Raw genomic sequence first — 111,611 nt, forward strand, 5'->3', positions numbered from 1 at the left:
CCCGCCGGACGCCAGCTCAATCGCCGCGTCGAGATCTTCATCCCAGCCTTTTGAGCGGACGAGATGATGAAGAACACGCTCCCGATCACCCTCGCCGCCCTCGCCGTGCTTCTGACCGGATGCTCCGTCGCCTACGAGACGCCCGAAGCCCCCGCAGCAGATCCCGCTCCGTCGTCGACACCGGCGCCGACGGCATCGGCTCCGAAGGAGCAGGAGCAGGAGCCGAACACCTCGAGGACTCCGTCCCCCGCATCCGACGACCTGCGGGCGCGCTACGCCGATGTGGCGCAGCAGACCTCCTGCGCCTCGGGCGAGGTCGTCGTCGCGCAGGCGGGCGCGACCGTGTCGATCGAGGGGGAGTGCGCCCTGGTGACCGTCACCGCGAGCGGCGCCGTCGTGCTGGCCGATCGCATCGGCACGCTCGAGATCACCGGAGCCGCCAACCAGGTGCAGGCCGCATCCGTCGACGTCGCCCGGCTGGGCGGCAGCGGCAACGACCTGCGGTGGGAGAGTGGCGCCGCAGACGTGACCGATACCGGCGTCGCCAACTCGGCACGCGCCACGACCGGAGGATGACCAGCATGTCCCAGCCCCCGCAGCAGTACGTCTACGTCACCCGTCCCACCGATGGGCTCGCCATCACGTCGTTCGTCCTCGCACTGCTCGGGTTCAACCTGCTCGCGGTGATCTTCGGGCACGTCGCGCTGGCCCGCATCCGCCGCAGCAACGCGGGCGGTGCCGGCTTCGCGATCGCGGGGCTGGTGATCGGCTACCTCACGATCGCCGCGATCGCCGTCCTCATCCTCGTGGCGTTCGGCATCGGCATCTGGGCGGTGAACGCTTCATGAGCGACGAGGCGCGCACCCGCGTGCTGCTCGTGGACGACGAGGAGGCCATCACTTCCACCCTCGCTCCCTACCTCGAACGCAGCGGATTCGACGTGCGGGTGGAAGCCGACGGACAGAGCGCCCTCGACGCGCACGCCGCCTTCGCGCCGCACATCGTCGTCTCCGACGTGCTCATGCCCCGCATGGACGGGCGCGAACTCGTGCGGAGCCTTCGCCGGGCGGATGCGTGGACGCCGGTCATCATGCTGACGAAGGTGGATGCGTCGTTCGAGCGCACGGCGGCGTTGGAAGAGGGTGCCGACGACTATCTCGGAAAGCCCTTCGACCCGCCGGAGCTCGTGGCCCGCATCCGTGCCGTCCTGCGTCGCACGGCAGGTGGTGGCAAGCCCCTGACGGCGTCGTCGCAACTGGTCAGCGCGGGGCTCCGATTGGACCGTGTGGCCCGTCGGGTGCAGCGAGACGGGCAGACGCTCGAGCTGACGCCGAAGGCGCTCACGCTGCTGGAGTACCTGATGTCGCATCCGGACGAGGTGCACACGAGGGAGCACCTGCTCGAGACCCTGTGGGGATTCGAGTTCGCCGTCACCACGCGCGCCGTCGACCACCGCATCGCGGAACTGCGTCGCGCGCTGGGCGATGATGCCCAGCAGCCGCGCTGGATCGAGACGCTGCCGGGCGCGGGCTACCTCTTCTGCGCACCGGTGAGTGCTTCATGAAACCCTCGCCGCTGGTGCTCGTCGCCGCTCCGTTGGCCGTCGCCGTGCTCATCGCCGTCGTGCTCGCGCTCGCGGGCGGCAACGGATCGATCGTGCTGCGGATGCCGCTGGCCACGGTGATCGTCGCGGCGGGCGTGCTCGTGTCGATCGTGTTGGCGCTCCTGCTGATCGTCCGGCCGGTGCGCGTGCGTCGCCGCTCGGCGGCCCTCGCCGCCGCACGCGCCGAGGGCGCGGTGGCCGAACGCGATGCGCACCGGCGGTTCCTGCGCCGGCTCGACCACGAACTCAAGAACCCGGTCACCGCCATCCGTTCGGCGCTCGCCGCGGGTGAGCAGACGCCGCCGGAGAACCTGGTGATCGCCTCGGCGCAGGCCGCGCGACTCGGCGGTGTGGTCACGCAGCTGCGGGCCCTGTCCTCGCTGGAGACCCGGCCGATCGAGGCATCCCGCGTCGACCTGACGGTCATCGTGGAGGAAGAGGCGGCGGCGCTGCGGGACGAACTCGCCGCCCGCGGCGCACGTCGCAGTGTCGAGACCGTGCTGCCCACCGTTCCCTGGCCTCTGCCGCCCGTGACCGGAGACCCCGACCTGCTCGCGGTCGCCGTGCGCAACCTGCTGTTGAACGCCGCGAAGTACTCCGCCGAGGGCGCTCGCATCGAGGTGCGCGGCACGGAGGAGTCGGACGCCGTCGTCATTGAGGTCGCCGACACCGGGTGGGGGATCCGTGCCGAGGATCTCCCGTTCGTGTGGGAGGAGCTCTGGCGGGCCCAGGATGCGCGGGGTGTCGAGGGAACGGGCCTCGGCCTCTCGCTCGTGCGCGTGGTCGTGCATCGTCACGGTGGCGAGGTGTCGCTGCGGTCGCAACTCGGGCGCGGAACGAGCGTGCGCCTCACGCTGCCGCAGGCGCCGCGTTGAGGCGGCTCAGGCGATCCGCACGTCGTTCTCAGGTCTCGACTCGTAGGATGGGCGACGATCTACGGGGGTTCGGCGCGAGATCTCGCGGCGCCCCCACGTCGTGTGTTACGAGAGGACCCGTGTGAGCCCGACCCGAAGCGGGCGTCGCCAGACGGTGGCGCGCCACGGCCGACTGCGCTCGCCGCATCCCGTCGCACAGTTCTTCAAGCTCGTCGCCGTGTCGCTCGCCGTGGTGCTCGTCGCCGGCATCGGTGTGGTCGGCTACAACGTCTGGAGCCTGACGACCAACCTCACGCAGGACGCGGTCGCGCTCGAGGGACAGAGCGCCGTGCCGCCGGACATCGGGGCGATCGAGGGTGGCGTGAACCTGTTCCTCGCCGGGACCGATGCGTGCGAGCCGGAGTACGCGGAACTCTTCGGCGACCGGTGCTCCGGCGCCGATGCCGACGGCGACCTCAACGACGTCAACCTGCTGCTGCACATCTCCGACAACCCGCGTCGGGTGACGGTGATCTCCTTCCCGCGCGACCTCATGATCCCGATCCCCTCCTGCACGCGGGCGGACGGCTCGACGACGTCGGCCATGAGCAAGCAGCAGCTGAACTCGACCTTCTCCTACGGAGGTCTCAGCTGCGCGGTGAAGACGATCTCCGAGCTGACCGGGCAGAACATTCCGTTCGCCGCATCCGTCACCTTCGGCGGCGTCATCCAGATCACCGACGCCATCGGTGGCGTCGACGTCTGCATCGCGAACGGCATCCGCGACCCGTACACGGGCATCGACTGGCCCGCCGGCACGCGCAACGTGCAGGGCTGGGACGCTTTGCAGTTCCTCCGGACGCGGCACGGCGTCGGGAACGGTGGCGACCTCGGTCGCATCTCCAACCAGCAGCAGTACATGTCGCGTCTCGCGCGCAAGCTCGTCGGCGAGGGGGTGCTCAGCGATCCCGCCACGCTCTACAAGCTCGCTACCGTCGGCGTCGAGAACGTGACGCCGAGCCAGAGCCTCACGAATCCGATGACGCTCGTGCAGATCGCGCTCGCCGTCAAGGAAGTGCCGTTCAACGAGATCGTCTTCGTTCAGTACCCGACGCTCACCGACCCGGCCGACCCGAATCGCGTGGTGCCGAACAAGACCGCTGCCGACACCTTGTTCGCCGCCCTCGAGGCCAACCAGCAGCTCGTGTTGACTGGCTCGACGAGCCAGGGTGAGGGCACGATCGTCGCCGATCCGACCGAGGCTCCCAGCGACCCGACCACCCCCGCGCCGACCCAGTCCGCCGACGTGGCGCAGCCCACGACCCCGACCGACAGCGTCGAGCTGCCGTCCACCATCGCGGGGCAGACCGCCGCTGAGGAGACGTGCTCGAACGGAAACCTGCGCTGATGCCACGGCGGCGTCCTCGCGGCCTCCCGGTCGCCCGGCACGGACGGCTGCGGTCTCCGCATCCTCTCGTGCAGGCGTTGTCGATCGCGGCCGTTGCCGTGGTCGTCGGCATTGCCTCGGCCGCGGGCGTCGTCGGCTTCCACCTCTGGGATGCCGCAGCCACCATCCAGGACAACGCCGTCGACATCGGTAATGACGGCGACCCCGCTCTGCCTCCCGGCCTCGGCGAGATCGAAGGTGGGGTGAACCTCCTGCTCGTGGGCACCGACTCGTGCGAGGGGCAGGATCTCGCCCTGTTCCCGCGGTGCGGCATCGACGATGACGGTGGCGAGCGCAACGACGTGACGATGCTTGTCCACATCAGCGATGCGCCGCGCCGAGTGACGGTCGTGTCCATCCCGCGCGATACCTTCGTGCCGATCGCCGAGTGCCAGGATTCCGACGGCAACACGGTGGGCGGCGGCACGGAGAAGATCAACGCGTCCTACATGTACGGCGGCCTGCCGTGCACCGTGCGCACCGTCGAGGAGCTCACCGGCGAAGACATCCAGTTCGCGGCCGCCATCCGCTGGACCGGCGTCATCAACCTTTCCGACGCCGTCGGCGGCGTCGATGTCTGCGTGAAGGGCGATATCTCCGACCGACACACCGGCCTCGTGCTCACCGCCGGAACGCACACGCTGCAGGGGGTTCAGGCGTTGCAGTTCCTGCGTATCCGTCACGGCATCGGCGACGGGTCGGACCTCGGCCGGATCTCGAACCAGCAGCAGTTCATGTCGTCGCTCGTGCGCAAGCTGCAGGGCGACGCCGTATTCGGGGATGCGGGCAAGCTGCTGAACTTCGCGAACGTCGCCATGACGCAGGTGCGCGAGAAGCAGCTCGTGCTCGACAAGCAGCTCGCCAACCCGACGCGCATGGCGCAGATCGCGATGGCCCTGAAGGGCGTCCCGTTCGAGGACATCGTCTTCGTCCAGTACCCGGCGGCCTACTCGGGCGACGGTCTCGTTCCGATCTCGGGTGCGGCGGACGAGCTCTTCGCCGCACTCCGCGAGAATCGCCCGCTGCAGCTCACGGGTGAGGCCAGTGGCGGCTTCGGCGTCGAGGTCACGGGCGAGGTGCCCGACACCGCTACTCCGGATCCCGCTGCGACTCCTCCCGCCCCCGCGGCGACGGAGGGCGGCGAGGCACTCCCGTCAGACACGGCGGTCGAGCTGCCGTCGTCGATCTCGGGGCAGAATGCCAGCCAGGTGACCTGCACGGTTCCGCAGAAGTAGATCTCAGAGGTCGAAGCGGTGCGGGATGACACCCTCGCCGTCGCGGTATGGCGTGAAGCCCATCGCGGAGTAGTAGGCCAGCGCCGGGGCGTTGTCTGCGCCGATGCTCGCGTCGAGATGCCACACACCCGCTGACTCCGCCGCCGCCAGTGACACCGCGAACAGGCTCCGTCCGATGCCACGGCGTCCGGCTTCGGGGTGGATGTGGGTGCCGATGATGCCCCAGCCCTCGGGGACGTCGTAGGGGTTGCCCGGCCACGCCTGCTTGAGTGACTGGAACCCGAGGATGCGGTCGTCTTGGACGGCGACCGTGCAGGCGATCCGGTGTTCGGGGCGGAGGTAGCGCTCCTGAACGAAGGCGATGTCGACCGGGCTGGCGCGAAGGCCGGCGCGGTGGATGGCGTTCTGCACCTCGGCCATGCCCGCAGCATCCGTCTGCTCTGCGGGGCGGAACTCGATCATGTGCTGATTGTCCTGTTCACTCTGATGAGGTCGCTGGCGGCGTTCCCCGCCGGAGAACGAGGGCGGCTGCCGTGGCGGTGGCGGCGGCGGCAGGAAGCCAGAGCGCGACGGGGCCGACGAGGCGCGCCGCCGCCGCGCCGGCGATCGCACCGATCGCGATCGCGACCCACAGCGCGAGGTGCCGCATCCACGCGCGCCGATCGCCGCCGCGGAAGGCCGCGACGATGTTCTCCGCGAGCTTCATGAGCTGCCCCGTCATGTACGTGATGCCGAAGGGAGCGGCGCCGTCGCGGGAGTGGACGGCGTTCGTGGCGCCCATCGCGGCCGCGAGCACCGGTCCCGCCGCCAGCACGTGCCCGATCCCTGCCAGAACCGCGGCCACGAGGAGCGTGAGCGCCACGAGGGTCATGACGCCGCGCGACCGTGCGCGGATCGACACGGCCGTGCCCGTCACGCCCCCGGCGACGAAGGCCGCGACGAGCAGTCCCGCGTATCCCGCGGCGCCCCACGCGCCGCCCGTCAGCTCGGCGGAGGCCTGCGTCGTGTTGCCGCTCATGAACGACACGAAGAAGCCGCCGAGCATCACGAACGCGAAGCCGTCGACGAAACCGGCCAGCAGCGCGAGCGCCGCCGAACTGACGAGGTGTTTCGGGTCCACCGGATGCCCTTCCGGATGCGGTGTGCACCGCATCCGCTATCGAGTATCCGGGACCTGTTCGGTGGGGGCGAACCGACCCGTTATGATGGACGGGTGTGTTCGGCGCAAGCCGCCACTGGAGACGTCGCATAGTCAGGCCTAGTGCACCACCCTGCTAAGGTGGAGTCCCCGTAAGGGGACCGAGGGTTCAAATCCCTCCGTCTCCGCCATGAGCCCCGGTCAGCCGGGGCTTTCGTGTTCTGTCAGGTCACGCCCCGCATAATGGGCACGTGTCCTACACCGTCGAACGTCGCCGCAACCCGAGCGCCTGGGCTGGATTCTGGTTCGGTCTCGCCGGGCTCGTGCTCATGCCCATCCCGCTGTTCATCGGGCTCATCCTCGGCGGCGGGCTCTCCGTCGTCGCGGCCGTGTTCACGGTGATCGGCCTGCTGAAAGGTCTCGCGCGCAGCGGGCAGGGGATCGCGCCCGTCGTGTTCGCGATCATTTTCATCCTCCTCACCTGGGGCGGCATCTCGGTTGGCGGCGGCACGATCTGGTGACTCACCCGCTTCTGAGTCAACGCACCGCGGGTGACTCCGGCTCGACGTACCCGCGTGCGAGCGACTGAGGGATCTGGTGCACCGCTGCGGGGTGCGGCAATCGCAACCGAGTCGCACGCCAACAGGCGCCCACCGGGCCGGTGCGTGCCGGCGCGTGAGGTGCCGCCGCGGTTCGCACAACCTGCGATCCCGCATGCCTCCGGGCCGATATCCTCGCTGAGGGCATCCGCCCCTGCAGCCGTTCGGCTGCGGCCCTCGCATCCGGGAGAGTGCGTATGTCGGTCGGCCTGCTCGCCGTCGTCGATGACATCCTGACCGCCGCCATCAAGGCGAGCGCGAAGACCGCGGGTGTCGTGATCGATGACGCCGCCGTCACCCCGCAGTACGTGCAGGGCATCACGCCGGCGCGAGAGCTGCCGGTGGTGTGGAAGATCGCGCTCGGCAGCCTCATCAACAAGTTCGTGATCATCATCCCGATCGCGCTGCTGCTGACCGCATTCGCCCCGTGGGTGCTGCCGTTCCTGTTGATCCTGGGCGGCGGGTTCCTCTGCTTCGAGGGTGCGGAGAAGGTCCTCGAGTGGTTCGGTGCGCACCACGAGGATGCGGATGACGACGCCCCCCGCGACGAGAAGAAGCTCGTGTTCGGCGCCGTGCGCACCGACCTCATCCTCAGCACCGAGATCATGCTGATCGCGCTCTCGAGCCTCGACCCCGACTTCGGCATCTGGATGACCCTCGGCGCGCTTCTGGTCATCGGCCTCGCCATGACCGCTCTGGTCTACGGCGCGGTCGCGCTGCTGGTGAAGGTCGACGACATCGGCCTGCGACTCATGAAGAGCGACGCGCGCCGCATCCGCCGATTCGGCGTCCGCGTCGTCGCATCGATGCCCGCCGTGTTCAGGGTCATCAGCGTCGTAGGTACCGTCGCCATGCTCTGGGTCGGTGGTCATCTGGTCGTGGGCAACCTGGCCGAAACGCTCTGGGACGGACCCGAGCACCTCGTCCACGCCGTCACGCACCTCGTGGAGGCAGCAGGCCCCGTGGTGGTGTGGATCATCGAGACGGCCCTCTCCGCCGTGTTCGGCCTCGCGCTCGGGCTTGTGATCGTGGCCGTGGTCACCGGCATCTCGCGTCTGACGAAACGCGGTGCCCCCACGGATGCGGCCGACTGAGGTCTGAGGACGCCACTGCGGGATCCGGCGGGATTGCGTCGCAGGTCGTATCGGCGCGCCTCGCCGACTGTCATGATCGCGGCGTGAAGTCTTTCAAGCCGCTCGTCCTGGTCGCGGCAGCCCTGGTGCTCACCGGCTGTTCGCAGACCGCGACGGACGCGGCCGAGCCCGCGGGGAGTTCGGCCGCGGCGGGCGCCGATTCGGGTTCGGCGCCCGCGCCCGAGGCGGGGTCGGGCACGGGCGACGCATGCGCGCTCGTGCCCTCCGCCGACATCGCCGCAGCGCTCGGTGTCGATGCGGTCGAGGGGATCGCCGCGGAAGGTCAGCAGGGTCTGCAGCAGTGCACCTGGACCTACGCCGATACGCACAGCGCCATCGCCCAGTACACCGGCGACGCCGACGCGTTCCTCCCCGCGGAGCTCTATCCGCAGGGCGGGAACGCGCAGCCGATTCCGGGCGTCACCCGCGGCTGGGCCGATGCCTCGATCGGCACGATCCTGGTCGTGAAGGGCAACGAAGGGCTGCTGCTCGTCGACATCGACCCGGGAGGGTCTGGCGCCGACCCGGCGTTGTGGACGAGCCTCGGGGAGACCATCGCGGGTCGTTTCTGAGGCTGTTCGCTGCGGGTTTCGGCGGATTCCGCATCCGCTCCGTATCGCGGCGGGTCTCCTGCGTGGCACGATTTGCCCGGAACCGGCAGAGGGGCGGATCGCGTGGGCGACGACGTCGACGGCAGTGCCGAGGCGTGGCGATTCGGCACGGGCATGCTGCTGCGCGTCTTCGCCGGTGACGCGGGCGTCGAACTCGCCGCTGCGTCCGGGCGGTCGGATGCGGCGACGAACCGCGCCGACCGTGCACTCTCCCGCGTCGCCGCCACGATCGCCGCGGTGATCGCCTGCCGGTTTCCGGATGCGGCCGCGCACGCCCGTCGCGCACTGGACGAGAGCGATGGGTGCGCGCCGCCCGTCGTGCGCCTCGCGTCGGCGGCGATGTTGACCGCGGACGCCATGGCGGGCACCGATCACGGTCACCGCCTCGGCGTGGATGCGGCCGCCGTCGCCGCTGCCGTCGTCGAGGAGGGCGAGGGCGCGCTGCTGACGCGATACCTGCTGGCCGAAGCCGCGCTGAGCTCCGGCGGCTTCGACGCCGCCGACGCGCTGATCCGCGGTGCGGAGCTCGCCCCTGGACAGGTGACGACGGACGACACCGAGCGCGCCGATCCGGCCGCGGTGGCGCTGCAGCTGCTCGCCGCGCGCAGCGCCGCATTCCACGGGCGCCGCGACGAGGTGAGAGCGATCGCCGAAGGGCTGTTCCGCAGCGCCGCGATCGTGCCGCCGCGGGCACTGGTGGTGCTGCAGGCCATCGGCAGCTACGGGGCCGCGGTCGCCGGCGACCGGGAGCGGTTCTTCGCCCTCGCGGATGCGGTGATCGCGCGCACCCGCCGGGACGAGAACTACCTCTCCGTCGGATCGTCGCTCTACGTCGCCTGGGGCTTCCGTGCCGTCGGACAGCTGCAGCGTGCCGCGGCGTTGCTCGTGTCGGCAGCGGGTGCCGACCTGTCGCGCTGCAAGGTGTGGGACCGTGCCTTCGCCACGGAGGTGCTCGTCGAAGCGGCGCTGTCGCGCGGCGACACCTACCGTGCGGGAGTTCTCCTGCGTCGCAGCGGCGCACTGGCTCGTCATCGCGTGGCGACGTCGTCGCTCACTCGCGCCCGTGGAGCACTCGCCCTGTCGCAGGGGCAGGCGGCGGATGCCGAGGCGCTGGCCGCCGCATCCGTACGCATCGACGAGGCGGCCGGAGCGGCGACCGAGGTGCTGCGCGGCGAGCTCGTGCGTGCGGACGCGCTCGCCGCCGCCGAACCCGCGGCGGCGTTGGAGCTGTTGCTGCGCCTCGCGCGGCAGGCGGATGCGGTGGGCTACGAACGCCACCGCCTGCTCGCCGCTCGTCGGTGGCGGGAGCTGGCTGCGCGGGTCGGCGGCGCGCGGGGCGACCTGGCGGTCATGACCGAGAAGCAGCGCGAGGTGGCGGTGCTTCTCGCGGAGGGCAACACGAACGCGGCGATCGCGCAGGTGCTCTACCTCTCGCCGCGGACCGTCCAGAGCCACGTCGAGGACATCCTCCGGATCACGGGAGCGCCGACGCGCGGCCGCGCGGCTGCTCTTCTCGGCCCCCGGCGCGGGCTCGATCTGGCGCGGTTGAGCCCACGTCAGCGCCAGATCGCCGCCCTGGCCGCGGCGGGAAGCCGCAACGCCGAGATCGCCGCATCCGTCGGTCTCAGCGTCAAGACCGTCGAGCACCATCTCGCCGAGGCTCTGCACCGACTCGGTCTCCCGTCGCGAGCGGGGCTCGCCACCGTCGCCTTCGAGTCAGCGGCCTCACCCGCGGGTGCCCCGGCGTCGGATCCCGGCACCGATCGCCAGCGCGGCTCCTCCGAGGAGGGCGCCGAGGGCGACGAGCACCGCGCCTGATTCATCCGCAGCACCGCTCGCGGCCAGTCGCGTCGGCGAGCCGGGATCCGTGGGGACCTGCGTCGCTGCGGAGGACGGCTGAGGCGCCGCGTCGACCGTCAGGGTGATCGTTGTCGTGACGACCGTGCCGTCCGACGCCGACGCTGTGATCGTGTACGTCTGCGTCGGTTCCAGAGCGAGCGGCGTCCCCGAGATCGCGCCGGTCATGGCGTCGAGCGAGAGACCGGCAGGAAGGGCCGGTGACACGGCGAACGTGGGCGCGATGTCGAAGGCGGATGCGGTCACGGTCATCGTGAACGGCAAGCCGACGGTCCCCGTGTCGCCGGTCGCCGCGGTGAGCGCGGCACGCGAGAGCAGGCCGACCGCGCCGGAGGCGCGGTTGCCGACCCAGACGCGGTTGCCGCTGGGGGAGACGAGCACGGCGGCCGCATCCGTCGTATCGATCGCCGTCGTCTCGGCTACGTCGCCGGTCGCGACATCGAGCGTCGACAGGTTGTTGGCGCCCACCACGAGCAGGTTCGTCCCGTCGGGCGAGAAGGCGGCGGCCGCCGCATCGTGCGGCACGGTCGCCGTGCGCACGATCGTGCCGTAGGCAGCGGATGCTGCGTCGATGTCGATGAGGAACACCCGCTGCGCGCTCGGGGCGGTCACCGCGGCCAGCGTGCCGGCGGGGTTCACGGCGATCTGGCCGGCGGTCGTCGTGCCGGGCAGAAGGATCGTGGCGGACTGACCTGCCAGCGCGAAGGGATCGTTGAAGAGGTACACGACGCCGGTGCCGGCCGCGGTCCCCGCGACGAGGATGTCGTTGTCCGAACCGTTGCCGGGACCCGTGGCGATGTCCGAGAGTGCAGAAGGCCGAGGGGTGCCCGGCGCGTCCGGGGCGAAGTCGACCCCGCTCACGCTGCTCACGTCGATGTTGAACCGGAGGATCCGGGTCGGATCGGCCGCTGAGGGGGCGGCCACGACGGTCTCGCCCGCGGCCGCGATCGAGAGGGCGCCGAGCGCCGTCGTCGGCAGGGCGATCTGAGAGATCAGCGCACCCGATGCGTCCAACCGCACCACCCATCCTGCCGTCGTGGAGACGTCGACCTGGGCGCCGTCGGGGTTGATGGCCACATCCGTCGGGAGTCCGAAGCCCTCGACCGCGAAGTCGATCGAATGCGCCACGACCGTGCTCGTGGAGGTGTCGAAGATCGCGAGGCGAGCGGAACCGTCGACGACATAGCCCGTCGAACCGTCCGGCGAGAGTGCGAGGCGCTGCACGCTGCCGCCCGTGCCGGCGACGCCGGTGACCGTCTGCAGCGGTTCGGCGGCCTGTGCGGGCAGGGCGAGGAGCGCCACGGCGCCCGCGGCGATCAGAGCGAGAGGGAGAAGACGGCGGCGCATGGCGGTCCTTCGGTGTGGGGCTCCCGACGCGGGGGCAACCGAAGTCTGGCGAGCGCCCGCCGGGCGCACCATAGGGGAATCGGCCGAGATACGCCGATTCCCCTGATGCGAGCTCAGCGCGCGACCGACTCCTTCTCCGTCTCGGTGACCGCGCGGCGCGCCCGCCGGCGTGCGACGACGCGTCCGCGCACCGAGAACACCAGGACGGCGGCCAGCAGCACGTAGAGCGTGATGGTGATCGGGCTGTGCACCAGCACCGAGAAGTCGCCGTTCGCGCTCATCGCCGCATCCCGCAGGCTCGTCTCGGCCAGCGGGCCCAGCACCATCCCGATGATGAGCGGGGCGAGGGGGAAGTCCATCGCCCTCATCAAGAAGCCCAGGATGCCGATGCCGAGCAGCATCAGCAGATCGAAAGTCGACCCGGAGGTGGCGTAGATGCCCAGCGCGCAGAACACCGTGATGCCGGCGTACAGGTAGGGGCGGGGGATCAGCAGCAGCTTCGCCCACAGCATCGCAAAGGGCAGGTTGAGGATCAGCAGCACGACCATCGCGATGAAGAAGCTCGCCAGAAGTGCCCAGACGAGCTCGGAGGCGCGGTCGAACAGCAGCGGGCCGGGCTGCAGACCGTACTGGCGGAACGCCGCGAGCATGATCGCGGCGGTCGCGGAGATCGGCAGGCCCAGTGCGAGCAGGGCGCCCATCGCCATGCCCGTCGTGGCGTTTCCCGCCGCCTCCGGAGCCGCGAGACCGCGGATGGCTCCGCGTCCGAACTGCGGCTTCTTGCGCCGGGCGTCGAGCCGCTTCTCCAACCCGTAGGCGAGGAACGTCGGGATCTCGGATCCGCCCGCGGGCACGACGCCGAACGGCAGGCCGATCGCGGTGCCGCGCAGCCACGCCGGCGTCGCCTCCTTCAGCTCCTTCCGGCTCAGCCACGGCCGACCGGTGGGCCTGATGATCTTCTTCGCGGTGTCGTGACGCGCGAGGCACGCGACGAAGATGACCTCGCCGAGCGCGAGGATGGCGACGGTCACGGTGACCAGCGAGATGCCGTCGAACAGCTGCGGCGACTCCATCGTGAAGCGCGGCGCTCCCGACACCCCGTCGATACCGATAACGGCGATACCGAGACCGATGAACAGCGACGTCAGCCCCTTGATCACGTTGTCCGTGACGACGGACGATGTCGCCGCGAACGCGAAGACGGCCAGGGCGAAGAACTCCGCTGGCCCGAACCGGCTCGAGAAGTCCGCGAGTGCCGGGGCGAGGAAGACCACGACGATCGATGCGATGAAACCGCCGATGAAGGCGCCGATGGCGGCGGTGGCCAGGGCCTGGGCGGCTCGGCCGTTCAGCGCCATCTTGTGGCCCTCGAACGTGGAGGCGATGGCGGATGCCTGCCCCGGAGTGTTCATGAGGATGCCCATGGTCGAATCACCGAACAGGCCGCCGAAGTAGACGCCGGCGAACATGATGAACGCTGCGGTGGGATCGAGGGAGAACGTGATCGGCAGCAGCAGGGCGACGGCCATCGAGGAGCCGAGGCCGGGCAGAACGCCTACCGCCGTCCCGAGAAGGCAGCCGACGAGAACCCAGAGCAGGTTCTCGGGGGTGAAGGCATTGGCGAAGCCCTGTGCCAGAAGTTGCAGAGCATCCATGTCAGAACCCCCGAGGATGCCGGACGGGAGCGGCATCCCGAGCAGCATGTCGAATCCGATGTAGGCGAGCGAGCTCAGGGTCGCGCCGACCGCGAGCATCTGGATGGGCTTGGACGCGCCGAATCCACGGGCGATGCACCAGAAGAGCAGGGTCGCCGCGATGATCCAGCCGAGCAGATCGAGCAGCACCGCGAACGCGAAGAACGAGACCAGCACCCACGCCAGCGAGCGGACGTCCACGCGTACCGGCCGCGGGGGCGGCGGGTCGTCGTCGGCCTCGGCCGCCAGCAGCTCGGCCGTGAGCGGGTCGGGCATGGCCCTGATCTCCCGCACCGCGGTGATGGCGAGCGAGACGGCGAAGACGTAGAGGCCGGCGGTGACGATGCCGGGGAAGAACTGCGGTCCCGGGAAGGCGGCACCCTCGGGCACGCGCATCGTCAGGATGCCGATCAGCAGGTACGTCGCGAACGCCGCCACGATGACGGGCATCGTGAGGCCCTTCAGCAGCGCCGCGATGCCGGGGCCGGAGACGAGTCGCAGACGTTCGCCGAGGACGGCGGAGGTGGCGGTGGGGTTGGCGGGGAAGGTCACAGGCCCATCTCCTCGTAGAGCGTGCGGATGCGGGACTCCTCGTCGTCGAGGAAGCCGGTGAGCTCGTCCCCGGTGATGACGCGTTCGGTCCAGCGATAGCGCTCGACGGCGTCCTGCCACTGCGGGGTCTCGACGGAGTCGAGGATGAGCTGCGTGAGCTGATCCACCTCGTCGTCGGTGAGCCCTGCAGGGGCGGCGAGCATGCGCCAGTTGGTGAGCGAGATGTCGTAGCCCTGCTCGGACGCGGTGGGGATGTCGATCCCCTCGATCGGCTCTTTCGCGACGAGTGCGAGCGCGCGCAGTCGCCCCGCCTCGATCTGGTCGATGTTGTCGGGGTATCCGCCCGCCGCGGCTTTGGCCGTGCCGTTGAGCAGCGCCTGGATCGCTTCGCCGCCGCCGTCGGACGAGATGTAGGTCGTCTCGACAGGGTCGATCCCCGCGGCGAGGGCGAGGTCGGTCACGACGAGCTGGTCGAACGAGCCGCCGCCCGTCCACGGCAGCGCCTTGGGGTTCTCCTGCCACGCCGCGACGAGGTCATCGAGGCTCTCGTAGGGGGAGTCCGCCGGGACGACGATGACGTCGTACTCCTCGACGACGACGGCCAGCGGCGTGACGTCGGCGAGGGTCGCGGCGGAGTTGAACTGGATCGTCGCGGCCAGCAGTCCCGTGCCGCCGACGATCAGATTGTTCGCCTGGCCGTTGAGCACCGATACGTTGCCGAGGGCGATCGTGCCGCCGGCACCCGGCATGTTCACGACTTGGACGTTGTTCACCAGGCCGTTCGCCTTCTGCGCCTGCTGCAGCTCGCGCGCGATCCCGTCCCATCCGCCGCCGGCGGCGGCGGGGGCGACGATGGTCATCGAGGCGCTGATCTCCTGTCCGGCGGCGGCCGAGCTGATCGAGCCGAACGCGGCGATGCCGACGGCGGCTGCGGTCACGACGCCGCCGATCACGCGGCCGATCACGGTTCTGGTGGTGGTCTTCGTCCGGGGGGCGGACTCGTCCGAGGGGGTGGTCATCATTGCTCCATTCGCGCGGACATCGTCGTCGCCGCGAGATCGACCTAGGATGGCAGCGCGCGAGACGGCGGAGCCGGTCGCGCCGATTTGTTCCCATAAACGCGCACGCGGCGACGGGGCCGCACGGCGAGGAAGCGAGCACGATGGCGTTCGGGCACCGGCAGCGCGCCGTCCGGCTCGCCATGCTCGTGCTGCCCTCGATCGTCACCCTCGCGGCCCTCGGCGTCACGACGACGGTCGCCCTCGCGCTGCAGGAGAGCCGCATCCGGGATGCGACGGCGGAGCGCGTCCAGGAGGTGGCCACGAGCCTCGCCGCCCTGAGCGAAGTGCGACAGACCGTCGCATCCGTCTCCGACGCGGGAACACCGGACGACCTCGCGGATGCGGCCGATCTCGCTTCCGCGACGGCCTCGCTGCAGCCGATCGCCGAACTGGTCGCGCGTGCGGCGGGCGTCTACTACGTCGTCGTGACGGACGACGAGGGCGTGCGCATCACGCATCCGCTCGCCTCCGAGCGCGGTGTGCAGGTGTCGACCACGAACGCCTCGGTGCTCGCGGGTACGCCGTTCCTCGGCACCGAGACGGGGCCGTCGGGGCCGTCGCTGCGCGCGAAGGTGCCGGTCGTCGACGGCGACCGCGTGGTGGGCATGGTCGCGGTCGGGGTGCTCGAGTCCGACATCGCCGCCGAACGCGAAAAGGCCTTGGGGGCACTGCTGCCCTGGGCAATGGGGGCGCTCATCGCCGCGACGCTGGCCAGCTCCGCGCTCACGGCGGCGGTCGAGCGCCGGTTCCGCCGCCTCGACGAGCTGGCCCTCGAGCACGCCCAGATGGGGCGGACGACGGCGGCGCTGCGCGAGCAGTCCCATGAGTTCACGACACGCCTGCACGTCGTGCACGGGCTCGTCTCCCGGGGCGACGCGGACGAGGCGCTCGCCTACATCGAGGATCTCGTACCCGTCTCGGGTGCTCGGCATGATGAACGGGATGCGGGTATGCCACTGCGCGATGCCGCGGTCCACGCCGTCCGCTCGGACGTGCTCGCCCACGGTGCGCAGGTCGAGTTCGACATCGCCGTGGCGCGCGACATCGACGACGAGGTCGTCACCGTCCTCACCAACCTCTGCCGCAACGCCGCGGAAGCCGGGGCCGCCCGCATCCGCTGCATCCTCCGCGAGCGCGGCGACCTGCTCGTCGGGGCGGTGGAGGACGACGGGCCCGGCGTGGACCCGCGCCAGGCGACGCGGATCTTCGCCCTCGGGTTCTCCTCGAAGCCGGATGCCTCCGGCAGCGGACGAGGCATCGGTCTCGACCTGGTGCGCCGGCTGGTCACCGCGCGCGGGGGGACGATCGAAGTGGGCGCCTCGACGCTCGGCGGCGCCCGGTTCTCCTTCGAGATGGCGAGGCGCTCGTGACCGGGAACATCCGCGTGCTCGTCGTCGACGACGACAGGGGGGCCCGCGCGCTGCACAGCGGCTTCGTCGCAGCGACGAGCGGCTTCACGGTCGTGGGCACCGCCGCGAGCGGGCGAGAGGCCCTGGGCTTCGACGTCGACGCGCTCGATCTCATCCTGCTCGACATGCGACTTCCCGATATCAGCGGCATCGAGGTGCTGCACCGCCTCCGCACGATCGGCGGGTCGGAGGTGGACGTGATCGTCATCAGTTCTTCGCAGGACCAGACGACCGTGCGTCAGGCGCTCGCCGCGCACGTCGTGGGGTATCTGATCAAACCCTTCACCGAATCGGCGCTGCGGGCCCAGCTCGAGGAGTATCGGACGCGTCGTCAGCAGGCCCAGCAGGACGCGCGCGAGCGTCCGCTGAGTCAGGGCGAGATTGACCGGCTGCTGGCGACGGGCGGCATCCGCACGGGCGCCCACGCCGCGGCGACGCCCGCAGCCGCATCCGCGCTGCCGAAGGGACTTGCGCAACCCACGCTCGATCGGGTGGCGGCGGCGCTCGATCCCGTCATCGCGCGGTCCGGCGCCGAGGTCGCGACCACGTGCCATCTGTCGCGAGCCACGGCTCACCGCTACCTGACGCATCTCGTCGACCTGGGGCTCGTCGACCGTGCACACCGCTACGGCAAGCGCGGTCGTCCCGAAGTCCTCTATCGGCTCGCACCGGCGCACGCCCCGGACGCCACGACCCGCTGAGAATCCTCGCCCTCGACGGGCGAGTCGTGATTGTGTGGGCGAACGCGAACCCACGCCCGGAGGCAGCAATGAACGCTCGTCGAGGTCCCCACCGTCCGCCCGCCGGAAGTGAGGACCGGCTGAGCATCAATCCCGTGTTCGTGCGCCCGGGGGAGGCCACGGAGTTCGACCGCTATCGGCTCCCGGCAGGCCCGAGCCTGCCCGAGACGGCCTACCAGATCGTGCACGACGAGGCGATCCTCGACGGCAACTCCCGCCTGAATCTCGCCACCTTCGTCACGACGTGGATGGATGACCACGGGCAGCGGCTGTATCGCGAGGCCTTCGACAAGAACATGATCGACAAGGACGAGTACCCGGCGACCGCCGAGATCGAAGAGCGGTGCTGGCGGATGCTGGCGGATCTCTGGCACGCACCGGACGACGCCGACGCGATCGGCACGTCGACGATCGGCTCGTCGGAGGCCTGCATGCTCGGCGGGCTCGCGCTCAAGCGGCTGTGGCAGGAGCGTCGCAGGGCCGACGGGAAGCCGACCGACCGGCCCAACCTCGTCATGTCGGCTGCCGTCCAGGTGGTGTGGGAGAAGTTCTGCAACTACTGGGAGATCGAACCCCGGTACGTGCCGGTCTCCCCGGACCACCTGGTGCTGGACGGAGAAGGTCTGGAGCAGTACGTCGACGAGAACACGATCGGCGTCGTCGCGGTGCTCGGACAGACCTTCACGGGTCTGTACGACCCGGTCGCCGCCATCGCGGCGAAGCTCGACGAGATCGAGGCCGCCACCGGCGTCGACGTCCGCATCCACGTCGACGGCGCGTCCGGCGCCATGATCGCCCCGTTCTGCCAGCCCGAGCTGGACTGGGACTTCCGCATCGCTCGCGTCAACTCGATCAGCACCTCGGGGCACAAGTACGGGCTCGTCTATCCCGGCGTCGGCTGGGTCGTCTGGCGGGATCCGTCGGTGCTGCCGGAGAGTCTGGTGTTCCATGTCAGCTACCTCGGCGGCGACATGCCCACCCTCGCCCTGAACTTCTCCCGGCCGGGAGCTCAGGTGCTGCTGCAGTACTACCAGTTCCTCCGCCTCGGACGGGACGGCTATCGCGCCGTGCAGCAGAACTCGCTCGACGTGGCGCAGTTCCTGTCCGGTGAGATCGAGCGCATGGGCCCGTTCGACCTCGTGAGCCGAGGAGACACCATCCCGGTCTTCGCCTGGACGCTGAAGGCAGGCCACACGGATGTCTGGAACCTCTACGACCTGGCGGACCGCTTGCGGATGAAGGGGTGGCTCGTGCCGGCCTACCCGATGGCCGACGACATGAGCGACACGGTGCTGCAGCGCATCGTGGTGAAGGTGGGGCTCAGCCGCGATCTCGCGGCGTCGCTCATCGCCGACATCCGCGCCGAAGTGGACTTCCTCGACCGCCTCGATGCGCCGCTGCCCCGCGAGCGCACCACGGGCTCAGGCTTCCACCACTGAGACGGGCGCGCGCCCCCGCGCCTTCCGCCGAGTGAGCATCCGTTCGCCGAGTGAGCACCCAAACGGATGCTCACTCGGCGAACGGATGCGCGCTCGCGCAACAACCGGCGACGTTACGCTCGGCTGGTGAACGCCGACCTCGACCACATCGTCTTCCGTGCCGCACGCGGGGAGGACCTCCCCGGAATCCTGGCCTTCTGGGCGCAGGCGGCCGAGAACCAAGCCCGACCGGCCGACAACATCGCAGTGCTGGCGGCGCTTCTCGAGCGGGATGCGGACGCGCTCGACCTGGCGGCGTACGACGGCGGTGTGGTCGGCACGCTCATCTCGGGCTGGGACGGCTGGCGCGCGCACCTTTATCGCCTCGCCGTCCGTCCCGATCTGCGCGGCCGGGGGATTGCCGCCGAGTTGCTTCGTCGCGCGGAGGCTCGCCTCGCGGCCCTGGGTGCTGCACGACTCGACGCGATGGTGCTCGAACAGAACGGACTCGGACAGTCGTTCTGGGCGACAGCCGGATTCAGCGCACAGCCCGAGTGGCGGCGGTGGGTGCGCTCCGTCGAATGAGCACCCGTTCGGCGAGTGAGTTCCCGATCGGATGCTCACTCGGCAAACGGATGCGCGCTCGCGGAGGCCGGGCTCAGTTGTTCCCCGACGGGAGGAACACGATCTTCCCGTGCACGTCGCCGGCCTCGGCGCGTTCGTGCACGAGCGGCAGGTCCGCGAGCGGCAGCCGCTCGGCGATGTCCACGTAGAGCTCGCCGCGATCGATGAGTGACACGAGGTCCGCGAGCTCGTCGACGTCGGAGCGGACGAAGATCGTCACCGCCCGGACGCCGCGCGCCTCGTCGCCGGGCGTCGGCACCGTCGGCGTGGTCGAGACCACGACGCCGCCGTCGCGCACCAGCGGCACGAGGGACTGGAAGCCCTCTGCCGTGATGGGCGCGAGGTTCAGCAGCACGTCCACCGGCTCGGTCACGGCGTCCTGGAGCGTCGTGACGGTGTGGTCCACGATCTCATGGGCGCCGGCCGCCTCGACCTGACTGCGGCTGCGCCCGCTCGCGGTGGCGATCACGTACGCTCCCGCGCGTTGGGCGAGCTGGACGGCGTAGCCGCCGACCGGCCCGCCCGCGCCGTTGATGAGTACGCGCTGCCCGGCGCCGAGACCTGCCGCCTCGAAGAGGGCCTGGGATGCGGTGAGTCCCACCGACGGCAGGCCCGCCGCATCCGCCAGCGGAATGGTGAGCGGCGCCTTCGTGAGGACGGCGGCCGGTGCCACCACGTACTCGGCGGCCGCACCGTCCGACTCCATGGGGATCAGACCGATGACGCTGTCTCCGATCTCCAGGTCATCGACTCCCTCGCCCAGCGCGTCGACGGTGCCTGCGACGTCGTATCCGGGGATGTGCGGAAGCGTGATCGGAATGGGGAGGAAGCCTCCGCGCATCCCGCCGTCGGCCGGGTTGTAGGCGACGCCGGCGACGCGAATGCGCACCTGGCCGTTGGCGGGCGCGGGCATCGGCGCGTCCTCGTAGCGCAGCACCTCGGGGCCGCCCGTCTCGTGGAACCGTATTGCCTTCATGGTTGTCTCCTCAGGTAAGTGCTTCGGATTCGAAGCATGATCGCGACGATAGCAGTGGTTCGAGTTCGAAGCAACTGTTTCGAATCAGTAGCACTGCTACGCTCGCTGCATGGGTTCATCGCCGACGGGTCCGAGTGCCGTCCAGCTCGCCGCATACTTCGGTCTCATCGAGGTCAGCAGCCTCCTGCGCCATGCCGTCGAGCAGCAGCTCAAAGAGGCGGGCGATCTGAGCTATGTCCAGTTCCAGCTCCTCGCGACGCTCGGCGATGCCCCGGACGGCTCCCTGCGAATGACGGATCTCGCCGACGGCGTCGTCTACAGCCGCAGCGGCCTGACCTACCAGGCGCAGGTTCTCGAGAAGCGAGGGCTCCTCACCCGCTCGTCGTCGCCGGACGACGAGCGCAGTGTCGCGGTCGCCCTGACCGCGGAAGGCCGGGAGGTGCTCGGGCGGGTCTTCCCGGGGCATATCGCCACCCTCGAGGATCTGCTCTTCGCGCGTCTCTCGCCCGGTGACGTCGATGCCCTCGCCGACATCCTCGGCCGGGTGCGCGACCACATGAGGCACACGCCGCCGCGCTCGGCTGCCCGGCGTCGCCGCGCCCCAGCATCCGAGGGGACTCCGGCATGATCGAGGTCGATGCGGTGCGCGTCGTCTCCGGTGATGTCACGCTGCTCGACACGATCAGCTGGCGTATGGATGCCGGCACCGCGCTGGCCGTGCGGGGCGGCAACGGATCCGGGAAGACGACGCTGCTGCGCGTTCTGGCCGGCATGCAGACGCCCTCCGCCGGTTCGGCACGCATCGCCGGGGCGCCCATCTCGCAGCGCGACCGCACCTACCGTCGGCGCGTGGCGGCGATGATCGGGCTCCCGCCCTTCGCGCCCGATCTCACCGTGCTCGAGCACGCCCGACTCGTCGCCGTGACATGGTTCACGGCGGACGAGGCCGAGGTCCGGGCGCGCGCCGTGCTCGGCGAGCTCGGCCTGCACACGCTGCACGAGCGGTTTCCTCATGAGCTGTCGTCGGGGCAGACGCAGCTCTTCGGCCTGGCGCTCGTGCTCGTGCGTCCCGCCGAGGTGCTGATCCTCGATGAACCCGAGCAGCGCCTCGACCCCGAGCACGTGGATGCGGTCATCGCCGCGCTGCGGGCGCGGCGGGATGCGGGAACCACTCTCGTGGTCGCGACGCACCACCCGCGGCTCGCGGAGCTCGTCGCCGATACGACCGTGCGTCTGGAGCGCGTCGCGTGAGCGGCAGTGTGCGCACCGCCGTCGCCCTGTGGCGGCAGCGAGGTACCCGCAGCGGCGGGGAGCGGGCCTTCACCGTCTACCTGCTCGTGCTGGTCGCCCTGGTGGCGGTGGCGCCGGTCGTGCGTGCGGTCTGGCTGGGGGCGTCAGGGCCCGGCGGGCTCGCGCTGTTCGCGGACCCGCGCACGGCGCGAGTGATCGCGCTGATCGCCTCCGTGGTGTGGGCCGCTGCGCTGGCAGTGGGGCCCTCGCGCGGTCCGGCGCTCCGCCCGCCCTCCCTCACATACGCGCTCGGCACCAGCGCCCTTCCTCGCTCGCGCGCGTTTCTCGGGCCGGTGCTGGCCGCGGGCTTCCTCTCGATCGGCCTGTGGACCGTGGCGGCGGTGCTGGCGGGCGGGAGCCTCGCGGCGAACGGCATGGCTTCCGCGGACGCCGTCGTCGGGTTCGCCGCGGCCGGGGCTCTGGGGGGAGTGGTCACCGTCTGCGCCTGGCTGCTCGGGCAGGCGCTGCCGCGCCTCGCGCTCCCCGCGGCGGGTCTCGTGCTCGGTCTGGGAGTGGTGGCGGTCGCCGTTCCCGCCGCGAGCATCGTGACCCCCATGGGCTGGGTTGGCGCCGCGTATCCGCTCGGCGGGAGCACGAGCGCCCTCATCCCGCTGACGGCGCTCGTGCTGGCGCTCGCCGCGTCGGCGCCGTGGCTGCTGGAGCGGCTGCGTACAGACGAGCTGCTCGCGCAGGCGGCGCGTGCGGATGCGGCGCAGACGTCGGCAGCCGGGCTGGATCTCGGACAGGCCGCGGACGTCTACCGTGCCCGACCCGCGCCAGGCCGCCGCCTCCGAGCCATCGGGTCACGCGGCCCGCTGTGGTTGCTCATCCTGCGTCGGGACGCCGTCGGGTCCTTGCGTACGCCGTTGCGGCTGTCGCTCGGAGCGGCGGCGCTGGCGCTCGCCGGAGTCCTCGCGGCGATCGCGCTCACCCCCGGCGCGCCGACGCCGGTCCTCGGCGCTGTCGCCGGAGTCCTCTCGTTCGCCGGCCTCGGGCCGGTGACCGACGGCATCCGTCATGCCGCGAGTGCGGCTGCCGACGTGCCACTTTACGGAGTGACGGATGCGTCGCTCGTGGCGTGGCACGCGCTGTTCCCGCTCGTGGCTGCGATCGCGCTGCTGACGCTCGCGGCCGGGCTCACCGTCACGATCGTCGCTGTCGCGAGCGGTGCGTCGGCCGCTCTGGCGGCAGCGCTCGTCGCGCTGATGACGCTCGCCCTTCGGCTGGCGAGCGCGCTGAAGGGGCCGATGCCTCCGGCGCTGCTCGCGCCCATGTCCGCGCCGATGGGTGATCCGATGGCGGGTGTGCGACTCGTGTGGGCGCTGGACGCCGTCGTGCTGGCCACAGCGTCCGGAGCGGCGATCGTGCTCGTTCCCGCAGCTCCCGTCGCGACCTGCGTGCTGGCGGGCGTGATCGTGGTCATGATCGGGGTGCGCTGGCGCTCGCGGCGCTGAAACGATCGCGTGCCCGGCGAGCGAGCACTCTTTCATCGAATGAGCACGCGATCGGATGCGCGCTCGGCGAACGGATGCGCGCTCGGCGAGTGGCGGCGGCCGCGTAGGCTCGAGGGCTATGGCTGCCGGCGCGACGATGTACACGTTCGATGTGACGCTGTCGGATGTGGACCGCGGCGTCTACGAGCAGTTCACGCTGCGGGCGGCGCGGCATCCGTCCGAGACGGATGCCTTCATGCTGACCCGGGTGCTGGCATTCTGCCTCGAGTACGAGGAAGGCATCGCGTTCAGTGAGGGGATCTCGCAGGCCGAGGAGCCCGCGGTGCTCGTGCGGGACGCGACGGGCGCGATCACCGCGTGGATCGAGGTCGGAGCTCCGGATGCGGCGCGCCTGCACTTCGGCAGCAAGCTCGCCGATCGGGTGGTCGTCTACACCCACCGCGACCCGGCGAAGGTCGCCGCGCAGTGGGACGGCAAGAAGATCCACCGGAGTGACGCGATCCGCCTGATCAGCTTCACGCCCGGGTTCATCGACGAGGCGCGCCCCGCTCTCGAGCGCCGCAACACCGCGACGGTCTCCCTCGTGGAATCCCGGCTCTACCTGGAGCTGAACGGCACGGCCGTCGACGCCGAGGTGCTCGCGCAGCCCGCGCAGTAGCGTCGCTCAGCGCACCGCGAGCACGCGGGCCAGGCGATCGGCGAGCCCCGGCGCCGAGTCGAGCGGCAGCGCCGCCACGGGCCACCACGCCACCGCATCCGATTCGTCGCTGACGACGAGGGGAGCGGTCAGGTCTGAGACGCGCCCGACGACGCCGATGTCGAGGTGCGACGCGCACCGGCCGAACCCCCCTCCGAGGGCGTGATGATCCAGATCCGCCACCGCGATGCCCTCCAGCAGCGCGGGAGACAACCCGGTCTCCTCCTGCAGCTCGCGCAGCGCCGCGCCCTCCACGGAGGTGTCGCCCGCCTCGAGATGCCCGCCGGGCTGCACCCAGAACCGACCCTTGCCGTGGAAACACAGCAGCACGTGCGCGGCGTCCTCGTCGAACACGAAGGCGCTGGCCGTGACGTGCGTCGGCGGGCCGGAGCGCTCCAGGGTCGCTCGGCCGTGGTCGCGAAGGGCCCCGACGAAGTCTCGACGCGTGCTCTCCTCCGCCTCGTCGCGGGTGTGCCAGGCGTTGACGGCGGCGGTGACGGATGCGAGGAGCGGGCTCATCCCTCGACGGTAGGCGATGCGCTTAGCCCCCCGCGCCGCCGGGGTCAAGGTTCCGCCGCCGCGTGCGGAGCGGGAGTAGGAATATCGGCGGCAGGGGCAGCGGTGCCGCCTGCGGAAGGAGTGAGTCATGTCGCTGCAGCCCACTGAGATCAGATCCCTCGTTCCCGCCCGCATGGATCGCCTGCCGTGGTCGAGATTCCATTGGATGATCGTCGTGGGCCTGGGCTTCTCCTGGATTCTCGACGGACTCGAAGTGCAGATCGTCGCGGCGACCGGTTACGCCGCCACCCTCGGCATGGGCTCGTTCGAAGTGGGGCTGGCGGCCACCTTCTACCTGCTGGGGCAGGTCACCGGCGCCCTCGTGTTCGGACGCCTGACCGACAAGCTCGGGCGCAAGAACCTCTTCCTCATCTCCCTCGCGATCTACCTCGTCGGCAGCGCGGTCGCCGGCCTCGCCTTCGCCCCCTGGTTCTTCTACATCTGGCGCTTCGTCGCCGGCGCGGGCATCGGCGGCGAATACGCCGCGATCAACTCGGCCATCGACGAGATCATCCCGGCGAAGTACCGCGGACGCGTCGACATCGCCATCAACGGCACCTACTGGGGCGGCGCGGCGCTCGGTGCCGTGGCCAGCTCCTTCTTCTTGAACCAGGACATCTTCGCGGAGGACCTCGGCTGGCGGCTGAGCTTCTTCGTGGGACCCGTGCTGGGCATCCTCATCATCTGGCTGCGACGCCACATCCCGGAGAGCCCGCGGTGGCAGATGACGCACGGACGCGAGGAGGAGGCCGAGCGCGGCGTCGACGAGATCGAGGAGCGCATCCGCAAGGAAGGCAAACAGATCCCGCCGGTCGATGAGAGCAAGGCGATCGTCGTGAAGGAGTACGGGCGCGTGCCGTTTCTCGTGATCGCCAAGGTGCTGTTCCGCCAGTACCCGAGGCGCACCCTGGTCGGGGTGACGATGATGGTGACGCAGTCGTTCCTGTACAACGCGATCTTCTTCACCTACGCGCTCGTGCTCGAGAACTTCTACGACGTCCCACCCGCATCCGCGTCGCAGTACTTCATCGTCTTCGCCCTGGGCAACCTCGCCGGTGCGCTCGTGCTGGGGCACTTCTTCGATACCTGGGGTCGGCGACGGATGCTGTTCGGCACCTACGTGTTGGCAGGTCTCATCCTCTTGGCGAGTGCGTTCCTGTTCCACATCGGCGCCCTGGACGCGGTGACGCACACGATCTTCTGGTGCGCGTCGTTCTTCTTCGCCTCAGCCGGCGCCTCGGCGGCCTATCTGACGGTCAGCGAGATCTTCCCGCTGGAGCTGCGCAGCCAGGTGATCTCCTACGTGTTCTCGATCGGACAGCTCGTCGGAGCCGGCGCGCCCGCTCTCTACGGGGCCTTGATCGGAGACGGATCGGATCGCGGCCCGCTGTTCTGGGGATACGTGCTCGGCTCGGCCGTGATGATGATCGGCGGCGTGGTGTGCGGCATCTTCGGGGTCAGCGCCGCAGGCAAGTCCCTCGAGGACATCGCCGATCCGCTCTCGCTGGTCGACGCGAAGGACGGGCAACGATCGTGACCCGAGGAGGCTCAGCCGTCGTAGCGGCGCAGCGCACGCAGTCGCGGGAGGCTGTCGCGCCAGGACGCTCGCGCGGCGGGGATGTCGCCGACGAGCACGACGGCAGACGCGGAGCGCGTGTCTCCCAGTGCGTAGCCTTCGGGGAGGTCGTCCACGAGCTGCCCGGCTCGGGGTCCGCCGTCCAGCATGTACATCCCGGCAGGATAGCGCGCGGCGATATCCGGGTGCCGAGGGGTTGCGCAAAACCGCGTCGTCGGTCTCGGCCTCCGGGTTGTGGTCGTCCCGCCGGTCGGCGAGGATGGTCGCTAGACAGACTAGTAGTTAATCTGCGAGCGGAGTGACATGGCGGGCAGCACGGCACAGGAACGCACCATCGAACCGGCGGTCTCGGCCATCGAACGGTTGAGGCTCGCCGAAGCCAGTCTCAGCCGGCGTCGCCAGACCGCCTGCGGTCCGAGTGAGAACGCGCGCGCCGCGATGCGTCTCATCCTCGAGCGCGCGGATGCGGGGGAGGACCTCACCCCGGGCGACATCGCGGAGCACCTGGGCGTCTCGCCCGCGGCCGTCAGCGGCATCCTCGACAAGCTTCACGCCGGCGGGCTCGTGGCCTTCCGCACCAACCCCGATGATCGGCGCAGCAAGCTCGTCGTGCCCTTCGACCGCGACACCGACATCGATGAGCTCGACCCGGTGGGCGCCCGCATCCGTCAGGCGGTCGGGGAACTCGATCCGGAGACGTCGGCCGCGGTGGTGCAGCTGATGGAGAAGATCACACGGGCTGTCGATGCGGAGTGTCGCTGACCGCCGGCTCTGGCGACAGTGTCAGGCCGTGAGGCCCGTTGGCCTCGGCCATCATGGCGTCCAGCCACTCCCGGTTGAGGGCCGGGTTGCGGCTGCCGTAGAAGGCGAAGACCAGGGAGATGCCCGGGTGCACCCAGAGGCTGCGGGTGCCGATGCCGCTCGTGTCGGCCAGGTGCAGCAGGAACGGCTCGCCGCGGCGCAGCTTGTTCATGAAGACGAGGCGCAGATGTGCGAGGGCCCGGTCATCGATGTCGAAAGACTGGCTCCCGCCGTCGTAAAGCAATTGGCCCATTGCCCTAAGGTAACCCCGGGAGAGCGCTTAACTAATTCTCTTTAACTAGCTTAACTACTGTGGTCCCCACGGCGGAACCGACGGGGCAGCACGACCCAGAGGCCTACGACGAGCACAGCACCCACGATCAGCGCCACAGCTCCTGCCGTCCGGCCGAGCACGACATCCACGATGAGAGCCGTGACACCGACACTGAGCAGGGCGATGACGGCGAGATCGATCGCGACGATGCGCGCAGCGACCCTCACGAGGGCCGGCTTCATCCGGCGGGCGAAGACGGTCCGGTGCAGGGTGACGGGGGCCAGGGCGAGAAGGGTCGACAGGCCTGCGAGGACGACGAGCGAGATGTAGAGCACGACCTGGAGCGCGTCGAGGTCCGCGAAACGGGGCTGGAAGGCGACGGCGAGCAGGAACCCGGTCAGGATCTGCGTGCCGGTCTGCATCACGCGCAGCTCCTGCATGAGCTCGTCCCAGTTGCGATCCGCCCGTTCGTTCGCGCTTTCGTCGCGGCCGTCACCCGGTACGGCATCCCGTGCGTCCTCCGACATGTCGTCTCCTCTGTGCATCCCGTGACTAGCAGATCGCCTGCGTCCCTGCCAGGGGCACTCCGATGTCGGAGGGGCGGCGCAGAATCTCCGATGTGGAAGCTCACACGTTGATCCAACAGGCGCCCGATGCGGCTCCGCGGGCGCTGTGGGTGCAGGTCGAAGACGGTCTCCACGTCGCCAGCACGGCGTCCGCGTTCGTGGGCACGGTGACCGAGAAAGCGAACGGTTTCGAAGCCGTCGACGGGCTCGGCACGTGCCGCGGTGTCTTCGCGCGCCTCGACGACGCCAAGGCGGTGCTCGAGGCGGCGGCACTACGCCGACGCGATCATCTGACGACTCAGGCGATCGTCACGGCCGTGCCGTAGGCGCAGACCTCGACACCGCCCGTGTCGCCGTAGTCGTTCGTCTCGAACCGGAAGGCCACGACGGCGTTCCCGCCCTTCTGCTGCGCCTCCGCCGCGAGGCGTGACAGCGCCTCGGTGCGCGTCTGCTGCAACAGCTCGGTGATGCCCTTGAGCTCGCCGCCGGCGAGGGCCTTGAACGAGGCGCCGATGTTCGAGCCGATGTGACGCGAGCGCACGGTGAGGCCGAAGACCTCGCCGTGCACCTCGGTGATCGTGCGACCGGGGACGTCGTTCGTCGTGACGATGATCATGCGCCACACCCTAGGGCACGCGGTCCTGCCCCGACAGGGGCGTCGACGAGCCGTGCGCCGGGATGAGGAGGGCGTGAGGATCCGAACGCCGACCGTTCGGATTCCGTAAGGACGGCGGGACGCGCCCCGGCGGAGGCGTTCGATCGACGAGTGCCCCGAGCGGGGCGCCCGCGCCGACCGCGCGGCCTGTTCCCTGGAGAGTCCCGTGCTCGATCTCGTCTACGTCCTCGCGACGCTCGCGCTCTTCGCGCTGGTCGCCCTCGTGCTGAAGGGGGTCGACGCCCTGCAGGCGGGCGACCGCGCGTCCACCCGGCCGGCCGGCGCCACCCGGAGCGAGCGCGCATGATCGTCATCTCCCTCGTCGCCGCAGCCCTCGCCGTCGCGGCCGTCGTCTACCTCGTGATCGCTCTCGTGCGCCCGGAGAAGTTCTGATGGATGCGGAATCGATCACCTTCGGCATCCTCCAGATCGCGACCCTGCTGGTGGCGCTCGGGCTCGCCTACCGGCCGCTCGGCGATCTCATCGCCTTCGTCTTCACCTCGCCCCGGCACGCCCGAATCGAACGCGGCGTCTATCGCGTGATCGGCGTCGACGCCGAGGCGGAACAGAGCTGGCAGGCGTACGCCCGCGGCGTCCTGATCTTCTCAGCGGCCGGTGTGCTGCTGGTGTACCTCCTGCAGCGCACGCAGCAGTTCCTTCCCTACGCACTGGGCCTTCCCGCGGTGCCGGAGGGACTCGCCTTCAACACCGCCGTCTCCTTCGTCACCAACACGAACTGGCAGTCGTACTCGCCCGAGGCCACCCTCGGCTACACCGTGCAGTTCGCGGGACTGGCCGTGCAGAACTTCCTCTCCGCGGCCGTCGGACTCGCCGTCGCCGTCGCCCTCGTGCGTGGCTTCGCGCGGCGCGGATCCGCAACGATCGGCAACTTCTGGGTCGACCTCGTACGCGGTGTCGGCCGCATCCTGCTGCCGCTCGCGATCGTCGCGGCGATGGTGCTGATCATCGGCGGCGTCGTACAGAACGTCTCGGGCTTCACGCCCGTCGACACCATCAGCGGTGCGGCGCAGAGCCTGCCCGGCGGCCCCGTCGCCTCGCAGGAGGCCATCAAAGAGCTCGGCACGAACGGTGGCGGCTTCTTCAACGCCAACTCGGCGCATCCGTTCGAGAACCCGACGCCGTGGACCAACCTCTTCGAGATCTTCCTGATGCTCGTGATCCCCGTCTCCCTGCCTCGCGCTCTCGGTCGGATGGTGGGTGACGACCGCCAGGGCTACGCGATCCTCGCGGTGATGGGGACGCTGTTCGCCGTCTCGCTCTCGCTGCTCACCTGGTTCGAAGTGCAGGGCTTCGGCAGCGCGCCGCAGCTCGCCGGCGGCGCGATGGAAGGCAAGGAGACCAGGTTCGGCATCTGGGCCTCGGCGCTCTTCGCCACCTCCACGACGGCCACATCCACGGGCGCCGTCGACTCGATGCACGACTCCTTCACGGCCGGCGGCGGCGCCATGACCATGATCAACATGATGCTCGGCGAGGTGGCACCCGGCGGTGTCGGATCGGGCCTGTACGGGATGCTGATCCTCGCCGTGATCGCGGTGTTCATCGGCGGTCTGCTGGTGGGTCGGACCCCCGAGTACCTCGGCAAGAAGATCGGGCCGAGCGAGATCAAGCTCGCGAGCCTGTACATCCTCGTGACTCCCGTTCTCGTGCTCGCCGGCACCGCGCTGAGCTTCGCGGTGCCGGGTGTGCGCGACGACGTCGAGTCCACCTCGATCCTCAACCCCGGACTGCACGGCTTCAGCGAGGTGCTCTACGCGTTCACCTCGGCGGCCAACAACAACGGCTCCGCGTTCGCCGGTCTCACTGCGAACACCCCGTGGCTAAACACCGCGCTCGGCGTCGTGATGCTGCTCGGCCGCTTCATCCCGATCGTGCTGGTGCTGGCACTGGCGGGCTCGCTCGGCGCGCAGGAGCGCATTCCGGGTACCTCCGGCACGCTTCCGACCCACCGGCCGCAGTTCGTCGGTCTCCTCGTGGTCGTGAGCGTGCTCATCACCGCACTCACCTACTTTCCCGTTCTCACGCTGGGTCCCCTGGCGGAAGGGCTTCTGTGACCATGTCCCGACTTCCCGCATCCCCCGATCTCACCCGTCCGGCCGAGACTGAGGCTTCCCCCGGCGCGCGGGGGTCCCGTCGCGCCTTCGGGATCGCGCAGCTCGTCGAGGCGCTGCCCGGCGCACTCGCCAAGCTCAATCCGGTCGCGCTGTGGCGCAACCCGGTCATGTTCCTCGTGTGGGTCGGCGCCGCTCTCACGACCCTCATCGCGATCGCGGAGCCCTTCCTCGGCGGCCCCGAGAGCAGCGGCGGCTCGGCCGTGCCGTTCGGGTTCACCTGGGGCATCGCGCTGTGGCTGTGGCTGACCGTGATCTTCGCGAACCTCGCCGAGGCGGTTGCGGAGGGGCGCGGCAAGGCGCAGGCGCAGGCGCTGCGCTCGACCCGCACGAGCACGATGGCCCGCCGTCTCCTCGCCTACGATCCCGAGCGTGACCGCGCGGCCGAGAAGACGGCGACGACCGAGGTGGCCTCGAGCGAGTTGACACTCGGCGATGTCGTCGTCGTGGCCGCGGGCGAGCTCATCCCCGGCGACGGTGACATCGTGTGGGGGATCGCGACGGTCGACGAGTCGGCCATCACCGGCGAGTCGGCGCCGGTGGTCCGCGAATCCGGCGGCGACCGCAGCGCCGTCACCGGCGGCACCCGGGTGCTCAGCGACCGCATCGTCGTGCGCATCACGTCCCGTCCGGGCGAGACCTTCGTCGACCGCATGATCGCGCTCGTCGAGGGCGCCTCGCGCCAGAAGACGCCCAATGAGATCGCCCTCAACATCCTGCTCGCAAGCCTGTCGATCGTCTTCGTGATCGTCGTCCTGACGTTGAACCCGATCGCCTCCTACGCCGCAGCGCCCGTGTCGGTGCCGGTTCTCGTGGCGCTGCTGGTCTGCCTCATCCCGACCACGATCGGCGCGCTCCTGTCCGCGATCGGCATCGCCGGCATGGACCGTCTCGTGCAGCGCAACGTGCTCGCAATGTCGGGGCGTGCGGTCGAGGCGGCCGGCGACGTCACGACGCTGCTGCTCGACAAGACCGGCACCATCACCTACGGCAACCGCCGTGCCACCGCGTTCGTCGCGCTGCCCCAGATCGACGCGGAGGAGCTGGCGCGCACCGCCGCCCTCTCCTCGCTCGCCGACCCGACGCCCGAGGGCACCTCGGTCGTCGACCTCGCCCGCGGCCAGGGCATCGACGCCGCCGAGCCCGAGGGCGCGGTCGTCGTCCCCTTCACCGCGCAGACCCGGATGAGCGGGCTCGACCTCGCCGACGGCACCCGCATCCGCAAGGGAGCGGCCTCGGCCGTCACCGCGTGGGTGGAGTCGGAGGGGACAGCGATCGCCGAGGCGACCAGAGCGCAGCTGACCAGCGAGGTGGAGACGATCTCGACCGCGGGGGGCACTCCGCTCGTCGTCGCCGTGGCGGATGCCGCCGGCACCCGCATCCTGGGCGTCATCCACCTCAAGGACATCGTCAAGGAGGGGCTGCGCGAACGTTTCGACGAGCTGCGGTCCATGGGCATCCGCACCGTGATGATCACGGGCGACAACCCGCTGACCGCGCGGGCGATCGCCGCCGAGGCCGGTGTCGACGACTACCTCGCGGAGGCGACCCCCGAGGACAAGCTGGCCCTCATCCGCAAGGAGCAGGCCGGCGGCAACCTCGTCGCCATGACCGGTGACGGCACGAACGACGCGCCCGCTCTCGCGCAGGCGGATGTGGGTGTGGCGATGAACACCGGCACGTCGGCCGCGAAGGAGGCCGGCAACATGGTCGACCTCGACAGCGACCCCACCAAGCTGATCGACATCGTCCGCATCGGCAAGCAGCTGCTCATCACCCGCGGTGCCCTCACGACGTTCTCGCTCGCGAACGACGTCGCCAAGTACTTCGCGATCATCCCGGCGATGTTCATGGGGGTCTTCCCCGGCCTCGCGGCGCTGAACGTGATGCAGCTGAGCTCGCCCGCATCCGCCGTGACCAGCGCGATCATCTTCAACGCGATCGTGATCGTCTTCCTCATCCCGCTCGCCCTGCGCGGCGTGACCTACCGGCCCGCATCCGCATCGCAGGTGCTCAGCCGCAACCTCCTCATCTACGGACTCGGCGGCGTGATCGCCCCGTTCCTCGGCATCAAGCTCATCGACCTCGTCGTGAGCCTCATCCCGGGCTTCTGAGCCCTCTCTGGAGACCACACCATGTCCCTTCGTTCCGCCCTCCGCCAGTCCGGCGTCGCCGTGCGCGCCCTGTTCGCCGCGACCCTCGTCCTCGGTGTCGGCTACACCGCGCTCATCACGGGCATCGGCCAGCTCGCCCTGCCCGCGCAGGCGAACGGTTCGCTCGTGACGGATGCTGCGGGCACGGTCGTCGGCAGCGCCCTGATCGGCCAGTCGTTCACGGATGCCGACGGTGCCGCGCTGCCGCAGTACTTCCAGTCGCGGCCATCGGCCGCGGGCGCCGGCTACGACGGGGCCGCATCGTCCGGGTCCAACCTGGGTCCCGAGAACCCCGACCTGGTCGCCTCGATCGCCGAGCGTCGGCAGGCGGTCGCCGAGCTCGAGGGCGTCGACCCCGCATCCGTCCCGGTCGACGCGCTCACCGCATCCGGGTCCGGACTCGACCCGCACATCAGCCCCGCCTACGCGGCGCTGCAGGTGGCCCGCGTCGCTCGCGCACGTGGGCTCGAGGAGGGGGAGGTGCGGGCGCTGGTCGCCGCGCACACGACCGGCTCCGACCTCGGTTACCTGGGCGAGCCGCGGGTGAACGTGCTCGAGCTGAACCTCGCCCTCGACGCACTGAAGCCGTGACCCGGCCATGCGTGGTCCTGCTCGTCCGTCGGCCCTGCTCACCTGTCACAGATCGACGCTCGCGGTTCGATCTGTGACAGGCGAGCGGGTGGGGGTCATGCTCCCCTGTCTCAGATCCACGGCCGAGGCTCGATCTGTGACAGGGGAAGCGGCTGTCCACCGAGCGCGGGGAAGATCAGCGGGCGACGCAGGGAAGATTAGGGTGAGGGCATGAAGCGCGGGAGGCTGCGCGTGCTGCTGGGCGCGGCGCCGGGCGTCGGCAAGACGTTCCAGATGCTGCGCGAGGGCGCGAGACTCGCCCAAGAGGGCGGCGACGTCGTCATCGCCGTCGTCGAGACCCACGGCCGCGCCGCCACGGCGCAGCAGGCCGAGGCGCTCGCACAGATCCCCAGACGGCGGTGGGCGCATCGGGGTGTCGAGCTCGACGAGATGGATGTGGATGCGGTCATCGCGCGGCATCCCGACGTCGCCCTCATCGACGAGCTCGCCCACACGAACGCCCCGGGATCGCGGAACGAGAAGCGCTGGCAGGACGTCGAGGAGGTGATCGCGGCCGGCATCGACGTGATCACCACGGTCAACGTGCAGCACATCGCCTCGCTCGGCGACGTGGTGGAGCAGATCACCGGCGTCGCACAGCGCGAGACCGTGCCCGACACGGTCATCCGCGGCGCCGATCAGGTCGAGGTGGTCGACCTCGCGCCGCAGTCGCTGCGGGACAGGCTGTCGGCCGGGCTCGTCTATCCCGCCGAACGCGTGGATGCGGCGCTGTCCAACTACTTCCGCCTCGGCAACCTCACGGCGCTGCGCGAGCTCGCGCTGCTCTGGCTCGCAGACGAAGTCGACAGCGCCCTGAAGGACTACCGGAGCGCGCACGACATCCGCGGCACGTGGCACACGCGCGAGCGGGTGGTCGTCGCACTCACCGGGGGCCCGGAGGGGGAGACGCTGCTTCGCCGAGGCGCCAGGATCGCGGCTCGCTCGGCCGGCGGCGAACTCCTCGCGGTGCACGTCTCCAGCGCGGAGGGCCTGCGCCGCGCGACACCGGGCGCGCTCGCACAGCAGCGGGCGCTGGTCAAATCCCTCGGCGGCACCTACCACCAACTCGTCGGCGACGACGTCCCGCGTGCGCTCGTCGACTTCGCCCGTTCCGTGAACGCGAGCCAGCTCGTCATCGGCGTCAGCCGCCGCTCCCGGTGGGCCGCAGCGGCCACCGGCCCCGGCATCGGGGCGACCGTCATCCGACTCTCGGGCGACATCGACGTGCACATCGTGAGCCACGCGGCCGCCGCCGGCGGACGGATGCGGCTGCCCTCGGTGCAGCGAGGAGCGTTGAGCGTCAAGCGCCGCATCCTCGGCTTCGTGATCGCGCTGACCGTGGGGCCGCTGCTGTCGGCGGCGCTGTTCGCCTTCCGCAGTGACGAGTCGATCACCTCCGACGTGCTCGCCTTCCAACTGCTCGTGGTCGTGGTCGCCCTCGTGGGCGGGATCTGGCCCGCGCTGTTCGCAGCGGTCCTTTCGGGGCTGACGCTGGACTTCCTCTTCGTCGCGCCGACCTTCACCGTGTCGATCGCGCACCCGTTGCACGCGCTCGCACTGGGCCTCTACGTCGTGATCGCGATCCTCGTCAGCTACATCGTCGACCAGGCCGCCCGACGCACCCGCCGTGCGGAACGAGCCGCGGCGGAGTCGGAGCTGCTGGCCACGGTGGCCGGATCCGTGCTGCGCGGCGAGAGCGCGGTTCCCGCCCTCATCACCCGCACGCGCGAGGCGTTCGGACTCGCCGGGGTGCGCCTGCTCGCCGCCGACGGCGAGGTCATCGCCACTGACGGTGAGCCCGTGCGCGGCGGCGACTTCACGACGCTCACGGTCGGCGATGCGGTTCTCGAGCTGCACGGACCCGACCCGGATGCGTCGGCTCGGCGCCTGCTCGAAGTGATCGTCGCGCAGCTCGCCGCAGCTCTCGAGCACACCGACCTGTCGGCGGCGGCGCGGGAGGTCGACGCGCTCGCCGCCACCGATCAGGTGCGCACGGCCCTGCTCTCCGCGGTCAGCCATGACCTGCGCCGGCCGTTGGCCGCTGCGGTCGCGGCCATCGGCGGCCTTCGCGCCGCGGGAGCGCAGCTGAGCCCCTCGGATCGGCGCGAGCTGCTCGACACCGCCGAGGAGAGCCTCGCGACCCTGTCGGCCCTCGTGACCGACCTGCTCGACGTGAGCCGCGTGGAGGCGGGCGTGCTCGCGGTCGCGCTCGCGCCGGTGGATGCCGCCGGCTCCGTCCTCGCCGCCCTCGACGAGCTGGGGCTCGGCCCCGGCAGGGTGGAGCTCGCGCTCGATCCTGCTCTGCCGGAGATCACCGCCGACCCCGTGCTGCTGCAGCGGGTCATCGTGAACGTGCTCGCGAACGCCGCGCGCCACTCGCCGCCGGACGCCCGGGTGCGGGTGGCGACGAGCAGTCTCGGCGAGCGGGCCGAGATCCGCATCGTCGACCGGGGTGCTGGCGTGCCGGCCGAGCGTCGGGACGACATGTTCGCGCCCTTCCAGCGGCTGGGCGACACGGACAACACGGTCGGACTCGGACTCGGGCTCGCGCTGTCGCGCGGCTTCGCGGAGGGGATGGGCGGCACGCTCACCGCGGAGGACACCCCCGGCGGCGGGCTCACCATGGTCGTGTCGCTGCCGCTGTGGCCGGAGGACGCCGCATCCGCGGGGAGGATGGGCTCGTGAAGATCCTGGTCGCCGACGATGACCCGCAGCTCGTGCGGGCTCTGCGTATCACGCTCGCCGCGCACGGCTACGACGTGGTGGCAGCCGCGGACGGCGCGGCGGCGATCACGCTGGCCGCGCAATCGCATCCCGACATCGTGCTGCTCGATCTCGGCATGCCGCATCTCGACGGTGTGCAGGTGATCGAGGCGCTGCGCGGGTGGACGACGGCGCCCATCATCGTCGTCTCCGGACGCACCGGGTCCGCCGACAAGGTGGACGCGCTGGATGCGGGCGCCGACGACTACGTGACGAAGCCGTTCCAGATCGACGAGCTGCTGGCGCGGCTGCGCGCGCTCGGACGGCGGGCCGCCGCATCCGTCGACGATCCTCTCGTCCGCTTCGGGGACATCGAGCTGGATCTGGCGACGAAGACGGTCACACGCGCGGGTGCGCGCGTGCATCTGACGCCCACGGAGTGGCGGATGCTGGAGTTCCTCGCGCGGCATCCCGGTGCGCTCGTGACGCGCCAGAGCCTGCTGAAGGAGATCTGGGCGAGCGAGAACGTCAATGACTCGGGGTATCTGCGCCTCTACATGTCGCAGTTGCGCAAGAAGCTGGAGGCGGACCCCGCTCGCCCGGTGCATCTGCTCACCGAGACCGGAATGGGGTACCGCCTCCAGCTCTGAAGGAGGATCAGTCCTCGACGACGCGGACCGTGACCTCGATGTTGCCGCGGGTGGCGTTCGAGTAGGGGCAGACCTGGTGCGCGGCGTCGGCGAGGGCCTGCGCCTGGTCGGCGGGGAGGTCCGGGATGACGACCTCGAGCTCGACGGCCAGCTGGAAGCCGCCCTGGCCGTTGGGGCCGATGCCGACGCGCGCGCCGACGCTCGTGTCGTGGATGGCGACCTTCTGCATCCGTGCGACGGACTGCAGGGCGCTGTGGAAGCAGGCCGAGTAGCCGGCGGCGAACAGCAGCTCGGGGTTCAGGGCCTCGCCCGCTCCGCCCATCTCCTTGGGGACGCGCACGTCGGCGTCGAGGATGCCGTCGCTCGTGGTGACGTGGCCGTTGCGGCCGCCTCCGGTGGCGAGGGCTTCTGCGGTGTAGAGGACGTCCATGGGGGATACCTTTCGTTGATTCTTCGGGAGGGACTCAGTCGGCGTCGGCGTGCAACGTCTCCGTGAGTGAGTGGAGGGCGGTGAGTAGTGCGCGGGCCGCATCCGGCTCGAGGCCGTAGCAGTTCCACATCTGGGACGGCAGCTCGGACATCTCGGCGCGCAGGGCCGTGCCGCGCTCAGTGGGTGCGACCGTGACCACGCGCCCGTCACCGTCGTCGCGGGTGCGGCTGACGAGTCCCGCCTTCTCGAGGCGCTTGAGAAGTGGCGACAGTGTGCCCGAGTCCAAGCCGAGCCCGTCGCCGAGCTGGCTGACCGTGCGCGGCCCGCGGTCCCAGAGCTCGACGAGCACGAGGTACTGCGGGTAGGTGAGCTGCCAGGGTTCCAGCAGACGCCGGTACACCTGGGTCGTCGCCCTGCTCGCCGAGTACAGCGAGAAGCACAGCATCCGATCCAGCGCCGGTCCCGTCGTCTCCGTCATGGAGAAAGGATTGCACGCAATTCAGTTGTGCGCAACTCACTGCGTATTTCGACGTCGGACGCAGGGGCGTGTGACGGGGTGTGACGTCCGGTGACGTGCTGTTGCGACGGGCCGTGAACGCCGGATGCCGGCCGGGCAGGCTCGCGGTATGACGTCGCCACCCGTCATCGACACCCACGAGCTGCGCCGTGCACTCGCCGCTGCTCGGCGTCCCGTGCGGCTGCTCGACGTGCGGTGGCGGCTCGATCTGCCGGAGGGGCGCCCCGCCTACCTCGCGGGGCATCTGCCGGGTGCCGTCTATGTCGATCTCGAGCGCGAGCTTGCGCGTCCCGGACATCCGGAGGAGGGGCGGCATCCGCTCCCCACACTCGCCGACCTGGAGCGTTCGGCGCGCTCGTGGGGCGTGGATGCGGGCGACCTCGTCGTGGCCTACGACGACAACGACGCCGTGGCGGCGGCCCGGGCCTGGTGGCTGCTGCGCCGCCGAGGCGTCGACGTGCGCGTACTGGACGGGGGACTTCGCGCCTGGATCGCGTCCGGCGGCCTGCTGGAAGGCGGCGACGTGAGGCCGGAACCCGGGAACGTCGTGCTCGCCGACGGTGACCCGGGGATCGCTTCGATCGAGGACGCCGCCGGCGCCCCGCAGCAGGGAGCGCTGATCGATGCGCGCGCGCCGCAGCACTACCGGGGTCTCGCACCCACCGCCGATCCCGCGGCCGGCCACATCCCCGGTGCGATCAACGTGCCCGCCCTCGTCCACATGCAGGCCGACGGGCGGCTGCGACCGGCCGCCGAGGTGCAGCGGACGCTCACGGATGCGGGCGTGGACGCATCCGCCGGGATCGTCCTGACCTGCAGCTCGGGGATCGCTTCTGCCCACAGCGCGCTCGCGCTCGCCGCGGCGGGCATCGACGCGCGGGTGTTCCCCGGCGGCTGGAGCCGCTGGTCGCGCACCCCAGGGCGGCCGATCGCCGTCGGCCCCACCCCCTGGGGTGACGTCTTCGCCCGCTGAGCCCGCTCCGCCTCTCGCGCCGTCGAGCGTGTGCTCGCCCGGTTGTGTGCTCCCCCACCGGCGTGCTTTCGCGTGAACGGTTGAGACACGGAGGTCTGCATTCGGCGGGCGGATGGATGCGTGTCTCACTTGTGCACGCGGAGGGGTGCTTTCGCGTGAACGGTTGAGACACGCATGCCCCGGGTCGCACGCATGCCCCGGTTCGCGCGCAGGCTCCCGCGGGGGAGGGGCGCCCCGGCGGGAGCCGGGCGTCGCGGCTCAGCGACGTGCGGGGTGGGCGTCGGGCAGATACGGTCCGGCGCCGAAGAGACGCTCGCGCAGGGTGGTGGCCTCGTCCGCGTCGCGGAGCCGACCGCGCCGACGCAGCTCCGGCACGACGAGCTCCGCGACATCCCGGAGGGTGTCGAACGAGTGGTACTGGCGCAGATTGATCCCGTCGATGCCGTCCTCGTCGAGCCACCGTTCGACCTCGTCGGCCACGACTCCGGGAGTGCCGACCACGAAGTACCGGTCCTCGCGGCTGCGCCGGAACGCTTCAAGAGTCTCGGCGACCGTGCGCTCGGGCGGGAGACCCAGTCCGCCGACGTCCACTCCCGCCAGCGCCGCCGCCTCCCCGACGGTCAGCGAGCCGTCGAAGGCCGTCAGATCCAGGGGCACGCCGGCGTGCGCGAGGATGCCGTCGAGACTCGTGAATCGGCGGTAGGTCTCCCACTTCTGCGCCGCTTCCGCCTCGGTCCGCCCCACGACGATGCCCGCCTGCACGACAAAGCGGAGATCGTCGGGGGAGCGCCCCGCGGCCGCCGCGGCCTCCCGCATCCGGGCCCTGTTGCGACGGAAGTCGTCGGCGCTCTTGCCGCCGGTGAAGACCACCTCGGCGTGGCGGCCGGCGAGGGCGATCCCGGCAGGAGAGCCGGTGGCCTGGAACAGCACGGGGGTGCGCTGCGGTGTCGGCTCGACGAGGTGCGGCCCTGCGACGCGGAAGTGCTCTCCGATGTGGTCGATGTAGTGCACCTTCGCCGGATCGGTCACCAGAGCGCCTTCCGCGTCGAACACGACGGCGCCCTCATCCCACGATCGCTCCCACAGCGCGTAGACGACAGAGAGGAACTCGTCGGCGATGCGATACCGCTCGTCGTGCGGGATCTGCTCGTCCAGGCCGAAGTTGCGGGCGGCGTTGGGCAGGTACGACGTGACGATGTTCCACCCCACACGTCCCCGCGTCAGTGCGTCGAGCGTGGACATGCGACGGGCGAAGGTGAACGGCGGTTCGTAGCTCGTGGAGAAGGTCACGCCGAATCCCAGCCTGCGGGTCACGGCAGCCATGAGCGGCACGACGAGCAGCGGGTCGTGCGAGGGGATCTGCAAGCCCTCGCGCACGGCCGTCTCGGGGCCCTCGCGGAACACGTCGTAGGTGCCGACGACGTCGGCGAGGAAGACCGCGTCGAACCCGCCGCCCTCGGCGAGCTGCGCGAGCTCCTGCCAGTACGCGATCTCGCCGTGGCGATGCCGATTGTTGCCGGGGAGGCGCCAGAGTCCGTGCGTGATGTGACTGACCGTGTTCATCTCGAACAGGTTGAGGATGAGCTTCTTGGGCTCGGGCATGGATCTCTCTCGGGTCAGGTTCTCGGGCGGGGTGGGGCGGCTGCTCGGGCGCGGTCGGCGTCGTGTCGGGCCGGACGCGACAGGCGAGAACGCCGAGCCGGTTCAGGTCTCTCCGACCGTCCACCAGGACGCGAGCGGCGTGCCGGTCAGTTCGTGCTCGCCCAGCGCGCGCGCTTTGAACCGTAGGGGATTGTGCGAGGCGAGCGTGCGTGCGTTGCGCCAGTGGCGGTCCAAAGCACGGTCGGCCTCGAGCGCGCTCGCACCGCCGACCTCGAACAGGCGGTTCGCGGCCTCGAGAACGGCGGGGAGGATCACCAGCTGCGCCGCGGTGACGGCTCGATCCGCCGCAGCGACCGCGGGGCGGGCTCGTTCGTCGTCGCCGGACAGCACGGCCGCGGTCGAGGCGTCGAGAGCCGCGGATGCGGCGGCCAGCGCGGCGTCGGCCGCGAACGAGGATGCGGCGATGTCGCCGACGACCTCCTGCACGAGCGGATCGTCCTGCGCCCTGCGGGCGACTCCGTGGCTGAATCCGCGGGTGCGCGTGCGGACGTAGGTGCTCGCATCGTCGAGGACAGCGCGGCCGATCCCCGCGGCGGCCGCGAGCAGTACGAGCTGTACGAAGGCACCGGCGTGACTCACGCGCCCCTGCTCCCGGGCGATGATGTCGTCCTCCTCGATGCGCACGTCGCGGAAGATCGTCGTGCCGCTGCCCGTCAGGCGCTGGCCGAACCCGCGCCAGTCGTCGACGCGCTCGACGCCGCTCGCCGTGGTGTCGAGCATCACGCTGACCTGCTCTCCCTCGTACTCGGCGAGGACGCCGACCGTGTCGGCGAACAGTGTGCCGGTCGAGTAGAACTTCCGCCCGTCCAGGCGCAGGCCGCGCGCGTCGCGGGTGACCGCCGTGGCGACGTGGCCGACCGAGGCAGGTCCCCGCTCGAATGTCGCGTTCCCGTGGATCGCTCCCGCCGCGACCCGCGCCAGCAGGCGGTCGCGGCGGGCTCCGGGTGGCGAGAGCAGGGTCCGGTCGACGAAGGCGAAGTGCGACCGCAGCAGTTGCGCAAGGTTCGGATCGCGGCGTGCGAGCTCCGCCAGCAGCTCGAACAGCTGCGACGGGCCCGCTCCGCGCCCGCCGAGCGCGACGGGAAGGGTCACGCGGGTGAAGCCGGCGTCACGCAGCGCCTCGACCTCTGCGTGCGGCAACCGCCGCTCCCGTTCTCGCGCGACGGCTTCCTGCCCGACGGCGTCGAAGACCGCGTCGAACTCGCGCACCAGGGCGGCCGATCCGACGCTCATGCGACCGAACCCGTCGCCGGGATGCCGGTCGGTGCGCCGGGCGCCTGCCAGGCGGGAGGCGTTCCATCCAGCTCGAACCGGCCGACCGCGCGCACCCGCTGGAGAACGGGGTTGTGGGAGGCGATCGTGCGGACATTGCGCCAGTGCCGATCCAGGCCCAGCGTGCGCGAGGTCGCGCTCGCGCCGCCGACCTCGAACAGTCGGCTGGTGGCGGCGAGCACGAGCTCGATCACTGTCTGCTGCGCGCGGTACACCTCCAGCTCGACGTCGCGCAGCGCGGCGCCGTCGTGGGCCGTCGCGGCGGCGTCCAGATCCGCCGCGACGCTGAGCACGATCCGCCGTGCGGCGGACGCGGCGGCGCTGATCTCACCCACGACGACCTGCACGAGCGGGTCGCTGGCGGGCCGCGTCTCGCCGGCGAAGCCGAAGGTGCGTCGTCGCGGGCGCACGAAGGCGACGGTGTCGGCGACCGCCCTGCGGGCGATCCCCGCGATCACGGCCAGAAGGGTCAGCTGGTAGACGCCCCCGATGACGCGGTGACGATCCTCGTCGTGCCCGCTCAGAGGGAACACGTCGCCGGGATCGACCGCCACCGCATCCAGGATCGTCGTGCCGGAGGCGGTCAGCGGCTGCCCGAATCCGTCCCAGTCATCCACGATGCTCACCCCGGGCGCATCGGAGCGCACCGCCAGAGCGACGCGCTCGCCGGAGGCGTCGACGGCCGCCACATGGACCCAATCGGCGTAGAGCGAGCCCGTCGTGTAGTGCTTGGTGCCCGTCACCCGCAGGCCGTCGTGACCGGTGTCGGTGAGCCGGGTCGTCAGTTGCGCCGTCTCCTGCCGTTCGCTGAACGCGTTGCCCACGACATCCCCCGCGGCGAGACGCGGGAGCCAGCGGGCTGCGGCATCCGTGTGCCAGCCGTCCCAGCGGAGCTGCTCGACGAAGGCGATGTGCCCGCGCCAGATGTGCGCGAGGTTCGAGTCGACCTCGGCGAGCTCCACGATGCGCGCGAGCACGTCGACCAGCGAGGCCTCGGCACCGCCGACGGTCCGCGGCAGGCGGAGCGCGCCGAAGCGCTGCGCCCGCAGCTCGTCGACGGCCGCGAAGGGAAGGTCCCGGTCGCGCTCCCGCTCCGCGGCGCCCACGCGCCATCTCGCGAGCAGGTCGTCCCATGCGTCGGTCATCAGTGCATCACCTTCCGTGAGACCCAGTTGCCGAGCAGCTGTGCGGCCTGGACGAGGACGATCAGGACGACGACGATCACGAGCACCACGAACCAGTCGAAGCGCTGATAGCCGTACTTGAGCGCGAGGTCACCGAGCCCGCCGCCGCCGATCGCGCCGGCGACGGCCGTCGTGTCGACGAGCGCGACGACGATGTAGGTCAGCCCCAGCGTCAGCGGTCCGAGGGATTCGGGGAGCACGACCGTGAACAACACCCGGGCCGGGCTCGCCCCCATCGCCACGGCCGCCTCGATGGATCCCGGATCGACGGCGACGAGATTCGACTCGACGATGCGGGCGATGGCCATGGAGGCGACGATCGTGATCGGCACGGTGGCCGCGAGCGGCCCGATGCTCGTGCCGATCAGGAGACGGGTGAGGGGGATGATCGACACGGCGAGGATGATGAAGGGCACGGGCCGCACGATGTTGATGACGAGGTTCAGGCCGCCGAACACGACCCGGTTGGCGAGCAGGTTGCCCGGTCTCGTCGCGTACAGGAGCAGCCCGAGGCCGAGTCCGAGGATCGTCGCGAGGGTGAAGGAGATCGTCACCATGAGCAACGTCTCGAACAGGGCCCGGCCGATGCGCGGGAGCAGGGCGTCCAGGTAGGCCGCATCCATCAGCGTGCTCCTTCCAGCTCGGTGACCAGTGCCGCATCCCGCAGGTCGATGAGGGCGCGATCCACGTTCTCGTCGGTGCCGAGCAGCTCGACGGTGAGGCTCCCGAACAGCCGTGCCTGCAGCTCGTCGACGCCGCCGTAGACGACGTTCACGTCGACGTCGTGCACGCGGGAGATTCGCGAGAGGAACGGGTCGTTGGACTCCCGGTTCTCGATGTGCAGCTGCACGAGACGTCCGGTGTGGACCGTGCGGATGCGGCGGATCGTCTCCGCCGCCGGCAGGTGGTGCAGTACGGAGGAGACGAAGCGGCGCGACGTGGGATGCTGCGGGTGCGCGAACACGTCGTACACGCTGCCCTGCTCGACGACGCGGCCCTCCTGCATGACCGCGACGCGGTTGCAGACGTCGCGGATCACCTCCATCTCGTGGGTGACGACGAGGATCGTGATGCCGTACTCCGCGTGCACCCGGCGAAGCAGGTCCAGCACCTCGCCCGTCGTCTGAGGATCGAGCGCGCTCGTGGCCTCGTCGCTGATGAGCACGTCGGGTCGGTTCGCGAGCGCGCGCGCGATGCCCACGCGCTGCTTCTGCCCGCCCGAGAGCTGCGAGGGGTACTGGAGCGCCTTGTCGGACAGTCCGACGAAGTCGAGCAGCTCGGCCACCCGGTCGATCGTGTCGCTCTCGGAGACCCCCGCGAGTCGCAGCGGGTAGGCGATGTTCTTGTAGACCGTGCGGGAGCGCAGCAGGTTGAACTGCTGGAAGATCATGCCGATCCGCTGGCGGGCGCGGCGCAGGCCCGCCGCGTCGAGCGCCGTGACCTCCTTCTCGCCCACGAACACGCGTCCGCTGGTCGGACGCTCCAGCGCATTGACGGTGCGCAGCAGCGTCGACTTCCCGGCGCCGGAGTATCCGACGATCCCGTAGATGTCGCCGGCATCAACGGTGAGGTTCACGTCGTCGAGTGCGGTGAGGGTGCGCCCGCGGGCTGTGGTGTAGGTCTTCGAGACGTGCTCGAAGCGGACGGCGGTGCTCATGCTTCTCCAGGAGTGGATGCGGGTGCGTGCGTCACATCTCGCGCCACGGCCTCGCTCGACGACCGGGGTCTGGCCGGTCGTCGAGCGAGAGCAGCGAGCGCGGAGGCGGATCAGCCGTTGGCGGCAGCGGACTTCTCGAGGTCTGCCAGCTTCGCGCGCAGGGTGTCGACGGGGATCTGCACGAGCACCGTCGCGCCCTTGTCCTCCTTCTCGAGCGCCTCGGCCGCGCGCGGGTCGGCGTACGCCTCCTCGAGGATCTTCCACGCCGGGTCGTCCGCGTTGTCGGCGCGACTGGCGACGACGTTGATGTACGGCAGGTTCTTCTCGTCGAGCGAGTCATCGAGGTACAGGGCCTTGTCCGCGGTGATGCCCTGCGAGGGGTCGAAGTAGGAGAGGCCCACGACGACGGCGGACAGGCTCGGGTCGTCGAACTGCTGCGGAATCGTGGTCGCCGCGATCGGCACGAACTCCAGGTTCTTCGGGTTGGCGGTGACGTCGTCGACCGAGGGGAAGTCGCCCGCATCCTTGCTCAGCTCGATGAGCCCCGCCGAGGCCAGGATGCCGAGCGCGCGGCCGCCGTTGGACGGGTCATCGGGGATGGCGATGCGGCCGCCATCCGGGATCTCGTCGGTGTCGCCGAGGGTTGCGGAGAAGATGCCCCACTGGGTGATGACCGTCGAGAAGACCGGCGTGAGGTCTTCGTCGTTCTGGGCGTTGAAGTTGGAGAGGTACAAGATGTGCTGGAACGCGTTGCCGTCGACCGTTCCGGCGGCGAGCTCCGTGTTCGGCAGCACCCAGTCGTCGACGTTGACCCAGGTCACGTCGAGCCCCTTCTCTGCCGCGATGTCCGCGATGGCGCTCTGGAAATCGGAGTCCTCGCTGACTGCGATACGCAGCGCGAGACGCTCCTCGCCGCCTGCCGCGGCGGCCGGTTCCCCGGAGCGGGTGAGGTTCGCGACGATGGCGACGACGCCGACGATCACCGCGACGACGGCGACGGCTGCGACGCCCAGCCAGACGTTGCGTCGTCGCTTGCGCGAGGTGTCGAGGGTCGTGCGCAGGTCGGCGGAGTCGGACGGGTTCTCGGACATGTGATGTCTCCTCGCTCTGGCCGTTGCGCCGGTGGCGCGCGGGCTCTGTGTGCTGTGTCGGCGACCCGGGGTCGCGATGCCCTCATTGCGCCACACCGGGTCGGCGGCATCCGATCCGAGCCGTCACACCTCGTCGCGCATCGTCACATCCCGTCACGGACCCTGGTGGCGCGAACGAGCATCCGTTCATCGAGTGAGCACCCAATCGAGTGCTCACTCGATGAAGCAGTGCTCACTCGGCGGCGCGGGGCGGGCGCGGGGCGGGGCGGGCGCGGGCTCTGGTAGGGTCGCAGCGTGCTTACCTGTCGTTGTTGTCGCTGAGTGATCCCGTGCGCCCTTTCGCGCACCCTCACCGATAACCACCGACAACCCGCGGGCTCCCCGCAGCCGGGCCCCGCCGCACCCAGGGACACCTCCATGCGTTACGCATCCAGCGTCGCCGCGCTCGTCGGCAACACCCCGCTCGTCAAACTCAACCGGGTCACCGACGGCATCGCCGCGACGGTGCTCGCCAAGGTCGAATACTTCAACCCCGGCGGCTCCGCCAAGGACCGCATCGCGAAGAACATCATCGACGCCGCCGAGCGCGACGGACTCCTGCAGCCCGGCGGCACCATCGTCGAGCCCACCAGCGGCAACACCGGCGTGGGCCTGGCGCTGGTCGCCCTCGAGCGCGGCTACCGGATGATCTTCGTCGTCCCCGACAAGTTCGCCGGCGAGAAGGTCGCGGTGCTGCGGGCCTACGGCGCCGAGGTCGTGATGACTCCCACCTCCGTTCCGCCCGAGCATCCGGACTCGTACTACAGCGTCTCCGACCGGCTGGCGCGCGAGATCCCCGGGGCGTTCAAGCCGAACCAGTTCGCCAACCAGAACGGCCCGCGCGGACACTTCGAGACCACGGGCCCCGAGATCTGGGCCGACACCGACGGTGCCGTCACGCACTTCGTCGCGGGCATCGGCACCGGAGGCACCATCAGCGGCACGGGCCGCTTCCTCAAGCAGGCGTCCGAGGGTCGCGTCACGGTGATCGGCGCCGATCCGGAGGGGTCGATCTACTCCGGCGGCCCGCTGCACGGCTACCTCGTCGAGGGGGTCGGCGAGGACTTCTGGCCCACCACCTTCGACCCCGCCGTGGTCGACCGCTACGAGCGCGTGGGCGACGCCGAGGCCTTCGCGATGACGCGCCGCCTGGCCCGCGAAGAGGGCCTGCTCGTGGGGGATCGGGTGGCATGGCGGTGGTCGCCGCCCTCCGAGCCGCGCAGGAGCTGCCCGCCGATGCCGTCGTCGTCGTGGTGCTGCCCGACCACGGCCGCGGCTACCTCAGCAAGATCTTCGACGACGCCTGGATGACCGATCACGGATTCGCCGTCGAACAGACCACGAGCCTGCTCTCCGAAGCCGGCACCGACGAAGGAGCACACCGATGACCAACCCCGCAGCCCGCGCCTTCGCCAGTCTCGCGGTTCACGCAGGGCAGGACTTCGACCCCACCACCGGTGCGGTCATCCCCCCGATCCACATGAGCACGACGTTCGCGCAGGACGGCATCGGCGGTCTTCGCGGCGGCTACGAGTACGGCCGCAGCGGCAACCCCACCCGCACGGCTCTCGAGACGCAGCTCGCCGCGATCGAGCACGGCGAGCACGCGCTGTCGTTCTCGTCCGGACTCGCCGCCGAGGACGCACTGCTGCGCGCCGTGCTGAAGCCGGGCGACGAGGTCCTCCTCGGCAGCGACGTGTACGGCGGTACCTACCGGCTGCTCGCCCGTGTGCTCGGCCCGTGGGGCGTCACGCTGCGCGTGGTCGACATGAGCGATCTGGATGCGGTCGCCGCAGCCCTCGACGAGCGACCGGCCCGCATCCTCTGGGTCGAGACGCCCTCCAACCCGCTGCTGAAGGTCAGCGACATCGCGGGTCTCGCGCGCCTCGGGCACGCGGCGGGCGCGGTGGTCGTGGTCGACAACACGTTCGCGACCCCCGCGCTGCAGCAGCCGCTCGCCCTCGGTGCGGACGTGGTGGTGCACTCCACGACCAAGTACCTCGGCGGCCACTCCGACGTCGTGGGCGGCGCCCTCGTCACGAACGATGCGGAGCTCGCCGAGCAGGCGCGTTTCCTGCAGTTCGCCGTCGGCGCGGTCTCGAGCCCGTTCGACGCCTGGCTGACCACGCGCGGCATCAAGACGCTCGGTGTGAGGATGCAGCGCCACAGCGAGAACGGCGATGCCGTCGCGAACTTCCTCGCCGGCCACGAGCGGGTGGCGGCCGTCTACTATCCCGGCCTGTCGACGCATCCCGGCCACGACACCGCGCGCGCCCAGATGAGCGGGTTCGGCGGCATCGTGTCGCTCGCGCTCGCCGACCAGGCCGCGGCCCGCCGCTTCGCCGAGTCCACGCGACTGTTCACGCTCGCCGAGTCGCTCGGGGGTGTCGAGTCCCTCGTGAACTACCCCGACGCGATGACCCACGCGTCGGTGCGCGGGACCGAACTGGCGGTCCCCGTGGAGGTCGTGCGCCTCTCGGTCGGCATCGAGGACGCGGAGGATCTCCTCGCGGATCTGGATGCGGCGCTCGCCGCGATCTGAGCGGACACGTCTCCGAATTACGCGGATCTGGATGCGGCGCCCTCCGCGATCTGAGGCCGTATCCGTGATGCTGGGTGCGCAATCGCTCGTGTGATGCCCGTTCCCGCGTGGCGCTGGGTACAGTAGTCGCGCAAAGCAGGTCGACCCGACGGCCTGAGGGGATCTATGAGATCGATGGTGCGCCCAGACTCCGTGTCGTCGAAGGCGTCGAGCGACGACGTGACCGGACGGAACCGGCGATGACCCCTGCCCGCACATACGCCGAGGGGCGCGGCGGCGGTGCCGTCGGAAGTGCGCGACGCGTGGCGCGGATCTGGTGGGGGACCGTCACCAGCGGTCGCTTCTTCAGCGGATGGAGCGCTGTCGTCGCCCTTCTGATCGCGGTGACCGTGCTCGGCGCCTACCGGTCCGTGAACTCGACGGTGGAGTATCTGCCCGCCATCGGAATCTCGGTTCTCGTCTGGGCCGTGCTGGTGGCGCTCCTGATGCCGGTGGCGTGGGCCGAACGTCGGATACGACGCCCTCGCCGGCGGGCCGTCGTCGTGCTCGCCGCCGTCGTCGCCGCCGGAGCGGTGCGGCCCCTGCTCAACGATGCCGCGGGCTTCCTGTTGCTGCACGAGCCCAGTACCGGATCATGGGTGGAGCGCATCACGACGAATGTCGTCATCTGGCTCATCGTGCTCTCCCTCGTCGCCACGGCGACGGTGGCCTACGACGCCACCCGAGACGCGAGCTCGCGCCTGCGGGTCGCGCTGTCCGATCTCAGCGAGGCCGACCGTCGCGCCGACGCCTACGCGCGTCGCGCCCGCATCCTGCTGCACGGGCAGCTCGCGAAGCTTCGCGCCGAGCTCGCGCAGCTCGTGGCGACGAGTCCCGGATTCGACGACGTCAGCGCGTTCTCGCAGTCGGTCCGCGCGGTCAGCCACGATCTGGAGGATGAGGCGGCGCTGCCGCTGTCCGAGATTCCCGCGGGGACGGGTCCCGTGGAGGTGCCCGCCTCCGCGCGGCGACCGCTGCTGGCGCGCTTGCGCCCCCCGAGCCCGGTCGTCGTCAGCATCGCTTACGTGGTCGGCAGCCTTCCGTACACGCTGACGACGGTGCCGACCGCGCTCGCGCTGTTCGCCGTCGTGCTCGTCTTCGCCTGCGGCTTCGTGGCCGACGCGGTCGCCCGTCGCTCGTCGCGCCGACGTTCGGCCACGGGTCGCGGCGGCGCCATCCTGTTCGCCTGGTTCGCGACCGGGGTCCTCTTCTCTGCCGCCGCGATCCTCCTGGCGCCTGAGACTCTGCCGACGGCGCTCGTTCCGATCCTCGCCTTCCCGCTGCTCGCAGCCATCATCGGTGTCTCCTCCGATGCCATCCACAGCGCGATCGTGCAGACGCGTCGCCTGTCGCGCGCTCTGGCCGCGCAGACGGATGCGGTGGCGACGCGCACGACGCGCGCGCGTGTCGAGCTGCGCAGCGCCGCCGAGCAGCTCCACGGGCGCGTGCAGGGCCGGTGCGTGCTGTTCGCCGCGACGGTGGACGAACGCGCACCGACAGCGGAGGAGGTCGATGCCTTCGCGGCCACGATCACGCTGGCGCTGGCGGAGATCGAGGGCACCGCGCCGACGCAGGCCGGGGCGGCGCCGATCGCGCCGCCGAACGCGCTCGCCCAGATGATCGAGACGTGGTCCCATGTCCTGGAGATCTCGAGCGACATCGACGACGAGGCCCGGATCGCGCTCGGACGCGAGGACGTGACGCGCCGTGTCGTCGACATCGCGAGCGAGGGCTTCCTCAACGCTGTCAAACACTCGGGCGCGAGGCGGGCGACACTCGAGGTGACCCACGGCGACCCGGATGCGGCCCCGGAGCTGCGCGTGGAGGTGTCGTCGCCGGGACGCCTCGGCTCGGCGCTGCCTCTCACGGCCGGCCGAGGCATCGCCAATCTGGGCGGCGCGCATCTCTTCCAGCGCGGCCGCGACGTCGTGCTCGAGGCTCGGGTGCCGTTGCCCGTCGCCTGAATCGCGCGGGGACGGATGCGGGATGGTCAGGCGGGGTGCGGCGCCGCCGGAAGCCGGAGCACCGCGCGCAGGCCGCCGGATGCGGGGGAGACGAGTTCCAGCGTCCCGCCGTTGCGCTGCGCGAGGCGCTGCGCGATGGACAGGCCGAGGCCGACGCCCGGCGTGCCGGACTGCTCCGCCTCAGCGGCCCGGAAGAAGCGGTCGAACGCGCGGTCGCGGTCGGCATCGCTCATGCCGGGCCCGCTGTCGCTGACCGAGAACTCGGTGACCTCGCCGTCTTCGCGGACGCGCACCAGCACGTCCCCGTCGGTCGGCGTGAACAGGATCGCGTTCGTGAGCAGCGCTCCGAGGGAGCGATGGATGTCGGCGGGAACCCCGTGCACGTTCGTTCCGGCGTCGATGTCGATCTCCAGGCGCAGCCGCTTCTCGTCGGCGGCCGCGCCGTGCGAGGCGACGATCGCCGCGACCACGGAACGGGTGGAGAGCGTGTGCTGCTCGCCGGGACTCACCGGCGTCGCATGGGCTCCGCCGACCATCAGCAGATCCTCCACGAGATCCGACAGACGCAGACCGTTCCGGCGGATGCGGGCGACCCAGTCGCGTTCGAGGGCGGTGAGTACGGGCGACTCCTCGAGAAGCTCCGCGTAGCCCAGCACGTTGGTCAAGGGCGTGCGAAGCTCGTGGCTCGTGGTCGAGATGAAGTCGTCGCGCTGCCGGCTCAAGTCGGCCCGCAGCTCGGTGGCGGCGGCGCGCTCGCGTTCGGCCTCGGCACGCGCCTGGATCATGCGCACGGTGCTCGAGACGTCGAGCACCTGGACGGCGAACAGCCCGGGATCGTTCTCGATCGGGTTGGCGACCATGCGCAGCGACGTGTCCCCGTCCGTGTGCACACGCTCGACGCCGTCGCGGCTGGCATGGCGGGCGACGTGCTCGAGGGGGCCCTTCCACTCGTCGCCATCGAGTTCGAGGGCGATCATCGATCGCGCTGCGGGATTCGCCCACAGCAGCCGGGTGCTCTCAGCGTCGCGCCGGGCCACGGCGAGACCCACCTCGGTCTCGACCAGCCCGCCCGAGAGCAGGTGACTGGTGCGCGCCGCCACACGCGCCGTCTCCTGCTGCTCCGCGCGCGCGGTGAGCAGCAGGAGGGACACCGTCGCCAACGCGATGAGGAAGATCTCGACGGTGATCGCGCGCTCGGCCGAGGAGAGCCCGAGCGCGAACGGCCCGCGCCCGGCCAGGGTCACCATGAGAATCGCGATGCCGGCGACGAGCACCTCGATGAGGGACGCCACGAAGGGCAGGCGCAGGCATCCCCACGCGATGATCATGAACGGGAGGAAGGTGAGAGGGATCTCCACACGGGGTGCGGCGACGAATGCGAGCACGCCCAGCAGGAGGGCCGGCTGCAGCACGGCCTCCCAGCGCGCCAACGGGACGGGGCCGGAAGACGGCGGGATGCACGCGAACGGAGCGATCAGAAGCACGGCCGCCGCGTGGGACGGGAGCACGCTCAGCGCCGTCGCCCAGAAGTCGCCGCCGCCGGCAAGGGCGGCCGTGGCGGCAGCGATCAACGCCGCCACGAGGGCGCCCGTGAGACCGGCGACGACGAGGACGAGCGCCTCGCGGGTGCGGCGCAGCAAGAACGTGTGGGATCCTCGGTAGCCCCAGATCGCCAGGACGGCGAGCAGGACCGCGATCTCCATGGCGTTCGCCAACGCGTAGCCGACCGACACCGCGAGCGATCGCCCGTACATGAGGTTGGGGATCACCGTCACGACGAGAACGAGCAGCACGACGGCCACGCGCCGTCGTGGGGGATTGAGCAGCGCGAAGAGGGCAGCCGCCCCGGCGGCCGGCCACCACGCGGCGGCGCTGCCTCCCGGAGGCGTGAAGATCGTCCCCGTGAGTCCCAGGGCGGCGATGGTGACCGCGGCGATCGGCCAACTCCACCACGGGGGGATCCAAGCGGTCCGTGACGGGGCGCCGAGTGTCGCGAACGGGGCGCCAGCCTTCATACTGTGAACGTACCCTCTCGGCGGTCCCCGCCCCGTCCACGAGTCAAGGGTGACAAGGAGGTGGCGGCCGTGGCGAGCATTCTGGTCGTCGAAGACGATGCCGATGTGGCGCAGCTGATCCAGCACCGCCTGGCGGCGTCGGGACACGAGGTCGCCGTTGCTCCCGATGGCGAGCAGGGCCTCGTGGCGGCACGCGACGCGCATCCCTCCCTCGTGATCCTCGACTGGATGATGCCGCACCGCACCGGTCTGGAGGTCTGCGCGGAGCTCCGCGGCGATGCGTCCTTCGCGAGCACCCGCATCATGATGCTCACCGCCCGGGCACAGGACGAGGACATCGCGCGCGCGATGTCCGCCGGCGCCGACGACTTCATGACGAAGCCCTTCTCGCCGCGCGAGCTCGTCGCGCGGGTGGGTGTCCTGCTCGCCTCATGACGCTCCGCCGCTCCGCGTTCGCGCGGGCGCGGGCCGCAGCCGTCCTCGTGCTGGTCGGGGGCGTGGGCGTCGCCGTCGCCGCGTGTGCGAACGAGCCCGCGTCGCCGCAGCCGCCGCCCGCCGCCACGCCGGTCGACTACCAGCTCGGCGGCGCGTACCCGCCGGATCCCCGGGTGGGGATCGTGGCCCGCGATCGCACCGCGGCGCCCGCCGACGGGGTGTACTCGATCTGCTACCTCAATGCGTTCCAGACGCAGCCCGGGGAGCGCGACGAGTGGCCAGACGACCTCGTCCTGCGCGAGGGCGGAGCGGACGTGACGGACCCGGACTGGCCCGACGAAGCGCTGCTCGACACCCGTTCGGATGGCGGCCGCCAGGCTATCGCGGAGCGCGTCGGAGAGTGGATCGACGGCTGTGCGGCGTCGGGCTACGACGCGGTCGAGTTCGACAACCTCGACACCTACACGCGCTCCGGTGGTCTTCTGGGTGCCGACGACAACCTCGCGCTCGCGACGCTGCTCGTCGAGCGGGCGCATCGCGCGGGCCTCGCCGCGGGTCAGAAGAACGCGGCGGAGGATGCGGAGCGCCTGCGCACCGAGGCCGGCTTCGACTTCGCCGTGGTGGAGGAGTGCGCGTACTACGACGAGTGCGCGGCCTACAGCGACGTGTACGGCGATGCTGTGGTGGCGATCGAGTACACCGACGCGATCGACCGGCCGTTCGACGAACTCTGCGCCGACCCGGCGACGCCCGCATCCCTCGTGCTGCGCGATCGCGACCTCACGAGGCCGGGGGACGCGGACTACGCCTTCGAGATCTGTCCGGGCTGACGCGGCGCATCACCCGCATCCACTCGTCAGGAAAAATCCCCTCCGCAGGATGATTCCGCGCCAACGGTCCTGCTGAGGGGACATCTCCTGATGTGCGTGACTGTGAGCTCAGTGCTCGTCGACCTCGGCTGTGGCGACGGGGCGCCCCTGCACCCGTTCGCGGTCGGCCTTCAGACGGTCGCCGCGGGTCTTGAGCAGGCTCGCGACGGTGGCCACCGCGATCGTCGCGCCGATGAACAGCAGCGAGAACCAGATCGGGATCTCGGGGATCCAGTCGATGTGCTCGCCGCCGTTGATGAACGGCAGTTCGTTGACGTGGAGCGCGTGGAAGACGAGTTTCACACCGATGAAGGCGAGGATGACGGCGAGGCCCTGCGCCAGGTAGACCAGTCGCTCCAGGAGCCCGCCGATGAGGAAGAAGAGCTGGCGCAGGCCCATCAGAGCGAAGGCGTTGGCGGTGAAGACGATGTACGCCTCCTGCGTGAGCCCGTAGATCGCCGGGATGGAGTCGAGGGCGAACACGAGGTCGATGAACCCGACGGCGACGACCGTCAGGAGCATGGGGGTCACGAAGCGCTTGCCGTCGATCTTCACGGTCAGTCGGTCGCCGTGGTACTCGTCGCGAACCGGAAGGATGCGGCGCATGAACCGCACGATCCGCCCGTTCGAGGGGTCGGACTCGTGGCTCGAGAACGCCTGCTGCCAGGCCAGGTACAGCAGGAACGCTCCGAAGATGTAGAACACCCAGGAGAAGTTCTCGATGAGGGTGGCGCCGAGGGCGATGAAGGCGCCGCGCATGATGAGCGCGATCACGATGCCGATCATGAGCACCTTCTGCTGGTACTCCTTGGGTACGGCGAAGCCCGTCATGATGATGAGGAAGACGAAGAGGTTGTCGATCGACAGCGCCTTCTCCGTCAGGTACCCGGCGAAGTACTCGCCGCCGAAGGTCCAGCCCGACACCATGCCGATCCCGACGCCGAACAGCAGCGCCAGGCCGATGTAGAAGACCGACCAGACGGCGGATTCGCGGATGGTGGGGGCGTGCGGCTTGCGCACGTGCACGAAGAACTCGAAGACGAAGAAGGCGATCGTGATCGCGATCGTGATGAGCCAGATGACGGGGGTGACGTTCACGGAGAACTCCAAGGGGTGGGCGTACGGTCATGACGCCAAGGTCTCCTCCGCCCCGATGCTGGTCGGGACCGGCGGCCCGGGATCCGACGTTGGATCCGTATTGACGAGCCGACCGCGAGCGGGAGTACTCCCCTTGCTTGAATGACAGAATACGGCATCGCGGGCACGTCGAGCGCACGCCACCGGTAGCGTCGGATCTGTGACGCATCCCTACGACGAACGCGGCCGCGAGACGCTCGATCGTCCGGAGAGTCGCAAGTGGAGTCTGCATCCGGGCAAGATCGGCGCATGGGTGGCCGAGATGGACTTCGGCACCGCGCCGGTGGTGAGTGCGGCACTGCACCGCGCGGTCGAGGAGGAGACGCTCGGGTATCTCTCGCCGGCGCTCGCCGAGCGGATGGCGAAGGCGACGGCGGGATGGATGCGGCGCGCTTACGGCTGGAGCATCGCGCCCGAGCGCGTGCACCCCGTCGCCGACGTGATGGCGGCGCTGGGCGTCGCGGTCCGCACGTTCGCGCCCGCCGGGTCACCGGTCATCGTTCCCACGCCCGCCTACATGCCGTTCCTCACCTACCTGCCTGCGATCGGACACCCGGTGATCCCGGTGCCCGGTCGCGTGGTGTCGGGGCGGTGGGAGCACGACCTCGACGGCATCGACGCCGCGTTCTCCGCCGGCGCGCGCACGCTCGTGCTGTGCAACCCGCACAATCCGACCGGTTCCGTCCTCACCCGGGAAGAGCTCACCCGGATCGCTGACGTGGTCGAACGCCACGGCGGCCGGGTCTTCGCCGACGAGATCCACGCGCCGCTGCGGTACGGCGGTATCGCCCACGTGCCGTACGCGTCCCTCTCCGAGGCCACCGCCGCGCACACCGTCACCGGCACGAGCGCGTCGAAGGCGTGGAACATCCCGGGGGTCAAGGCCGCGCAGCTCATCACGTCGAACCAGAACGACGACGACATCTACCGGCGCGTGGGTTTCGCTCACGTGCACGGCGCATCCACTCTCGGCGTCGTCGCATCCATCGCCGCTTACGAGGAGGGAGAGCCCTGGCTCGCCCAGACGATCGAGTACCTCGACGGCAATCGGATGCTGCTGGTCGATCTGCTCGCCGAGCATCTGCCCGAGGTGCGGTACACGCCGCCCGAAGGGACCTACCTCGCGTGGCTCGACACGCGCGGCCTCGCGCTGCCGGACACCCCCGCGGACTTCTTCCGCGAGCGCGCGGGGGTCGTGCTGACCGACGGCGCGCTGTGCGCGGCTCCCGGATTCCTTCGGCTCGTGCTCGCGATGCCCCGGCCGCTGCTCGCGCACGCGGTCGCCGCGATGGGCGCGAGCGCGCGCGAGTAGACGGGTCGTCGCGGATACGCAACCCCCGTGGCATGCCGCATCCGCCGACCTACCGTGATCGCAGCAGGAGGCGGTCATGGGTATCAAGGAGCACGACGATCTCCGCGATGACGCGGATTACTTCGAGGAAGACGTGCGGCGGGAGTTCGAGGAGCGCTTCGGCGCCGCCGTGCCGGAACCGGCGAGCCCGATCAGCAAGCCGATCCCCATCCCCAGTTTCCGGCCGCTGCGCCGGCGGTGACGTAACGGGGTTCTCCGTCTTCGACTGACGCCCGACCCTGCCGCGCGTAGCATGGCGTTCTCATCCTGCGGCGGAAGGGGCGCGCATGAACGCGATGACCGGTCTGCCGCTGGTGGGTGTGAGCATCGTGGCGACGTTCGTCGTCCTCGCGGCGTTCCTCTGGGTGAGAGGGCCCTCGTATCGCTCCGGGTCCTTCCTGGGGATCGCCACCGCCTCCGCGGTGTTCGCCGTGTTCTCCAGCCTTCTCTACGTCATCTACTTCTCGCTCGAGCAGGCGGTGTGGACCCTCGCCGCCGGCGACGCCGCCATGGTGTTGGCGCCGGCCCTGCTGTGGGTGGCTGTCGGGGCGCTCAACGACAGGCGGCCGTGGCGGCTGTGGGTCGTGATCGCGGGCGGCGTCGCGATGTTCGTGTGCAGCATCCTGCTGTCTGAGACGGTGTCGTCGGGGATCAAGATCCTTCTGCTGATCGCGGGCTGCACGCTGACGGCGATCGAGGCGCGCACCGGCCGCGCACGCGACACGAGCGGCACGTTGGCGATCGCGGCGACGATGATCGGCTACGCGCTCTACTCCGTCGGCCGCGTGATCTTCCTGGCGATCGACGGTCTGTACGACGGGATCTACGCCCAGTTCTTCGCCACAGGTCCCACCACGATCGCGGGGGTGCTCGCGGTGATCCTCCTTGCTTTCGGCGTGCTGGCCGCCGCCCGTGACGAACGCGCCAGCCGTCGGGTCCAGCAGGTGGGCACGCGCGACCGACTGGCCGCCCGCGCCAGGGCGATCCTCGCCGAGCACGGCGCCGTCTCCTGGCGGGTGGTGACCGTCGACGAACTGGAGCTGATCCGCGAGTCCTTCGGTCAGGAGTACATCGACGAGGTCAACACAGCGCTGGTCGTCGCCTGCACGCGGACGTTCGCGGACGACGCCGAGGTGGGCCTCATCGGCCCCGGTCGGGTGGCGATGGTGTGCCCTGTCGCGACACCGGATGTGGCGTCGGACGAGATCCGGAAGCGGTTCGCGCAGAGCTCGGATCGCCTGCGCGAGACCTACGTGCCCGACCTCGAGGTCGCCGCCACGACGGTCGAGTCCGACATGGTGCTGGCCGTCGTCATCGCGCAGGCGTGAAACCGCCGCGAGAGCACGAAGAGGGGCGCCGCCGGATCGGCGACGCCCCTCTTCGCTGACGTCAGGAGTCCGCGCGCGCCCCTGCTCGTCGTCGGGCGATCAGCAGTGCGGCGCCGAGCGCGAGCAGGCTACCGCCGGCCAGGAGCGCCCAGCTCGCGATCTCGCCACCCGTGAGGGCGAGGTCGCCGCGGTCCGCGGGAGCCGCGGCCGGTGCTCCGGTGATGGGCTGCTCGCCGCCGGTCCCCGGGGTGGACGGCTCGCCGCCGGTGCCGGGCTCCTCGGTCACGGGCGCTGCGGCGAGCGTGAACGTGAGCGGCTCGGAACGGGATTCCGCGGCGATCGCGGTGCGGCCGAACACGGCGACCACCGCGTGCGAGCCTGCCGAGAGGCCATCCGGGAGTGTCAGTCGCGCGACGCCGTCCACGACCTCGACGCTGCCCAGCAGAGCCCCCGCCGCTGCGGTCGGAGCGGTGGATCCCGCTCCGCCGCCCGCCGCGCCGCCGTCGGTGAAGGTCACGGTGCCCTCGGTCGCGGCGCCGTCGATCTTCGCGATGAACGTCAGCTCCGCGCCTTCGACGAGCGAGGCGCCTTCGGCGAGCGAGAGCGTCGTCGTCGTGGGGGCGAGGACGTCGACCGTCGCCTCCTGCAGGCGCGCCGAACCCGCACCGATCGCGCGTGCCGTCTGCGAGCCGAGCGGCTGGTCGTCGGCGATCGTGAACGTCGCCGACGCGGTTCCGTCAGCGGCTGCGGTCGCTGTGGCTGCCTCCGTGCCGGCGAAGGTGAACTGCACCGACTCGCCGACACGGTAGCCGGTCGCGGTGAGCGTCAGCTCGGCGCCGGGAGCCAGCTCGGTGGCCGACGCGGTGAGCGCGCCCGCGGTGCGGGACGCTTCGAACTCGGCGCACGCGTCGCCCTGCACACCTGCGTCCGGCAGAGCCGGCAGCGAGCCGGTCACGCCGTCGTCCTCGCGGACGGTGAGCGTGTTGAACGCGCTCGCACCCATGACCGCGCCGGTCGTGTTCGTCGCGCTGACCGTGATCGCGGTCGACGGCGTGGTCGAGGGCAGGATGTTGCCGGCGATGGGCACCTCGACGACCGTGCACGTCTCGCCCGGGGCGAAACGCACGCCCTGGACGGCGGCGGAGACCGGGCCGGACGTGGGCACGAAGCTCACCCACGCCGTGACCGTCGACGATTCGGCGCGGTTCAGGTAGACGGCGATCTCCCGGGTGTCGGCGGCCTTGCCCTCCTCCACGACCGTGCCGGCCACGTTCACCGTGGTGCGGGTCGCGACCTTCGCGGGGGTGGAGGTGGGAGTTTCGAAGGCGAGGTCGGAGAGGTAGAGGCCTCCGGCGCCCGTGGCGTCCGCACCCACGCCCGCGCCGATGCGCACCTCTCTTACGTCGGTCAGATCGATGTCGGTCATCTCCGCCGTCGGGATCGTCAGCTGCTGCAGCACGATCTTGTTCAGAGAGGTGTGTGTGCCGCCGGGCAGGCGGTTCACGGCGAACGGGTTGATCTCCGACGCGGTGCGGGTGAAGGTGCGGCCCGAACCGTCGGCGACGGTGATCGTGAAGTCGGTGCCGCTGGCGACCGACAGATCCGGTGCCGCCTTGAGGGTGAGCTGCGTGCGCGATGACACGTTGCGCGATCCCTCGGGCACCGTGACGAGCAGCTGTCCGTTGCTGACCGCTGCCGGATTCGTGGTCGATCCGGTCCACGTCACGCGGGTGACGGGGTATGCGGGCACGTTCAGTCCGAACCGCACCGGCGTCCAGTGCGGCACCCGCGCGGTGCCGACCGTGCGAGGTGTGCAGTACGGGACGGACGGAGCGATCGAGGAGGCAGTCTCCGCGTTCGCGCAGATCTGCGCCGAAGCATTGCCCGCCGTGCGCACGAGCGTGCTGCTGCGCGTGAAGTCGGTCAGCATCGTCGTCGCCGAGCTGGGCTGCGACGCCATGATGCGCACGTCCGCGTAGGAGGTCGCGGTCGTCGACGGGATGGCCGAGCCGTCGAACAGCGACTGGAACTGGGACTCGCCGCCCATCGTCAGACGGAAGAACCCGGTCATGTACGAAACCCCGACCTGGTACTGCTGCGAGGCGGTGAGCCGCGACGGATCCGCGGTGCGGCAGGAGGACGTGCGGTCGCTCGTGCTCCAGTCGTCGCCGGTCGCGTAGGGGTACATGCCCGGCGTCCACACGGTGTTGAAGAAGTTGTGATTGGCGCCCATGACCCACACGGCCGAGCGCATCACGTTGTCGCCGAACGCACCGCGCGAGTCGTCGATCATGTGCTGGCCCTGCTGGTTGCTCACGTCGCCGTCGCAGTACGGGAGGAACACGGCCATAGGCACATCGGGGACCGTCATGCGCCCGAAGTCGACGGGCGCCAGGGGCAGAACCGACACGATGCCGTAGGGGTCGGCGAGACCCTGGTTGAGAGTGACGGCCGAGGTCGCACCTTCACCACCGCGCGAGTGGCCCATGATGCCCACCGTGTCGAGGTCGAAGCGGCCGGCGAGCGAGGCGGCGCTGACGCCGCCTGCCGCGGCGGGAGCGTCCCGACGCGTGGTCGCGTAGCTGAGCGCCTCGTCGAGGGTACGCGAGGTGCGGGTCACCGTCCCGTCTTCAGCGGGCCATGAGACATCCTCGAAGACGACGGCGGCGCCCGAGTTCGCCTTCTCGAGCATGCCGAGGGTGTCGAGGATGAGCTGTCCGCGAGCCTGGGCGCCGTAGTCCAATGCCAGCTGGTTGTCGTTCGAGTTGACGGCGTTCGCGGCGATGGAGAGCACGTTGTAACCGTGTGATGCGAGCGCGCGTCCGGTGCCCTCGTAGCCCTGGTAGCTGCGCACGTTCACCTGGTTCGGGCCGCAGGGCCAGCGCAGCGGGTTCGCGGTGCCCGTGGAGCAGGAGGTGTGACGGCCGTGCAGCAGGATGACCGTCGGACGCTCACCGGGTGCGTCGGTGAGGTACATCTTTCCGGTCATCTCGCCACGGATGCCGGAGATCCCCGCGAGGGGGACGGCACGGTCGCCGAAGTCGTACTCGGCCTCGGTGACCGCATAGGTGCCGGGGTCGGCGGGGTCGGCGGTCGCGGCGAGCGGCGCCATCCGGCTCATCTGCTCGACGAGTTCGTCGTTCGTCGGCTCATCGACGCGTTCCGGGGCGGGCTGCTCGGCCGCCTTGTCGATGTCGGCGGATGCCCAGCCCTTGTCGATGTCGGCGGCGCGGGTCACGGTCGCATCCGTTGTGAACAGACTGAGCGAGAGCCCGTCGGCGGACTCGGTGGCGAATCCGAGCGTCTCTCCGTCGGCGACGAGCGTCGGCGCGTCGCTGACGATGGGCAGCGGCTCGTCGAGATCGACGGTGACGAGGTATCCGCCCGGTGCGCGGGTGACCGACCAGTCCTCGCCGGAGGCGAGAGGGGCGTCGGACGGCGCGGCGAACGCGGCGGATGGTGCGCAGGTGAGGGCGATGACGGGCGTGACGATGGTCGCGGTGAGCGCGAGCCATCGAGCGCGCGAGGACAGACGTGTTCTCACGGTTCTCCGATGCGAGGAAGGGTGTCGGGTCGAACCGCGTATCCGCGCGGTCCGCGTCCGAGGCTAGGGACCGCTCTCGCGCGACGGGCGCGGAGAAACCGGATGGAAACAAAACTTAACCGTTATGTGCAGTTATGTATCACTGATATAGACCGCCTCGTCGTCGATGACGACGCGGCGCACCCCGCGCCGCCCGACCGTCACCGCCATGACCCCGCACTCGGTCATGTGCTCTCCGTCGGCCAACAGGATCTCCACGCTGAGGGTGGCCGCCGCGATGCCGTACGCGTGGGTGACGGTGCCGACGCGCAGTCGCGCGTCGGCGGGCGAGGCCGCGTCCATGAGCCAGCGGAGCACGCGGTCGCTACCGCGCACGCGCCGACCGTCCGGGCCGATCAGTTCCGCCTCGGGCGCGAGGAGGGTCGACAGTGCCGTGACGTCGCCGGCGGACAGGGCGGTGAACCAACCCGCTGCCGCGGAACTCATCGGCTGCCGCCGGCGGAGGTCACGTCGGCGGCAGGGACAATCGCGCCAGCCAGAGCTCGAGCAAGGCGCGCTCGGCGGGCTCCAGCACCTCTGCGGCTGCGCCTGTCAGCGCCGCCTGCAGTGCACCGGCGTGTGCACCGATCGAAGCGGCGGGAGACGACCGATCCGTCGAACGCGTCATCGCCGCGACCAGTGCATCGCGCGCCGCATCGGCAAAGCGCTCGGATGCGGCAGGATCTGCGATGGCGGCGAGAGCCGCCCCCGTGGCCGCCGTCCTCAGGCGCCACGCCGCCTCGTCCGCCGATACGGCAAGCCCGCCCGCCGCAGCCTCCTCGCGCAGGAGTCGCCGGATGGCCGATTCCGCGATGTCGTCTCCGTTGCGCGGCGAGTCGGGACGGACGTGTCCGCTCATCAAGGTGAAGAGGGCCGGATGCTCGATGGCGAAGGCGAGGTGCGCGTCCCAGATCACTGCCGGAGATCCCGTCGCCGCCGGCGACGGGATCTCGTCGAGGAGACGTGCGAAGCGAGCGAAACCGCGCTCGACGAGCGCGTCGAGCAGTCCTTGCTTGCTCTCGAAGAAGTGATACAGCGTGGGCAGCTGTACGCCGGCACGGGAGCACACCGCGCGCATCGACAGAGACCGGTCGGGGTCTTCCTGAAGCAGCGCCTCGGCGGCGTCGAGGAGCCTGCCGCGCGATCCGTCGGTCGGGTTCGGCACGGCCCCACCCTAGTGCGTACGTCGGTCGGTGCGAGGGCATGGGCAGGCGCGCAGACATCGTCGTGCTCCGGGGAGAGGGAGTGAACCGGGCGATTCACTCCGCTCACGCTAGGGGAACGAGCCGCTCCGGGGGTGCTGCCTGTGTTTCGATTATGTGAAACGTATGAAAGGCGCGCGTACCGCGCGTCGCGCGGGGGAAGGAACGGCCCCTCGCCGGCGATGGCGAGGGGCCGTTACGGGATGCGAGCGCTCGGGCCTTCGCGGGGAGCGGGCGCTCGGAAGGAGTAAACCACGGGCGGTCGCCGGGGCGGAAGGGCACGGCCGTGAGAATGCCCTCACCGATGGTCGACGGGCACGGTGAGCGTCACGACCGCGCCCGATCCCGGCTCGCTGACGATGTCGATGGCGCCACCGTGGGCGTGCGCGATCGCACGCGCGACGGCGAGTCCGAGCCCGAGGCCCGGTACCGCGTTGGCCCGCGCGTCGCGACCGCGGTGGAAGGGCTCGAAGACCCTGGCGAGCTCGGAGGGGCGGAATCCGGGTCCTTCGTCGATCACCGTGATGTCGGCCAGCCCCGTGGAGGCGTCGGAGGTGAGCGCCACTGTGATGGTTGAGCCGCGCGGAGCGAACCTGACGGCGTTGCCGATGAGGGCCTCGACGGCCATCCGCAGGCGGTTCGCGTCCGCGCTGATCGGAGTCGGGGCGACGTCGACGAGGATGCGGATCTCGTGTGCGGAGGCGTCCGAGGCACGTGCCGCGACCGCATCCTCGACGATGAGGGCGGCATCGCACGGGGTCAGGACCAGCCGCGGAGCGAGGTGTTCGATGAGGAGAAGTTCGTCGAGGCGATGGATGATCCGGTCGACGTTGCGACGCAGGACCTCGAGGCGCGCCGACGCGTTCGATTCGCCTCGGGCGATGTCGTCGGTGAGAAGTTCGAGATGCCCCACGATCGGGGTCAGCGGGTTTCGCAGCTCGTGCGAGGTCGAGGCGAGGAAGTCATGCGGCAGCCGGTCGTGGTGGGCGCGTCGTGATACGTCTCGGGTGAGCAGCGCCGTCCCCTCGAGCCCGGTCGTGGGCGACGTGATCCGATGAGACGACTTGCGTAGCGCTCGGCGCCGGTCGACGGGTCCGGCCCATACCGTGCGCTGCGCCTCGCGGCCTTCCGCCGCGGCGAGGATGACCGACTGATCCACTCGCAAGGGCGCATCGTCGATGTCGAATCCTGGCGGGCTCTCGCGGAGGGAGCGCGCCAGATCGAGATCGTCCAGATCCACGCCCTGCAGCCGCGCGTAGCGGTGTGCGGCGGCGTTGGCCGCACGCAGACGACCCTCGGGGTCGAAGATCGCGATCCCGGTGTCGAGGTGGTCGAGCAGTCCGTCTTCGACGGAGAAGCCCCCGCCTGCCGATGCGCCCATCGCGGCCTCTCTCCTTTGTCGCATTCTGCCCGTCGCCGGGGGTGGGTCGTGATCGGCGACGGGAAAGTACTCAGCCGCAACCTGCGGGAAAACATGCGTGGGTATCTTCGGGGAAGGCCGGCGGATGAGGGAGCTCCCGACTCTGATGCTCCGGCGTCTCGACGGTCCTTCGGCTCCAACCGTTCAGTCCTTGGGAGGACGCATGCAGGCACCGTACTCGCGCTCAGGATATCGCTCGAGCGCCGGACCCCGTCAGGCTGCCGTACGCGACCGCGAGGCGAAGGCGCGTGCCCGCCGCCGGCGCCGCTTGCACCGCAAGCTCTCGCAGCGTCCGCATTGGTCCCTCTACATCGGTGTCGCCCTGCTCGCCGCAGGCGTCGTCGCCCTCGTCGCCGCCGCGGTGCTCACGCGCTGATCGGGAAACGCAGAACCCCCCTCCTCGGCGATGCCGGGGAGGGGGGTATGAGCATTTGGCCGGGGCCCCAGCTCGGGTGCGAGTGATCGGGCCTTCGCGGGGAGCGACCACTCAGTTGAATTCAATCACATGGAACACAGGAGATTCATTGATCTGAGCAATTCCACTCAGGCGTGTTCGTTCTCCTGCTCGGGGTCGCCGTCGCCGTCGCCGTGATCTGACTCGGCTGTCGCTTCGTCCGCGCCGACCGCCGCGGTCAGCACGCCTTCCGGGCGGATCAGCTCGCGCACCTCCGACATGAAGCTCGTGAGCTGCTGCTGCTGCCAGCGCAGCGCGCGCGTCCGGTCCTCGGCATCGCGCAGGACGGCGGTGGAATGGTCGATGACGGTGGAGACGATCTTGTGCGCCTTGGTGCGCGCGCGGTCGAGGTTCTCCTGCGCGCGCACATGTGCGTCCGCTTCGATCTGCGCGGCCTGGGCCCGCATGAGTCTCTCGTAGTCGTCCGCCTTCGCGGAGATGCGCTGCGCGTGCTCGAGGGAGGCGGCGACCTGGTCGTTCGCGTCGGAGGTGATGCGCTCGGCGTGGGCGACCGCCTGGTTGTGGAGGACGAGGAACTCCTGCTGCGCGTCATCCTGACGGCGGGTCAGCGTCTCCTCGAACTCCAGCAGCCGTGCGTTCATCTCGCGGACGTCGCGTTCGGTGTCGCTGCGCAGTTGCGCCGTCTCGCGCGTCACCATGGCTCGCAGTGCCGCGGCGCCCTTCTCCGCCTCCGACCGGATGGTCTCGGCCTCTCGCTCCGCCTGCGCGAGCTTCTCAGCGGCGTGCGCCGCTTCGCGCTGGATGGTCGCCTCGTGCGCCGTGTACTCGGTATCGATCCGCAGACGCACCTGGTCGGCATCGTGCTGGGCCTGCGCCTGGATGCGGGAGATGTCCGCCTGAGCCTGGGCGCGTTGGGTCGCGACCTCTTCACGTGCGGCCTCGAGCAGGCGCTCGGCCTGTGCCGCTGCGTTCTGCACGATGAGGCTCGCCTGCTCCTCGGCGACGCGAAGGACGGCCTCGAACTGGTCGCGCGTCGACGGATCGGCGGGCGCCTGGGGATCTGCCCCCTCGTCGCCGTCCGGACGCTCGACGAGCTGAGCGGTGAGGGCCGCGATGCGCGCTTCGGCTTCGGAGATCTGCGCCGTCGCCGTCTGGAGATCGGCCTCGAGGCGCGTCGCCTGCTCGCGTTGCTCCTCGCGGACCCGGTTCACGGACGCCTCGGTCTCGGCGACGAGGCGTTCGATCTCCGCCTGCTGTTCCTCTCGCAGCCGGTCGAGGGTGTCCCGCTGACGCGCCTCGGCCGTGCCGAGCTCCGCCGTGGTGCGCTGCAGGCGGTTCGTCAGCTCGGAGATCGCCGTGTCGACCTCGTGACGGTCGTAGCCTCGGAATCCCACCGAGAACGTGTTGCCTTCGTCGCCCGGGGACGGGCGCATCAGCTCATCGAACGGGCTGGAGCCCGCCTGCGAGTCATCGGGGGAGTCTGGACGCGCGTCGGTCATGCCGTGCCTTCCGGAGGGTTCGGGTGTGTTGTTCTACTCTGCCCGTTCTCGTCCATCGATGCGCATGTGAATCTCCGCTGCGATCGCCGGCGTCGCTTCAGAGGCTGGTGGCGAGCTCCTTGATCCACTCCGCCAGGTCGGGGCCGAGATCGGGGCGGTCGAGGGCGAGCTGCACGTTCGACTTGATGTAGTCGAGCCGGTCTCCCGTGTCGTATCGGCGGCCACGGAAGACGACTCCCAGAACCGGTCCGCCGATGCTCTCGTCCTCGGCCATTGCCTCCAGAGCATCGGTGAGCTGGATCTCTCCGCCCTTGCCCGGCGCGGTCTCCTCGAGCACGTCGAAGATCTCAGGCTTGAGCACGTAGCGTCCGATGACGGCGAGGTTGCTGGGCGCGTCGGCGGCCGATGGCTTCTCGACGAGGCCGGTGATGGTCACGACATCGTCCTCCGCTGTGGGGGCGACGGCCGCGCAGCCGTAGAGGTGGATCTGCGAAGGATCGACCTCCATCAAAGCGACGACGGTCGCCGAACGCGCCTGGGACACCTCGATCATGCGCGCGAGCAGCACATCGCGGGCATCGATCAGGTCGTCGCCGAGAAGGACGGCGAACGTCTCGTGACCCACGTGCTTGCGGGCGCGCAGCACGGCGTGGCCGAGCCCGAGCGGGTCGCCCTGGCGCACGAAGTGCACATCGGCGAGCCGGCTGGCCTGCATGACCTTCTCCAGCTTGGCGGCGTCGCCCTTCCGCTCCAGCGTGTGCTCGAGCTCCGCGACGCGGTCGAAATGGTTGGCCAAGGCGTTCTTGTTGCGTCCGACGATGACCAGCACGTCGTCGCTGCCCGCGGCCACCGCCTCCTCGACCACGTACTGGATCGCGGGCTTGTCGACGACCGGCAGCATCTCCTTCGGCATCGCCTTCGTCGCGGGCAGGAAGCGGGTCCCGAGTCCCGCTGCGGGGATGACGGCCTTGATCGGTGCGTGAGCCATGCGCCGAACACTAGAGATGGTTGATGAACGGGGTGTTTCCGATTGAGCAGTTCTCCGCATCCGTTCTACGGGTGAATCACCGGGCGAATTCACCATGTCCACAGAGCCGACCCCGGGAACCGTCGAGCATGATGAGCCGTGCAAGGTCCCCGCGAAGGCTCTTGCGCGGCGGACCCCGGTCCCGAACAATCGGGGTCCGCCGTTCATCTCGGTTCGGAATCGATCGAGTCAGATCCTCACCGGGCCGGGTGGGGGAGTAGTCTTCCCATGTACACCTCATGTGTCACGTCTGACGGGCTACCCGACCCCCTTCTGAACGCGGCACGATCCGGGTCTGTGATACCCGGGTGCCGTAGCGGAAGAGGAAGCGCCATGGACCTGATCGTCTGGGCACGCGACAACCCCGTTCTCGTCGTCGCTGCCGTCGCGATCGCCGCCCTCGTCGTGGTGGCGATACGGATGGCGCGCGTGCCCGACAGCGCCGAGGAGCCGCATCCGCCGGTCCCGGAGCGTCCGGGCGTCGAGCGGGCGCTCCCCGCGCGAGCGCCCTTCGCGAGATCGATGTCCGCTCCGACGGCGGCGCCTGCCGCACCGAACGTTCCGCGCGCGACAGTGCAGGCCTCCGCCGCCGGCTACGTCCCGCTCGACGTCCCCGAACTGTGGGAGCCTCCGGTCGGCTACCTCGGTGCGGCCGACCCGATGGCCTTCGCGGGCGCGTCCGCGGGGCGAATCACTCCATCCCCTCAGCCGGTGTCCCCTGTGAGGTATCCGGCGCGTTCCGCTCCGTTCGTGCAGCCTGCGCCGCGCGCCACGGCGCCCCCTTCTGCACCGCCCGCGCCCAGCCCGACCCCGCGGTCCTTCGACGACCTCCGCCGCGGGGCTCTCGCGGGCCGCACATTCGATTCGCTGCAGCAGTTCGCCGTCGCGGCGGTCGTCGAGGCGGGGCATCCGGTCGTGCTCGTCGCGCGGATCTTCCGCGTGCCGACCTGGAAGCTCGAGAACTGGGTCGAGGCGTCGTTTCATGCCGCCCCCGCTCCGACCCGCCGCCCGTGGCGGGGCACGATGCCGCGCACGGTGTGAACCGCGCCGGGTGAATAGTCCTCGGGGATGATGTGAAACATCCTCCCGACGGATGTGACGGATGCGGCGGCTTGTCACGCTTGAGACATGACCACCGAGAACCTCCGCACGCTGTCCCTCCGCCCGCCGCTGCGCCGGGGTGGCGGAGGGACAGCGCTCGCGCTGGTCGTGCTCGGGTGGATCGGTGTGATCGGTCTGGTGGCGGTCGCCGCGGCGGCCCCCTTCCTCCTGGCCGGCGGGTGGGTGCTCACACAGGTCATGGGCCGATGACGCCTCCCGCCGTGGGTCAGCTCAATCCGAGGCGCCGTACGGCGGCCTCCGCCTCCTTGCGTGACGCCACGCCCAGCTTGCGGTAGGCGCTGCTCAGCTGCGTCTTGACCGTGTTGGGGCTGACGAACAGCCGTTCTGCGATCTGGGCGGTGGTGGCGCCGGTGGCCAGCTCCCGCAGTACCGCGCGCTCCCGGGCCGTCAGCTGAGGCGCGGACGCGGCGTCAGGGAAGCGGGCGGTCTGCTGCACGAGGGCGATGAGATCGTCGTCTCCCAGCGCTGCCGTCTCGATCAGCCGGATGAAGTCGCGGCGCCCGACCGTCGAGAGACTGGCGGCGAGATCGTACTCACGGGCGAGGCGCAGGGCGTGACGCATCGCGCCTGCGGCGTTCTCGGGCTCTTCGAGATGCAGGCAGGCCGTCGCAGCCGTCATCAAGGTCTCGATGAGCAGGCGTGGGCTCGCTGCCGCCTGCTCCACCAGCGGAGTGAGCGTGGTGAGCGCGCGACGATGCTGTCCGGATGCGGACTCCACTCGCGCCCGCGCGAGGGTGAGGTGACCCGGCTCCGCCGGCCACAGGTCGAACCCGTCGACGCGCGACCCGCGGGCGAGCGCCTCCTCGGCCCGCTCGAGCACAGCCGTCGCGCGCAGCAGATCTCCCCGCCGCAGCAACAGATCGATCCGGGCACACGCCACCAGCTCTCCCGCCAAGCCCGCCTCGCTCAGCGGGCCCGGGTGCGCGGCGGCGGCGACGTCGATCTCGGTGAGCAGAGCGGACGCATCCTCCGCGGACGTGATCCGCGCTTTCGTGTGCAGCACGTGGGCCCAGTGCTCCCCGAGCGTCGCCGGGTCGATCGCGGCGAGTGTGCGCTGCGCCGCATCGAAGTCCAGCCGGTCGTGTTCGCGCAGCGCCTGCGCGACACGGGCCGGCACCTCGTACTTCGCCGCGGTCGTTCCCAGCGAGCCGGGCGCGGCGATGCGCGACCAGTAGGCGGCCGCGGAGCTGTGTCCCTCGAGCGCGTGGATACCGGCGAGTGAGGCTGCTGCCGACGCGCGGATGAGGTCGTCCTGCAGCAGGACGGCGAGGTCGTACGCATCCTGATACTCGGTGACCGCCTGCTCGATCTGTCCGGCGAACTCGCGTACCCGGGCCCACTGGGCGTGCAGGTGGGGGAGAGCGGACTGGGCAGCCTCCGCCGCCTCGATCGGGGCGTTGCGGAGCGCGTCGCGGGCCCGCTCGACGTGCGCGACGGCCGCAGCGACGTGGCCGGCGCTGCGTTCGGCGGCCGCACGGCTGGTGTGCTCGACGAGCACGTCGAGCAGCGCCGTCGGCCGTTCGAAGGCGGAGTGCCGATAGCGGTGCACCCTGCCTGCGCCGTCGGAGAGGTGGCGGAGGTAGGTGCGCGCGGCGAGGTAGCGAGGCTGCGCGGCGAGCGTGGCTGCGGGAAGCCGTTCCAACGCGCGCAGGAGCGTGGGAGCGTCGTTGAGGATGAGCGCCGACCAGTGCTCGGCGATCAGCGCGGTCACGCGATCCCAATCCTCGTCGTCGACGGCGCTGTTCAGGGCGCGCTGCGGTTCACGGGTGACATCGCTCACGATCTGCGTGGCCTCTCGGGTCTGCGGTGACGCGGGGGTCGCGTTTCCTGTCAGGAGAGATGCGTCTCACGCGGTTTCGTGACGCGGTTTCCGAGAATGTCCGATCAGAACGGGAAGCAGAACCAACCCCAGGGCCAGGGACATTCCGGCTCCGTCGGCTGGGTGGGGCCGCTCGGCGAGGGGGACGGCGAGGGTGAGGGCGACGCGGTGGGTGAGGGCGACACGGTGGGCGAGGGCGAGGGCGAGGGCGATGCGGTCGGTGTCGGTGTCGGTGATGCAGTGGGGGACGGCGAGGGTGAGGGCGACGCGGTCGGTGAGGGTGATGCAGTGGGGGATGGCGACGGTGATGCGGAGGGCGACGGTGACGCGGTCGGTGAGGGCGATGCCGCGGGCGTGGGGGTCGGCGCGGCCGTGACCGAGGGCGAAGGAGCGGGAAGGATGCCCGAGGGGAGCGGTGCGGGAGCCTCGGGCACGGGAGGACGCGTCGCGCGGGGGGTGCGCGTGGGCTGGGGCGTCGGCTCCGGGCTCGGCGCGCTCGTCGGGATCGCGGAGGGATCCGGGGTGACGTCGATCTCGGGAGTCGACAGCACCGGTGCCTCCGGTGTCGTCGACGACTCGGCGGCGGTGTCCACCGGCCCGATCGCGGCGGGCACGGGCGGGGCGAGCAAGCCGCCGAGACCGCCGGTCGCGGCCCACGCGACCCCACCGGCCACAACGGCTACCGCGGAGACGGCGACGACGGTGGTGACCTGCCAGGAACTGCGTCCGGCGCCGCGTGGGCGGAGCAAGCCCAGCAGCCCGCCGCCCGCATTCGTCGCGGCTTGCCCGCTGCCCGCGGCCATCGCCACGGCCGCGGCCTGTGCGCCGCCGGACTGCGCCCAGGCGGCGTAACTGGCCGTCGCCGAGACACCCACGACGAGGGGGATGAGGACGAGGGCGAGTCTCGAGGCGACGTCGCGGGCCTCGCTCCAGGCCAGCGCACAGCCGGTGCAGGTGGCGAGGTGGGCATCGACGCGGCGGGCGTCGCGTCGCGAGAGAGCGCCGCGGGTGTGCGTACCCAGCAAGGGGAGCGTCTCGTGGCAGTCGGGACCGCTCGGGTTGCGCAGTTGTGCCGTGACCCATGCGTCTCGGAAACCGCGGCGCGCGCGGATCACGAGGGCGGACGCAGCATTGGGGGCGAGACCCATCAGCGGGGCGAACTGCCGTGGCTTGAGCCCGTCGACCTCGCTGTACCAGAGCGATTCCTGCCATCTCGTCGGCAGACTGCGGAACACATTGGCGGTCGTGCCGCGCTCGAGCGCGGACAGCGCGGAGTGCTCAGCATCCACGGATGCGGCACCGGCGGCGTCCTCCAGATCCATCGTGTCCGCCTTGACCTGGCGGGAGCCCCACTCCGCGGCGACGTTGCGCACGGCGGTCAAGAGGTAGGGGCGGAAGCCCATGACGGGACCTTGACCGCGCCCGATCGCGGCGAGGATGCGGGTGAAGGCTTCAGCGACGACGTCGTCGGGGTCGAGGGACGTGAACGCGCGCGCGACCGCGTGCGCGGCGGCGGAATGGCGCAGCCACAGCTCGCCGTAGGCGCGGGAGTCGTTCGCGCGGACGCGTTCGACGAGATCGTCGTCAGACAGCTCGGGCATCGGTCTTCGGGTCTTCGGGCTTTGTGAGAAGTCTCTCATCTTCGGGTCTCAGACTAGGGCCTCGCCGAGCGATGGGTGGAGGTCCCACGCATTCTGTGCGGAATCGCCGATGGACTCGAAGTTGCGCAGATGCCGCACGAGATCGGCGAACCCATCGTCGGTGAACGCGCGGCAGTCCAGGACGCAGGGCCCGGCTCCCAAGACCGTCACCACCACGCAGCGCCGCAGGCGTCGGCCTGTTCTGGCATCGCTCGGGCGCGGCACGCAGAATCCCACGAGCCCGCGCCGCCAGATCGCCGTGTCCTGCCCAAAGTAGACGTGCACGAGCGGCCCGCGGATCACGATCCGATCGGGCGCGATCCGCTCCGTGGAGCCCGTCGTCGGCCCCGGCAGCCAGCGCCGCCATGCGCGACGGGTCGGAACGGTGAACTCGGTGTGCGCGGGGTGCATGTCTGAGAGATGCGGAAGTCGCCCGATCGTGACGCGGTTGCGCGGAATTCTTCAGCCGACACGCGCCGCGCCGGATGCGGGCGCCGGTGTGGACTTCGGCGCGGGTGCGAGTTTGGGAGTCGGCTTCCATGATGCGTCGGGGTGTCTATGCCCGGTGCGGCGATGTTCGTCAAGGGCCCCCGGTACGGGTCAGCCGCCACCCAGACTGAAGACATGGTCGGAATCGCTGTTCTCTTGGTCATCATCGGAATCGTTCTGCTGCTGCTGGGCGTGTTCGTGGAAGCGGTGAAGTTCCTGCTCTGGATCGGGCTGGTCATCCTCATCATCGGGATCATCGCCGCCCTCATGCGCTTCATCCGACGACAGGCATAGCTCGCCGGGATGGGTCACACCGCGGGGCAGAGCGCGATGCCGTCTGTGCGGTCGCCCGCGCGTGGTGTGCCGTTCAGCGCTGCGACGACACGCACCGCGCGGTCCCAGAACCGCGCGTAGTGCAGCGGATCGGCATTGACCTGCGTCTCGTGCGCGACCTGGGTGGGATCGAGCGCGGCCCGATCCGGCACCCGCTCCGCCATCGCCCGGAAGAAGATGGTCGCCGCCGTGTACGGATCGAGGCGCTCGTCACGTGTACCCCACGAATCCTGCTGCTGGAACAGTCCGATCGAGGTCGTAGGTGATCCGTCGGGATTGGTGACGCCGCTCGTCTCCCAGTCGCCGTAGTCGAGGTTCCGCAGCGAAGATTCGCCCATCGCCGTCATGATCGCGATGGTCTGATCGCGCTCGTCGAAGCCGAGGTCGCGCCCCGCAGCGAGGATCGTGCACGCGTTCGCGAGCTGGCCCGAACCGTAGCCCGCGATGCCCGGCTCCGCGATGGATGGCGGCCTGGGCGCGTCCTCGACGCCGACGTCGATCCGGTCGTCGGCATCGAAGGCGCTGATCGCCGCGCTGCCGGCGACGATCAGCGCCACGACCAGGACGAGGGGGGCTGCGACGAGAAGGACGACGGCCGCGATGAGCCCGCCGCGCATCCCCCTGCGCCGACCGGAGCGGGCGCGCCGATGACGCGGGCGTCGCCGGGCGGGCGGGCGGCGGCGGGCGGCCGGGGGACGTCGGGACATCGCGGTCAGGGTAGAGGGCGCACCTGGAGTTTCCCCGGGCTCAGCCGAGGGCCGCCGCCACGTCATCCCACCACTGCGACGCCCGCGAGCGGTGCGCGTCAGACCGCTCAGCCGCAGCGTCCCGCAGGGACGCGACGCCGGAGGCCAGCGCGGGAAGCAGAGCGGATGCGGCCGCCGCGTCGTCGATGTCGATCACGCCGTCCTGTCCCCACGGCTCGAGCGCACCGGTCAGCTTGATGCGGGTGTACTCGTCTGCCGCGAGGGCGAGCACGGGCACCCCGGACGGTGCCGCGAACACCACGGGGTGATAGCGGGAGCTGATGAGCAGGCGCGCGGAGCGGGCGAGGGCGACGGCGTGCGCCGTGTCCGCGGTCGTCTCCAGCCTGCTGGGGGTCTGCAGACGGGCGCGGACGCGTTCGTGCACCACGACGTCTCCCCGCACGTCGCCGTCGGCGAGGGGGCCGAAGTGCGCGTGGAACACGATGGGAGCGCCGGTGATCGCGGCGGCGGTGTCGATCATGCGTGCGAGGGCCGCGTCGACCGCATCCAACGGGCGGTGCGCATACCAGCCCGAGAGGCTCACGAGCAGCGGGCCGGATGCGGGGGCGACGGCTGGGGCGTCGAGGAAGGACGCGTCGTCGACCTGCCGGCGGGGATCGAGCCCCCACGAGCGCACGAGCGCGTCTGTGGCGCCCTCGCGCACGCCGACGAGCGCGGCGGCCGCGAGCGCTGCGCGCAGCCGGGCCTCGTCGTCGGCGGTCAGGTCGGGCCCGAAGGTCTGGCCGCTGAAGATGACCGGCAGCCCGCGCGCGGCCGCCATCCGGGTGAGCGTCGTGCGCTCGTAGATGTGCACCGGCCACCGTGAGGCCAGGTTGCCACCGCCGGTGTGCAGCACCCCGGTGACCGCATCGAGTGCGTCGAGGACGCCCCGGGCCGGGTCGTCGGCGGCGAGGAGGGCGCGGCCTGTCGCCGCATCCGCCAACTGCTCGGCTCGGCGGGCCGCGGCGTCGCGGTCGAGCCCCACGAAGCCCAGTCGGTCGACGGCGTCGATGCCGTACCGCTCGCGGGTCTCGGCGGGGGCGGAGGAGACGCCGATCGTGTCGATGCCGCGACGGCGGAGCTCGACGACGGCGGCGTCGAACATCGCCTCGTCGCCGACATGGAACAGATCGTCGACGACGCCGACATCGCCGATGGCAAGAACGCTCACGCGGGCTCCGGGATCGTAGCGGGGGAAGGGGTGCGACTCAACGCTAGCCTGCCGTACAGACGTGTTCTCTACGATCGATTCGCTCGTGGCCGTGCGGCGACGGTGAAGGGAAGTGGGACGTGGGGATTCAGACGTCCATGGATGCGGTGCAGAGCGCTCCGACCATCGTCGATGCGCTGCGCCGCGCCGACGAACTGGCGTTCGAGGCGGGCCGGGAGCCGGGTGTGCGGTCGCTGCGCCATCTGGCCGCTGCGCTCGCGAGCGAGGACGACGTGCGCGCCCTCGCGGCGGTGCACGCGCTGGGAGCCATGACCGACGAGGAAGCCGGACGGATGCTGGCGGCGCTGCTGTCGGATCGTCGCGCGTACGTGCGCGAGCATGCCGCCTGGGCCCTGTCGCAGGGGCTGCCGCGGCTCGACGCGGTCGGGCGTCTCATCGCGATGGTCGCCGCCGGCGGATTCTCCGCCATGCTCGCCCAGCGCACCCTCGAGGGCTGGTCCGTCCCCTCCGGCGAGGTGCTCGCCGTCGCCCTCGAGGCGGCGCTCGTGTCCGCCGACACCCCCGCCGCCCGGGCGCGCCTCGTTGAGACCCTCGGGCTCGTCCGTGCGCCGCTGGCGACGAGACCGCTCATCGCGATCGCCCGTGACGAGTCGGAGGACGACGCGGTGCGCGAAGCCGCCATCGCCGCGCTCGGCCAGCGGCCCGGGCACCCCGCCGTCGAGAGCACGCTCGACGAGCTCATGGCGACCACGGGCCGGCTGGCGTCCGTGGCGCGGCTGGCGCTGCTGGATCTCGTCCCGCCGCGGCCGGATGCGGCCGACGCGCCCCGCACGATCGCGCAACTGTTCCTGCACGCCGACATGGACGCGCAGCTGGCCACGGCCGGCGCCGGCGACAACGGCGGCATCGCGACCCTTCTCGTGCGGCTCGGCGACGCCCTGGTCGCCGACGGCTCCGGGCTGGTGGAGCGCGTGATCACCCTCGGTCGTGGCAGCATCGACCAGGCCGCGAGCGACCTTCTCGACGTCGCGGGCACCCGTGGCGGGCACCGCTTCGGACGTGTGCCCATGGCGTCCTCGCCGGTCCCCTCCGCCGCGGCGTGGGGGCTGCGCGTGCAGGCGCGTCGCGGCATCCGCCGGGTGCTGCGCGCCGCGGGTCGCGTGGACGTGCTGCACCTGCGCATGGCGGATGTGGGAAGTCTCGCGGCGGCCGACGTCGCCCGCGAGCTCGGCATCCCCACCGTGTTCACGCTGGCGCCCGACCCGCATTCCGTGATCACCTCGCTCGAGGAGTCGGGTCAGCTCACGCGCGAGGGGTTCGGTGAGGCCGACCTGCGCGAGCACTACTGGTTCCGCGCCCGACTCGTGCAGTCGCTGGCGGCGGGCGCCGAGCACACGGTGCTCTTTCCCCGGCCCACGCTCGCCGACGACATGAAGCGGCTGGTCGGCGTGGACATCACCACGCACGCCGAGCGGCACACGGTCGTGGCCGAGGGCGTCGACCTCGCCGTCGTCGACGACGCCGTCTCCCGGCTCGCCGCCTACGGCGCCGAGGGGGACGCGCCGGAGGGCCTCGCCGAACTCGAGCGGATGCTGGGAGAGCTGCCGGAGGAGCGCCGTGGCCTACCGCTGCTGGTCAGCGTGGGGCGTCTGCACCGGGTGAAGGGCATGGCGTCGCTCGTCGAGGCGTGGCACACCTCTGCGCTCGCCGCGCGCACGAACCTGCTGATCATCGGGGGCGACCTCGCGCATCCGTCGGTGGACGAGCGGGAGCAGCTCGAGCGCATCGACGCCGTCGTCCCGGCCGCCGAACGCGCAGCGCGCGGCCTGCTGCTTCCCGGACACCGCCCGAACGGCGTCACGGCGCTGTGGCTGGCTGCCGCCCGTCTCGGTCTGCCCGGCCTCGCCGCACCCGCCGGGGTGTACGTGTGCGCGAGCATCAAGGAGGAGTTCGGCATCGCCCTGCTGGAGGCGATGGCGACGGGTCTCGTGGTCGTGGCGCCGGACGCCGGTGGCCCCGCCACGTACGTCGAGCCCGGTCGTACCGGCTTCCTCGCGCCGACCTGGGATCGCGAGCGCTTCGTCGCCGCGATCACCGATGCGCTCGCGCACGCGAAGGTGGAGCCGGACGCGGTCGCCGAGCGCTCTCACGCGATGGTCGCCGAGCGGTTCACGATCCAGGCGATGGCGGCGACGCTCGCCCCGCTGTACCAGGCCGTCGCCTCGCAGGATGCGGACCTCGCCCGTCTGGCGGTGCTGCCGTCGTGAGGCTGCTCGTCATCAGTCCGGACTACGCCTCGCATCTGCTGCCGCTCGCGACCCTCGCGACCGCCTGGCAGGATCGCGGGTACGAGGTCACCGTGGCGACGGGGCGCGCAACGGCGCCCATCGTCGCGGATGCCGGCTTCGCGCACGTCGAGCTGTCGCTCGGACGGGGCGCGAACGCGGGAGTCATGCGCACCGCGCAGCAACAGGCGGACGAGGCCTCCTCGCTCGAGGGGTTCTTCTCCGCGACGCGGCGGGGCATGGTCGAGACCCTCACCTACCAGGCGCGGGAACGGCTCACGGATCTGATGTGGGACCCGGTCGGCCGCGGTCGGCAGACGCTCGAGATCATCGACCGTGTGCGGCCCGACCGCATCCTCGTCGACCACCTCGCCTTCAGCGCGCGGATGGCGATGCAGGCCGCCGGCGTCGCGTACGGGGACGTCGTGCTGGGCCACCCGACGGCGCTGCCGGTGCCGGGGGAGCTCTACGGCGTGCCGCCGTTCTGGCCTCGCGCGTTCGACCCGGATCCCGAGAGCCTGGCCGCCTTGCACGTTCTGGCGGCGGAGGTGTCGGAGCGCTTCACCGCGCAGTGGAACGACGCCGCATCCGAGATCGATCCCGCGGCTCCCGCCGTGGCCGACGCGTTCGCGTCGCACGGCGCCACCGTGCTCTACAACTATCCCGAGCAGCTCGCCGACGGCGACGGTCGGGCCATGGCTCCCGGGGCGTTCCTCGGCTCGACGCTGCGCGAGGAGGCGGTCGACCCGTCGATCTCTCGCTGGATCGATGAGGGCGAGCCGTACGTGTACGTGAGCTTCGGCAGCTTCCTCTCCGTGCGCGACGACGTGCTGGCGCGGGTGGTCGAGGCCCTGCGTTCTCTCGGCGTGCGCGCCGCGATCGCGACGGGTGCCGCCGACACCTCGGCGTGGGGCGACATCCCCGCCGGCTGGCTCGTGCGCGAGTACCTGCCGCAGGTGCGCCTGCTCGGCTCGGCGGCGGCCGCGATCACCCACGGCGGCAACAACTCCGTGACCGAGGCGTGCGCGCAGGGCGTGCCGCTGGTGGTGCTTCCGTTCTCGACGGATCAGTTCGCGGGCGCTGCGGCGCTGGAGCGCACGGGTGTGGGCATCGCGTGCGATCCCAACCGCGTGACCGCGTCGGAGCTCGCGGATGCCGTCGCCCGGCAGCTGCGACCGGATGCGGCGGATCCGGCGCTGCGCGATCGGATGCGGCGCGACGGCCGCGAACGCCCCGGACCGCTCCGGGCCTTCGACGCGCTGGCCTGACCCCGCTGGCGCCGGCCGGTGGCGCGAGCGAGCATTCTTTCGCCCAGTGAGCATCCGATGGAGTGCTCGCTCGGCGAAAGAATGCTCGCTCGGCGAGGTGGCTCTGTGCAGGTCAGGATCGGCGAGGTGGCTCTGTGCAGGTCAGGAGATGCCGACGAGACGCGCGATGGCACCGGGGTCCGAGGCCGCGGCCCGGTAGAGACCCATGCGGGCCTCGTTGGCCTCGTAACCGGCGCCGACACGCTGCTCGGCCGCGTGGTGCAGCGCGTAGACGCGTCCCGCATGGCGGCGCGGCGGTTCGCCGAGCACGGCCTGGTGGGTGAGGTACCAGGCGGCGTCCTCGAAGCCCCATCCGCGGAACGCCTCGTCCTGGCCGCCGTGCGCGAACCACGTCTGCGGGGTCGCGACGTAGACACCGGAGCACGCACCCTCGACGTACTGCTCGACCGTGCAGTCGACGAGCGGTGTGCCGGCTGTGTACTCGGCCGAGCCGCTCGCGCCGAGCCAGCGGTACTCGTCGTACGGCAGGTGCACGCGTCCGCTGGTGCGGGCGGCGGCGATCGCGGCGCGCAGCGGCTCCGCTTCGGGGAGGGTGTCGGCGTCGCCGATCACGACGACCGCATCCGGATGCGCGGTGCGCATTGCGAGGTTGCGGCAGGCGGCGAGGACGAAGACGTCGTCGTCGGTGTCGATCGTGCGCACCGACGCCTCGGGCAGATGGGTCTCGTACCAGCGGCGGACGAGCGCGAACGGTGCGCGGCGGGTCGGCGCGTCCCGCCAGGGGATCACGACCTCGACGGGGGGAACGAGAGCTGTTGACATCGCGCTCAGCATAAGTCCGTTCGGGGGCCCCGATGACCCCTTGCGCGCGCCGGCTTCCCGCTCGCCGGGTCACCGGCCCGGCGGCCGGCCGCGTCGCGGGCCGCGGGCATGGAACGGCCGGGTCGCAGGCGTGGGGCGCTGGGCCGCATCCGTGGGTCGGAGAATCGTGCGGATGTCGGAGGATGCGGGCCGAAACTTCCGACGCGAGGCGTTGTCTCCGACCGCACGAGTCGCACCGCCCGGCCCCGCGGGGACGGCGCCTCAGTCGCAGATGACCGTGACGCCGGCGGCGGCGAGGGCCGCGGCGAGGTCGTCTGGCGGGGGAGCGTCGGTGATGAGGTAGTCGGCGCCCTCGAGGGCCGTTACCTGTGCGAACAGGCGGCGCCCGAGCTTGGTGGAGTCGGCGAGGATCGCCGTGCGGTCGGCGCGCTGGATCATCTCGGCCATCATCGTCGAATCGCCGAGGTTGGATGCGGAATATCCGGATGCGTCCACGGCGCCCACCGCGACGAAGGCGATGTCCGCGCGGATGTCCACATCCGGTCCGGCCGAGGTCATCGCGAGGCTCACCGGTCCGGTCGTCGCCTGGGTGATGGTGCGCACGGCCCCGCCGAAGACGTAGAGGTCGCGGAACACGCTCGGCGGGATCTCCGCGGGGATCCGGAGGTTGTTCGTGGCGATCGTGAGGTCACGGTGGTTGCGCAGCGCCCGGACGAGGGCGAGCACCGTCGTGCCGCCGTTGATCATGAGCACCGCGCCGTCGTCGACGAGCTCGGCGGCGAGCTTGCCGAGCTTCTCCTTCTCCGGCACCTGCATCCGCAGGCGCACATCCAACCCGCGATCGCGGCCCGGCCCCTCCGACGCACTCATCGCGCCGCCGTGCGTGCGCACGAGCGCGCCCTGACGATCGAGCTCGTCCAGGTCGCGGCGGATGGTGTCGATCGAGACGCCGAAGTGCGCGGAGAGGTCGGCGACGGTGACCTGTCCGACCTCCTCCACGTAAGCGGCGAGATCCGCCTTGCGTCCGGCGGGCAGTCGGCGGGAGGTGCTTTTGCGCTGCGCGTCCATGGCCTCATATCTAGCACAGGACAGCACAAAACAGCGGAGTCAACCGCACGCAGCCGCAAACTTCTGGACCGAGAGTCCAGCCGTGCCGGGCGGAGAAGTCCCGTGATTCAGGGGGTCTCGTGACCAATCCGTGTCTTGACGGGATGCAGGCATCGCTGCATAATCTTGCTTAAACAGGCATGAAGCTGCAGAAATGAGCGGAATGCCGCACCATCTCGAAGAGGAGAGACATGTCCGCATTCCGGCGAGGACGCCGTACCGCAATCATGCTCATGGGTGTCGCGACAGCGACGACCACGCTTCTGGCTCTGACGGGCTGCTCGTCGGGCGGCAGCGGTTCGGGCGACAGCGGTGGCGACGTCACGATCGAATTCGCGCAGTGGTGGGAGCCCGAACTCCCCGACGGCGAGTTCCGCGCCCTCATGGACGAGTTCGAACAGGCCAACCCCGGCATCAAGGTCGACCTCGTGAGCGGCCCGTACGCATCGACGAAGGAACAGCTCTTCGCCGGCGCGGCATCCGGCACGATGCCCGACGTCGTCGGTCTCGACGGGGCGTGGGTCAACGACTTCGCATCCAAGGGCGTCATCACCGACCTGGGTCCGCTGCTGAAGGACGCCGGCTTCGACGAGAGCGAGCTGGCCGCCCAGATCAAGGTCGACGACAAGACCTACATGATCCCCGTCGTCAACTTCGTCTACCCGATGTTCACGAACGACGCCCTGCTCTCGCAGGCGGGTGTCAGCGCACCGCCCTCCACCCGCACCGAGTTCGAGGATGCGGCCAAGAAGATCACCGCTCTCGGCGGCGACGTGCACGGCTGGGTGCTGCCGCTCTCGCTCGAGGCGCCGAACGGCGTGCAGAACGACGTCATGTCGTGGGTCTGGGCCTCGGGTGGCACGATGCTCGACGGCGGCCAGCCCGACCTCACCAACGACGACGTCACGAGCGCCGTCGAGTACATCGGTGACCTGTGGGACGAGGGCGTGATCGCCCCCGGCAGCTTCACCATGAAGGAGCAGGACAAGGTCGAGGAGTTCACCAACGGCCGGGTCGGCATGATGATCGACTCGCTCGCGCACATCAACCTCATCCGCGAGAACAACCCCGACCTGACCTTCTCGATCTCGGCGATCCCCGCCAAGGACGGTTTCACGGGTGAGCGCGGCATCCCCTACGCCTCGTGGGGCATCGGCGTGGCCGAGAACTCGCAGCACAAGGATGCGGCGGCCAAGCTCGTGGCGTTCCTGATGAGCAAGGACACCAACTCGAAGCTGTCGACGATGGCCAAGGCGTTCCCCGGCAACACCGGCTCGGAGCCCGACTTCGTGAACGACGACGAGCTGTTCAAGACCGCGTTCGAGATCTACAAGGCGGGCTACCCGGCGAACGAGTTCACCGGCCTCCCCGTGGCCGAGGACCTCATGCGTCAGCTCGGCGAGCAGCTGCAGTCCGCCCTCGACGGACAGCAGTCCATCCCCGACGCGCTGAAGAAGGCGCAGGAGAGCTGGACGGCGGAGTTCTGATCCCTTTCCGCCACCGGGTGCCGCACCGCGCGGTGCGGCACCCGGATACGTCAGGAGTTGACCGAGCATGACACTCAGAACGCTGACCGCGCCGGACACGGAGACACTCGTCACCGGCCGTCCGCCCGGCAAGAAGCGTCGCCAGCTGCGGCGCACGACGGAGTCGTACGGCTTCCTCGCCCCCACCCTCATCCTGCTGTTCATCCTGATGGTCGTACCGATCGTCATGGTCGTCGGCTACTCGTTGCAGGACAGCGCGATCCTCGGACCCCCGCCGGAGTTCGTCGGCATCCAGAACTATCTGACGGTCCTCGGCGACCCGGGCTTCTGGAAGGCGACGGGCAACACGATCTTCTTCAGCGTCGTCAGCGTCGCCGCCCACCTCGTGCTCGGTCTCGGCTTCGCGATGATGCTCAACAGCCGCCTGCTCGGCGGCGTCACCCGCACGATCTTCCGCGCCCTCTACGTTCTGCCGTGGCTGTTCACCGCCGCCGTCATCGCGGTGCTGTGGCGGATGCTGCTCGCCCCCAACGGCGTCATCAACTTCCTGCTCAACACGAACATCGAGTGGCTCGCCTCGCCGCAGCTGGCGCTGGGCACCGTCACCTTCATCAACATCTGGGCGGGCTACCCGTTCTTCATGGTCAGCCTCCTCGCGGGGCTGCAGGGCATCCCGCAGGATCTCTACGAGGCGGCCACCGTCGACGGCGCGACCGCCTGGCAGCGCTTCTGGAACGTCACGGTGCCGCAGCTGCGCCCGATCATCATCAGCCTGGTGCTGCTGGATCTGATCTGGACCTCGCAGCAGTTCGCGCTCATCTGGATGACCACCGGCGGCGGTCCGATCGATGTGACCGAGATGCTCAGCACGTTCACCTACAAGCTCGCCTTCGCCAAGTACGACTTCTCGCTGGCGTCCACATCCGCCGTCCTCGTGCTGCTCATGTCGATGGTGCTGGCCGTGTTCTACGTGCGCCACCAGAAGGCGAGGGACTGACATGTCGATGACCACTGCTTCGCGCACCCGTCTCGCGCGCACGCTGCTGCTCGTGGGCCTCGTGGCGGGCGCCGTCTTCGCCGCCGGTCCCGTGCTGTGGATGCTCTCGAGCTCGTTCAAGCCCAACACCCAGATCTTCGAGAGCCCGCCGCGGCTGGTGACGGATGCGTTCTCGTTCGACGCGTACGTGAAGATCTTCACGAACGCGGAGACGATGCGGTTCTTCCTGAACAGCTACATCGTCGCCGGAGCCGTCACGATCCTGACGCTACTGGTCGCGATCCAGGCCGCGTACGCGTTCAGCCGCTTCGACTTCCGCGGCAAGCGGGTGCTGAACGTCGTGATCGTCAGCGTCCAGGCGGTGCCGCCGATCACGCTGCTGATCCCGTACTTCGGTCTGATGGTCGCCCTGGGCCTCTACAACACCTACCCGGGCCTCATCTTCACCTACATGGTGTTCACGCTGCCCTACGCGATCATCATGATGACCGGGTACTTCAACACCCTGCCGCGCGAGCTCGACGAGGCCGTGCGCGTCGACGGGGCGGGCTCGTTCACCGCGCTCTGGCGGGTGCTGGTGCCGATCTCGGTGCCGGGCATCGTCTCGGTCGGCATCTACACGTTCATGATCGCGTGGAACGAGTACCTGTTCGCGCTGACCCTGACCCGCACCACCGACATGCGCACGGTGCCGATCGGCATCCAGTTGCTCATGGGCCAGCACTCGTACGAGTGGAACCAGATCATGGCGATGAGCATCCTCGGCTCGATCCCCGTGCTGATCCTCTTCCTCGTGCTGCAGCGCTTCTTCATCAGCGGCCTGACCGCCGGCTCGGTCAAGAGCTGACCCGCGCCCTTCCCGTTTGTCCCGACGTCCCGTCACCCATCCCACTCAAGGAGAATCCATCGTGCTGTACACCGGTAAGTCCATCCTCGACGTCGCCAACGAGCACAACTTCGCCATCCCCGCGTTCAACATCAGCGACTGGGCGATGTTCAACGGCGTCATGGACATCAGCGAGGAGAAGCAGGCCCCGGTGATCATCGCGATCCACCCGGATGAGGTCTCGCACATCACCACCGACCTGATCGCCGCCATGCACTCCCGCGCCCACCGCTCCTCGGTTCCCGTCGCGATCCACTGGGATCACGGCGGCAGCTACGAGCAGATGATCGTCGCCATCCAGTCCGGGTTCACCTCGGTCATGATCGACGCCTCGCTCCTGCCGTTCGAGGAGAACGTGGCACTGACGCGCAAGGTCGTCGAGGCCGCTCACGCCGTCGGCATCCAGGTGGAGGGCGAGCTCGGCACGATCGGCGCGAACGACAGCTACGGCGAGTCGGGCGCGGCGGAGATCATCTACACGAACGTGGCGGACGCGGTGCGCTTCGTCGAGGAGACGGGCGTCGACAGCCTCGCGATCGCGATCGGCACCTCCCACGGTCTGTATCCGGCCGACAAGAACCCCGAACTGCGCCACGACCTGCTCGAGGAGATCAAGGCGGCCGTCGGCATCCCGCTCGTGCTGCACGGCGGATCGGCGAACCCCGACTCCGAGCTGCGTCGCGCGGTGGAGCTCGGCGTGAACAAGATCAACATCTCCAGCGACATCAAGGTCTCGTACCACAACAAGATGCGCGAGATCCTCGGTACCGACGAGCGGCTGCGTGAGCCGAACGCCATCCAGCCGGGCGCGATCGCGGCGCTGAAGGTCACCGCGGCAGAGAAGATCGACCTGTTCGGAGCGGCCGGCAAGGCCGCGCTGTACTGACCGGCAGGTCACGGGATTCACAAGGGAGGCGCCGTGGTGGGAAAGCTCGTCCTGGGGCTCGGCGGCACCGTCGACTACGAAGTTCGATGGGATGCGGCCGTGCTCGAGCAGCTGGCGCGCGCGTACGGCGTGCGCCGGGGCGAGCTGACCACCGCGGCGCCGATCGACGACGAGCGCGCGCTCGTCGTGACGGTGCTCGGCTTCCTTGCCGGCGGCGGCGGCGGGGAGCGGTTCGTGGCCGCATCCGACATCGTGACGCGCTTCGCCGAACGCTTCGAGACGCGCGTCACGCTGGGCGGTACGGGCGTGCGGGCGGGGCTCGCGCTCGCCCGGCTGGGCATCCCCAGCGTGCAGCACCTCGTGAGCATCGACGACAACGTGCGGCGTCTGCTGCCGCCCGAGCTCGCCTACATCTGCTCGGCGACCCGCGACACCCTCGACCCGCACCTCATCGTGCAGTACCCGGCGGGCGCGCGCATCGCCCTCCTCGACGGCGAGGTGATCGCGCCGGCGCCGAACCGGATCATCTTCGCGAACGACGCGCCCAACCGCGAGATGGCGCTGGCGCCCGAGCTTGCCGACGCGCTCGCCGATGCCGACGCCTTCCTGGTCTCCGGGTTCAACACCATGCAGGACGAGGCGCTTCTGTCCTCACGGCTCGACGACCTGCGGGCGGCGATGACGCGCCTGCCCGCCGATGCGCTCGTCTACTACGAGGATGCGGGCTTCTACCGCAGGGAGTTCTCCGACATCGTCCGTGCGCGCCTCGGCGACGTCATCGACGTGCACGGCATGAACGAGGACGAACTGCAGGAGTACGTCGGACGCCCGGTGTCGCTGACCGATGCCGCGGATGTGGCCGCCGCGCTCGCCGCGGCCCGGGGGTTGATCGGCGCCCCCGCGCTCGTCGTGCACACGCGGTACTGGGCGATCGCGACGGGACCGGAGGCAGGCCGACACCGCGGCGCACTCGAGAACGCCGTGCGGCTCGCGGCCACCCGCTACCGCCTCGGCGACGCGGCCACCGCGGAGGACATGGCGGCCACGGCCGGGTTCGGCCGGCATCCGGACGGGGAACGGGTGGTGGCCGAGGTGCAGCGCCTGGTCCCCGGTGCGGTGGGCGTCGCCGCGTACCGCGTCGACGTCGCCCACCCCACCACGATCGGCCTCGGCGACACGTTCGTCGGCGGGTTCCTGGCATGAACATCGGCGGGTTCCGGGCATGAGCATGATCGTGCGGCTGCCGTCGAACCGGCCCGCTCGGCGCTTCTACCGCGGTGGGCGGCAGATCACCGACTTCCGTCACGAGGCGCCCGCAGCGAGCCACGAGCCGGAGGACTGGGTCGCCTCGTGCACGACCGTGTTCGGCGAACGCGAGGTCGGGCTGAGCCGGCTGCCCGGCGGCGCGCTGCTGCGCGAGGAGATCGCCGCCGATCCCGTGCGCTGGCTCGGCGAGGCGCACGTCGCCCGATGGGGTGCCGACCCGCAGCTGCTCGTGAAACTGCTGGATGCCGGGCAGCGGCTGCCGGTGCACGCCCACCCCGACGACGCGTTCGCCGCCGAACAGCTGGGCCACGCGCACGGCAAGGCCGAGGGCTGGTACATCCTCCGCGGCGGTTGGGTGCACGTGGGGCTGCGCCGTCCCGTCGCGGCCAGCGAGCTGCGCGACCTCGTCGAGAATCAGGACACGGTGGCTCTGCTCGATCTCCTGCACACCGTGCCGGTGCAGTCGGGCGACGTGGTGTGGATCCCGCCCGGCGAGCTCCACGCGATCGGTGAGGGGGTGCTGCTGCTGGAGCTGCAGCAGCCCGAGGACCTCTCGATCCTGCTCGAGTGGCGCGGCTTCGAGCTCGACGGCGCCCGGGATGGGCATCTCGGCCTCGGTTTCGCCCGAGCGCTCGACGCCGTGAACCTGAACCGCCGGGCGCCCGCCGAACTCACGCGGCTCGTTCAGCACGCGCCCTTCGCGGCGCGTCCCGAATCGGTGTTCCCGTCCGAGGCCGACCCGTTCCTGCGGCTCGAGCGGCATCGCGTGACGGATGCGGTGCGTCTCGCCGCGGGCTTCGCGGTGCTCGTGGTGACCCGCGGCGCGCTCGAGATCGCCGGCGGGTCCGCGCCGGCGGGGAGCGTGTTCCTCGTTCCGGCCGCGGAGGGCCAGGTTGTGGTGAGAGGGGACGGCGAGGTGCTCGTCGCCCGCCCACCCGCGCCCTGACCGGGCGTGCCGACCCGTCTGTCCGTGCGTCCATCCGCATCCGCCGGTCGGAGAATCGCGCGGATGTCGGAGGATCGGGGCCGAAACCTCCGACTTCTGGCCTCATCTCCGACGTTCGCGAGCGGATGCGGGTGCCGCCGCATCCGTCCCTCGGGAACGGAAGCCATGCGGGTGCCGCCCGCCTAGGCTCGGGGCATGACGGATGCGCTGCTCGCCCACCTCGCTGCCACCTCGACCGTGACCGTCGTCACGACCCGCCGCGACGGGAGCGCGGTGGCCACGCCGATCTGGGCCGTCGTCGTCGGTGACGCCGCCTACGTCCGCGCCGCGTACGGGGACAGGACGGCGTGGTTCCGCCGCGCCGAGTCGGGGCGTCCGGCGGCGTTCACCCTCGCCGACGGCGCGCGTGCCGAGCAGGATCCGGTGGCGGCGCTCGACGACCCGCGGGTCGCGGTGACGTTCGCGCGCGTGGCCGCCGACGACCCGGTGCAGGATGCGGTCTCCGCCGCCTACGAGGCGAAGTACGCGGCCGACTTCCCCGAGCATGTGCCGCCCGTGGTCAGCGCCGAGTCGCTCCGGCACACGCTCGTCGTCCGCCCCGCCTGAGCGAGCTGGCGGGAGCCCGTCGGATGCGGGAGCCCGCCGGGGCGCGCGTCAGCGACGGTAACGGGCGGCGGGGTGCCAGTCGGGAAGGCGCGGGCCGTCGGCATCCGTGAGCATCTCGCGGAGCGTTCCGGTGCGGGGCGTCTCGGGCAGCAGGCCCCGGCGGCGCAGTTCCGGCATGAGCTGATCGGTGAACTCCGTGTAGCCCTCGATGCCGCCGTACCAGTTCTCGACGAGGAAGCCGTCGACGTCGGTCTCGGCCACGAACGCCTCGACCTGGTCGGCGACGGAGGTGACGGTGCCGGTGAACTTCATGCCGCCGAACGTGGCGGGCAGCGAGTCGAGGATCTCGCCGATCGTCGGGCTCGTGCCGTCGGGATTGCGCCACATGGCGAGCATCGTGTGCCCGACCTCGGTCGAGACGTCGTCGAGCGTCGCCTCGGGGTCGAGCTGGGCGAGGTCCACGCCCGACCACCCGAGGAACAGCGCGGCCGTGGCCTCGCGGGTGGCGGTCGTGTTGAGCTCGGCGCGCAGGCGCTCGGCCTCTTCCTCGGTGTCGGCGATGATGAACGACGCCCCGTTGACGACCTTGATGGAGGATGCGGGCCGGCCCGCATCCACGGCCTTCTGACGCAGGCGCGCGATGCCCGCCGCGAGGCGCGCGGCATTGCGGTCCTGCGTGAACACGCACTCCGCGTACTGCGCGGCGAACGTCGTGCCCGCCTCGGAGGTGCCCGCCTGGAACAGTGTGGGCGTGCGCTGCGGCGATGGGGTCGCGGGGAAGTAACCGTCGAAGGTGAAGTACGTGCCGTCGCGACGGATGCGGTGCACCTTGGTCGGGTCGGCGAACACCTTGTTCTTCTTGTCGGCGCGGACGGCGTCGTCCTCCCAGGCACCCTCCCAGAGCTCCAGGTCGAGGTCGACGAACTCGGTCGCTGCGGCGTAGCGCTCGTCGTGCGGGGTGACCTGCGTGCGGCCGAGCAGACGCACGAGCGCCTGCTGGTTGTCGCTCGTGACGATGTTCCAGCCGATGCGCCCTCCCGTCAGGTGGTCGAGCGTCGTGAACGTGCGCGCGTTCAGCAGGGGCTGCTGCGCGGTGGTGGATGCGGTCGCCACGAACCCGATGCGCGGCGTCGCCGCGGCCAGCGCCGACATGATGGTGAGCGGGTCGTGCACGGGGAACTGCACGGCCTCGCGGATGACGGCCTCCGGCACCTCGCCGGCGTCGTTCATGGGGTAGCCGATGGCCTCGGCCATGAAAAAGAAGTCGAAGCCCGCCGCATCCAGCTTCTTGACCATGTCGGTCCAGAACTCGAGCGTGGCGAAGGCGGCGGTGTCGCCGCGCTCGTGGTGCCAGCTGTTGCCGATGAAGTTGGGGGTGAACTCCTCGAACGCGCCGAGGACGAGCTGTTTGGTGGGCATGCGGCCACGCTAGGAATCGCGTGTTTCGCGGGTGTGACCGCTGCTCGCCGTCGATGTAACGATTCGTGTGAGTTATCGCTGCGTGCTTGTCGCGGGCTCCGTGCCGGTTTCCGAGCCGCTGCCGTGGCGATGCGTCGCGCCCGCGGCGGTGATGAGCAGGAGCTCGGTCATGCCGCGCTGCGCGGCGGGCACCACCCAGGAGTGCTCGCCGCGCGCGTCGACCCAGAGGGTGTCGCCGGGGTGCAGCTCGACGTCGTCGTGGTCGGCGTAGCGGTAGATCAGGGAGCCGGAGAGCACGTGCACGATGTCTTCGCCGTCGTGCGCGTAGGTCACGTCCTCGTAGCCGGGCGTCAGCTCGAACCGATACGCCCCGAGCTGACGCCCGCGCGCGCCGGCGATGAGCTGGGTGTAGGTCTCGCCGTCGCTGTCGCGCATCGGGATGCGGGAGCCGCCGCCGGCGCGGACGACCTCCAGGCGGATGGGCTGCTCGGGCAGCAGCGCCGCGGCGGAGACGCCGAGGGCGCCGGCGAGGCTGTAGAGCGAGGCGATGCTGGGCATCACCCGGCCGTTCTCGACGTTCGTCAGGAACGGCTGCGAGACCCCGGCGGCCGTCGCGAGCGCGCGCGTCGAGAGTTGACGGCGCGTGCGTTCCTCTCGCACGGCGCGGCCGATGGCGGCGGCGGTGGGTGAGGGCTGCTCGCTCATGCGCCCAGCCTAGGTGAGGCGGAGTGCGCGATTCGTCAGCACTATCAGATCAGCGCACGGCGTAGAGCACGACATCGTCGAGGTAGCGCCAGACCGTGCCCGATTCCCGAAAGCCCGCGCTGCGCAGAGCTGCGAGGTGGAACTCCAGCGACACGGTCGGCGGGGCGACCCGCAGTTCTTCGCCCCAGACCCGCTCCCGTGCCGCGAACGCGTCGCGGTAGCGCTCGACGGATGCGGCTGCCGCCCACCAAGCGTCCCACGTGTCCACCTTCGACTCCGCGGCGTCGCCGGTGAAGGATGCGTGCTGCATCGCGGCGTCGTCTTTGGCCGCGATCGCGCGCAGCGTGGGCTCAGCGGCCGCATCGTACGAGAGATGGTCGCCGTTGAGCACGATGCCGCCGGGGCGCACCAGTTCGGCCAGCTCGCGATACACCCGCACGAGCGTCTCGGGCTGCAGCCAGTGGAGCGCGGTCGAACTGACGACGGCGTCGAAGGGTGCTGCGGCGACGGCGGGAGCCTGTGTCCACGCCGCATCCGCCAGATCGACCGCGACCACCTCGGCGTGCGTGTCGCCCGCGAAGGTGTCCGCGGCGATCTGCAGCAGGACGGGGTCCTTGTCGGCCACGACGAGGTGACCAGCGGGTACGTCGGCGCGCACGGCGTGCGCGAGAGATCCGGGCCCTGCGGCGAGGTCCAGGATGCGTGGTGCCGACGTGTCGTCGACGACGGCCGCCACGACGCGCGCGATGGTCTGGAATCGCTCGGCGCGGTGGCGGATGTACCCGGTCTGCTGCGCGTCCCAGCGGGCGAGCAACGTGCGGGCCTCGGTCAGTTCGGCGGAGGTTGCGGAGACGGTGGCGAGAGTCATGCGGGTTTCTTTCCGTGGAGGGGGTGTGCTGTGGGGGAGTGTCGGCGGAACGCGAGGGCGGTGTCGCCCTCGCCGGTCGGGAGCTCGAGGGTGCGGACGCGATAGAGCGGATCGATGACCGCGGCGGTGAGCACGTCTGCCGCGGAACCGGATGCCGCCACTCGCCCTTCGTCGAGTACGAGCACGTCGTCGCACACGTGCGCGGCGAGTTCGAGGTCGTGGAGGACGACGACGACCGTCTCGGCGACGCGCCGCAGGAGCGCGCCGATCTCGAGACGATGGTGGATGTCGAGGTGATTGGTCGGCTCGTCGAGCACGGCGTGTGATGCGCCGTGGGCGATTGCACGGGCCAGCCCCACGCGCTGCAGCTCGCCGCCGGATAGCTCGGCGACGCGTCGTCGTGCGTGCGGAAGAAGTCCGACCGCGTCGAGGGCGTTCACCACCCGGCGGTCCGTCTCGGCCGCACCGCGCACACGTGCCGACAGTGCGCCGAGTGCGACCTCGTCGCTGACGCGCACCGAGGGGTCGGGGTCGACGTGCTGACCGACGAAGGCGATCCGCTCTGCGGCCCACCGGCGGGATCGGCGACGCAGCGCGGTGTCGTCCAGCGCGACGGTGCCGCTGCGCGGGATGTGGGCGCCGACCAGGCAGCGCACGAGAGTCGACTTGCCGCTGCCGTTCGGTCCGACGATGCCGGTGACCCGGCCGGTGCGAGCGGCCAGGTCGACGCCGTGCAGCACAGGGTGCCCGCCCAGCTCGACGACCAGGCCGCTCGCGGAGATCACGGCAGGTCCGCGAGGAGCTTGCTGAGCTCGGCCGGTCCGCGCGTCGAGAGCACCGACGGCGGGTCGGTGTAGGGGAACGCGAGGGCGACGACGCGGCCATCCTTCACGGCGGAGAGGCCTGAGACGCCGGGCGCGGAACGGAATGCGTCGATCGTGGCCTGCGGGTCGCCGCCGGAGTAGAGCAGCACGATGGTGTGCGGGTCGCGCGAGAGGAGGTCTTCCAGGCTCGCATCGAACACACGCTCCGGAGTGTCGGTGTAGACGTTCTGCAGCCCCGCTGCGGCGAACACGGGGGTGACCATACTGGGCCCGCCGTAGGGCGAGAGCGTCGTGCCGCCGGAGGACACGTAGATTGCGGCCGCGGTGCCCTGGTCGGCGACGTCGGTGCTGCCCAGGTCCGCCCGTGCGTCGGCGATGGCGGACGCGGCGAGCTCGGGCACGCCGAGCATGGCGCCGAATGTCGTCAGCTCGTCCCAGACGCGTTGGAAGGTCGCCGTCTGCGTGTACGCGGGCGGTGGGCTCTGGCAGTAGGCGCTGGGGCTGTAGACAGGGATACCCGCCGCGGTGAGGGCAACCCGGTCGACAGCGCTTTCCGGGGCGATGACGAGGTCCGGTTGTGCCCCCAGGATGCTCTCCTGCGAGACGATCGAGCCACCGGTGGCGTTCTTCTGCGTCGAAAGCACGGAGAGCGTGTCGATCATCGCGACCGTGGCGGGTTGGTACAGATCCGCTTGCGGGGTGGCAGTGACGGCGACGACGCGGTCGACCGCATCCAGTGCCTCGAGCGTGGCGAGCGCATCGTTGTTGACCATGACGATGCGCTTCGGTGCGTGCGTGAGTGTCACGTCGGATCCGCAGTTGTCGATCGTCAGCGGGTACTGCGCGTCCGCCGTGGGGGAAGCGGGGGCATTCGACGCCGTGGATGCGCTCGTGCACGCGGTGAGGGATGAGGCCGCCACGACGACGGCGATCAGTCCCGCGATAAGGGGAGGGTGGGCTTTCATGGGGTCCTTTCGGGTGGGGACGGGCTCAGCTGTGACTGCGTCGAAGCAGCAGAAGGAGGACGGGGGCGCCGAGGGCGCCCGTGATGACACCGACGGGGATCTCCTGCGGGGCGAAGGCGGTGCGCGCGACGGTGTCGGCTGCGACCAGAAGTGCGGCACCCATGGCTGCGGCGGCGGGGAGCGCGAAGCGGTGCCGCGCTCCCGTGAGCGCGCGGGCGGCGTGGGGGACGATGAGCCCGATGAAGCCGACGCCGCCGACACCGGAGACGACGACCCCCACCATCGCCGACGTTCCGGCCATGAAAGCGAACCGAGCGCGTTCAGGATCGAGGCCCACAGCTCGGGCCGAGTCGTCGCCAGAGGCGAGTGCGTCCAGACGCCCGGAGAGCAGGGAGAGCAGCAGAAGGCCCACGAGGGTGGCGATCGCTGCGGCGGTCAGAACCGTGGGCTGCACACTCGTGAGCGAACCCAGAAGCCAGAACAGCACGGATCGCGCCGCCTCGGGCGAGTCGGTCCAGAACAGCAGGAAACTCGTGACGGCTGTCAGCGCGTAGCCGACGGCGAGCCCTGACAGCACGAGTCGGGAGGGCCCGCGTGTTGCCGCGCTTCCCGCGATCACCAGCACCAGGACGGTCGCCAGCACAGCGCCGGCGAGGGCGGCGCCCGAAAGGGCGAGGCCGGTCGCGGCGCCCGCTACGAGGACCACGAGGGCGACGCCGGCGGATGCGCCCCCGTTGATGCCGAGCAGGTATGGATCGGCGAGCCCGTTGCGGGTGAGGGACTGCAGCACGACGCCCGCGACGGCCAGTGCTGCCCCGGCCACGACGGCCATCGCGATGCGGGGCGTCCGTGTCGTCCAGACGATCTGGTCGGCCATGGGCGGGATGTCGGCGGGCATCGCAGACCCGGTGACGTGTGCGGCGATGATGCGCACGATCACGGCGGGATCGACGGGCACCGGGCCGATGCCGAGCGCCACGATGGCGACGATCAATGCGGCGAGCCACAGCGTGCCCACGGTCGCAACGGCATGGCGGCGCGAGGTCGCCAGAGCCGCGAGGACGCGGCTGCGCGGGGGAGGCGCCGCGGTCGCGGTGGCGTCGAGCACGGAGATCCGCCTGTCTTATTGAGAACCATTATCAACTATACGGGATGCGAGACAACACTTCTGACCGCGCCGCATCCGTACACTCGACGCGTGATCGATCTCGCCGCCGACGAAGCGTTCCGGGCGCAGGAGACGCGGATGCGGATACGGCACAGGACGCAGCTGCTGTGGGCGCTGGTGGGGGTGTGCGTCGTGGCGAGCACACTCATCTGGGCCCTGTGGGCGGTGCCGGTGTCGCAGTCGGTCGCGGCGGCGCAGCCGGTGCCGCTGGGACAGACGGTGGAGCTTCCCGCGGAGGGGGTGACGGGGGTGTGGGCGTCGGGCGCCGCACCGCTGCTGGGGCTCGTCGAGTGCCGGGCCGAGACCACCGACGGGACCCCCCTGCGCACCTGGTCGGTACCGTCGCCGGGGTGGGACGACACGCTGTGGTGGATGACCCACGGCGACGGCTTCTCGCCTGTGCAGAGCATTGCGGATGCGGGCGGGGCTGCCGCATCCGTGACCTGTCGGTCGCAGATCGACGCCTACGACGGCGAGTTCCTGCTGGCCGGCGACGTGACAGGCGCGGGCGGCGGCGTGGGCCTCGGGCGGATGGGCAACATCGACTATCCCACCGGCACGCTCCTTGCGCTCGGCGCCGTGGGGCTGCCGCTGTTCGCATTCCTCATGACGATCGTGCTGCTCGTGCAGGGCCTGCACGCCCGCCGCTCGGACCGATAGCCTCGATCGGTATGAGCGCCGTCACCTATAGCTGTGTCGAGCCGGACTGCGGATGGCGGCAGGCCGTGCCGTCGCGTCGCGCGCGTTCGACGGATGCGGTGCGTGAGCGCACCGAGCACGGTGACGTCCACGGGCATGACGCGAGCTTCGCCGTGCGGGAGCGCTGGGCGTGGCTGTGGCCCCTGTTCGCCCTCAACCTCGTGTGGCTGGCTGTGAGCGTGTACGCGGCGGTGACTGGCGACTTCGCGGTGAGTGTCTTCGCGCCTCAGGTGGCGATGCTCCAGGCATGGTGGATCGCCGCGATCGAGATCGTGATCATCGCGGTCGGTACCTTCTCCTACGCGTCGACTGTGCCCGCCGGCGCGTCCTTCTGGCGTCGCGCGTTCGCGGGACTCACGATGTCCGCCTTCCTCGTGATGATCGGCAACGCCGTGGCGGCCTTCGCGCTCCTGTTGTTCATCGGCTCGTTGTTCGCGTCCTCACCGTGACGGCCGCATCCGCACCCGTCGTCGACGTGCGCCGCGTCGCATGCGGCACGGCCTACACGCGCGTGTCCTCCATCCGGGCGGAGGGGGAGCGCTCCTTCGTGCTCGTCGCGGGAATCGGCGTCGCGGCGACCTACTTCGAGCGCCTGGCTCCGCAGCTGAACGAGTTCGGTGCGGTGCACGCGCTCGACCTGCCCGGGTTCGGCGGTGTGCCGCATCCGGAATCCGCCATGTCTATCGCGCAGTACGCGGATGCGGTGGAGGCGGTGCTCGACGAGCTCGCGCTGGTGGACCCCGTGCTCGTCGGGCACTCGATGGGCACGCAGATCGTGAGCGAGGTCGCGCGGCGGCGGCCGGAGATCTCGACGCTCGTGCTCATCGGCCCGGTCGTCGACCCCGAGGCGCGTCGGCTTCCGCGGCTCGCGCTGCGGTTCCTGCGATCGACGTGGCACGAACCGCTCAAGATCAAGGTGCTGGCGGTGGGTGCCTACCTGCTGTGCGGCCCGCGATGGTTTCTGCGGGTGCTGCCGGAGATGATGCGGTTTCCGATCGAGGAGCTGTTCGCCGACATCCGTGCTCACACGCTCGTCATCCGCGGCGAGCACGACGACGTGGTGCCGCGCGCGTGGGTCGAGCGCGTGGCGCGCGAGATCCCGTTCGCGTCGACGTGGGAGATCGGAGGCGCGGCGCATTCCGTCATGCACGGGCATGCCGAGGGTGTCGCGCGGCTGTGCGTCGCGTTCGCGCGGACGCCCAGAGACACCGACGGCGAACTCAACCTCATGCCGGATGAGGAGGCCGAGACGCCCGAGCCGCGCGCGGCGAGCGTGTCGGCCGCGTTCCGCGCGTTCGCGGCGCGGTTCGTCGAGTTCGTGGGCGTGGTGCGCCGGGACGATCGCGAGGTGGCGCGCGGGAAGACCTCGCACGCTCGGATCATGAAGGAGCAGCAGGACTGAGGGCTGCGACGATCTCCGCCTTGAAACCCGCGGAATTCTCCACCCAGCCCGCGTAGTGATCGGGACCGCCGGCGTGCGGATACCGGTCGTGGTACAGCGGCCGCCAGCCGTGCGCCTCCGCATCCGCCATGATGGCGTCGACCTCGTCGGTCGTGTCGACGGCGAAGGCGAGATGGTTCACCCCGGCGCGTCGCCGGTCGTGCGCAGGGTCGGAGAGCGCGGGCGAGGTGGTCAGCGTCAGGTATGCCTCGCCGAGCGACCAGGACTGACCGCTCGCCCACTCGCTCTGGGGCGTGGACCCGAGTCGTGTGAGCAGCCACGCCCACTCGGTCAGCGCCTCCTCCAACTCGTCGACCCAGATCTCGATGTGATGAATACGTGCCACTCGACGATTGTGCCGGGCATCGCAGACAGTGCTGAATACTGGGCGTATGCCCGCCTTCGACGACCGCACGACGGATGCGGCGACGTCGGGGCTGCTGCCATGAGCGCCGAGCTGTCCCGCCGACGTTTCCGGCCGCCGCACCTGGTGCTGTGGCGGCTGTTCGCGATGCAGGTGTGTGGGGTCGTGCTGATCGTGGTGGGCACCGTCATGCGCGTGCACCTCGCGGTCGTGTTCATGGCCTCCTTCCTCGTCCTCGTCAGCCTGCTGCGCGTGTGGTGGGAGCCGTTGCCGACGACCCGGTGGATGGCGTGGATCGCGCCGGTGCTCCTGGTCGCGGCCGTCATCGTCTGGCTCGTCGCAGGCTGAGGGCGGGCGGCCGGGCTGGCGGGCACTGGCCGGGCGGGCGGGGCGGGCCGGGCTCGCGGGGCTCGCCGCATTCGTCGGTCGGAAATTCGCGCGGATGTCGGAGGATTGGCGCTGAATCCTCCGACGGGGCGCGGTTCCTCCGACGTACGTGCGGGATGCGGATGCCGCGACCGTTGCGCTCGGCGGCTTGCTGCGGCACGTTGGATGCATGCCGTTCCTCGCGCTGCTCCTCTTCGCCGTGATGGTGATCGCGCTCATCGACGCCATCACGCGCCGAGACGATCAGATCCGGTTCCTGCCGAAGGTCGCGTGGATCTTCTTCATCGTGCTGCTGCCGCTCGTCGGCTCCATCCTCTGGTTCACGTTGGGTCGCGAGTGGAGCGGTGGGCGGGAGGCCATGAGCTTCGGTGACCCGCGTCGCTGGTCGAAGGACGAGGCGGGCCCCGCTCCGGCCCCGAGGCCGCGCGACACGCGCACGACGGAGCAGCAGCTCGCCGACCTCGAGCGCGAGGAGCGCGCGGCCGCCCTGGAGGCTGAGATCCGGCGTCGCCGAGCCGCGAAGGACAGCGACCCCGCGGGAGCCTGAGCGCCGCGCCCTCCTTCTCCTGTCCTCTTCCTCCACGGCAGGCGCCGGGTCTTCCGTGGCAGGCTCGGCCGCCCCCTTCGCTTTTTCCTGCTCGTCGAGCTGGGCCCGAACTCCTGCAGAAGTGCGTGTGGGGGCGGAATCGGTGGGGCGGGAGGGTGGATCTGCAGGAGTTCGGGCTGCGCCGGGTGAGCTGGGGGGTGGAGCGCTGAGGGTGCGTGACTGGGCCGGCGCCTCTCGATCGGATACGGGGTCCCGCCGGGTGTGGTGCGGGCGGAGCGCTGGGCCCTAACTCCTGCAGAACTGAGTGCGGGGTCGGGGTCTGAGGGGGGTCCGGCGGTTTTGCAGGAGTTCGGGCGCGCCGAGGGGCGGTGTCACCGGCGGGGAAGAAGCGGGCCCGGGGTCAGGCCTGGCTGACCGTGTAGGGATGCTGGGGGACGTCGAGCGTGAAGGTCGTGTGTTCGTCGTGGACGCTGTCGATGTGGATGTGGCCGCCGTGCGCCGCCACGATCGCGCGCACGTTGGTGAGGCCGAGCCCGAACCCCTGGATCGCCTGGGCGCGTGCGTACGGCGCGCGGTAGAAGCGGTCGAACGCGCGGCGCTGTTCGCTGGGCGCGATCCCGTGCCCGGAGTTGGTGACGGCGATCGTGACGCGGCGTCCGACGAGACCGTAGCGGACGGTGACGACGGAGTTCTGATCGCCGAACTTGATGGCGTTGGTGAGCAGCTCGGCGATGGCACTCGCCAACTGCTCGCCGTCCGCGAAGACGGACAGGGTGTCGGGTCCGGTGATCTGAACGACGACATCGAGGCTGTCGGCGAGACGACGTGTTCTCTCTGCGGCATCCCGGACGAGCTCGGCGGCGTCGTTGCTGGCCCAGCTCGGCGGCTTGGCTCCGTCGTTCGCGGCCAGGAGGTCCCGCACGCGGTCGAGCAGGTCGTCGGTCTTGCGGGTGACGATGTCGATGTAGCCGTGCACCTTCGTGTCGGCGGGGTCGACGGCGTCATCGATCAGATCGAGGAAGCCGGTGATGCTCGTGATGGGGGTGCGCAGCTCGTGCGACACCGTGCGCAGGAACTGCTCGCGCACCTCGATCGCATCCGCCAGCTCGGTCACGTCGTAGGCGACGACGACGGTTCCGAGCAGCACGCCGTCCTCGCGGTGCACGCGTCCCGATGAGGCGATGATCGCCACCTGCGAGTCGGGCGGCCCGATCCACTCCAAGTGGTCGGCGATCGTCTCGCCGCGCAGGGCCCTCGGGATGATCTGCTCGTCGTCCGGGATGCGGGTGACGCGGTCGGCGCTGAAGGCGTGCTCGCCGCTGTAGGGCGGGGTGTCGAGTCGGAAGCCCGCGACATCGGTCATTCGGCGCGCGGTGGTGTTCGCGACGTCCAGGCGGCCATCGGCGTCGTAGAAGGCCACCCCCGCGCTCACGGTGTTCAGGATGCCGCGGGCGATCGCCTCCGCATCCCTCGCGTCGCGGAGCGCGTCGGACTGCGCACGGGACGCCGCGGCGAGGCGCGCCCCGTTGCGGCGCAGCTGGTTGGCGGCGATGTAGACGATGACCGCGACGCCGAGGATGAGAACGGGAAAGGTGACGACGTTCGCCCACTCGGCGGGGTTCGACGGCCAGCGTGAGATGTAGACGAAGCGGAACGACGTGATGAAGGCGGCGCCGATGACGGCGACGATCATGCCGTACCAGCGGAATCCGTAGGCCAACCACAGCAGGGGGAAGAGCGCGAGGATCGTGACCGCGGGCACCAGCGGTGCGAGTTCCGCGCGCAGGAACGCGACGGTGACGATGTCGAGCACGGCGATCGAGATCATGGCCGCCGGATGCAGGCGCTCCCACGGGACGGCGATGGCGGCGCACGTGGCGATGATGGTGAGCACGAAGCCCGTGACCATGGGCCAGTGCCCGAGCAGGGATGGGTCGACGAGCGCGGCGACGGCGGCGATGAGGACCGCGCCGAGGGCGAACGGCAGCTGCGTGCGCCCGAAGACGCGCATGCGGCCCCGGGGGCTCGCCTCCATCTCGAACAACGGCATTGCTGCTCCTCGGATCACCCCGTTATGAGATGACCATGCCATTGCCGGGGCGCGAGCGCCACAGCCGACGAGCCTGGCCGCCGCTGCGCTATGGGCGCGACGGCTTCGGGTAGGCGGCGCGGAGGTAGTCGGACTGCAGATAGTCGGAGACGCCGATCAGCAGGATGGCGAACACGATCTGCTCGCTGATGACCCACCACGGGTAGAGACCCGGGATCGCTGCCAGGACGAGGGCCACGATCGGGAAGATCCGGCTGAACAGCTGCAGGCGACGGATCGCCCAGTACCAGCCGGCGCGCGCCCGCCACAGGAAGTAGAAGAGGGTCGTGGTGATGCCGAGGACGACGAGGCACCGCATCCAGACGGCGAAGCCCACGTCTTCGCCGGATGCGGTGAGCCAGGCCGACGTGACGATGGTGGCGATGCCGAGCAGGAAGCACACGACGAGCAGGATCGTGATCGCGCGGAAGGCGCGGGTCACGCGGGGGTCGTCGGAGCGGTCGACGCGGTAGCCCGCCATGCGGCCGCCGGCGAGGCGGTCGAGGCGGAGTAGGAAGGTCTCCATGTCCTCAACCTTACGCCTTACTGAAGGTTAGGGCGGGATGGCGACCGGAGAAGTTCGCGGGGACAGAAGCCGGCGGGGAAGGTCTGTGAACGGGCAGAGCCGCGCGCGCCCCGCCCGCCGAAGCGGAGCGGGGCGCGCGATGGCCGTGCCGAATGCTCAGCCCGCGAGGTCGGGGAAGAGCGTTGTCGGTCGGCGGTGCTGGGTCTGCTGCTCGTACGCGTAGGCGAAGCCCAGGAGCTTCGACTCCGAGTACGGCTCGGCGAGGAACTCCAGGCCCATCGGGAACCCGCTGTAGCTGGTCTCGTCGAGCGTCGAGTCGGCGAAGCCCATCGGAACCGAGACGGCCGGGTATCCGCTGAACGCGCTGATGCGGTTGTTGCTGGCAGGGGAGCCGACCGTCCCGCCGGTGCTCGGGTAGATGACGGCATCCAGGTCGTACTGCGTCATGAGCTGATCGACGCGGTCACGCATCGCCTGCTGGGTGCGGCTGAAGTTCGGGTAGGCCGCATCCCGGGTGGCGTCGCTCGTCGAGGCCCAGCCGCGCACGGTGGCCGCCGACCAGGTGGAGAGGGTCGGGCCGCCGCTGGTCGCCGCGTCGGTGACCCGCTGCGCGAGGTCGGCGAACGTGTAGCCCGGCCGGTAGTACGCGTTCAGGTACTCGTTCATGTCGTGGGTGAACGAGGAGCTGCCCGGCAGGCTCGAGAGCCCATAGCCGTTGACGCTGCCGAAGCTCCCGACGTCGATCACGGTGGCGCCGGCGGCCTCCAGGTCGGCGAACGCGCCCCGGACGAGGCGGAATCCGACGGCGTTCTGGTTGCCGGAGACGAGGCCCGAGATGTATCCGATGCGCTTGCCCTGCAGCGCCTTCGGGTCGAGGGCCTGTGCGTACGACAGCGGCTTGACGCCGTCGGCGCCGGCGGTGACCGCATCCATCGGATCGCTGCCGGCCAGAGCATCGAGGGCGAGTGCCGCATCCGAGACGGAGCGAGCCATCGGGCCGACCGTGTCGCGGTAGAGATCCAGAGGGATGACGCCCTCGCGGCTCACGAGTCCGATCGTGGGGCGGATGCCGACGAGCGCGTTGAACGAGGACGGGACGCGCACGGAGCCGCCGGTGTCCGTTCCGAGTCCGAAGACGCCGAGGTTGGCGGACACGGATGCACCGGTGCCGCCGCTCGAGCCGCCCGGGTCTCGTCCCAGCCCGTAGGCGTTGCGGGTCGTGCCGTACTTGCTGATCGAGGATGCCGTGGACTGGGCGAACTCGGACAGGTTGGCCTTGGCGATGACGATGGCTCCCATCGCCTTCAGCCGCTCCACGGTCTCCGCGTCGGTCGAGGTGCGGTTGTCCGCGAGGCAGGCGCAGCCCGCTGTCGTGGCCATGTCGAGCGTGTTGATGTTGTCTTTCACCAGCACCGGGATGCCGTGCAGGATGCTGCGCGGACCGGTTGTGGCGCGTTCGGCGTCGAGAGCCTTCGCCTCCGCCATCGCGTTCGGGTTGGTGGCGACGATCGCTTCCAGCATCTCGGCCGGAGTGGCGGGGTCGATGCCGGCGACGCGGTCGTAGGCGGCGATGCGGTTGAGATACTCGGCGGTCAGCTGCTCGGAGGTGAGCACGCCGGCGGTCATCGCCTTCTGGACGGCGACGACATCGGTCTCCAGGATCTCGAACGGGTCGTCGTCGTACAGGTACGCCTTCGAGAGCGCGGCGACGTCGAGGACGGTGATCACGCCGTCGCCGTCGGCGTCGGCCGCGGCCACGGTCTCCCAGTCCGCGTCGGCGGACGTCTTTCCGACGGCGGTCATCAGGATGGCGAGGTCGTCGGTGTCGACCTTGCCGTCGCCGGTGAGCTCGCCGACCTGGTACTCCGGCGCGAGGTAGCTGACCGAGTCGTCGGCGGCGTAGGCGGGCGTCGCGCCGGCGACGAGGGCGCCGACGGTGGCGAGGCCGATCCCGGCGAGCAGCGTCGCACGGCGGACGGGGGCGATGGATGCGTGCGTCATTCGCTCTTCTCCTTGCTGTGGTTGCGGGACATCGTGAGGGCGATGACGGCCGGGATGAGGACGACGATCAGTGCGATGACGATCCAGATCCACCAGGCGAGGCCGTCGGCGGAGCCATCGGACGATGCCGCATCCGTGTCGACCTCGGGTGCCGCGGTGGCGGGAGCGGTCGGGCTGGCCGTCGGTGTCGGGGATGCGGTCGCCTCCGCGATCGTGATGGGGAGGGTCGCCACCACGGCGTCGTCGGCCAGGACGACGATCTCGTGCTCGCCGGTGGGGGCGGTCTTCGGGATCGTCGCCCTGAAGGTGAACGAGCCCGCCGCGTCGCTGACCGCGGTGCCGAGCACGATCGGGTCGGAGTGCAGCTCGATGCGATGAGCCGTGTTCGCGGCGAGGCCGGTGACCGTCAGCTCCATGGTGTCGCCCAGTCCGGGCTTCGAGGTCGAGGCCGCGATCTGCGCCGTCTGGTTGGTGGGCGCGGCGCTCGACTGGGGCGCGGCGACGACCGTGCCGGACGAGGGCTTCGCGACCGTCGTGCCGTAACCGCTGGCCGAGATGACCGTGGGGCTGCTCGGAGTCGCGGGCGGGTTCGGTGTCGTCGGGTTCGTCGGCTTCGTCGGTTCGGTCGGTTCGGTCGGCGCCGTCGTGGGCTCGGTGGGCGGAGTGGTCGGCTCCGTGGGGGGAGTGGTCGGCTCCGTCGGTGGAACCGTGGGCTCGGGGGGTGCGGGAACTCGGAACGTGAGGGTCGTTCCGGGCTTCTGCTCGATCCGGCCGAGCTCGCTGTCGACGAGGGTCACGGCGTCGATCGTGATCGCGGCGTCGCCCCACGCGGCCGAGGTGAACCCGAGCTCGCCGAGTGAGAAGTCTCCGACGGCTCCGCTCGAGGTGCCGAGCCGGGTGAGCGTGAAGTCGAGGCGGCCTTCGTCGCCGACGATCTCGCCCACGACGCTGTACATACCGGGGAAGTCGCTGGTGACGGCCTCCTCGTCGAAGGTCAGGCGGGACGCGTCGAAGCTCAGGCTGACGGCGGCGGCGTAGACATCGTCGGCGTCGGCGGTGTCGAGCGTCAGGGTGAGCGCGTCGCCCACGACGCCCTCGGTAGCCGACAGCGTCGCGATCGCGGTGGTCTTGGCGTTGGCCGAGACCGCGGTGGCGACGGCGGTGGCGGTGAGGGGGGCGATCACGAGGCCGACGAGCGCGGCGATGATCACTGGTCGTCGGAAGCGGGGGCCGCTGCGGGGGCGGCGGGCGCGGGAATCGGGCATGGGTGTACAGACCTTTGCTGCCGGAGCGTTCGGGTGACGGTGTCGGTGGAGCGGCCTCACCGTGTCATCGCTATGTGTCCCTTGTGTTTCCGCTGGGAGTGGTGAGGTTTCGCCCGGTGCTTCGTGGAACGCGCTCGGGGCGAGCGCTTCATCAAGAAAGCGGTTCTCACCGGGCAGTCACGTGGGGGCGATGTTCGCGCCGAGGCGGTGTCGTGCGGGAGTGCCCGCGGGCGCGGATCGACCCCGCACCCGCTCTGAGAACTGAGCAGTTCTACGTGATCGCAGTGAGCGGGGAAGCTGCCGGCCGGGTTCAGGCGGCGTTCTCCCAGGGCGGCGGGTCGTCGTCATCGTCGTAGCGCGATGGCACGCCGAGGGGAATCTCATCGGGCACGAAGTGCACCGTCGGCGCGGGCGGATGGTCGAGGTAGGGGCGTCCGAGCGGTGAGGTCCAGGCGAGGATCCCGTCACCGATCTGGGTGACTTTCCACGCGGTGAACTGCTTCATCGAGTGGTGTCGCTGGCAGAGCCCCGAGAGGTTGTCGAGCCGGGTCTTACCGCCGAGAGCGAAGTCGACGGTGTGGTCGTGCTCGCAGCGGATGGCCGGCACTCGGCATCCGGGAAAACGGCAGTGCGCGTCGCGGGCGCGAAGCCGGCGGCGGAGGGCCGGGGTGGGCTGGTAGCGGTCGGTTGCGAGGATCTCGCCGCTGACGGGGTGGGTCAGGATGCGGTCCCAGCCGGACTCGGCGCCGACCAGGCGTCGGGCGGTGTCGGCGTCGACGGGGCTGCGGCCGGCAAGATCGGCAGGATACTCGTGGGTTCCCGCGAGCGCGAGCACCGGCACGACGACCTGCACGTGTGCGCGGATCGCGCCGAGCACGCCGGGGCGATCGTCGGTGCGTGTGGGGTCGGCGCCCGGCTGGGCGGTGAGGAGCATGTCGGCGAAGATGTCGGCGCGCAGCTGATCCATCGTGCGGCGGTCGGAGGCGAGGACCTCGTCGGTCTCGGATGCGGGCTCGCCCGCCGCGCGGGCGTCGCGCAGGCGTTCTGTCGCCCGCATCCGCTCGTCGTGGAGGGCTGTGCCCTGCTGGGTGAGACGGTTGTGGATGCCTTCGCCGAGGATGAGGGGCAGGATCGCCGTGAGCTCGCACATGCCGTCATCGATCGGGCTGACGGTGACGCTTCGTGTCTCGCGCGCTTCGACGTGGCGTTCGGTGAGTGTGCGCGGGTGGAGACGTTCGGCGAGCATGCGCACGGCCGGGCGCACGCGCCCGACGGTGTCGTTCTCGCACTTGTGGAGCGCCGCCGCCTCGAACTCGGCGCGGCTCTCGTGGGGGAGGTGCGCGCCCGCGTCGGTGATGGCGTAGACGTGGCCCATGGTGATGCGGCCGGCCGCGAGGGACTCGAGCGTGGCGGGGTACTCGTGTGCGATCTCGGCGGCCTGCGTCATCCGCCGCTGCATGGTGCGGTCGGCGATGTGAAGCGGGGTCGCCAGTTCGGAGGCGATCGCACGATGGGCCATGTCGCTGGCGGCAGCGCCGCGTGTCGCGCCGGTCGACTGGCGGCAGGCGAGCTCTTCTGCCCGCGCGAGCTCGCGTGTCATGCGCGCCTGGAGGGCGGCGAGTTCGGCCTGAGTCTTCTCGACCGCCGCGGCGATCTCGGCGAGCGTCGCCGCATCCGCGTCGGAGAACCCGACGGGGCGATACTCGTTCGAAGACATAGTCGTATTTTAGCACGACGATGTGTGATAAAGATAGAACAAAGATACGAACAGGTGACGTCGCGGCTGCGGGAACGAGCGGGCCGGGCAGAGGGTCGCTAGGGTGCGATCGTGGGGGTGAACGTGGATGAGAAGCACGTGCCGGGTGTTCCTGCGGGTCGGGGGCGGCAGGCGCTGTCCGTCGTGGCGTCAGGTGTGTTCTTCGCGCTGGCGAGCGCGATCGTCGTGTTCGCGCCGGTGCTCGAGACGGGCGACCCCCGCGCATCCTTCCGTGATCTGATGGCGCTGAGTCATGGATTCCGCGAGACGGCGATTGCGACCTTGGGCTTCATCGGCAGCGGTGTTCTCGTGCTGCGCATCACCTACGCGATCGGCGACCGGCGGGCCGTCGATCACGAGGCGTACGCCGAGGCGGAACAGCGCTTCTCGACGGTCGCCGCTGTCGCCAGCATGCTGGCGGTATGGCACGCGACACTGGCGCTGCCGTCGGCGCTGACCGGCTTGGATGAGGTCGGCACAGCCGCGGCGATCGTCGCGATCGTGCTGCTCACGCTGCTGTTCGCTTTCACGGTGGGAGCCTCGTGGGCTCCGGGGGCGCGTCGTCAGCGAGAGGTCGCGATCGCCGAGCGGGATCGAGCTCGGGCGAGAGCCGCCGCCGCGGGGACATTGCGCTTACGGAGCCCTGCGTGGTCGATTCTGGAGGTGCTCGCGTGGATCGCCGTGACGGGGGTGCTCGCGCCCGCTGGGCTGGGGTTTCTCGCTATCCGGCTCGTCGCCCTGACGGATGCGTCGGGTGTCGGAGCGCCCGTGGACGCCGGGTACGCCATGGCGATCGCGGCGACAGCGGCGACGATCGGAGCGGCGAGTTGGTACGGCATCCTCATCGCTCAGTTCGGGCGCTACTTGGGCGCGGGGGTCCTCGCTGTGCTCGCGCGGGTGGCGGGTGCCGTCTTCGCGATGCTCGGGTGGGTCGCGCTGGTCCTCGCGTCGGCGTCGGGGTGGATGGACAGCAGATGGGGCGGATGGGTCGCGAGCGGCATCCTCTTTCTCGTTCTCGGAGTACTGGCGGCTCTGGCGAGCCTGTGGCGGGGAGGGGAATCGCGGTTCTCACCGGTCACCGCGTTGCGACGAATGTTCGTCGGGGCGGATCGCCGGGCCGTCGAGCGGTCGGAAGAGCGCATCCGGTTGCTCGACGCGCGCATCCACGAGAAGACGCTGGTTCGCGCCACGTAGCGGCGCCCCGCATCCCTCAGAACGCGTCGAGCACCATCGATAGGAGCCCGAGTGCGATGAACGCGGCCGGCACGATCGTCGAGGCGACCGCTCCCCAGGAGGGGCGGGTGCGCAGGCGGTGACCGGGGATCGCGAGGGCGGTCCCCGCATCCGCGTGGTCGTCGCGATACAACTCGGTGCGGGCGCGCATCTTGCGTCCGACGAGGTCGACGAGCGAGATGAGTCGCGTGAAGCCGCGCGGAGTCGAGAGTCGCCAGGGGCGTCCGCTGTAGAGCACGAGCCAGCCGTCGAGCAGCTCGGCTTCGCAGTCGGATGCGAGATCGATCATGAGGGCCATGAGGTCGGGCGTGAAGATGTAGAGCGCGTCGGTCTCGTAGCCACGCGGGCAGAAGAGGCTGAAGGTGCGGTCGAAGTCGCCCTCGAGGCTCAGCCTCTGCTCGCCGCGGAAGCGTCGGCCAGTGGTGCGCAGCACGCGGGCGCGACGGTTCTCGAGCACGATGTGCGGCGTCTGGCGGTCGAGGGCGATGGCGGCGATGCCGCGGCGACGGCGGGTGCCCGCGACCTGCGGGGCGAGGGTCGCGGCGGTGAAGCGGGGGAGGTCGTTGTCGGGCGGTCCGCCGCTCAGGACGTCGGCCGTCACGACGAACGCGTCGGCGCTGGCCATGACGGAGCCGGGCAGGCGCAGGCCGACCGTGCCGCGGTCGCTGTAGGCGAGGTGGTTGGCGCGGGCGGTGCGGAAGATGCGCGCCGGGCGCGCGGCGTTGCGCCAGATGATGGCGCCGAGCACCAGCGCGTACAGGCCCGTGAAGACGAGGAAGCCGCCGTACACGGCGTCGGACAGCGCGGCGTCGAGTCCGAACGCCGGCATCATGACCTTGAGGAAGACGGCCTCGGCGGCGAGAAACATCGCGATCGTGAGGGCGACGGCCCACCAGCGGCGCGCCGCGGGAACCCCTGTGCGCCGATAGAAGTCGTTCACCTCGCGCAGCGAGACCGGTCCCGTCAGCCCTGAGAGATCGAGCGTCGCCGCGGTCTGCGGGTCGCGGCGTGCGGGCATGGTGTCAGTGTATGGATGCGGGATCTGCGCTCGGCGCGTCAGATGCGCGAGAGCTGTTCGAGGAACTCGTCGGCCATTCCCACCTGCCTCGTGAGTCTCTCGCGACGCTCAGACGCCTCCTGCTGGATGCTCGCGAGGCGGGCGCGCAGTTCGGCGTCGTCGGGGCCGGATGCGAGGGCGTCGACGACATCGAGCAGTTCGCGCATCTCGTCGAGAGTGAATCCGAGCGGCTTCATGCGTCGGATGAGCAGGATGCGGGCGACATCGTCCTCGGTGTAGAGACGGAACCCGCCGTCGGTACGCGCCGAGGGCGGCACGAGTCCGATCTCGTCGTAGTGGCGGAGCGTGCGGAACGACAGCTCGGTGCGCTCGGCGACCTCGCCGATGCGCATCGTGTGCTCGTCTGACAAGGCCGCTCCTCGGGATTCGACAGAAACCTCACGTTACGTTAGGTTTGCGCAGGCGATGCGGCGTCCGCATCCCTCCCATCTTCTCGCGTCGGCCGCCCGACGCTGCGCTCTCGGGCGCACTGTGCCCTCCCCGACCCTCCACGCCAAGGAGCTGCGTTGACCACTCTCACTCCCGCATCCACCGCCGGGCGTCACCGGATCGAACCCACGGTGCTGCAGGCCGTGCGCAGTCCGAAGCTGCTGACTCGAGAGGCGCTCGCGGGCCTGGTCGTCGCGCTGGCGCTGATCCCGGAGGCGATCGCGTTCTCGATCATCGCCGGCGTCGATCCGCGGGTGGGGCTGTTCTCGTCGTTCGTGATGGCTGTGGCGATCGCCTTCGTCGGAGGGCGGCCGGCCATGATCACGGCGGCCACCGGTGCCGTCGCCCTGGTGGTCGCGCCGGTGGTGCGCGGTCACGGGGTCGACTATCTCATCGCGACGGTGCTGCTCGGGGGAGCGATACAGATCGTGCTCGCCGTGCTCGGTGTCGCGAAGCTCATGCGGTTCATCCCCCGTTCGGTGATGGTGGGCTTCGTCAATGCCCTGGCCATTCTGATCTTCACCGCGCAGCTGCCGCAGTTGTTCGGCGACGGCATCCCGTGGATCGTCTATCCGCTGGTGCTGGTGGGTCTGGCCATCATGTTCCTGCTGCCACGCTTCACGAAGGCGGTGCCGGCGCCGTTGGTGGCGATCGCTGTCGTGACGATCATCGTGTTCGCAGCGGGTCTGCACGTGCCGACGGTCGGTGACCAGGGAACGCTTCCCGACAGCCTGCCGGCGCTCTTCGTGCCGAACGTGCCGCTGAGCCTCGAGACATTGCAGATCATCGCCCCGTACGCGCTCGCGCTGGCGGTCGTGGGTCTGCTCGAATCGCTCATGACGGCCAAGCTCGTCGACGACATCACGGACACGCGTTCGTCGAAGACCAGGGAGGCGTGGGGGCAGGGCGTCGCGAACATCCTGTCGGGGGCGTTCGGTGGGATGGGCGGATGCGCGATGATCGGCCAGACGATGATCAACGTGAAGGCGTCCGGTGCGCGGACGCGGATCTCGACCTTCCTCGCGGGCTCCTTCCTGCTGGCTCTGGTGCTGCTTCTCGGCGACGTGGTGGCGATCATCCCGATGGCGGCGCTGGTGGCGGTGATGATCGTGGTGTCGATCGCGACGTTCGACTGGCACAGCGTGCGGCCTCGCATGCTCGCGCGGATGCCGGTGAGCGAGACCGCGGTGATGATCATCACCGTTGCGATGACGGTGTGGACCCACAACCTCGCGATCGGCGTCGTGGCGGGAGTGCTCGCCGCGATGGTGCTGTTCGCCCGCCGCGTGGCGCACCTCGTCACGGTGACGCGCGTGGTGGACGCCGACGCTGAGGTTCCGACCGTGCGCTACGCCGTCGACGGCGAGTTGTTCTTCGCGTCCAGCAATGACCTGACCACGCAGTTCTCGTACACCGACGACCCGGAGCGCGTCATCGTCGACATGAGCCGGTCGCATGTCTGGGATGCGTCCACGGTCGCGGCGCTGGATGCGGTCGCGACGAAGTATCGCCGGCTCGGCAAGACCGTGGAGATCGAGGGGATGAACGCCGCCGCTTCCTCGTTCCACGGCCGCCTCACGGGGATGCTCGGCGCGGGGCACTGAACGCGACGGTCAGGCCTTCGCGAGTGCGGCGGACGGGAGCATCGTCGCGAGCTCCAGGTTCAGCACGAGGGCGAGGGAGACGAGGGTGTGCAGTCGCGGGTTCGCAGGGCTGCCCGGGTTGGACTCGCCCTTTTCGAGCTTCTGGTACGTGAACGTCGCCAGACCGGCAGCGCGCGCGACCTGCTCCTGGCTGAGGCCCCGTGCGGCGCGCGCCGTCGAGAGATTCTCGCCCAGCATCCGGCAGTACTGCGTCCACTGCTCAGCGGTGGTGATCGTCATGGATCAACTCTGAACCATTCATGCGCACGAGGAAACTGCCTGTGGAGAAGGCCCTGCGGGCAACGCGGGAGCATGTGCTGGCTCCCCTTCGCCGTGCGAGGGGGTGAGCGCGCGAAGGGGAGCCAGGCGTTGCGCCCCACGGAGACCGCAACGCGTCCCTGGATTCCCACGTCCAGTGACCATCGCCGTGTCGCCGGACCGCCGCGACACCATGTTTACATGGTACATGGTGACGCGCCGGGTGGGGGGAAGTCAGTCTCCGCCGCGCGCGCGTCCGGTGCGCGCTGTGTGCAGGATGTCGCCGAGGGCGGTCTGCAGGCGGCGGGCGCTCTCGGCGCTGAGGGTGAGACCGCGTCCCGCGTCGTCTTCGGGGCCGATCCACACCCAGAGCTCGGCAGCGGACTTCTCGAGTCCGACGATCAGATTCACGGTAGCGGCCTGAGGCGCGTTGCCCGCGGGGTCATCGATGCGCTCGACCGCGGGCACCGACGTCGCCTCGCTGCGGTGCGCCAGGCGGAGATCGTCCGACAGCTCGTGATCTCCGGTGCACCAGGCTGGGCACAGTTCGTGGTCGTCGCCGCCGAAGTAGTCGCGCATGGGGCGGTCATCCTCTTCCGGGTCGGGATCGGGCGGCGAGGTCGCTCGTCGGTGCGGGAGATTGCGCTGGTTCTGTGTCGGTCACGTCCATTTGCCGGACCTCTTTCACACCATGTATACATGGTGTGAAAGAGCAGTTCTCGTGCGAGCTCGGATGGAGTCGCCATGGCCGGTGCATCTCACAAGATCGACGGGGCGCGGGTGCTTGACGAATATGTTGGCATGGCCTGGCGTCCGGTCGATGAACGGGTGCGCTTATCTCACGACGTCGCGCTGGCGATGCGTGCGCGCGGGGTGACGATGGTGCGCGTACGCGCGGGCTGGAACCACGTGCGGGAGGTCTCGCTGCGTCGGTACCTCGACACCGCGATCGTGCGGGGGCGCGGCGAAGGACGCTGACACGTGCTCGTGGGGCCCCTCCCGCGAGATGCGGAAGGGGCCCCACGAGGTCCGCTCAGCGGCGGCGAGCTCGACGCACCGCGCCGACGCCGAAGACGAGCGCCCCGAGCCCCGCCCCGAACAGGAGCACCAGGGATGCGGCCTCGATTCCGGTGGTCGGCAGCGCGCCCGACGCACCCGGCCCCGCGGCGACCGGAGCCGTCGGGCCGGTGACCGGAGCCGTCGGGCCGGTGACGGGTGCGCTGATGAGCACGTTGCTCCAGCCCAGGATCGTGCCGTCCGCGGTGTAGACGGCGAGCCGGTGCACGCCCAGCGGGAGGGATGCGGGGGTCACAAGGCGCAGGGATCCGTCGGCGACCGTCGCCAGTCCGAGCCCGGTCGGCTGGGAGAAGAGGAACGCCGACAGTTCCTCGCCCTCGTGTCCTTCCGGCACGCGCACGCTGATCGCCTGGCCCGGCACGAAGTTCTCGGGCATCACCGTGATGAGGCCCTCGAGGGTGTCGGACAGGTCGCCCTCGACGGGGCTCCACGCGGTGTCCTCGCCGATCGTGACCGTCGCCTCGAACGGCTTGCCGGAGCGGGTACCGATCGCCTGGGTGAAGGCGAAGGCGTGTGCGCCCGAGCCTGCGACGGGCGTATCGAGAGTCACCTTCCAGGTGCCGTCCTCGGCGACGACCGCCTCGCCGAGGCGAGCTTCTCCCGCCGTGACCGTGATCTTCGCGCCCGGGAAGCCGGTTCCGGTGAAATCGGTGATCTTCGCGTCGTGCGCGAGCACCGTGCCGGTGTCGGTCGTGAGGGCGAAGTTCGCGCCCGTGCCGTCGATGTCGACGCGCTGGGTGAGGAACTCGCTCTGCGAGAGCGCATGATCGACGATGCGGGTCTCGCCGACGCATCCGTTCCAGCCGTGGTCGGGCTCGGTGTCCCACGTCGACGTGCCGATGATCCAGGGCATGAAGTCAGCCGCCATCATCCCTCCGACGTTCGAGGCGTTGCGCAGTACGGGCACGCCGTCGACGTACATGATCACGGTGCGGGCGTCGGGGTCGTTGACGATCGCCACGTGGTGCCACGAGCCGGGCATGATCTCGCCGGACCAGTTGGTGTACGAGTTGCCCGTCGTGGTGTCGCCGGCCGAGTACTGGTACTCGCGCAGGCTCGAGATGCCGAGCCATGCGGCGCCGGCGCCCGGATCTGCGGAATCGTGGATGCCGGTCCACTCGCGCGAGCCGCCGCGGGTGATCGCCGCGCCCCACCGGTTGGCCGTCTCGGTCCAGCCCTCGTCGAGCTGCAGGAAGCTCTCGAGCGTGTAGCCGGTCGAGGCGGTCAGATCGGCGAAGGTCGCCGGTGCGCCGTACTCGGTCGACAGGAACGACAGATTGTCGGGGCCGGAGGCGTTGCGGTAGACGTTGCTGAAGCAGACCGCGCCGAAGTCGGACGAGTAGTAGGCGTGGTTCTCGTGCGAGACCTTCACGTCGTCCAGGGCCTCGTTCGCGTCGGTCTGGTCGATCGCGTTGCGGTACATGGGGCTGTCGCCGGCCACGTCGGGGATCACCGAGTTCTCGTCGACGACGCCCTCGGGCACGCCACCGAATCGCCAATGCGCAACGGTGCCGTCGACCTCGACGTAGTCGTTGGAGGCGCCGGCGACGGCACGAGCGGTGCCGCCGTTCGAGCCGTTCCAGCCCTTCGACACGATCGCCTTCGCGCGCGCCGAGAGGTCGACGTTGTCTTCCTGCGACGCATCGATCGTCCACCCGAAGCGGGAGCGGAAGTCGAGCGGCATCGTGATGCTCTGCCCGGAGCCGGTCAGCACCGGAGCATCGGTGGAGGTGACGGAGTTCGCGTGCTTCTTTGGCACCCACGGCGAGATGGTCGACAGGGTGATGTCGCCGCCCGAGAGGTTGAACTCGAACAGGCTCATGATGCCGTTTCCACCGTCGGCGGCCATCTGGTAGTCGGTCAGCACCTGGTACACCGGGTGGCCGGCGTCGTTCGTGCGGGTCTGCGACGTGGAACCGTGGAAGTGGCCGTTGACGGTGAGGATGATCTCGTCGTTGCTCTTGATGAGGCGGTTCCAGAGCTCTTCGCCCCACCACCAGGATGCCGGCGACACCTGGTCCTCGGCGATACCGATGATCGCGTGCGAGGAGAGGATGACGGGGATGCCGGGGTGCGCGTCGAGCACGCCCTGCGCCCACGCGAAGGTGTCGTCGGACGCGTTCCACGCGATCGCGAGCGACATCCACGTGTGGCCCTCGGCCTGGAACAGGTAGGCCGAGGAGAGCCCGTTCTGGAAGGTGCCGATCAGACCGTCGCCCGCTTGCGCGCGGAGCTGCGACTCGCCGAAGCGGGCGAGGTAGTTGCCCGAGATGCCAACGGAGGAGCGGGCGTTCATGTCGCTTACGTCGTGGTTGCCGGGGAGCACCGAGTACTCCATGCCGCCGTCGGTGAGGATCTTCATGGCTTTGGCGGCCGCATCCCACTCGCTGCTCTGTCCCTGCTGGTCGACGACGTCGCCCACGTGCACCGTGAAGGGCATGTTGAGCTCGCGCTGGTTGTCGACGATCCACTGCGTCTGCACTTCGAAGGGGTTCGTGCCGTACTGGGGTACGAACTGCGATGCGCTGTAACGGGAGTAGAACTGCGTGTCGGGCAGCACCGGCAGAACGAAGCTGGAGCGATCGCCGGCGGCGTCGGAGCCGGTCGTGCTCGGCGCGGTGACGGTGCTCTGCGTCGCGGCGGATGCGGCTGTGCCGCCCAGGAGCACGGAGCCGGCGATGGCGGTGATGGTCGCGACCGTGACGGCGCGGCGGGTCGTTCGTGACATGAACGAGTACTCCTCGGTGGATGCGGCGGTGAGGGGCGCAGCGGAGCGGATCATCGTGCGTCTCCCGCCGTGAGACCCAAGATCTCGATCTCGGAGAGGGTCATCCACGTGCTCGCGGACTTGTTCGTGATGATGATGCGCACGCCGGTGGCGATGACCGGTTCGTTGGTGACCTCG

Annotated in this window: 110 protein-coding genes, 1 tRNA gene and 2 pseudogenes (2 of these 113 cut by a window edge); 60 read left to right on the forward strand and 53 right to left on the reverse strand. The window is 70.4% G+C overall.

Features of this window, described 5'->3' with window-relative positions; genetic code table 11:
- From EHF32_RS16125 to EHF32_RS14810, 7 genes are all read left to right on the forward strand, one after another.
- Window positions 1-54 carry the 3' portion of an OmpA family protein gene (locus tag EHF32_RS16125; protein WP_238343735.1) on the forward strand. Its footprint begins 231 nt before the window's first position, so the window shows 54 of its 285 coding nt (coding positions 232-285); its start codon lies off the left edge, out of view; the stop codon is at window positions 52-54.
- Window positions 55-66: 12 nt separating this feature from the next.
- The gene (locus EHF32_RS14785) at window positions 67-576 is read left to right on the forward strand and encodes a DUF3060 domain-containing protein (protein WP_161594132.1); all 510 of its coding nucleotides are present in this window, start codon (window positions 67-69) and stop codon (window positions 574-576) included.
- A 5-nt stretch (window positions 577-581) separates the two neighbouring features.
- The gene (locus tag EHF32_RS14790; protein WP_137418895.1) at window positions 582-848 is read left to right on the forward strand and encodes a DUF4190 domain-containing protein; all 267 of its coding nucleotides are present in this window, start codon (window positions 582-584) and stop codon (window positions 846-848) included.
- Window positions 845-1,564 (forward strand): response regulator transcription factor, encoded by a 720-nt coding sequence (locus EHF32_RS14795; protein WP_137418896.1) that lies wholly within the window; start codon window positions 845-847, stop codon window positions 1,562-1,564. Before EHF32_RS14790 ends, EHF32_RS14795 begins: the two co-directional genes overlap by 4 nt.
- The gene (locus EHF32_RS14800) at window positions 1,561-2,478 is read left to right on the forward strand and encodes a sensor histidine kinase (protein ID WP_137418897.1); all 918 of its coding nucleotides are present in this window, start codon (window positions 1,561-1,563) and stop codon (window positions 2,476-2,478) included. The genes EHF32_RS14795 and EHF32_RS14800 overlap by 4 nt, the downstream gene beginning before the upstream one ends.
- A 121-nt stretch (window positions 2,479-2,599) precedes the next feature.
- Entirely contained in the window at window positions 2,600-3,865 is a 1,266-nt protein-coding gene (locus EHF32_RS14805) for an LCP family protein (protein WP_238343736.1), read from the forward strand.
- Window positions 3,866-3,933: 68 nt separating this feature from the next.
- Window positions 3,934-5,139, forward strand: a complete 1,206-nt coding sequence (locus EHF32_RS14810) for an LCP family protein (protein ID WP_238343737.1) — start codon at window positions 3,934-3,936, stop codon at window positions 5,137-5,139.
- Between the two features lie 3 nt (window positions 5,140-5,142).
- On the opposite strand, the gene EHF32_RS14815 is transcribed toward EHF32_RS14810, so the two are convergent.
- Both EHF32_RS14815 and EHF32_RS14820 read right to left on the reverse strand, forming a co-directional pair.
- Window positions 5,143-5,601 carry a GNAT family N-acetyltransferase gene (locus EHF32_RS14815; protein ID WP_192900655.1) on the reverse strand — a complete coding sequence of 153 codons (459 nt, stop codon included), beginning with the start codon at window positions 5,599-5,601 and terminating at the stop codon, window positions 5,143-5,145.
- 16 nt (window positions 5,602-5,617) lie between these two features.
- Complete coding sequence (locus EHF32_RS14820) at window positions 5,618-6,259, reverse strand: YoaK family protein (protein ID WP_161594133.1); 642 nt, start codon at window positions 6,257-6,259, stop codon at window positions 5,618-5,620.
- Window positions 6,260-6,376: 117 nt separating this feature from the next.
- On the opposite strand from EHF32_RS14820, the gene EHF32_RS14825 reads away from it, so the two are divergent.
- From EHF32_RS14825 to EHF32_RS14845, 5 genes are all read left to right on the forward strand, one after another.
- Window positions 6,377-6,468, forward strand: a tRNA-Ser gene (locus EHF32_RS14825).
- A gap of 60 nt (window positions 6,469-6,528) precedes the next feature.
- A complete protein-coding gene (locus EHF32_RS14830) occupies window positions 6,529-6,798 on the forward strand; it encodes a hypothetical protein (protein WP_137418900.1) in 270 nt (89 codons plus the stop codon).
- Window positions 6,799-7,073: 275 nt separating this feature from the next.
- Entirely contained in the window at window positions 7,074-7,970 is an 897-nt protein-coding gene (locus EHF32_RS14835) for a DUF808 domain-containing protein (protein WP_137418901.1), read from the forward strand.
- An 83-nt stretch (window positions 7,971-8,053) separates the two neighbouring features.
- Window positions 8,054-8,581 carry a hypothetical protein gene (locus EHF32_RS14840; RefSeq protein WP_137418902.1) on the forward strand — a complete coding sequence of 176 codons (528 nt, stop codon included), beginning with the start codon at window positions 8,054-8,056 and terminating at the stop codon, window positions 8,579-8,581.
- Window positions 8,582-8,683: 102 nt separating this feature from the next.
- Window positions 8,684-10,438, forward strand: coding sequence for a helix-turn-helix domain-containing protein (locus tag EHF32_RS14845; protein ID WP_137418903.1), 1,755 nt, complete (start codon window positions 8,684-8,686; stop codon window positions 10,436-10,438).
- On the opposite strand, the gene EHF32_RS14850 is transcribed toward EHF32_RS14845, so the two are convergent.
- From EHF32_RS14850 to EHF32_RS14860, 4 genes and pseudogenes are all read right to left on the reverse strand, one after another.
- On the reverse strand, window positions 10,346-11,824 hold the full coding sequence (locus tag EHF32_RS14850) for a WD40 repeat domain-containing protein (protein ID WP_161594134.1): 1,479 nt from the start codon (window positions 11,822-11,824) through the stop codon (window positions 10,346-10,348). The two genes, EHF32_RS14845 and EHF32_RS14850, sit on opposite strands and share 93 nt — an antisense overlap.
- A gap of 113 nt (window positions 11,825-11,937) precedes the next feature.
- Window positions 11,938-13,479: a tripartite tricarboxylate transporter permease gene (locus EHF32_RS14855; protein ID WP_238343859.1), complete on the reverse strand. Its 1,542-nt coding sequence runs from the start codon at window positions 13,477-13,479 to the stop codon at window positions 11,938-11,940.
- 84 nt (window positions 13,480-13,563) lie between these two features.
- Window positions 13,564-13,968, reverse strand: a pseudogene (locus EHF32_RS16130) (tripartite tricarboxylate transporter TctB family protein); the annotation flags it as partial.
- Between the two features lie 98 nt (window positions 13,969-14,066).
- The gene (locus EHF32_RS14860; RefSeq protein ID WP_137418906.1) at window positions 14,067-15,089 is read right to left on the reverse strand and encodes a tripartite tricarboxylate transporter substrate binding protein; all 1,023 of its coding nucleotides are present in this window, start codon (window positions 15,087-15,089) and stop codon (window positions 14,067-14,069) included.
- Window positions 15,090-15,232: 143 nt separating this feature from the next.
- Here EHF32_RS14860 and EHF32_RS14865 point away from each other — a divergent pair, with 143 nt between their 5' ends.
- The 4 genes from EHF32_RS14865 (at window position 15,233) to EHF32_RS14880 (ending at window position 19,283) form a co-directional block, all read left to right on the forward strand.
- Window positions 15,233-16,501: an ATP-binding protein gene (locus tag EHF32_RS14865; RefSeq protein ID WP_192900656.1), complete on the forward strand. Its 1,269-nt coding sequence runs from the start codon at window positions 15,233-15,235 to the stop codon at window positions 16,499-16,501.
- A complete protein-coding gene (locus tag EHF32_RS14870) occupies window positions 16,498-17,241 on the forward strand; it encodes a response regulator (RefSeq protein ID WP_137418907.1) in 744 nt (247 codons plus the stop codon). Before EHF32_RS14865 ends, EHF32_RS14870 begins: the two co-directional genes overlap by 4 nt.
- A gap of 68 nt (window positions 17,242-17,309) precedes the next feature.
- Window positions 17,310-18,719, forward strand: coding sequence for a glutamate decarboxylase (locus EHF32_RS14875; protein ID WP_137418908.1), 1,410 nt, complete (start codon window positions 17,310-17,312; stop codon window positions 18,717-18,719).
- 126 nt (window positions 18,720-18,845) lie between these two features.
- Window positions 18,846-19,283: a GNAT family N-acetyltransferase gene (locus EHF32_RS14880; protein ID WP_238343738.1), complete on the forward strand. Its 438-nt coding sequence runs from the start codon at window positions 18,846-18,848 to the stop codon at window positions 19,281-19,283.
- Window positions 19,284-19,356: 73 nt separating this feature from the next.
- Here the strand turns inward: EHF32_RS14880 and EHF32_RS14885 are convergent, their stop codons facing one another.
- The gene (locus EHF32_RS14885) at window positions 19,357-20,298 is read right to left on the reverse strand and encodes an NADP-dependent oxidoreductase (protein WP_137418910.1); all 942 of its coding nucleotides are present in this window, start codon (window positions 20,296-20,298) and stop codon (window positions 19,357-19,359) included.
- Between the two features lie 109 nt (window positions 20,299-20,407).
- Between EHF32_RS14885 and EHF32_RS14890 the strand changes: the two genes are divergently transcribed.
- The 4 genes from EHF32_RS14890 (at window position 20,408) to EHF32_RS14905 (ending at window position 23,700) form a co-directional block, all read left to right on the forward strand.
- Entirely contained in the window at window positions 20,408-20,926 is a 519-nt protein-coding gene (locus EHF32_RS14890) for a MarR family winged helix-turn-helix transcriptional regulator (protein ID WP_137418911.1), read from the forward strand.
- Window positions 20,923-21,549, forward strand: a complete 627-nt coding sequence (locus tag EHF32_RS14895) for an ABC transporter ATP-binding protein (protein ID WP_137418912.1) — start codon at window positions 20,923-20,925, stop codon at window positions 21,547-21,549. The genes EHF32_RS14890 and EHF32_RS14895 overlap by 4 nt, the downstream gene beginning before the upstream one ends.
- Window positions 21,546-23,042, forward strand: coding sequence for a hypothetical protein (locus EHF32_RS14900; protein WP_137418913.1), 1,497 nt, complete (start codon window positions 21,546-21,548; stop codon window positions 23,040-23,042). Before EHF32_RS14895 ends, EHF32_RS14900 begins: the two co-directional genes overlap by 4 nt.
- A gap of 118 nt (window positions 23,043-23,160) precedes the next feature.
- The gene (locus tag EHF32_RS14905; protein ID WP_137418914.1) at window positions 23,161-23,700 is read left to right on the forward strand and encodes a YaeQ family protein; all 540 of its coding nucleotides are present in this window, start codon (window positions 23,161-23,163) and stop codon (window positions 23,698-23,700) included.
- A gap of 6 nt (window positions 23,701-23,706) precedes the next feature.
- On the opposite strand, the gene EHF32_RS14910 is transcribed toward EHF32_RS14905, so the two are convergent.
- Entirely contained in the window at window positions 23,707-24,258 is a 552-nt protein-coding gene (locus tag EHF32_RS14910; protein ID WP_137418915.1) for an NUDIX hydrolase, read from the reverse strand.
- Window positions 24,259-24,385: 127 nt separating this feature from the next.
- On the opposite strand from EHF32_RS14910, the gene EHF32_RS14915 reads away from it, so the two are divergent.
- Window positions 24,386-25,834: an MFS transporter gene (locus tag EHF32_RS14915; RefSeq protein WP_137418916.1), complete on the forward strand. Its 1,449-nt coding sequence runs from the start codon at window positions 24,386-24,388 to the stop codon at window positions 25,832-25,834.
- A gap of 11 nt (window positions 25,835-25,845) precedes the next feature.
- On the opposite strand, the gene EHF32_RS14920 is transcribed toward EHF32_RS14915, so the two are convergent.
- Entirely contained in the window at window positions 25,846-26,028 is a 183-nt protein-coding gene (locus tag EHF32_RS14920) for a hypothetical protein (RefSeq protein WP_137418917.1), read from the reverse strand.
- A 148-nt stretch (window positions 26,029-26,176) separates the two neighbouring features.
- Here EHF32_RS14920 and EHF32_RS14925 point away from each other — a divergent pair, with 148 nt between their 5' ends.
- Complete coding sequence (locus EHF32_RS14925) at window positions 26,177-26,635, forward strand: MarR family winged helix-turn-helix transcriptional regulator (RefSeq protein WP_137418918.1); 459 nt, start codon at window positions 26,177-26,179, stop codon at window positions 26,633-26,635.
- Here EHF32_RS14925 and EHF32_RS14930 read toward each other — a convergent pair.
- Both EHF32_RS14930 and EHF32_RS14935 read right to left on the reverse strand, forming a co-directional pair.
- On the reverse strand, window positions 26,604-26,927 hold the full coding sequence (locus EHF32_RS14930) for a DUF7882 family protein (protein ID WP_137418919.1): 324 nt from the start codon (window positions 26,925-26,927) through the stop codon (window positions 26,604-26,606). The two genes, EHF32_RS14925 and EHF32_RS14930, sit on opposite strands and share 32 nt — an antisense overlap.
- A gap of 50 nt (window positions 26,928-26,977) precedes the next feature.
- A complete protein-coding gene (locus EHF32_RS14935; RefSeq protein ID WP_137418920.1) occupies window positions 26,978-27,475 on the reverse strand; it encodes a DUF6328 family protein in 498 nt (165 codons plus the stop codon).
- Between the two features lie 92 nt (window positions 27,476-27,567).
- On the opposite strand from EHF32_RS14935, the gene EHF32_RS14940 reads away from it, so the two are divergent.
- Complete coding sequence (locus EHF32_RS14940; protein ID WP_137418921.1) at window positions 27,568-27,840, forward strand: hypothetical protein; 273 nt, start codon at window positions 27,568-27,570, stop codon at window positions 27,838-27,840.
- Here the strand turns inward: EHF32_RS14940 and EHF32_RS14945 are convergent.
- On the reverse strand, window positions 27,813-28,130 hold the full coding sequence (locus EHF32_RS14945) for a YbjQ family protein (RefSeq protein ID WP_192900657.1): 318 nt from the start codon (window positions 28,128-28,130) through the stop codon (window positions 27,813-27,815). The two genes, EHF32_RS14940 and EHF32_RS14945, sit on opposite strands and share 28 nt — an antisense overlap.
- Before the next feature lie 205 nt (window positions 28,131-28,335).
- On the opposite strand from EHF32_RS14945, the gene EHF32_RS15825 reads away from it, so the two are divergent.
- The 7 genes from EHF32_RS15825 to EHF32_RS14975 all read left to right on the forward strand — a co-directional run bounded on the left by EHF32_RS15825 (window position 28,336) and on the right by EHF32_RS14975 (window position 36,437).
- Complete coding sequence (locus EHF32_RS15825) at window positions 28,336-28,476, forward strand: hypothetical protein (protein WP_161594135.1); 141 nt, start codon at window positions 28,336-28,338, stop codon at window positions 28,474-28,476.
- Window positions 28,473-28,562: a potassium-transporting ATPase subunit F gene (locus EHF32_RS14950; protein ID WP_137418923.1), complete on the forward strand. Its 90-nt coding sequence runs from the start codon at window positions 28,473-28,475 to the stop codon at window positions 28,560-28,562. Before EHF32_RS15825 ends, EHF32_RS14950 begins: the two co-directional genes overlap by 4 nt.
- Window positions 28,562-30,244 carry a potassium-transporting ATPase subunit KdpA gene (gene kdpA / locus EHF32_RS14955; protein ID WP_137418924.1) on the forward strand — a complete coding sequence of 561 codons (1,683 nt, stop codon included), beginning with the start codon at window positions 28,562-28,564 and terminating at the stop codon, window positions 30,242-30,244. The genes EHF32_RS14950 and kdpA overlap by 1 nt, the downstream gene beginning before the upstream one ends.
- 2 nt (window positions 30,245-30,246) lie before the next feature.
- Window positions 30,247-32,415: a potassium-transporting ATPase subunit KdpB gene (gene kdpB, locus EHF32_RS14960; RefSeq protein ID WP_137419283.1), complete on the forward strand. Its 2,169-nt coding sequence runs from the start codon at window positions 30,247-30,249 to the stop codon at window positions 32,413-32,415.
- 21 nt (window positions 32,416-32,436) lie between these two features.
- On the forward strand, window positions 32,437-33,045 hold the full coding sequence (gene kdpC, locus EHF32_RS14965) for a potassium-transporting ATPase subunit KdpC (protein ID WP_137418925.1): 609 nt from the start codon (window positions 32,437-32,439) through the stop codon (window positions 33,043-33,045).
- A gap of 210 nt (window positions 33,046-33,255) precedes the next feature.
- A complete protein-coding gene (locus EHF32_RS14970; RefSeq protein ID WP_137418926.1) occupies window positions 33,256-35,769 on the forward strand; it encodes an ATP-binding protein in 2,514 nt (837 codons plus the stop codon).
- Window positions 35,766-36,437: a response regulator gene (locus tag EHF32_RS14975; protein WP_137418927.1), complete on the forward strand. Its 672-nt coding sequence runs from the start codon at window positions 35,766-35,768 to the stop codon at window positions 36,435-36,437. Before EHF32_RS14970 ends, EHF32_RS14975 begins: the two co-directional genes overlap by 4 nt.
- A gap of 7 nt (window positions 36,438-36,444) precedes the next feature.
- Here the strand turns inward: EHF32_RS14975 and EHF32_RS14980 are convergent, their stop codons facing one another.
- A complete protein-coding gene (locus EHF32_RS14980; RefSeq protein WP_137418928.1) occupies window positions 36,445-36,867 on the reverse strand; it encodes an organic hydroperoxide resistance protein in 423 nt (140 codons plus the stop codon).
- Window positions 36,868-36,901: 34 nt separating this feature from the next.
- The gene (locus EHF32_RS14985; RefSeq protein ID WP_238343739.1) at window positions 36,902-37,345 is read right to left on the reverse strand and encodes a MarR family winged helix-turn-helix transcriptional regulator; all 444 of its coding nucleotides are present in this window, start codon (window positions 37,343-37,345) and stop codon (window positions 36,902-36,904) included.
- Window positions 37,346-37,493: 148 nt separating this feature from the next.
- On the opposite strand from EHF32_RS14985, the gene EHF32_RS14990 reads away from it, so the two are divergent.
- Window positions 37,494-38,357 (forward strand): sulfurtransferase, encoded by an 864-nt coding sequence (locus EHF32_RS14990; protein WP_137418929.1) that lies wholly within the window; start codon window positions 37,494-37,496, stop codon window positions 38,355-38,357.
- A 258-nt stretch (window positions 38,358-38,615) separates the two neighbouring features.
- Here the strand turns inward: EHF32_RS14990 and EHF32_RS14995 are convergent, their stop codons facing one another.
- The 6 genes from EHF32_RS14995 to EHF32_RS15020 all read right to left on the reverse strand — a co-directional run bounded on the left by EHF32_RS14995 (window position 38,616) and on the right by EHF32_RS15020 (window position 45,223).
- Complete coding sequence (locus EHF32_RS14995; protein WP_137418930.1) at window positions 38,616-39,959, reverse strand: NtaA/DmoA family FMN-dependent monooxygenase; 1,344 nt, start codon at window positions 39,957-39,959, stop codon at window positions 38,616-38,618.
- Between the two features lie 102 nt (window positions 39,960-40,061).
- On the reverse strand, window positions 40,062-41,252 hold the full coding sequence (locus EHF32_RS15000; RefSeq protein ID WP_137418931.1) for an acyl-CoA dehydrogenase family protein: 1,191 nt from the start codon (window positions 41,250-41,252) through the stop codon (window positions 40,062-40,064).
- On the reverse strand, window positions 41,249-42,436 hold the full coding sequence (locus EHF32_RS15005) for an acyl-CoA dehydrogenase family protein (protein WP_137418932.1): 1,188 nt from the start codon (window positions 42,434-42,436) through the stop codon (window positions 41,249-41,251). The genes EHF32_RS15000 and EHF32_RS15005 overlap by 4 nt, the downstream gene beginning before the upstream one ends.
- Window positions 42,436-43,098, reverse strand: coding sequence for a methionine ABC transporter permease (locus EHF32_RS15010; RefSeq protein ID WP_137418933.1), 663 nt, complete (start codon window positions 43,096-43,098; stop codon window positions 42,436-42,438). The genes EHF32_RS15005 and EHF32_RS15010 overlap by 1 nt, the downstream gene beginning before the upstream one ends.
- Window positions 43,098-44,132 (reverse strand): methionine ABC transporter ATP-binding protein, encoded by a 1,035-nt coding sequence (locus EHF32_RS15015; protein WP_137418934.1) that lies wholly within the window; start codon window positions 44,130-44,132, stop codon window positions 43,098-43,100. Before EHF32_RS15015 ends, EHF32_RS15010 begins: the two co-directional genes overlap by 1 nt.
- A 110-nt stretch (window positions 44,133-44,242) precedes the next feature.
- Window positions 44,243-45,223, reverse strand: coding sequence for a MetQ/NlpA family ABC transporter substrate-binding protein (locus tag EHF32_RS15020; protein WP_137418935.1), 981 nt, complete (start codon window positions 45,221-45,223; stop codon window positions 44,243-44,245).
- A 417-nt stretch (window positions 45,224-45,640) separates the two neighbouring features.
- Here EHF32_RS15020 and EHF32_RS15025 point away from each other — a divergent pair.
- From EHF32_RS15025 to EHF32_RS15035, 3 genes and pseudogenes are all read left to right on the forward strand, one after another.
- Window positions 45,641-46,587 (forward strand): annotated as a pseudogene (locus EHF32_RS15025) (pyridoxal-phosphate dependent enzyme); the annotation flags it as partial.
- 59 nt (window positions 46,588-46,646) lie between these two features.
- Window positions 46,647-47,804: a cystathionine gamma-synthase gene (locus EHF32_RS15030; protein ID WP_137418936.1), complete on the forward strand. Its 1,158-nt coding sequence runs from the start codon at window positions 46,647-46,649 to the stop codon at window positions 47,802-47,804.
- 239 nt (window positions 47,805-48,043) lie between these two features.
- Window positions 48,044-49,807 (forward strand): hypothetical protein, encoded by a 1,764-nt coding sequence (locus tag EHF32_RS15035; RefSeq protein WP_137418937.1) that lies wholly within the window; start codon window positions 48,044-48,046, stop codon window positions 49,805-49,807.
- A gap of 26 nt (window positions 49,808-49,833) precedes the next feature.
- Here EHF32_RS15035 and EHF32_RS15040 read toward each other — a convergent pair whose 3' ends face one another.
- Window positions 49,834-51,822 carry a sensor histidine kinase gene (locus tag EHF32_RS15040; RefSeq protein ID WP_137418938.1) on the reverse strand — a complete coding sequence of 663 codons (1,989 nt, stop codon included), beginning with the start codon at window positions 51,820-51,822 and terminating at the stop codon, window positions 49,834-49,836.
- A gap of 69 nt (window positions 51,823-51,891) precedes the next feature.
- On the opposite strand from EHF32_RS15040, the gene EHF32_RS15045 reads away from it, so the two are divergent.
- Both EHF32_RS15045 and EHF32_RS15050 read left to right on the forward strand, forming a co-directional pair.
- Window positions 51,892-52,257: a response regulator transcription factor gene (locus EHF32_RS15045; RefSeq protein WP_137418939.1), complete on the forward strand. Its 366-nt coding sequence runs from the start codon at window positions 51,892-51,894 to the stop codon at window positions 52,255-52,257.
- Entirely contained in the window at window positions 52,254-53,087 is an 834-nt protein-coding gene (locus EHF32_RS15050; RefSeq protein WP_137418940.1) for an endo alpha-1,4 polygalactosaminidase, read from the forward strand. Before EHF32_RS15045 ends, EHF32_RS15050 begins: the two co-directional genes overlap by 4 nt.
- A gap of 108 nt (window positions 53,088-53,195) precedes the next feature.
- Here the strand turns inward: EHF32_RS15050 and EHF32_RS15055 are convergent, their stop codons facing one another.
- Window positions 53,196-54,224 (reverse strand): TerC family protein, encoded by a 1,029-nt coding sequence (locus EHF32_RS15055; protein ID WP_137418941.1) that lies wholly within the window; start codon window positions 54,222-54,224, stop codon window positions 53,196-53,198.
- A gap of 199 nt (window positions 54,225-54,423) precedes the next feature.
- Between EHF32_RS15055 and EHF32_RS15060 the strand changes: the two genes are divergently transcribed.
- From EHF32_RS15060 to EHF32_RS15065, 3 genes are all read left to right on the forward strand, one after another.
- The gene (locus tag EHF32_RS15060) at window positions 54,424-55,575 is read left to right on the forward strand and encodes a MalY/PatB family protein (RefSeq protein ID WP_137418942.1); all 1,152 of its coding nucleotides are present in this window, start codon (window positions 54,424-54,426) and stop codon (window positions 55,573-55,575) included.
- A gap of 76 nt (window positions 55,576-55,651) precedes the next feature.
- Complete coding sequence (locus EHF32_RS15830; protein WP_161594136.1) at window positions 55,652-55,816, forward strand: hypothetical protein; 165 nt, start codon at window positions 55,652-55,654, stop codon at window positions 55,814-55,816.
- Window positions 55,817-55,901: 85 nt separating this feature from the next.
- Window positions 55,902-56,942 (forward strand): hypothetical protein, encoded by a 1,041-nt coding sequence (locus tag EHF32_RS15065; RefSeq protein WP_137418943.1) that lies wholly within the window; start codon window positions 55,902-55,904, stop codon window positions 56,940-56,942.
- Window positions 56,943-57,003: 61 nt separating this feature from the next.
- On the opposite strand, the gene EHF32_RS15070 is transcribed toward EHF32_RS15065, so the two are convergent.
- The 4 genes from EHF32_RS15070 to EHF32_RS15085 all read right to left on the reverse strand — a co-directional run bounded on the left by EHF32_RS15070 (window position 57,004) and on the right by EHF32_RS15085 (window position 63,108).
- The gene (locus EHF32_RS15070) at window positions 57,004-60,486 is read right to left on the reverse strand and encodes an LPXTG cell wall anchor domain-containing protein (protein WP_137418944.1); all 3,483 of its coding nucleotides are present in this window, start codon (window positions 60,484-60,486) and stop codon (window positions 57,004-57,006) included.
- A 132-nt stretch (window positions 60,487-60,618) separates the two neighbouring features.
- Window positions 60,619-60,972: a nuclear transport factor 2 family protein gene (locus EHF32_RS15075; RefSeq protein WP_137418945.1), complete on the reverse strand. Its 354-nt coding sequence runs from the start codon at window positions 60,970-60,972 to the stop codon at window positions 60,619-60,621.
- Between the two features lie 19 nt (window positions 60,973-60,991).
- Window positions 60,992-61,690 (reverse strand): TetR/AcrR family transcriptional regulator, encoded by a 699-nt coding sequence (locus tag EHF32_RS15080; protein ID WP_137418946.1) that lies wholly within the window; start codon window positions 61,688-61,690, stop codon window positions 60,992-60,994.
- A gap of 335 nt (window positions 61,691-62,025) precedes the next feature.
- Window positions 62,026-63,108: a sensor histidine kinase gene (locus EHF32_RS15085; RefSeq protein WP_161594137.1), complete on the reverse strand. Its 1,083-nt coding sequence runs from the start codon at window positions 63,106-63,108 to the stop codon at window positions 62,026-62,028.
- A 202-nt stretch (window positions 63,109-63,310) separates the two neighbouring features.
- Here EHF32_RS15085 and EHF32_RS15090 point away from each other — a divergent pair, with 202 nt between their 5' ends.
- Window positions 63,311-63,523 (forward strand): hypothetical protein, encoded by a 213-nt coding sequence (locus EHF32_RS15090; protein WP_137418948.1) that lies wholly within the window; start codon window positions 63,311-63,313, stop codon window positions 63,521-63,523.
- 167 nt (window positions 63,524-63,690) lie between these two features.
- Here EHF32_RS15090 and EHF32_RS15095 read toward each other — a convergent pair whose 3' ends face one another.
- Window positions 63,691-65,061: a cell division initiation protein gene (locus EHF32_RS15095; protein WP_137418949.1), complete on the reverse strand. Its 1,371-nt coding sequence runs from the start codon at window positions 65,059-65,061 to the stop codon at window positions 63,691-63,693.
- 97 nt (window positions 65,062-65,158) lie between these two features.
- Entirely contained in the window at window positions 65,159-66,049 is an 891-nt protein-coding gene (gene galU / locus EHF32_RS15100) for a UTP--glucose-1-phosphate uridylyltransferase GalU (RefSeq protein ID WP_137418950.1), read from the reverse strand.
- 372 nt (window positions 66,050-66,421) lie between these two features.
- Here galU and EHF32_RS15105 point away from each other — a divergent pair, with 372 nt between their 5' ends.
- Window positions 66,422-67,129 carry a hypothetical protein gene (locus EHF32_RS15105; RefSeq protein WP_137418951.1) on the forward strand — a complete coding sequence of 236 codons (708 nt, stop codon included), beginning with the start codon at window positions 66,422-66,424 and terminating at the stop codon, window positions 67,127-67,129.
- A gap of 87 nt (window positions 67,130-67,216) precedes the next feature.
- On the forward strand, window positions 67,217-67,399 hold the full coding sequence (locus EHF32_RS15110) for a hypothetical protein (protein ID WP_137418952.1): 183 nt from the start codon (window positions 67,217-67,219) through the stop codon (window positions 67,397-67,399).
- A gap of 16 nt (window positions 67,400-67,415) precedes the next feature.
- Here EHF32_RS15110 and EHF32_RS15115 read toward each other — a convergent pair whose 3' ends face one another.
- The 3 genes from EHF32_RS15115 to EHF32_RS15125 form a co-directional block, all read right to left on the reverse strand.
- Window positions 67,416-68,990, reverse strand: a complete 1,575-nt coding sequence (locus EHF32_RS15115) for a LuxR C-terminal-related transcriptional regulator (RefSeq protein WP_137418953.1) — start codon at window positions 68,988-68,990, stop codon at window positions 67,416-67,418.
- 104 nt (window positions 68,991-69,094) lie between these two features.
- Complete coding sequence (locus EHF32_RS15120) at window positions 69,095-70,630, reverse strand: zf-HC2 domain-containing protein (protein WP_161594138.1); 1,536 nt, start codon at window positions 70,628-70,630, stop codon at window positions 69,095-69,097.
- A 48-nt stretch (window positions 70,631-70,678) separates the two neighbouring features.
- The gene (locus tag EHF32_RS15125; RefSeq protein ID WP_137418955.1) at window positions 70,679-71,080 is read right to left on the reverse strand and encodes a hypothetical protein; all 402 of its coding nucleotides are present in this window, start codon (window positions 71,078-71,080) and stop codon (window positions 70,679-70,681) included.
- A 213-nt stretch (window positions 71,081-71,293) separates the two neighbouring features.
- Between EHF32_RS15125 and EHF32_RS15945 the strand changes: the two genes are divergently transcribed.
- Window positions 71,294-71,452 (forward strand): hypothetical protein, encoded by a 159-nt coding sequence (locus EHF32_RS15945; RefSeq protein WP_192900658.1) that lies wholly within the window; start codon window positions 71,294-71,296, stop codon window positions 71,450-71,452.
- Between the two features lie 14 nt (window positions 71,453-71,466).
- Here EHF32_RS15945 and EHF32_RS15130 read toward each other — a convergent pair whose 3' ends face one another.
- Both EHF32_RS15130 and EHF32_RS15135 read right to left on the reverse strand, forming a co-directional pair.
- Window positions 71,467-72,198 carry a peptidase M23 gene (locus tag EHF32_RS15130; RefSeq protein ID WP_137418956.1) on the reverse strand — a complete coding sequence of 244 codons (732 nt, stop codon included), beginning with the start codon at window positions 72,196-72,198 and terminating at the stop codon, window positions 71,467-71,469.
- Between the two features lie 40 nt (window positions 72,199-72,238).
- Window positions 72,239-73,408, reverse strand: coding sequence for a polysaccharide pyruvyl transferase family protein (locus tag EHF32_RS15135; RefSeq protein ID WP_137418957.1), 1,170 nt, complete (start codon window positions 73,406-73,408; stop codon window positions 72,239-72,241).
- Window positions 73,409-73,527: 119 nt separating this feature from the next.
- Between EHF32_RS15135 and EHF32_RS15140 the strand changes: the two genes are divergently transcribed.
- Both EHF32_RS15140 and EHF32_RS15145 read left to right on the forward strand, forming a co-directional pair.
- The gene (locus EHF32_RS15140; protein ID WP_137418958.1) at window positions 73,528-75,675 is read left to right on the forward strand and encodes a glycosyltransferase; all 2,148 of its coding nucleotides are present in this window, start codon (window positions 73,528-73,530) and stop codon (window positions 75,673-75,675) included.
- Window positions 75,672-76,961, forward strand: a complete 1,290-nt coding sequence (locus EHF32_RS15145; protein ID WP_137418959.1) for a glycosyltransferase — start codon at window positions 75,672-75,674, stop codon at window positions 76,959-76,961. Before EHF32_RS15140 ends, EHF32_RS15145 begins: the two co-directional genes overlap by 4 nt.
- Before the next feature lie 141 nt (window positions 76,962-77,102).
- Here the strand turns inward: EHF32_RS15145 and EHF32_RS15150 are convergent, their stop codons facing one another.
- Together EHF32_RS15150 and EHF32_RS15155 are read right to left on the reverse strand one after the other, a co-directional pair.
- On the reverse strand, window positions 77,103-77,783 hold the full coding sequence (locus EHF32_RS15150; protein WP_137418960.1) for a hypothetical protein: 681 nt from the start codon (window positions 77,781-77,783) through the stop codon (window positions 77,103-77,105).
- A 261-nt stretch (window positions 77,784-78,044) separates the two neighbouring features.
- Window positions 78,045-78,851 (reverse strand): DeoR/GlpR family DNA-binding transcription regulator, encoded by an 807-nt coding sequence (locus EHF32_RS15155; protein WP_137418961.1) that lies wholly within the window; start codon window positions 78,849-78,851, stop codon window positions 78,045-78,047.
- Window positions 78,852-79,081: 230 nt separating this feature from the next.
- On the opposite strand from EHF32_RS15155, the gene EHF32_RS15160 reads away from it, so the two are divergent.
- The 7 genes from EHF32_RS15160 to EHF32_RS15190 all read left to right on the forward strand — a co-directional run bounded on the left by EHF32_RS15160 (window position 79,082) and on the right by EHF32_RS15190 (window position 85,964).
- Complete coding sequence (locus EHF32_RS15160) at window positions 79,082-80,377, forward strand: ABC transporter substrate-binding protein (RefSeq protein WP_137418962.1); 1,296 nt, start codon at window positions 79,082-79,084, stop codon at window positions 80,375-80,377.
- Between the two features lie 67 nt (window positions 80,378-80,444).
- The gene (locus EHF32_RS15165) at window positions 80,445-81,374 is read left to right on the forward strand and encodes a carbohydrate ABC transporter permease (RefSeq protein ID WP_137418963.1); all 930 of its coding nucleotides are present in this window, start codon (window positions 80,445-80,447) and stop codon (window positions 81,372-81,374) included.
- 1 nt (window position 81,375) lies between these two features.
- Window positions 81,376-82,221, forward strand: coding sequence for a carbohydrate ABC transporter permease (locus tag EHF32_RS15170; RefSeq protein ID WP_137418964.1), 846 nt, complete (start codon window positions 81,376-81,378; stop codon window positions 82,219-82,221).
- A 61-nt stretch (window positions 82,222-82,282) separates the two neighbouring features.
- Complete coding sequence (locus tag EHF32_RS15175; protein WP_238343740.1) at window positions 82,283-83,146, forward strand: ketose-bisphosphate aldolase; 864 nt, start codon at window positions 82,283-82,285, stop codon at window positions 83,144-83,146.
- A gap of 33 nt (window positions 83,147-83,179) precedes the next feature.
- Window positions 83,180-84,349: an ADP-dependent glucokinase/phosphofructokinase gene (locus EHF32_RS15180; RefSeq protein WP_137418965.1), complete on the forward strand. Its 1,170-nt coding sequence runs from the start codon at window positions 83,180-83,182 to the stop codon at window positions 84,347-84,349.
- Window positions 84,350-84,368: 19 nt separating this feature from the next.
- Entirely contained in the window at window positions 84,369-85,358 is a 990-nt protein-coding gene (locus tag EHF32_RS15185) for a class I mannose-6-phosphate isomerase (RefSeq protein WP_238343741.1), read from the forward strand.
- A 195-nt stretch (window positions 85,359-85,553) separates the two neighbouring features.
- Complete coding sequence (locus EHF32_RS15190) at window positions 85,554-85,964, forward strand: DUF2255 family protein (protein WP_137418966.1); 411 nt, start codon at window positions 85,554-85,556, stop codon at window positions 85,962-85,964.
- Window positions 85,965-86,012: 48 nt separating this feature from the next.
- Here EHF32_RS15190 and EHF32_RS15195 read toward each other — a convergent pair whose 3' ends face one another.
- From EHF32_RS15195 to EHF32_RS15220, 6 genes are all read right to left on the reverse strand, one after another.
- Window positions 86,013-87,383, reverse strand: coding sequence for an NtaA/DmoA family FMN-dependent monooxygenase (locus EHF32_RS15195; protein WP_137418967.1), 1,371 nt, complete (start codon window positions 87,381-87,383; stop codon window positions 86,013-86,015).
- Window positions 87,384-87,455: 72 nt separating this feature from the next.
- The gene (locus EHF32_RS15200; protein WP_137418968.1) at window positions 87,456-88,088 is read right to left on the reverse strand and encodes a helix-turn-helix domain-containing protein; all 633 of its coding nucleotides are present in this window, start codon (window positions 88,086-88,088) and stop codon (window positions 87,456-87,458) included.
- Window positions 88,089-88,137: 49 nt separating this feature from the next.
- Window positions 88,138-88,956, reverse strand: a complete 819-nt coding sequence (locus EHF32_RS15205) for a class I SAM-dependent methyltransferase (RefSeq protein ID WP_137418969.1) — start codon at window positions 88,954-88,956, stop codon at window positions 88,138-88,140.
- Complete coding sequence (locus tag EHF32_RS15210; RefSeq protein ID WP_161594139.1) at window positions 88,953-89,741, reverse strand: ABC transporter ATP-binding protein; 789 nt, start codon at window positions 89,739-89,741, stop codon at window positions 88,953-88,955. The genes EHF32_RS15205 and EHF32_RS15210 overlap by 4 nt, the downstream gene beginning before the upstream one ends.
- Complete coding sequence (locus EHF32_RS15215; RefSeq protein WP_137418970.1) at window positions 89,738-90,745, reverse strand: ABC transporter substrate-binding protein; 1,008 nt, start codon at window positions 90,743-90,745, stop codon at window positions 89,738-89,740. Before EHF32_RS15215 ends, EHF32_RS15210 begins: the two co-directional genes overlap by 4 nt.
- A gap of 25 nt (window positions 90,746-90,770) precedes the next feature.
- Window positions 90,771-91,853: a FecCD family ABC transporter permease gene (locus tag EHF32_RS15220; protein ID WP_238343742.1), complete on the reverse strand. Its 1,083-nt coding sequence runs from the start codon at window positions 91,851-91,853 to the stop codon at window positions 90,771-90,773.
- A gap of 90 nt (window positions 91,854-91,943) precedes the next feature.
- Here EHF32_RS15220 and EHF32_RS15225 point away from each other — a divergent pair, with 90 nt between their 5' ends.
- From EHF32_RS15225 to EHF32_RS15230, 3 genes are read left to right on the forward strand one after another with little or no spacing between them, the layout of a single operon-like run.
- Window positions 91,944-92,573: a hypothetical protein gene (locus EHF32_RS15225; protein WP_137418972.1), complete on the forward strand. Its 630-nt coding sequence runs from the start codon at window positions 91,944-91,946 to the stop codon at window positions 92,571-92,573.
- Between the two features lie 11 nt (window positions 92,574-92,584).
- Entirely contained in the window at window positions 92,585-93,061 is a 477-nt protein-coding gene (locus EHF32_RS15835) for a hypothetical protein (RefSeq protein ID WP_161594140.1), read from the forward strand.
- A complete protein-coding gene (locus EHF32_RS15230) occupies window positions 93,058-94,014 on the forward strand; it encodes an alpha/beta fold hydrolase (protein ID WP_161594141.1) in 957 nt (318 codons plus the stop codon). Before EHF32_RS15835 ends, EHF32_RS15230 begins: the two co-directional genes overlap by 4 nt.
- Here the strand turns inward: EHF32_RS15230 and EHF32_RS15235 are convergent.
- Window positions 93,992-94,399: a VOC family protein gene (locus EHF32_RS15235; RefSeq protein ID WP_137418974.1), complete on the reverse strand. Its 408-nt coding sequence runs from the start codon at window positions 94,397-94,399 to the stop codon at window positions 93,992-93,994. The two genes, EHF32_RS15230 and EHF32_RS15235, sit on opposite strands and share 23 nt — an antisense overlap.
- A 99-nt stretch (window positions 94,400-94,498) precedes the next feature.
- Here EHF32_RS15235 and EHF32_RS15240 point away from each other — a divergent pair, with 99 nt between their 5' ends.
- Entirely contained in the window at window positions 94,499-94,765 is a 267-nt protein-coding gene (locus EHF32_RS15240) for a hypothetical protein (RefSeq protein ID WP_137418975.1), read from the forward strand.
- Window positions 94,766-94,973: 208 nt separating this feature from the next.
- On the forward strand, window positions 94,974-95,351 hold the full coding sequence (locus tag EHF32_RS15245) for a PLD nuclease N-terminal domain-containing protein (RefSeq protein ID WP_137418976.1): 378 nt from the start codon (window positions 94,974-94,976) through the stop codon (window positions 95,349-95,351).
- Window positions 95,352-95,751: 400 nt separating this feature from the next.
- Here the strand turns inward: EHF32_RS15245 and EHF32_RS15250 are convergent, their stop codons facing one another.
- From EHF32_RS15250 to EHF32_RS15270, 5 genes are all read right to left on the reverse strand, one after another.
- Window positions 95,752-97,401 carry a sensor histidine kinase gene (locus EHF32_RS15250; protein ID WP_137418977.1) on the reverse strand — a complete coding sequence of 550 codons (1,650 nt, stop codon included), beginning with the start codon at window positions 97,399-97,401 and terminating at the stop codon, window positions 95,752-95,754.
- An 88-nt stretch (window positions 97,402-97,489) separates the two neighbouring features.
- Window positions 97,490-97,966, reverse strand: a complete 477-nt coding sequence (locus EHF32_RS15255; RefSeq protein ID WP_137418978.1) for a hypothetical protein — start codon at window positions 97,964-97,966, stop codon at window positions 97,490-97,492.
- A 156-nt stretch (window positions 97,967-98,122) separates the two neighbouring features.
- Window positions 98,123-99,967 (reverse strand): amidase family protein, encoded by a 1,845-nt coding sequence (locus EHF32_RS15260; RefSeq protein ID WP_137418979.1) that lies wholly within the window; start codon window positions 99,965-99,967, stop codon window positions 98,123-98,125.
- Window positions 99,964-101,232 carry a cohesin domain-containing protein gene (locus EHF32_RS15950; RefSeq protein WP_192900659.1) on the reverse strand — a complete coding sequence of 423 codons (1,269 nt, stop codon included), beginning with the start codon at window positions 101,230-101,232 and terminating at the stop codon, window positions 99,964-99,966. The genes EHF32_RS15260 and EHF32_RS15950 overlap by 4 nt, the downstream gene beginning before the upstream one ends.
- Before the next feature lie 310 nt (window positions 101,233-101,542).
- Window positions 101,543-102,949 carry an HNH endonuclease signature motif containing protein gene (locus EHF32_RS15270; RefSeq protein WP_137418980.1) on the reverse strand — a complete coding sequence of 469 codons (1,407 nt, stop codon included), beginning with the start codon at window positions 102,947-102,949 and terminating at the stop codon, window positions 101,543-101,545.
- A gap of 111 nt (window positions 102,950-103,060) precedes the next feature.
- Between EHF32_RS15270 and EHF32_RS15275 the strand changes: the two genes are divergently transcribed.
- Window positions 103,061-104,182: a hypothetical protein gene (locus EHF32_RS15275; RefSeq protein WP_137418981.1), complete on the forward strand. Its 1,122-nt coding sequence runs from the start codon at window positions 103,061-103,063 to the stop codon at window positions 104,180-104,182.
- 16 nt (window positions 104,183-104,198) lie between these two features.
- On the opposite strand, the gene EHF32_RS15280 is transcribed toward EHF32_RS15275, so the two are convergent.
- Window positions 104,199-105,239 carry a hypothetical protein gene (locus EHF32_RS15280; RefSeq protein WP_137418982.1) on the reverse strand — a complete coding sequence of 347 codons (1,041 nt, stop codon included), beginning with the start codon at window positions 105,237-105,239 and terminating at the stop codon, window positions 104,199-104,201.
- Between the two features lie 38 nt (window positions 105,240-105,277).
- Window positions 105,278-105,631, reverse strand: coding sequence for a MerR family transcriptional regulator (locus EHF32_RS15285; protein WP_443189876.1), 354 nt, complete (start codon window positions 105,629-105,631; stop codon window positions 105,278-105,280).
- A gap of 174 nt (window positions 105,632-105,805) precedes the next feature.
- Between EHF32_RS15285 and EHF32_RS15290 the strand changes: the two genes are divergently transcribed.
- Entirely contained in the window at window positions 105,806-107,332 is a 1,527-nt protein-coding gene (locus EHF32_RS15290) for a SulP family inorganic anion transporter (protein WP_137418984.1), read from the forward strand.
- Between the two features lie 9 nt (window positions 107,333-107,341).
- On the opposite strand, the gene EHF32_RS15295 is transcribed toward EHF32_RS15290, so the two are convergent.
- Together EHF32_RS15295 and EHF32_RS15300 are read right to left on the reverse strand one after the other, a co-directional pair.
- Window positions 107,342-107,611, reverse strand: coding sequence for a helix-turn-helix transcriptional regulator (locus tag EHF32_RS15295; RefSeq protein ID WP_137418985.1), 270 nt, complete (start codon window positions 107,609-107,611; stop codon window positions 107,342-107,344).
- A gap of 252 nt (window positions 107,612-107,863) precedes the next feature.
- Entirely contained in the window at window positions 107,864-108,208 is a 345-nt protein-coding gene (locus tag EHF32_RS15300; RefSeq protein WP_137418986.1) for a DUF6907 domain-containing protein, read from the reverse strand.
- 222 nt (window positions 108,209-108,430) lie between these two features.
- Between EHF32_RS15300 and EHF32_RS15840 the strand changes: the two genes are divergently transcribed.
- Window positions 108,431-108,607, forward strand: a complete 177-nt coding sequence (locus EHF32_RS15840; protein WP_161594142.1) for a hypothetical protein — start codon at window positions 108,431-108,433, stop codon at window positions 108,605-108,607.
- Window positions 108,608-108,662: 55 nt separating this feature from the next.
- Here EHF32_RS15840 and EHF32_RS15305 read toward each other — a convergent pair whose 3' ends face one another.
- Together EHF32_RS15305 and EHF32_RS15310 are read right to left on the reverse strand one after the other, a co-directional pair.
- Window positions 108,663-111,488 (reverse strand): LamG-like jellyroll fold domain-containing protein, encoded by a 2,826-nt coding sequence (locus EHF32_RS15305; RefSeq protein WP_137418987.1) that lies wholly within the window; start codon window positions 111,486-111,488, stop codon window positions 108,663-108,665.
- Window positions 111,485-111,611, reverse strand: the final stretch of a protein-coding gene (locus tag EHF32_RS15310; RefSeq protein ID WP_137418988.1) for an RICIN domain-containing protein. Its footprint extends 1,970 nt past the window's final position; 127 of the gene's 2,097 nt are visible here — the last part of the coding sequence; the start codon falls outside the window, past its right edge; the stop codon is at window positions 111,485-111,487. Before EHF32_RS15310 ends, EHF32_RS15305 begins: the two co-directional genes overlap by 4 nt.

It is taken from the genome of Microbacterium sp. RG1, assembly GCF_005347485.1.
Lineage (GTDB): Bacteria > Actinomycetota > Actinomycetes > Actinomycetales > Microbacteriaceae > Microbacterium > Microbacterium binotii_A.

Bases quoted from the DNA above. Each gene is read 5' to 3' on its own strand.
- EHF32_RS15000 (WP_137418931.1), bottom strand. From the start codon at position 41,252: ATGAGCGTCGGATCGGCCGCCCTGGTGCGCGAGTTCGACGCGGTCTTC.
- EHF32_RS15240 (WP_137418975.1), top strand. From the start codon at position 94,499: ATGAGCGCCGAGCTGTCCCGCCGACGTTTCCGGCCGCCGCACCTGGTG.
- EHF32_RS14995 (WP_137418930.1), bottom strand. From the start codon at position 39,959: ATGCCCGAGCCCAAGAAGCTCATCCTCAACCTGTTCGAGATGAACACG.
- EHF32_RS15205 (WP_137418969.1), bottom strand. From the start codon at position 88,956: ATGACTCTCGCCACCGTCTCCGCAACCTCCGCCGAACTGACCGAGGCC.
- EHF32_RS15105 (WP_137418951.1), top strand. From the start codon at position 66,422: ATGGACCTGATCGTCTGGGCACGCGACAACCCCGTTCTCGTCGTCGCT.
- EHF32_RS15015 (WP_137418934.1), bottom strand. From the start codon at position 44,132: ATGAGCACCGCCGTCCGCTTCGAGCACGTCTCGAAGACCTACACCACA.
- EHF32_RS15840 (WP_161594142.1), top strand. From the start codon at position 108,431: ATGGCCTGGCGTCCGGTCGATGAACGGGTGCGCTTATCTCACGACGTC.
- EHF32_RS14860 (WP_137418906.1), bottom strand. From the start codon at position 15,089: ATGACCACCCCCTCGGACGAGTCCGCCCCCCGGACGAAGACCACCACC.
- EHF32_RS15005 (WP_137418932.1), bottom strand. From the start codon at position 42,436: ATGACCGACGCATGGGACGACCTGCTCGCGAGATGGCGCGTGGGCGCC.
- EHF32_RS14905 (WP_137418914.1), top strand. From the start codon at position 23,161: ATGGCTGCCGGCGCGACGATGTACACGTTCGATGTGACGCTGTCGGAT.
- EHF32_RS15165 (WP_137418963.1), top strand. From the start codon at position 80,445: ATGACACTCAGAACGCTGACCGCGCCGGACACGGAGACACTCGTCACC.
- EHF32_RS14970 (WP_137418926.1), top strand. From the start codon at position 33,256: ATGAAGCGCGGGAGGCTGCGCGTGCTGCTGGGCGCGGCGCCGGGCGTC.
- EHF32_RS14930 (WP_137418919.1), bottom strand. From the start codon at position 26,927: ATGGGCCAATTGCTTTACGACGGCGGGAGCCAGTCTTTCGACATCGAT.
- EHF32_RS14890 (WP_137418911.1), top strand. From the start codon at position 20,408: ATGGGTTCATCGCCGACGGGTCCGAGTGCCGTCCAGCTCGCCGCATAC.
- EHF32_RS15255 (WP_137418978.1), bottom strand. From the start codon at position 97,966: ATGGAGACCTTCCTACTCCGCCTCGACCGCCTCGCCGGCGGCCGCATG.
- EHF32_RS14865 (WP_192900656.1), top strand. From the start codon at position 15,233: ATGGCGTTCGGGCACCGGCAGCGCGCCGTCCGGCTCGCCATGCTCGTG.
- EHF32_RS14795 (WP_137418896.1), top strand. From the start codon at position 845: ATGAGCGACGAGGCGCGCACCCGCGTGCTGCTCGTGGACGACGAGGAG.
- EHF32_RS14950 (WP_137418923.1), top strand. From the start codon at position 28,473: ATGATCGTCATCTCCCTCGTCGCCGCAGCCCTCGCCGTCGCGGCCGTC.
- EHF32_RS15185 (WP_238343741.1), top strand. From the start codon at position 84,369: ATGAGCATGATCGTGCGGCTGCCGTCGAACCGGCCCGCTCGGCGCTTC.
- EHF32_RS14925 (WP_137418918.1), top strand. From the start codon at position 26,177: ATGGCGGGCAGCACGGCACAGGAACGCACCATCGAACCGGCGGTCTCG.
- EHF32_RS15285 (WP_443189876.1), bottom strand. From the start codon at position 105,631: ATGCGCATCGGCGAGGTCGCCGAGCGCACCGAGCTGTCGTTCCGCACG.
- EHF32_RS15190 (WP_137418966.1), top strand. From the start codon at position 85,554: ATGACGGATGCGCTGCTCGCCCACCTCGCTGCCACCTCGACCGTGACC.
- EHF32_RS15090 (WP_137418948.1), top strand. From the start codon at position 63,311: ATGCAGGCACCGTACTCGCGCTCAGGATATCGCTCGAGCGCCGGACCC.
- galU (WP_137418950.1), bottom strand. From the start codon at position 66,049: ATGGCTCACGCACCGATCAAGGCCGTCATCCCCGCAGCGGGACTCGGG.
- EHF32_RS14980 (WP_137418928.1), bottom strand. From the start codon at position 36,867: ATGGACGTCCTCTACACCGCAGAAGCCCTCGCCACCGGAGGCGGCCGC.
- EHF32_RS14910 (WP_137418915.1), bottom strand. From the start codon at position 24,258: ATGAGCCCGCTCCTCGCATCCGTCACCGCCGCCGTCAACGCCTGGCAC.
- EHF32_RS15305 (WP_137418987.1), bottom strand. From the start codon at position 111,488: ATGATCCGCTCCGCTGCGCCCCTCACCGCCGCATCCACCGAGGAGTAC.
- EHF32_RS14945 (WP_192900657.1), bottom strand. From the start codon at position 28,130: ATGATCATCGTCACGACGAACGACGTCCCCGGTCGCACGATCACCGAG.
- EHF32_RS14785 (WP_161594132.1), top strand. From the start codon at position 67: ATGAAGAACACGCTCCCGATCACCCTCGCCGCCCTCGCCGTGCTTCTG.
- EHF32_RS14885 (WP_137418910.1), bottom strand. From the start codon at position 20,298: ATGAAGGCAATACGGTTCCACGAGACGGGCGGCCCCGAGGTGCTGCGC.
- EHF32_RS15110 (WP_137418952.1), top strand. From the start codon at position 67,217: ATGACCACCGAGAACCTCCGCACGCTGTCCCTCCGCCCGCCGCTGCGC.
- EHF32_RS15270 (WP_137418980.1), bottom strand. From the start codon at position 102,949: ATGTCTTCGAACGAGTATCGCCCCGTCGGGTTCTCCGACGCGGATGCG.
- EHF32_RS14990 (WP_137418929.1), top strand. From the start codon at position 37,494: ATGACGTCGCCACCCGTCATCGACACCCACGAGCTGCGCCGTGCACTC.
- EHF32_RS15035 (WP_137418937.1), top strand. From the start codon at position 48,044: ATGACCCCTGCCCGCACATACGCCGAGGGGCGCGGCGGCGGTGCCGTC.
- kdpC (WP_137418925.1), top strand. From the start codon at position 32,437: ATGTCCCTTCGTTCCGCCCTCCGCCAGTCCGGCGTCGCCGTGCGCGCC.
- EHF32_RS14850 (WP_161594134.1), bottom strand. From the start codon at position 11,824: ATGCGCCGCCGTCTTCTCCCTCTCGCTCTGATCGCCGCGGGCGCCGTG.
- kdpA (WP_137418924.1), top strand. From the start codon at position 28,562: ATGGATGCGGAATCGATCACCTTCGGCATCCTCCAGATCGCGACCCTG.
- EHF32_RS15280 (WP_137418982.1), bottom strand. From the start codon at position 105,239: ATGCCCGCACGCCGCGACCCGCAGACCGCGGCGACGCTCGATCTCTCA.
- EHF32_RS14985 (WP_238343739.1), bottom strand. From the start codon at position 37,345: ATGACGGAGACGACGGGACCGGCGCTGGATCGGATGCTGTGCTTCTCG.
- EHF32_RS15160 (WP_137418962.1), top strand. From the start codon at position 79,082: ATGTCCGCATTCCGGCGAGGACGCCGTACCGCAATCATGCTCATGGGT.
- EHF32_RS14895 (WP_137418912.1), top strand. From the start codon at position 20,923: ATGATCGAGGTCGATGCGGTGCGCGTCGTCTCCGGTGATGTCACGCTG.
- EHF32_RS15170 (WP_137418964.1), top strand. From the start codon at position 81,376: ATGTCGATGACCACTGCTTCGCGCACCCGTCTCGCGCGCACGCTGCTG.
- EHF32_RS14800 (WP_137418897.1), top strand. From the start codon at position 1,561: ATGAAACCCTCGCCGCTGGTGCTCGTCGCCGCTCCGTTGGCCGTCGCC.
- EHF32_RS15010 (WP_137418933.1), bottom strand. From the start codon at position 43,098: ATGGATGCGGCCTACCTGGACGCCCTGCTCCCGCGCATCGGCCGGGCC.
- EHF32_RS14855 (WP_238343859.1), bottom strand. From the start codon at position 13,479: ATGGATGCTCTGCAACTTCTGGCACAGGGCTTCGCCAATGCCTTCACC.
- EHF32_RS15030 (WP_137418936.1), top strand. From the start codon at position 46,647: ATGACCAACCCCGCAGCCCGCGCCTTCGCCAGTCTCGCGGTTCACGCA.
- EHF32_RS15295 (WP_137418985.1), bottom strand. From the start codon at position 107,611: ATGACGATCACCACCGCTGAGCAGTGGACGCAGTACTGCCGGATGCTG.
- EHF32_RS15040 (WP_137418938.1), bottom strand. From the start codon at position 51,822: ATGAAGGCTGGCGCCCCGTTCGCGACACTCGGCGCCCCGTCACGGACC.
- EHF32_RS14790 (WP_137418895.1), top strand. From the start codon at position 582: ATGTCCCAGCCCCCGCAGCAGTACGTCTACGTCACCCGTCCCACCGAT.
- EHF32_RS15020 (WP_137418935.1), bottom strand. From the start codon at position 45,223: ATGTCCGAGAACCCGTCCGACTCCGCCGACCTGCGCACGACCCTCGAC.
- kdpB (WP_137419283.1), top strand. From the start codon at position 30,247: ATGTCCCGACTTCCCGCATCCCCCGATCTCACCCGTCCGGCCGAGACT.
- EHF32_RS14920 (WP_137418917.1), bottom strand. From the start codon at position 26,028: ATGTACATGCTGGACGGCGGACCCCGAGCCGGGCAGCTCGTGGACGAC.
- EHF32_RS15150 (WP_137418960.1), bottom strand. From the start codon at position 77,783: ATGTCAACAGCTCTCGTTCCCCCCGTCGAGGTCGTGATCCCCTGGCGG.
- EHF32_RS15125 (WP_137418955.1), bottom strand. From the start codon at position 71,080: ATGCACCCCGCGCACACCGAGTTCACCGTTCCGACCCGTCGCGCATGG.
- EHF32_RS15120 (WP_161594138.1), bottom strand. From the start codon at position 70,630: ATGCCCGAGCTGTCTGACGACGATCTCGTCGAACGCGTCCGCGCGAAC.
- EHF32_RS15215 (WP_137418970.1), bottom strand. From the start codon at position 90,745: ATGAAAGCCCACCCTCCCCTTATCGCGGGACTGATCGCCGTCGTCGTG.
- EHF32_RS15085 (WP_161594137.1), bottom strand. From the start codon at position 63,108: ATGGGCGCATCGGCAGGCGGGGGCTTCTCCGTCGAAGACGGACTGCTC.
- EHF32_RS15260 (WP_137418979.1), bottom strand. From the start codon at position 99,967: ATGACGCACGCATCCATCGCCCCCGTCCGCCGTGCGACGCTGCTCGCC.
- EHF32_RS15830 (WP_161594136.1), top strand. From the start codon at position 55,652: ATGGGTATCAAGGAGCACGACGATCTCCGCGATGACGCGGATTACTTC.
- EHF32_RS15050 (WP_137418940.1), top strand. From the start codon at position 52,254: ATGACGCTCCGCCGCTCCGCGTTCGCGCGGGCGCGGGCCGCAGCCGTC.
- EHF32_RS15095 (WP_137418949.1), bottom strand. From the start codon at position 65,061: ATGACCGACGCGCGTCCAGACTCCCCCGATGACTCGCAGGCGGGCTCC.
- EHF32_RS15075 (WP_137418945.1), bottom strand. From the start codon at position 60,972: ATGAGTTCCGCGGCAGCGGGTTGGTTCACCGCCCTGTCCGCCGGCGAC.
- EHF32_RS14915 (WP_137418916.1), top strand. From the start codon at position 24,386: ATGTCGCTGCAGCCCACTGAGATCAGATCCCTCGTTCCCGCCCGCATG.
- EHF32_RS15945 (WP_192900658.1), top strand. From the start codon at position 71,294: ATGGTCGGAATCGCTGTTCTCTTGGTCATCATCGGAATCGTTCTGCTG.
- EHF32_RS15300 (WP_137418986.1), bottom strand. From the start codon at position 108,208: ATGCGCGACTACTTCGGCGGCGACGACCACGAACTGTGCCCAGCCTGG.
- EHF32_RS15155 (WP_137418961.1), bottom strand. From the start codon at position 78,851: ATGGACGCGCAGCGCAAAAGCACCTCCCGCCGACTGCCCGCCGGACGC.
- EHF32_RS15200 (WP_137418968.1), bottom strand. From the start codon at position 88,088: ATGAGCGAGCAGCCCTCACCCACCGCCGCCGCCATCGGCCGCGCCGTG.
- EHF32_RS14835 (WP_137418901.1), top strand. From the start codon at position 7,074: ATGTCGGTCGGCCTGCTCGCCGTCGTCGATGACATCCTGACCGCCGCC.
- EHF32_RS15245 (WP_137418976.1), top strand. From the start codon at position 94,974: ATGCCGTTCCTCGCGCTGCTCCTCTTCGCCGTGATGGTGATCGCGCTC.
- EHF32_RS15950 (WP_192900659.1), bottom strand. From the start codon at position 101,232: ATGCCCGATTCCCGCGCCCGCCGCCCCCGCAGCGGCCCCCGCTTCCGA.
- EHF32_RS15065 (WP_137418943.1), top strand. From the start codon at position 55,902: ATGAACGCGATGACCGGTCTGCCGCTGGTGGGTGTGAGCATCGTGGCG.
- EHF32_RS14935 (WP_137418920.1), bottom strand. From the start codon at position 27,475: ATGTCGGAGGACGCACGGGATGCCGTACCGGGTGACGGCCGCGACGAA.
- EHF32_RS15835 (WP_161594140.1), top strand. From the start codon at position 92,585: ATGAGCGCCGTCACCTATAGCTGTGTCGAGCCGGACTGCGGATGGCGG.
- EHF32_RS15195 (WP_137418967.1), bottom strand. From the start codon at position 87,383: ATGCCCACCAAACAGCTCGTCCTCGGCGCGTTCGAGGAGTTCACCCCC.
- EHF32_RS14815 (WP_192900655.1), bottom strand. From the start codon at position 5,601: ATGATCGAGTTCCGCCCCGCAGAGCAGACGGATGCTGCGGGCATGGCC.
- EHF32_RS14875 (WP_137418908.1), top strand. From the start codon at position 17,310: ATGAACGCTCGTCGAGGTCCCCACCGTCCGCCCGCCGGAAGTGAGGAC.
- EHF32_RS15130 (WP_137418956.1), bottom strand. From the start codon at position 72,198: ATGTCCCGACGTCCCCCGGCCGCCCGCCGCCGCCCGCCCGCCCGGCGA.
- EHF32_RS15250 (WP_137418977.1), bottom strand. From the start codon at position 97,401: ATGCCGTTGTTCGAGATGGAGGCGAGCCCCCGGGGCCGCATGCGCGTC.